112 protein-coding genes, 2 pseudogenes and 1 riboswitch (1 of these 115 only partly in view) are annotated in these 110,987 nt (G+C 70.4%); of the genes and pseudogenes, 67 read left to right on the top strand and 47 right to left on the bottom strand.

Translation table 11 applies throughout. From position 1 onward, the window contains the following. On the bottom strand, positions 1-493 hold the 5' portion of the coding sequence (glgX, locus tag IEZ13_RS11580) for a glycogen debranching protein GlgX (protein WP_183221112.1). It extends 1,607 nt beyond the left edge of the window; 493 of the gene's 2,100 nt are visible here — the first part of the coding sequence; it begins with the start codon at positions 491-493; its stop codon lies beyond the left edge, outside the window. Positions 494-553: 60 nt separating this feature from the next. Beyond that, positions 554-1,342: a bestrophin-like domain gene (locus tag IEZ13_RS11575; protein WP_183221110.1), complete on the bottom strand. Its 789-nt coding sequence runs from the start codon at positions 1,340-1,342 to the stop codon at positions 554-556. Between the two features lie 113 nt (positions 1,343-1,455). On the opposite strand from IEZ13_RS11575, the gene IEZ13_RS11570 reads away from it, so the two are divergent. The 3 genes from IEZ13_RS11570 to IEZ13_RS11560 all read left to right on the top strand — a co-directional run bounded on the left by IEZ13_RS11570 (position 1,456) and on the right by IEZ13_RS11560 (position 5,384). Further along, positions 1,456-2,622, top strand: a complete 1,167-nt coding sequence (locus IEZ13_RS11570; protein ID WP_183221109.1) for a serine hydrolase domain-containing protein — start codon at positions 1,456-1,458, stop codon at positions 2,620-2,622. 75 nt (positions 2,623-2,697) lie between these two features. Next, positions 2,698-3,780, top strand: coding sequence for a multiple monosaccharide ABC transporter substrate-binding protein (chvE, locus tag IEZ13_RS11565; RefSeq protein WP_275408362.1), 1,083 nt, complete (start codon positions 2,698-2,700; stop codon positions 3,778-3,780). Next, complete coding sequence (locus IEZ13_RS11560) at positions 3,780-5,384, top strand: methyl-accepting chemotaxis protein (RefSeq protein ID WP_183221107.1); 1,605 nt, start codon at positions 3,780-3,782, stop codon at positions 5,382-5,384. Before chvE ends, IEZ13_RS11560 begins: the two co-directional genes overlap by 1 nt. A 36-nt stretch (positions 5,385-5,420) precedes the next feature. Here the strand turns inward: IEZ13_RS11560 and IEZ13_RS11555 are convergent, their stop codons facing one another. Beyond that, complete coding sequence (locus IEZ13_RS11555) at positions 5,421-6,425, bottom strand: hypothetical protein (RefSeq protein ID WP_183221105.1); 1,005 nt, start codon at positions 6,423-6,425, stop codon at positions 5,421-5,423. A gap of 67 nt (positions 6,426-6,492) precedes the next feature. Between IEZ13_RS11555 and IEZ13_RS11550 the strand changes: the two genes are divergently transcribed. Further along, positions 6,493-7,140, top strand: coding sequence for a TetR/AcrR family transcriptional regulator (locus tag IEZ13_RS11550; RefSeq protein WP_183221103.1), 648 nt, complete (start codon positions 6,493-6,495; stop codon positions 7,138-7,140). Here the strand turns inward: IEZ13_RS11550 and IEZ13_RS11545 are convergent. Next, positions 7,072-7,860 carry a sulfite exporter TauE/SafE family protein gene (locus IEZ13_RS11545; RefSeq protein WP_229794628.1) on the bottom strand — a complete coding sequence of 263 codons (789 nt, stop codon included), beginning with the start codon at positions 7,858-7,860 and terminating at the stop codon, positions 7,072-7,074. The two genes, IEZ13_RS11550 and IEZ13_RS11545, sit on opposite strands and share 69 nt — an antisense overlap. Before the next feature lie 60 nt (positions 7,861-7,920). Between IEZ13_RS11545 and IEZ13_RS11540 the strand changes: the two genes are divergently transcribed. The 3 genes from IEZ13_RS11540 to IEZ13_RS11530 all read left to right on the top strand — a co-directional run bounded on the left by IEZ13_RS11540 (position 7,921) and on the right by IEZ13_RS11530 (position 9,780). Then, positions 7,921-8,292 (top strand): VOC family protein, encoded by a 372-nt coding sequence (locus IEZ13_RS11540; protein ID WP_183221101.1) that lies wholly within the window; start codon positions 7,921-7,923, stop codon positions 8,290-8,292. Continuing rightward, positions 8,289-9,131, top strand: a complete 843-nt coding sequence (locus IEZ13_RS11535) for a sigma-70 family RNA polymerase sigma factor (RefSeq protein WP_183221099.1) — start codon at positions 8,289-8,291, stop codon at positions 9,129-9,131. Before IEZ13_RS11540 ends, IEZ13_RS11535 begins: the two co-directional genes overlap by 4 nt. Positions 9,132-9,312: 181 nt before the next feature. Further along, positions 9,313-9,780, top strand: coding sequence for a GNAT family N-acetyltransferase (locus IEZ13_RS11530; RefSeq protein WP_203833791.1), 468 nt, complete (start codon positions 9,313-9,315; stop codon positions 9,778-9,780). On the opposite strand, the gene IEZ13_RS11525 is transcribed toward IEZ13_RS11530, so the two are convergent. After that, positions 9,758-10,231, bottom strand: a complete 474-nt coding sequence (locus tag IEZ13_RS11525) for a hemerythrin domain-containing protein (RefSeq protein ID WP_183221095.1) — start codon at positions 10,229-10,231, stop codon at positions 9,758-9,760. The genes IEZ13_RS11530 and IEZ13_RS11525 overlap by 23 nt on opposite strands. Before the next feature lie 143 nt (positions 10,232-10,374). On the opposite strand from IEZ13_RS11525, the gene IEZ13_RS11520 reads away from it, so the two are divergent. The 3 genes from IEZ13_RS11520 (at position 10,375) to IEZ13_RS11510 (ending at position 11,576) form a co-directional block, all read left to right on the top strand. Then, positions 10,375-10,782: a nuclear transport factor 2 family protein gene (locus IEZ13_RS11520; protein ID WP_183221093.1), complete on the top strand. Its 408-nt coding sequence runs from the start codon at positions 10,375-10,377 to the stop codon at positions 10,780-10,782. A gap of 195 nt (positions 10,783-10,977) precedes the next feature. Beyond that, positions 10,978-11,127 carry a hypothetical protein gene (locus IEZ13_RS46430; protein ID WP_183221091.1) on the top strand — a complete coding sequence of 50 codons (150 nt, stop codon included), beginning with the start codon at positions 10,978-10,980 and terminating at the stop codon, positions 11,125-11,127. A 17-nt stretch (positions 11,128-11,144) separates the two neighbouring features. Then, on the top strand, positions 11,145-11,576 hold the full coding sequence (locus tag IEZ13_RS11510; protein WP_183221089.1) for a hypothetical protein: 432 nt from the start codon (positions 11,145-11,147) through the stop codon (positions 11,574-11,576). A gap of 79 nt (positions 11,577-11,655) precedes the next feature. Here the strand turns inward: IEZ13_RS11510 and IEZ13_RS11505 are convergent, their stop codons facing one another. Next, entirely contained in the window at positions 11,656-12,318 is a 663-nt protein-coding gene (locus IEZ13_RS11505; RefSeq protein WP_183221087.1) for a Type 1 glutamine amidotransferase-like domain-containing protein, read from the bottom strand. After that, entirely contained in the window at positions 12,315-12,806 is a 492-nt protein-coding gene (locus tag IEZ13_RS11500) for a hypothetical protein (protein WP_183221085.1), read from the bottom strand. Before IEZ13_RS11500 ends, IEZ13_RS11505 begins: the two co-directional genes overlap by 4 nt. A 52-nt stretch (positions 12,807-12,858) precedes the next feature. On the opposite strand from IEZ13_RS11500, the gene IEZ13_RS11495 reads away from it, so the two are divergent. Continuing rightward, a complete protein-coding gene (locus tag IEZ13_RS11495) occupies positions 12,859-13,308 on the top strand; it encodes a hypothetical protein (RefSeq protein ID WP_183221082.1) in 450 nt (149 codons plus the stop codon). On the opposite strand, the gene IEZ13_RS11490 is transcribed toward IEZ13_RS11495, so the two are convergent. Genes IEZ13_RS11490 through IEZ13_RS11475 form a run of 4 tightly spaced genes read right to left on the bottom strand, consistent with a single transcriptional unit; the run spans position 13,305 to position 15,932 of the window. After that, the gene (locus IEZ13_RS11490; RefSeq protein ID WP_183221080.1) at positions 13,305-14,921 is read right to left on the bottom strand and encodes a sensor domain-containing diguanylate cyclase; all 1,617 of its coding nucleotides are present in this window, start codon (positions 14,919-14,921) and stop codon (positions 13,305-13,307) included. The genes IEZ13_RS11495 and IEZ13_RS11490 overlap by 4 nt on opposite strands. Before the next feature lie 24 nt (positions 14,922-14,945). Continuing rightward, positions 14,946-15,251 carry a DUF1048 domain-containing protein gene (locus tag IEZ13_RS11485; RefSeq protein WP_183221078.1) on the bottom strand — a complete coding sequence of 102 codons (306 nt, stop codon included), beginning with the start codon at positions 15,249-15,251 and terminating at the stop codon, positions 14,946-14,948. 1 nt (position 15,252) lies between these two features. Continuing rightward, the gene (locus tag IEZ13_RS11480; RefSeq protein WP_183221075.1) at positions 15,253-15,609 is read right to left on the bottom strand and encodes a DUF1048 domain-containing protein; all 357 of its coding nucleotides are present in this window, start codon (positions 15,607-15,609) and stop codon (positions 15,253-15,255) included. Next, on the bottom strand, positions 15,606-15,932 hold the full coding sequence (locus IEZ13_RS11475) for a PadR family transcriptional regulator (RefSeq protein ID WP_183221072.1): 327 nt from the start codon (positions 15,930-15,932) through the stop codon (positions 15,606-15,608). Before IEZ13_RS11475 ends, IEZ13_RS11480 begins: the two co-directional genes overlap by 4 nt. A 128-nt stretch (positions 15,933-16,060) precedes the next feature. On the opposite strand from IEZ13_RS11475, the gene IEZ13_RS11470 reads away from it, so the two are divergent. Beyond that, positions 16,061-18,220 (top strand): tetratricopeptide repeat protein, encoded by a 2,160-nt coding sequence (locus IEZ13_RS11470; protein ID WP_189285737.1) that lies wholly within the window; start codon positions 16,061-16,063, stop codon positions 18,218-18,220. Here the strand turns inward: IEZ13_RS11470 and IEZ13_RS11465 are convergent. The 5 genes from IEZ13_RS11465 to IEZ13_RS11445 all read right to left on the bottom strand — a co-directional run bounded on the left by IEZ13_RS11465 (position 18,196) and on the right by IEZ13_RS11445 (position 22,537). Beyond that, positions 18,196-18,846 carry a response regulator gene (locus tag IEZ13_RS11465; protein ID WP_183221067.1) on the bottom strand — a complete coding sequence of 217 codons (651 nt, stop codon included), beginning with the start codon at positions 18,844-18,846 and terminating at the stop codon, positions 18,196-18,198. The genes IEZ13_RS11470 and IEZ13_RS11465 overlap by 25 nt on opposite strands. Continuing rightward, positions 18,843-20,021, bottom strand: coding sequence for a sensor histidine kinase (locus IEZ13_RS11460; RefSeq protein WP_183221064.1), 1,179 nt, complete (start codon positions 20,019-20,021; stop codon positions 18,843-18,845). Before IEZ13_RS11460 ends, IEZ13_RS11465 begins: the two co-directional genes overlap by 4 nt. A 10-nt stretch (positions 20,022-20,031) precedes the next feature. Then, a complete protein-coding gene (locus IEZ13_RS11455; RefSeq protein WP_183221062.1) occupies positions 20,032-20,739 on the bottom strand; it encodes a hypothetical protein in 708 nt (235 codons plus the stop codon). Further along, positions 20,736-21,641 (bottom strand): ATP-binding cassette domain-containing protein, encoded by a 906-nt coding sequence (locus tag IEZ13_RS11450; RefSeq protein WP_183221059.1) that lies wholly within the window; start codon positions 21,639-21,641, stop codon positions 20,736-20,738. The genes IEZ13_RS11455 and IEZ13_RS11450 overlap by 4 nt, the downstream gene beginning before the upstream one ends. A gap of 83 nt (positions 21,642-21,724) precedes the next feature. Next, entirely contained in the window at positions 21,725-22,537 is an 813-nt protein-coding gene (locus IEZ13_RS11445; protein ID WP_183221056.1) for a hypothetical protein, read from the bottom strand. A gap of 109 nt (positions 22,538-22,646) precedes the next feature. On the opposite strand from IEZ13_RS11445, the gene IEZ13_RS11440 reads away from it, so the two are divergent. Then, on the top strand, positions 22,647-23,459 hold the full coding sequence (locus tag IEZ13_RS11440) for an alpha/beta hydrolase (RefSeq protein ID WP_183221054.1): 813 nt from the start codon (positions 22,647-22,649) through the stop codon (positions 23,457-23,459). 59 nt (positions 23,460-23,518) lie between these two features. Here the strand turns inward: IEZ13_RS11440 and IEZ13_RS11435 are convergent, their stop codons facing one another. After that, the gene (locus tag IEZ13_RS11435) at positions 23,519-23,938 is read right to left on the bottom strand and encodes a hypothetical protein (protein ID WP_183221052.1); all 420 of its coding nucleotides are present in this window, start codon (positions 23,936-23,938) and stop codon (positions 23,519-23,521) included. Positions 23,939-24,315: 377 nt separating this feature from the next. Here IEZ13_RS11435 and IEZ13_RS11430 point away from each other — a divergent pair, with 377 nt between their 5' ends. From IEZ13_RS11430 to IEZ13_RS11420, 3 genes are all read left to right on the top strand, one after another. Further along, the gene (locus IEZ13_RS11430; RefSeq protein ID WP_183221049.1) at positions 24,316-24,645 is read left to right on the top strand and encodes a TraR/DksA family transcriptional regulator; all 330 of its coding nucleotides are present in this window, start codon (positions 24,316-24,318) and stop codon (positions 24,643-24,645) included. A gap of 68 nt (positions 24,646-24,713) precedes the next feature. Beyond that, positions 24,714-25,424 (top strand): rod shape-determining protein, encoded by a 711-nt coding sequence (locus tag IEZ13_RS11425; protein WP_229794627.1) that lies wholly within the window; start codon positions 24,714-24,716, stop codon positions 25,422-25,424. Continuing rightward, positions 25,421-25,789, top strand: coding sequence for a hypothetical protein (locus tag IEZ13_RS11420; RefSeq protein WP_183221047.1), 369 nt, complete (start codon positions 25,421-25,423; stop codon positions 25,787-25,789). The genes IEZ13_RS11425 and IEZ13_RS11420 overlap by 4 nt, the downstream gene beginning before the upstream one ends. Positions 25,790-26,053: 264 nt before the next feature. Here IEZ13_RS11420 and IEZ13_RS11415 read toward each other — a convergent pair whose 3' ends face one another. Then, a complete protein-coding gene (locus IEZ13_RS11415; RefSeq protein ID WP_229794626.1) occupies positions 26,054-27,322 on the bottom strand; it encodes a PP2C family protein-serine/threonine phosphatase in 1,269 nt (422 codons plus the stop codon). Between the two features lie 333 nt (positions 27,323-27,655). On the opposite strand from IEZ13_RS11415, the gene IEZ13_RS11410 reads away from it, so the two are divergent. Then, positions 27,656-28,027 (top strand): hypothetical protein, encoded by a 372-nt coding sequence (locus tag IEZ13_RS11410; protein ID WP_183221045.1) that lies wholly within the window; start codon positions 27,656-27,658, stop codon positions 28,025-28,027. Between the two features lie 144 nt (positions 28,028-28,171). Here the strand turns inward: IEZ13_RS11410 and IEZ13_RS11405 are convergent, their stop codons facing one another. Beyond that, entirely contained in the window at positions 28,172-28,930 is a 759-nt protein-coding gene (locus IEZ13_RS11405) for a ZIP family metal transporter (RefSeq protein ID WP_221245507.1), read from the bottom strand. 222 nt (positions 28,931-29,152) lie between these two features. Here IEZ13_RS11405 and IEZ13_RS11400 point away from each other — a divergent pair, with 222 nt between their 5' ends. The 4 genes from IEZ13_RS11400 to IEZ13_RS11385 are packed head-to-tail and all read left to right on the top strand — an operon-like array spanning position 29,153 to position 34,022. Beyond that, positions 29,153-30,427 (top strand): cytochrome P450, encoded by a 1,275-nt coding sequence (locus tag IEZ13_RS11400; protein WP_229794625.1) that lies wholly within the window; start codon positions 29,153-29,155, stop codon positions 30,425-30,427. A 9-nt stretch (positions 30,428-30,436) separates the two neighbouring features. Beyond that, entirely contained in the window at positions 30,437-31,594 is a 1,158-nt protein-coding gene (locus IEZ13_RS11395) for an acyl-CoA dehydrogenase family protein (RefSeq protein WP_183221041.1), read from the top strand. Further along, complete coding sequence (locus IEZ13_RS11390; protein WP_183221039.1) at positions 31,591-32,571, top strand: acyl-CoA dehydrogenase family protein; 981 nt, start codon at positions 31,591-31,593, stop codon at positions 32,569-32,571. Before IEZ13_RS11395 ends, IEZ13_RS11390 begins: the two co-directional genes overlap by 4 nt. After that, positions 32,568-34,022, top strand: a complete 1,455-nt coding sequence (locus tag IEZ13_RS11385; RefSeq protein WP_183221037.1) for a class I adenylate-forming enzyme family protein — start codon at positions 32,568-32,570, stop codon at positions 34,020-34,022. Before IEZ13_RS11390 ends, IEZ13_RS11385 begins: the two co-directional genes overlap by 4 nt. Before the next feature lie 45 nt (positions 34,023-34,067). On the opposite strand, the gene IEZ13_RS11380 is transcribed toward IEZ13_RS11385, so the two are convergent. The 4 genes from IEZ13_RS11380 to IEZ13_RS11365 form a co-directional block, all read right to left on the bottom strand. Then, complete coding sequence (locus IEZ13_RS11380; protein WP_183221034.1) at positions 34,068-35,645, bottom strand: methyl-accepting chemotaxis protein; 1,578 nt, start codon at positions 35,643-35,645, stop codon at positions 34,068-34,070. 332 nt (positions 35,646-35,977) lie between these two features. Continuing rightward, positions 35,978-36,709 (bottom strand): DUF6069 family protein, encoded by a 732-nt coding sequence (locus IEZ13_RS11375; protein WP_183221032.1) that lies wholly within the window; start codon positions 36,707-36,709, stop codon positions 35,978-35,980. A gap of 5 nt (positions 36,710-36,714) precedes the next feature. Next, positions 36,715-37,698, bottom strand: a complete 984-nt coding sequence (locus IEZ13_RS11370) for an RNA polymerase subunit sigma-70 (RefSeq protein WP_183221030.1) — start codon at positions 37,696-37,698, stop codon at positions 36,715-36,717. Positions 37,699-37,860: 162 nt separating this feature from the next. Continuing rightward, positions 37,861-38,103 carry a hypothetical protein gene (locus IEZ13_RS11365; protein WP_229794624.1) on the bottom strand — a complete coding sequence of 81 codons (243 nt, stop codon included), beginning with the start codon at positions 38,101-38,103 and terminating at the stop codon, positions 37,861-37,863. Between the two features lie 259 nt (positions 38,104-38,362). On the opposite strand from IEZ13_RS11365, the gene IEZ13_RS11360 reads away from it, so the two are divergent. Together IEZ13_RS11360 and IEZ13_RS11355 are read left to right on the top strand one after the other, a co-directional pair. Beyond that, a complete protein-coding gene (locus tag IEZ13_RS11360; protein ID WP_183221029.1) occupies positions 38,363-38,842 on the top strand; it encodes an RICIN domain-containing protein in 480 nt (159 codons plus the stop codon). 203 nt (positions 38,843-39,045) lie between these two features. Then, positions 39,046-39,525 (top strand): RICIN domain-containing protein, encoded by a 480-nt coding sequence (locus IEZ13_RS11355; protein ID WP_183221027.1) that lies wholly within the window; start codon positions 39,046-39,048, stop codon positions 39,523-39,525. A 65-nt stretch (positions 39,526-39,590) separates the two neighbouring features. Here IEZ13_RS11355 and IEZ13_RS11350 read toward each other — a convergent pair whose 3' ends face one another. Together IEZ13_RS11350 and IEZ13_RS11345 are read right to left on the bottom strand one after the other, a co-directional pair. Further along, complete coding sequence (locus IEZ13_RS11350) at positions 39,591-40,397, bottom strand: class I SAM-dependent methyltransferase (RefSeq protein WP_203833792.1); 807 nt, start codon at positions 40,395-40,397, stop codon at positions 39,591-39,593. Between the two features lie 23 nt (positions 40,398-40,420). Continuing rightward, complete coding sequence (locus tag IEZ13_RS11345) at positions 40,421-41,326, bottom strand: GNAT family N-acetyltransferase (protein ID WP_183221025.1); 906 nt, start codon at positions 41,324-41,326, stop codon at positions 40,421-40,423. A 299-nt stretch (positions 41,327-41,625) separates the two neighbouring features. Between IEZ13_RS11345 and IEZ13_RS11340 the strand changes: the two genes are divergently transcribed. The 6 genes from IEZ13_RS11340 to IEZ13_RS11315 all read left to right on the top strand — a co-directional run bounded on the left by IEZ13_RS11340 (position 41,626) and on the right by IEZ13_RS11315 (position 46,375). After that, positions 41,626-42,342 (top strand): S41 family peptidase, encoded by a 717-nt coding sequence (locus tag IEZ13_RS11340; protein ID WP_229794623.1) that lies wholly within the window; start codon positions 41,626-41,628, stop codon positions 42,340-42,342. A 41-nt stretch (positions 42,343-42,383) separates the two neighbouring features. Further along, entirely contained in the window at positions 42,384-43,154 is a 771-nt protein-coding gene (locus IEZ13_RS11335; RefSeq protein ID WP_229794622.1) for an SDR family NAD(P)-dependent oxidoreductase, read from the top strand. Positions 43,155-43,839: 685 nt separating this feature from the next. Further along, a complete protein-coding gene (locus tag IEZ13_RS11330) occupies positions 43,840-44,649 on the top strand; it encodes a siderophore-interacting protein (RefSeq protein WP_183221023.1) in 810 nt (269 codons plus the stop codon). A 287-nt stretch (positions 44,650-44,936) separates the two neighbouring features. Beyond that, entirely contained in the window at positions 44,937-45,284 is a 348-nt protein-coding gene (locus IEZ13_RS11325) for a lipopolysaccharide assembly protein LapA domain-containing protein (protein ID WP_183221020.1), read from the top strand. Positions 45,285-45,408: 124 nt separating this feature from the next. Continuing rightward, positions 45,409-45,600, top strand: a complete 192-nt coding sequence (locus IEZ13_RS11320; protein WP_183221018.1) for a hypothetical protein — start codon at positions 45,409-45,411, stop codon at positions 45,598-45,600. 145 nt (positions 45,601-45,745) lie between these two features. Then, positions 45,746-46,375 (top strand): DUF5994 family protein, encoded by a 630-nt coding sequence (locus IEZ13_RS11315; RefSeq protein WP_183221016.1) that lies wholly within the window; start codon positions 45,746-45,748, stop codon positions 46,373-46,375. A 135-nt stretch (positions 46,376-46,510) separates the two neighbouring features. Here the strand turns inward: IEZ13_RS11315 and IEZ13_RS11310 are convergent, their stop codons facing one another. Then, entirely contained in the window at positions 46,511-47,221 is a 711-nt protein-coding gene (locus IEZ13_RS11310; protein ID WP_183221015.1) for a siderophore-interacting protein, read from the bottom strand. 240 nt (positions 47,222-47,461) lie between these two features. Here IEZ13_RS11310 and IEZ13_RS11305 point away from each other — a divergent pair, with 240 nt between their 5' ends. Then, positions 47,462-48,673 (top strand): metallophosphoesterase, encoded by a 1,212-nt coding sequence (locus IEZ13_RS11305; RefSeq protein WP_183221012.1) that lies wholly within the window; start codon positions 47,462-47,464, stop codon positions 48,671-48,673. Between the two features lie 87 nt (positions 48,674-48,760). Here IEZ13_RS11305 and IEZ13_RS11300 read toward each other — a convergent pair whose 3' ends face one another. The 3 genes from IEZ13_RS11300 to IEZ13_RS11290 all read right to left on the bottom strand — a co-directional run bounded on the left by IEZ13_RS11300 (position 48,761) and on the right by IEZ13_RS11290 (position 50,993). Beyond that, a complete protein-coding gene (locus IEZ13_RS11300; protein ID WP_183221010.1) occupies positions 48,761-49,453 on the bottom strand; it encodes a nucleotidyltransferase domain-containing protein in 693 nt (230 codons plus the stop codon). A 102-nt stretch (positions 49,454-49,555) separates the two neighbouring features. Further along, positions 49,556-50,317, bottom strand: coding sequence for a DUF899 family protein (locus IEZ13_RS11295; protein ID WP_203833794.1), 762 nt, complete (start codon positions 50,315-50,317; stop codon positions 49,556-49,558). 73 nt (positions 50,318-50,390) lie between these two features. Then, the gene (locus IEZ13_RS11290; RefSeq protein WP_183221008.1) at positions 50,391-50,993 is read right to left on the bottom strand and encodes a YdeI/OmpD-associated family protein; all 603 of its coding nucleotides are present in this window, start codon (positions 50,991-50,993) and stop codon (positions 50,391-50,393) included. 122 nt (positions 50,994-51,115) lie between these two features. Here IEZ13_RS11290 and IEZ13_RS11285 point away from each other — a divergent pair, with 122 nt between their 5' ends. Next, complete coding sequence (locus IEZ13_RS11285; RefSeq protein ID WP_183221006.1) at positions 51,116-54,064, top strand: Ig-like domain-containing protein; 2,949 nt, start codon at positions 51,116-51,118, stop codon at positions 54,062-54,064. Here IEZ13_RS11285 and IEZ13_RS11280 read toward each other — a convergent pair. The 3 genes from IEZ13_RS11280 to IEZ13_RS11270 all read right to left on the bottom strand — a co-directional run bounded on the left by IEZ13_RS11280 (position 54,010) and on the right by IEZ13_RS11270 (position 59,270). Next, positions 54,010-57,006: an HAD-IA family hydrolase gene (locus tag IEZ13_RS11280; RefSeq protein WP_183221004.1), complete on the bottom strand. Its 2,997-nt coding sequence runs from the start codon at positions 57,004-57,006 to the stop codon at positions 54,010-54,012. The genes IEZ13_RS11285 and IEZ13_RS11280 overlap by 55 nt on opposite strands. A gap of 96 nt (positions 57,007-57,102) precedes the next feature. Beyond that, positions 57,103-57,924 (bottom strand): hypothetical protein, encoded by an 822-nt coding sequence (locus IEZ13_RS11275; protein WP_229794621.1) that lies wholly within the window; start codon positions 57,922-57,924, stop codon positions 57,103-57,105. A gap of 38 nt (positions 57,925-57,962) precedes the next feature. Beyond that, positions 57,963-59,270, bottom strand: a complete 1,308-nt coding sequence (locus IEZ13_RS11270) for a choice-of-anchor B family protein (protein WP_183221003.1) — start codon at positions 59,268-59,270, stop codon at positions 57,963-57,965. A gap of 226 nt (positions 59,271-59,496) precedes the next feature. On the opposite strand from IEZ13_RS11270, the gene IEZ13_RS11265 reads away from it, so the two are divergent. Beyond that, positions 59,497-60,252 (top strand): CAP domain-containing protein, encoded by a 756-nt coding sequence (locus IEZ13_RS11265; RefSeq protein ID WP_183220999.1) that lies wholly within the window; start codon positions 59,497-59,499, stop codon positions 60,250-60,252. Between the two features lie 69 nt (positions 60,253-60,321). Here the strand turns inward: IEZ13_RS11265 and IEZ13_RS11260 are convergent, their stop codons facing one another. Next, positions 60,322-60,834 carry an aromatic ring-opening dioxygenase LigA gene (locus IEZ13_RS11260; protein WP_203833796.1) on the bottom strand — a complete coding sequence of 171 codons (513 nt, stop codon included), beginning with the start codon at positions 60,832-60,834 and terminating at the stop codon, positions 60,322-60,324. Between the two features lie 309 nt (positions 60,835-61,143). Between IEZ13_RS11260 and IEZ13_RS11255 the strand changes: the two genes are divergently transcribed. Then, positions 61,144-63,870: a TIM barrel protein gene (locus IEZ13_RS11255; RefSeq protein ID WP_183220997.1), complete on the top strand. Its 2,727-nt coding sequence runs from the start codon at positions 61,144-61,146 to the stop codon at positions 63,868-63,870. A 7-nt stretch (positions 63,871-63,877) separates the two neighbouring features. Here IEZ13_RS11255 and IEZ13_RS11250 read toward each other — a convergent pair whose 3' ends face one another. Genes IEZ13_RS11250 through IEZ13_RS46425 form a run of 3 tightly spaced genes read right to left on the bottom strand, consistent with a single transcriptional unit; the run spans position 63,878 to position 66,761 of the window. Next, a complete protein-coding gene (locus tag IEZ13_RS11250) occupies positions 63,878-64,819 on the bottom strand; it encodes a ThuA domain-containing protein (protein WP_183220994.1) in 942 nt (313 codons plus the stop codon). After that, positions 64,789-65,595 carry a citryl-CoA lyase gene (locus IEZ13_RS11245; RefSeq protein WP_372441865.1) on the bottom strand — a complete coding sequence of 269 codons (807 nt, stop codon included), beginning with the start codon at positions 65,593-65,595 and terminating at the stop codon, positions 64,789-64,791. Before IEZ13_RS11245 ends, IEZ13_RS11250 begins: the two co-directional genes overlap by 31 nt. Continuing rightward, on the bottom strand, positions 65,592-66,761 hold the full coding sequence (locus tag IEZ13_RS46425; RefSeq protein ID WP_203833797.1) for a CaiB/BaiF CoA transferase family protein: 1,170 nt from the start codon (positions 66,759-66,761) through the stop codon (positions 65,592-65,594). The genes IEZ13_RS11245 and IEZ13_RS46425 overlap by 4 nt, the downstream gene beginning before the upstream one ends. Before the next feature lie 142 nt (positions 66,762-66,903). Between IEZ13_RS46425 and IEZ13_RS11240 the strand changes: the two genes are divergently transcribed. The 3 genes from IEZ13_RS11240 to IEZ13_RS11230 are packed head-to-tail and all read left to right on the top strand — an operon-like array spanning position 66,904 to position 72,157. Beyond that, positions 66,904-68,370 carry an aldehyde dehydrogenase family protein gene (locus IEZ13_RS11240; protein WP_183220992.1) on the top strand — a complete coding sequence of 489 codons (1,467 nt, stop codon included), beginning with the start codon at positions 66,904-66,906 and terminating at the stop codon, positions 68,368-68,370. After that, a complete protein-coding gene (locus IEZ13_RS11235; RefSeq protein WP_183220989.1) occupies positions 68,367-70,097 on the top strand; it encodes a thiamine pyrophosphate-binding protein in 1,731 nt (576 codons plus the stop codon). The genes IEZ13_RS11240 and IEZ13_RS11235 overlap by 4 nt, the downstream gene beginning before the upstream one ends. Further along, entirely contained in the window at positions 70,094-72,157 is a 2,064-nt protein-coding gene (locus IEZ13_RS11230; protein WP_183220987.1) for an outer membrane protein assembly factor BamB family protein, read from the top strand. Before IEZ13_RS11235 ends, IEZ13_RS11230 begins: the two co-directional genes overlap by 4 nt. Positions 72,158-72,166: 9 nt before the next feature. On the opposite strand, the gene IEZ13_RS11225 is transcribed toward IEZ13_RS11230, so the two are convergent. Further along, on the bottom strand, positions 72,167-72,940 hold the full coding sequence (locus IEZ13_RS11225; RefSeq protein WP_203833798.1) for an IclR family transcriptional regulator: 774 nt from the start codon (positions 72,938-72,940) through the stop codon (positions 72,167-72,169). 200 nt (positions 72,941-73,140) lie between these two features. Between IEZ13_RS11225 and IEZ13_RS11220 the strand changes: the two genes are divergently transcribed. From IEZ13_RS11220 to IEZ13_RS11180, 9 genes and pseudogenes are all read left to right on the top strand, one after another. Continuing rightward, a complete protein-coding gene (locus IEZ13_RS11220; RefSeq protein ID WP_183220986.1) occupies positions 73,141-73,653 on the top strand; it encodes a TRAP transporter small permease in 513 nt (170 codons plus the stop codon). After that, the gene (locus IEZ13_RS11215) at positions 73,650-74,930 is read left to right on the top strand and encodes a TRAP transporter large permease (protein WP_183220984.1); all 1,281 of its coding nucleotides are present in this window, start codon (positions 73,650-73,652) and stop codon (positions 74,928-74,930) included. Before IEZ13_RS11220 ends, IEZ13_RS11215 begins: the two co-directional genes overlap by 4 nt. A 16-nt stretch (positions 74,931-74,946) precedes the next feature. Then, positions 74,947-75,954, top strand: a complete 1,008-nt coding sequence (gene dctP, locus IEZ13_RS11210) for a TRAP transporter substrate-binding protein DctP (protein ID WP_183220983.1) — start codon at positions 74,947-74,949, stop codon at positions 75,952-75,954. Next, positions 75,954-76,814 (top strand): shikimate dehydrogenase, encoded by an 861-nt coding sequence (locus tag IEZ13_RS11205; protein ID WP_183220982.1) that lies wholly within the window; start codon positions 75,954-75,956, stop codon positions 76,812-76,814. The genes dctP and IEZ13_RS11205 overlap by 1 nt, the downstream gene beginning before the upstream one ends. Next, entirely contained in the window at positions 76,807-78,099 is a 1,293-nt protein-coding gene (locus IEZ13_RS11200; RefSeq protein ID WP_183220980.1) for a sodium:proton antiporter, read from the top strand. The genes IEZ13_RS11205 and IEZ13_RS11200 overlap by 8 nt, the downstream gene beginning before the upstream one ends. Before the next feature lie 93 nt (positions 78,100-78,192). Then, a pseudogene (locus IEZ13_RS11195) lies at positions 78,193-79,110 on the top strand (Ppx/GppA family phosphatase); the annotation flags it as partial. Positions 79,111-79,219: 109 nt separating this feature from the next. Continuing rightward, positions 79,220-80,539 carry a hypothetical protein gene (locus tag IEZ13_RS11190; RefSeq protein WP_183220976.1) on the top strand — a complete coding sequence of 440 codons (1,320 nt, stop codon included), beginning with the start codon at positions 79,220-79,222 and terminating at the stop codon, positions 80,537-80,539. Positions 80,540-80,803: 264 nt separating this feature from the next. Further along, complete coding sequence (locus IEZ13_RS11185; protein WP_183220969.1) at positions 80,804-84,325, top strand: PAS domain S-box protein; 3,522 nt, start codon at positions 80,804-80,806, stop codon at positions 84,323-84,325. A 113-nt stretch (positions 84,326-84,438) separates the two neighbouring features. Beyond that, positions 84,439-84,960 (top strand): GNAT family N-acetyltransferase, encoded by a 522-nt coding sequence (locus tag IEZ13_RS11180; protein ID WP_183220967.1) that lies wholly within the window; start codon positions 84,439-84,441, stop codon positions 84,958-84,960. On the opposite strand, the gene IEZ13_RS11175 is transcribed toward IEZ13_RS11180, so the two are convergent. After that, positions 84,957-85,100 (bottom strand): hypothetical protein, encoded by a 144-nt coding sequence (locus IEZ13_RS11175; RefSeq protein ID WP_183220965.1) that lies wholly within the window; start codon positions 85,098-85,100, stop codon positions 84,957-84,959. The genes IEZ13_RS11180 and IEZ13_RS11175 overlap by 4 nt on opposite strands. Positions 85,101-85,165: 65 nt before the next feature. Continuing rightward, on the bottom strand, positions 85,166-85,879 hold the full coding sequence (locus IEZ13_RS11170; protein WP_183220962.1) for a TetR family transcriptional regulator: 714 nt from the start codon (positions 85,877-85,879) through the stop codon (positions 85,166-85,168). 46 nt (positions 85,880-85,925) lie between these two features. Between IEZ13_RS11170 and IEZ13_RS11165 the strand changes: the two genes are divergently transcribed. The 3 genes and pseudogenes from IEZ13_RS11165 to IEZ13_RS11160 all read left to right on the top strand — a co-directional run bounded on the left by IEZ13_RS11165 (position 85,926) and on the right by IEZ13_RS11160 (position 89,639). After that, positions 85,926-86,855, top strand: a complete 930-nt coding sequence (locus IEZ13_RS11165) for an alpha/beta hydrolase (protein WP_183220960.1) — start codon at positions 85,926-85,928, stop codon at positions 86,853-86,855. Positions 86,856-86,862: 7 nt separating this feature from the next. After that, positions 86,863-87,108, top strand: a pseudogene (locus IEZ13_RS47860) (AAA family ATPase); the annotation flags it as partial. Positions 87,109-87,125: 17 nt separating this feature from the next. After that, the gene (locus IEZ13_RS11160; RefSeq protein ID WP_183220958.1) at positions 87,126-89,639 is read left to right on the top strand and encodes a helix-turn-helix transcriptional regulator; all 2,514 of its coding nucleotides are present in this window, start codon (positions 87,126-87,128) and stop codon (positions 89,637-89,639) included. Here the strand turns inward: IEZ13_RS11160 and IEZ13_RS11155 are convergent. Next, positions 89,581-90,168, bottom strand: a complete 588-nt coding sequence (locus IEZ13_RS11155) for a TetR/AcrR family transcriptional regulator (protein WP_183220956.1) — start codon at positions 90,166-90,168, stop codon at positions 89,581-89,583. The two genes, IEZ13_RS11160 and IEZ13_RS11155, sit on opposite strands and share 59 nt — an antisense overlap. Positions 90,169-90,253: 85 nt before the next feature. Between IEZ13_RS11155 and IEZ13_RS11150 the strand changes: the two genes are divergently transcribed. From IEZ13_RS11150 to IEZ13_RS11130, 5 genes are all read left to right on the top strand, one after another. Next, positions 90,254-91,189, top strand: coding sequence for an alpha/beta fold hydrolase (locus IEZ13_RS11150; RefSeq protein WP_183220955.1), 936 nt, complete (start codon positions 90,254-90,256; stop codon positions 91,187-91,189). A gap of 67 nt (positions 91,190-91,256) precedes the next feature. Further along, positions 91,257-91,871: an HXXEE domain-containing protein gene (locus IEZ13_RS11145; RefSeq protein ID WP_183220954.1), complete on the top strand. Its 615-nt coding sequence runs from the start codon at positions 91,257-91,259 to the stop codon at positions 91,869-91,871. A 24-nt stretch (positions 91,872-91,895) separates the two neighbouring features. Next, a complete protein-coding gene (locus IEZ13_RS11140; protein WP_183220953.1) occupies positions 91,896-92,714 on the top strand; it encodes an SDR family oxidoreductase in 819 nt (272 codons plus the stop codon). A gap of 12 nt (positions 92,715-92,726) precedes the next feature. Then, on the top strand, positions 92,727-93,392 hold the full coding sequence (locus IEZ13_RS11135) for a carboxymuconolactone decarboxylase family protein (RefSeq protein WP_183220952.1): 666 nt from the start codon (positions 92,727-92,729) through the stop codon (positions 93,390-93,392). 584 nt (positions 93,393-93,976) lie between these two features. Beyond that, the gene (locus IEZ13_RS11130; protein ID WP_183220951.1) at positions 93,977-94,345 is read left to right on the top strand and encodes a hypothetical protein; all 369 of its coding nucleotides are present in this window, start codon (positions 93,977-93,979) and stop codon (positions 94,343-94,345) included. Between the two features lie 146 nt (positions 94,346-94,491). Here IEZ13_RS11130 and IEZ13_RS11125 read toward each other — a convergent pair whose 3' ends face one another. Then, complete coding sequence (locus IEZ13_RS11125; RefSeq protein WP_183220950.1) at positions 94,492-95,472, bottom strand: LLM class flavin-dependent oxidoreductase; 981 nt, start codon at positions 95,470-95,472, stop codon at positions 94,492-94,494. 110 nt (positions 95,473-95,582) lie between these two features. Here IEZ13_RS11125 and IEZ13_RS11120 point away from each other — a divergent pair, with 110 nt between their 5' ends. After that, on the top strand, positions 95,583-96,044 hold the full coding sequence (locus tag IEZ13_RS11120; protein WP_183220948.1) for a pyridoxamine 5'-phosphate oxidase family protein: 462 nt from the start codon (positions 95,583-95,585) through the stop codon (positions 96,042-96,044). An 18-nt stretch (positions 96,045-96,062) separates the two neighbouring features. Here IEZ13_RS11120 and IEZ13_RS11115 read toward each other — a convergent pair whose 3' ends face one another. After that, positions 96,063-96,515, bottom strand: a complete 453-nt coding sequence (locus IEZ13_RS11115; protein WP_203833799.1) for a MarR family winged helix-turn-helix transcriptional regulator — start codon at positions 96,513-96,515, stop codon at positions 96,063-96,065. A gap of 98 nt (positions 96,516-96,613) precedes the next feature. Here IEZ13_RS11115 and IEZ13_RS11110 point away from each other — a divergent pair, with 98 nt between their 5' ends. The 3 genes from IEZ13_RS11110 to IEZ13_RS11100 all read left to right on the top strand — a co-directional run bounded on the left by IEZ13_RS11110 (position 96,614) and on the right by IEZ13_RS11100 (position 98,619). Beyond that, complete coding sequence (locus tag IEZ13_RS11110; protein ID WP_183220947.1) at positions 96,614-96,832, top strand: hypothetical protein; 219 nt, start codon at positions 96,614-96,616, stop codon at positions 96,830-96,832. 265 nt (positions 96,833-97,097) lie between these two features. Beyond that, the gene (locus tag IEZ13_RS11105) at positions 97,098-98,291 is read left to right on the top strand and encodes a cytochrome P450 family protein (protein WP_183220946.1); all 1,194 of its coding nucleotides are present in this window, start codon (positions 97,098-97,100) and stop codon (positions 98,289-98,291) included. A gap of 121 nt (positions 98,292-98,412) precedes the next feature. Then, positions 98,413-98,619, top strand: coding sequence for a CehA/McbA family metallohydrolase domain-containing protein (locus tag IEZ13_RS11100; RefSeq protein ID WP_183220945.1), 207 nt, complete (start codon positions 98,413-98,415; stop codon positions 98,617-98,619). A gap of 42 nt (positions 98,620-98,661) precedes the next feature. Here IEZ13_RS11100 and IEZ13_RS11095 read toward each other — a convergent pair whose 3' ends face one another. Both IEZ13_RS11095 and IEZ13_RS11090 read right to left on the bottom strand, forming a co-directional pair. Then, a complete protein-coding gene (locus tag IEZ13_RS11095) occupies positions 98,662-99,141 on the bottom strand; it encodes a hypothetical protein (protein WP_229794618.1) in 480 nt (159 codons plus the stop codon). A 5-nt stretch (positions 99,142-99,146) separates the two neighbouring features. After that, positions 99,147-99,806, bottom strand: coding sequence for an MSMEG_1061 family FMN-dependent PPOX-type flavoprotein (locus tag IEZ13_RS11090; protein ID WP_183220943.1), 660 nt, complete (start codon positions 99,804-99,806; stop codon positions 99,147-99,149). Between the two features lie 64 nt (positions 99,807-99,870). Between IEZ13_RS11090 and IEZ13_RS11085 the strand changes: the two genes are divergently transcribed. Genes IEZ13_RS11085 through IEZ13_RS11070 form a run of 4 tightly spaced genes read left to right on the top strand, consistent with a single transcriptional unit; the run spans position 99,871 to position 101,986 of the window. Next, complete coding sequence (locus IEZ13_RS11085) at positions 99,871-100,449, top strand: DinB family protein (protein ID WP_183220942.1); 579 nt, start codon at positions 99,871-99,873, stop codon at positions 100,447-100,449. A gap of 53 nt (positions 100,450-100,502) precedes the next feature. After that, on the top strand, positions 100,503-100,844 hold the full coding sequence (locus IEZ13_RS11080) for an ArsR/SmtB family transcription factor (protein WP_183220941.1): 342 nt from the start codon (positions 100,503-100,505) through the stop codon (positions 100,842-100,844). A gap of 3 nt (positions 100,845-100,847) precedes the next feature. Next, positions 100,848-101,321: an SRPBCC family protein gene (locus tag IEZ13_RS11075; RefSeq protein WP_183220940.1), complete on the top strand. Its 474-nt coding sequence runs from the start codon at positions 100,848-100,850 to the stop codon at positions 101,319-101,321. After that, entirely contained in the window at positions 101,321-101,986 is a 666-nt protein-coding gene (locus tag IEZ13_RS11070; RefSeq protein ID WP_183220938.1) for a dihydrofolate reductase family protein, read from the top strand. The genes IEZ13_RS11075 and IEZ13_RS11070 overlap by 1 nt, the downstream gene beginning before the upstream one ends. Positions 101,987-102,211: 225 nt before the next feature. Here IEZ13_RS11070 and IEZ13_RS11065 read toward each other — a convergent pair whose 3' ends face one another. Further along, positions 102,212-103,291, bottom strand: coding sequence for an ROK family transcriptional regulator (locus tag IEZ13_RS11065; RefSeq protein WP_183220936.1), 1,080 nt, complete (start codon positions 103,289-103,291; stop codon positions 102,212-102,214). 46 nt (positions 103,292-103,337) lie between these two features. Between IEZ13_RS11065 and IEZ13_RS11060 the strand changes: the two genes are divergently transcribed. The 4 genes from IEZ13_RS11060 to IEZ13_RS11045 all read left to right on the top strand — a co-directional run bounded on the left by IEZ13_RS11060 (position 103,338) and on the right by IEZ13_RS11045 (position 106,586). Further along, positions 103,338-104,579: an MFS transporter gene (locus IEZ13_RS11060; protein ID WP_183220934.1), complete on the top strand. Its 1,242-nt coding sequence runs from the start codon at positions 103,338-103,340 to the stop codon at positions 104,577-104,579. 92 nt (positions 104,580-104,671) lie between these two features. Beyond that, the gene (locus tag IEZ13_RS11055) at positions 104,672-105,052 is read left to right on the top strand and encodes a YciI family protein (protein WP_183220932.1); all 381 of its coding nucleotides are present in this window, start codon (positions 104,672-104,674) and stop codon (positions 105,050-105,052) included. Beyond that, a complete protein-coding gene (locus IEZ13_RS11050; RefSeq protein WP_183220930.1) occupies positions 105,049-106,284 on the top strand; it encodes an RNA polymerase sigma factor in 1,236 nt (411 codons plus the stop codon). The genes IEZ13_RS11055 and IEZ13_RS11050 overlap by 4 nt, the downstream gene beginning before the upstream one ends. Before the next feature lie 95 nt (positions 106,285-106,379). After that, entirely contained in the window at positions 106,380-106,586 is a 207-nt protein-coding gene (locus tag IEZ13_RS11045) for a heavy-metal-associated domain-containing protein (RefSeq protein WP_183220928.1), read from the top strand. 61 nt (positions 106,587-106,647) lie between these two features. Here the strand turns inward: IEZ13_RS11045 and IEZ13_RS11040 are convergent, their stop codons facing one another. Beyond that, positions 106,648-107,226 (bottom strand): C40 family peptidase, encoded by a 579-nt coding sequence (locus IEZ13_RS11040; protein ID WP_183220926.1) that lies wholly within the window; start codon positions 107,224-107,226, stop codon positions 106,648-106,650. A gap of 6 nt (positions 107,227-107,232) precedes the next feature. Next, positions 107,233-107,407: riboswitch (cyclic di-AMP (ydaO/yuaA leader) on the bottom strand. A 583-nt stretch (positions 107,408-107,990) separates the two neighbouring features. On the opposite strand from IEZ13_RS11040, the gene IEZ13_RS11035 reads away from it, so the two are divergent. After that, positions 107,991-108,749, top strand: a complete 759-nt coding sequence (locus IEZ13_RS11035; protein WP_229794617.1) for a CAP domain-containing protein — start codon at positions 107,991-107,993, stop codon at positions 108,747-108,749. Positions 108,750-108,799: 50 nt separating this feature from the next. On the opposite strand, the gene IEZ13_RS11030 is transcribed toward IEZ13_RS11035, so the two are convergent. Next, on the bottom strand, positions 108,800-109,693 hold the full coding sequence (locus IEZ13_RS11030; RefSeq protein ID WP_203833800.1) for an aminoglycoside phosphotransferase family protein: 894 nt from the start codon (positions 109,691-109,693) through the stop codon (positions 108,800-108,802). A 164-nt stretch (positions 109,694-109,857) separates the two neighbouring features. Between IEZ13_RS11030 and IEZ13_RS11025 the strand changes: the two genes are divergently transcribed. Then, the gene (locus IEZ13_RS11025; protein WP_183220922.1) at positions 109,858-110,886 is read left to right on the top strand and encodes an aldo/keto reductase family protein; all 1,029 of its coding nucleotides are present in this window, start codon (positions 109,858-109,860) and stop codon (positions 110,884-110,886) included. Positions 110,887-110,987: the final 101 nt, after the last annotated feature.

Below are 110,987 nucleotides of genomic sequence, written 5' to 3'. Positions count from 1 at the left end.
GGTTCAGCGGCCGGTCGCCCTGCCAGTCGTAGTACCGCTCGTCGATCACCGCGCATCGCAGCGAGGTCGCCGTCGTGTCGTCCGGCCCGCAGGCCGCCTCCCGATCCCAACGGCCACGATCAAGACCGCGGGCGTACGGGTCGGCGAGCACTTTGCCGGCGTCGAACCGCATGCCGAGCTCCCGTGCGCCGTCACCTTCCGGGCCGAACACCCGGAGGGCGTAGAACGACGGCGCGCTCTGGCCGCGCAGGTACACGTGCCAGACGGCGAAGCTGCGGTTGCGGTCCGGATCGAGGGTGACCGTCTGCACGGGTTCGGCGTCGCCGGGCTGGTCGAAGACGAGCAGCTCGATGCCGGTGGCGTGTTCGGAGAAGAACGCGTAGTTCACGCCGTCGTCGTCCGGGGTGGCCCCGAGTGGATGGCTGCGGCCGGGCTCGGGATGAAAGAGGGCTTCGCCAGCGGCGTACGGCCGGCGGAGCTGGCTGACGCTCATGCCAGAAGCCTAGGGAGTAACGCGAGCAATTTTCGTGTTACCGGGCAACCGGAACGGCCTTCACTCGCGGGACTCCAGAAGCTCCACGACGTGGCGGTAGCTGTGCGGACGGATGCTGACCCTGCCTTCGAACGGGTAGTTCAGCTCCACGGCCAGGAACACGTTGACCCCGATCGTGGCGGCCACCCCGGCGATCAGGACGCGGCGCAGCCAGCCGTCCCGGACGCCGCAGGTCACGCACAACGACAGCACGACCACCGAGCCGGTGAGCACGGAGATCCACACGACATCCGGCAACTGCTGCTCATGGGCCAGGCGTACGGCGTCGGCCCGCAGCTCCGTCGCCGTCGCCAGCCGCCGCACCGCGTCCAGCACGAACGCACGCTCCGCATCGGTGTGCGGCGTGATCGTAGCGATTGTCGACGCCAGCGAATCGAGCGCCTCACCGACCACCGGCGCCGCCTCGCCGTGGGTCCGGTTCGACCAGTTCTCCAGAACACCCCGGTTGTATTCCAGCACGACCTCGTCGATCGCCGCCTGCACCGCCGGATCACACACCCGGCTCGCCTCGGCCATCGCGGCCAGATTCATCGCCTCCGCCTCGGTGGCCGCCCGGGCCTCGCTGCGTTTCTCCCACAACGTCACCACGCACAGGCCGATCGCCACCGAATACACCACCGCCGCCGCGGACAGCATGATCCCGGTCGCGTCATTGTGCTCGCCCCGCCGCCAATGCGGCAGCCACCGGTGCACCAGGGATTCCAGCAACAGCATGAACACCGGCAACCCGATAACCAGCAGGATCAGGAGGAGCCACTCCGGCACCTCGGCCGCGAGCCACTTCGCCATCGTGCCGCATCCCTCCGACCAGGTCCCCCTGGGCATTCTTGTCCGGCGGCCGCCGGCCGGACGCCTTTTCCCGATCTCCGGCGCCGCAAGATCCCGTCCCCGACAATGGGCGAATGCGACGTGCCGTCCTGTCCACGTTGGTAGCCGCGACCCTCGGCCTGGCCGTCCCGGCCAGCGCCGCGGAAGGCGGATGCGCGCCGTCCGCGCGCCCGCACGGCACCGCCGCGACGATCGTGGACATCGCCCGCGCCGCCGGACGCGAACTCGGCCTCAGCGCGACGATCGTCCGGGTCACCGTCGGCGGGAAGGAGGTCGTGACCGCCGCCATCGGGCAGTCCATGGCCGGCGTCCCGGCCACCACCGGCATGCGGTTCCGGACTGGAGCGGTCGGCATCACCTACCTCACCGTTCTGCTCCTGCAATTGGCCGAGCAGGGTGTCGTCGACCTCGACGAGCCGATCGCCCGCTGGTACCCGGACCTGCCGCGCGCCGACAAGGTCACCCTGCGCATGCTCGGCAGCAGCACCTCCGGCTACCCCGACTACGTCACCTACCAGCCGTTCATCGACAAGCTCTACGCCGACCCGTTCCAGCGGTGGACCGAACAGCAGCTCATCGACATCGCCCTGACCCGGCCGCTCTGGTATGAGCCCGGCACCAACTGGAGCTACTCACACGCCAACTTCGTCATCCTCGGCCGCATCCTGCAACGCGTCACCGGCACCCCACTGGACCGTCTGATCCACCGGAACATCGTCGAGCCGCTCGGCCTCACCACCACCGTCAGCACCGACGACGCCGTCATTCCCGGCCCGGTCCTGCACGCCTACACCACCGAACGCGGCCGGTTCGAGGACTCCACCTACTGGAACCCGTCCTGGACCACCGCCCACGGCGCCATCCTCACCTCCGACATCTGCGACCTCGCCACCTCGGCACGCGCCGTCGGCACCGGCCGGCTGCTGTCCGCCCGCGCCCAGCGCACCCTGCTCGACCCCGGCACCGTCGGCCTCGGCGGCCCCACCCGCACCTGCCCGGCGACGATCTGCGTCCACCACACCGAACAGCGCCACTACGGGCTCGGCATCGACGTCCAGGACGGCTGGATCAAGCAGGACCCGTCGTTCGCCGGCTACTCCGCCGTACAGGCCTATCTGCCCGGCCGGGACATCGCCATCGCGGTCGCCGCCACCCGCGGCCGTACCACCACGGAGGTGAACTCGGCCCGGACCATCGCCGACCGGATCGCCACGTTGCTCACGGGGCCGGATAACCCCTAAAGCCGGGGTACGCCGCGGCCGATTTACGGGTCGGAGCCGGAAGAGCCGGCTTCGACGCGAACAGGGGGAGTTCCGGTGGCACGATGGGTGGCATGGGCGGCGACGGCGGCGTTGCTGGCTACGACGGCAGCATGCGGCGGCGATGGCGAGACGACGACTGCCGCCCCGGGCGGCGTCATCGGGCTCGCCATGCCGACGAAGACGTCGGAGCGGTGGATCGCTGACGGTGAGAACATGGTGAAGCAGTTCGAGCTGCTCGGCTACCGCACCGACATGCAGTACGCCGACGACGACATTCAGCGGCAGGTCGACCAGATCGACGCGATGGTCGACGCGAAGGTCAGCGCCCTGGTGATCGGCGCGATCGACGGCACCGCCCTCAAGAGCGTGCTCTCCAAGGCGGCCAGCGCCGACATCCCGGTGATCGCCTATGACCGGCTGATCCGCGACAGCGGCGACATCGACTACTACGCGACGTTCGACAACTACAAGGTCGGTGTCGAGCAGGGCGGCGCGATCGTGGACGCGCTCAAGCTGAAGACCGCGAAGGGCCCGTTCAACATCGAACTGTTCGCCGGGTCGCCCGACGACAACAACGCCACCTTCTTCTTCAACGGGGCGATGAGCGTGCTCAAGCCGTACATCTCCTCCGGCAAGCTGGTGGTGCGCAGTGGCGAGACGAAGTTCGAGCGGGTCGGGATCCTGCGCTGGGACAACGCGGTGGGGCAGAAGCGGATGGCCGGGCTGCTGAAGTCCGCTTACGGCAGCGCCAAGGTCGACGCGGTCCTGGCACCCAACGACGGGATCGCCCGCGGCATCCTGGCCGCCCTCGAGGAGGCCGGCTACGGCACCAAGGGCCGTCCGCTGCCGGTGGTGACCGGGCAGGACGCCGAGCTGGACTCGGTGAAGCTGATCGCCGCCGGTAAGCAGACCCAGACGGTCTACAAGGACACCCGCGAGCTGGCGAAGGTCGCCGTCCAGATGACCGACGCCGTGCTCACCGATGAGAAGCCGATGGTCAACGACACCAAGCAGTACCACAACGGGGTCGAGATCGTGCCGACCTTCCTGTTGCAGCCGGTGAACGTGGACCAGTCGAACTACGAGCGCGTCCTCGTCGACGGCGGGTACTACACCGCCGAGCAGATCGCCGCGTGATGAACGCCACCGAAAGGAAGCCCGAGGTGCTGAAGAACAGCGCTCTCCGAGACGCCCCGGTCTGGGCGAAACTGACCGCCCTGGTCGGGGCCGGCGTGCTCGCCGTAGGCGCCTGCGTCGGCGTGACCCTCTACAACAACCACGTGGCGGACGACACCGCGGAACGTCTCACCCGCCTGAACGCCGCCAGCGCGATCGTGTTGCGCCTCGACCGGGTCGCCAGCGAACTCAAGGTCAACGGCCTCCAGGCGATCACCCGCGGCGATGCCGGCGAGCAGACCGCGCTGCTCAAGGCCCGCCTCGGCGAGGCCGACAAGCTGCTGGGCGACCTCGAGTCCGTCGAGCTCGACAGCGACCTGACCGCGGCCGTCGGCCGGATTCAGGCGGTCTACCAGGACTACACCCAGGTGATCGAGCGGTTCGTCAGCGGGGCGGTGGCCGACCAGGCCGAGGCCCGCCTGGCGTGGGAACAGATCGACGTCGACAACTACCTGACGAGCGCGGTGCTGGAGAACGAGCGTGCGCTGTTCGCCGCCCGGGTCGCCGAGGCGACCCAGGAGGCCGCCGACACCCGGGACCAGGCACAGCTTGTCCTGATCATCAGCGCCCTGGTCGGCACGTTCGTACTCATCGTGATCGCGCGGATCATCGTCACCTCCATCACCCGGCCGCTGGAGCGCGTGCGTGCCGCGCTCAAGGCGATGGCCGACGGCGACCTGACGGTCACCGCGGACGTCAAGTCCAACGACGAGGTCGGCCAGATGGCGCAGGCTCTCGACGAGGCACAGCTCAACATGCGTACGGTCGTCGCCCAGGCCGCCGCCTCGGCGCACACCCTGGCGGCCGCCGCCGAGGAGATGACCATGACGGCCGGGGCCATCGAGGAGACCGCCGCCGGTTCGTCCACGCAGGCCCGTGACATGTCCGGCGCCGCCGCCTCGGTGTCGTCGAACGTCGGCGCGGTCGCCGCCGGCGCGCAGGAGATGGCCGAGTCGATCCGGGAGATCGCGCAGAGCACCTCCCGGGCGGCCGACGTCGCCAACCAGGCCGTGGACGTGGCCCGGTCGACCAGCGTGCACATCGACAAGCTGGGCGCCTCGTCGGCGGAGATCGCCAGCGTGGTGCAGGCGATCACCGCGATCGCCGAGCAGACCAACCTGCTCGCCCTCAACGCCACCATCGAGGCGGCGCGTGCCGGCGAGGCCGGTAAGGGGTTCGCCGTGGTGGCCTCCGAGGTGAAGGACCTCGCGCAGGAGACCGCCCGGGCCACCGAGGACATCACCCGCCGGGTCGCGGCGATCCAGTCCGACACCGCCGGCGCGGTCGAGGCGATCAGCCAGATCACCTCGGTGATCGAGCAGATCAACAGCTTCCAGACCACCATCGCCTCGGCGGTGGAGGAGCAGACCGCCACCACCGCCGAGATGAACCGCGGCATCACCGCGGTCGCCGACGGCGCGGAGACCATCGCGGGCGGTGTGGCCGGGCTGGCGTCCGCCTCCGAGCGGACCACCGAGGGTGCCGCCCAGTCCCGGCAGGCGGTCACCGAGCTGAGCACGATGGCCAACGAGTTGCAGACCCTGGTGGCGCGCTTCCGTACCTGATCGCTCCGACCGTGAAGTTGACCGCGACCGGCGGGCCTATTCGAGGCCTCGCCGGCCGCGGCCGTATGCGGCCAGGGCGTGGAAGGCGGCCTTCGGGGTCCAGGAGCCGTCCGGCAGGACCCGGACGATGCCGCGGGCGGCCAGGTCGAAGTCGTGGGCCGGGTCGCCGGTGGTCGGCAGGTGACGGTTGGCGAAGGTGTAGACGAACGCCGCCTCCACGCCACCGGCCTCGTAGTCGTGCAGCAGGTCCATCACGTACCGGGCCTGCTCCTGCTCGTCGCGTTCCAGGCCGGCGGTGAGTTTCGCGGCACGGCCGTGCTCGTCGTACGTCACCGGCTCGGACGCCCCCGCGACGGCGGCCGCGCCGCGGAACGTGCAGCAGCCGAACTCGGTGGCCGCGTAGGGTTTGCCCTGGCCCACCGCGGCTGCCAGGCTCTGCGGGAAGGCGGCGGCGTTGGTGGCGTCCCGGTAACCGGCGTCGCTGGCGATGATGTCGAACAGCGACCAGTCGACGTCCTCGAGGGGGATCGAGGCGTAACCGATCGGGCCGCCGAACCGTTCGCGCACGGCGGGCACCGCCTCGGCCAGGAAGTCGCGGACCGCGGCGCGGGCGGCCGGGATCGCCTCCCGCATCCGCATCGGGTCGGCGAACAGGGCCATGCGTTCGGGCAGGTCGCGACCGGGCAGGAAGCCGTCGGTGAACATGGCGATCTCGGAGCCGGTGAGATAGACGACCGGGGCACCGGCCTGCCGCAGCCGCTCGGCCCGCTCGGCCCCGTCGAGCAGGAACGCCATCAACTGGTCACGGTCGAGGCCGTTGGTGAACGGGCAGTACCAGACCTCGAGGCCGGCTTCGGCCGCCAGACGGGCGGTCAGTTCCAGCCGGTCCTGGATTCCGCCGCTGACGCGGACGGCGTCGCAGTGCAGTTCATCGCGGATGACGTGCAGGTCACGCCGTACCGTCTCGGGGTCGAAAGGCTCGTGGGTGGTGGAGCCGGCGCTGACGAAGCCGGTGTCGTAGTTCATGCCGAAGACGCGCATCAGCGGGTTCCCTTCGCTCTAAGGTACGGCGCGTACCGTATAGGGTACGTGCAGTACCCTGCAAGGCGTGAGCACGAGGCGCCGGGGCGAGGAACTGGAGCAGGCGATCCTGCGCGCGGCAGCGGAGGAACTACGCGAGTCCGGGTATGCGGGGATGACCATGGACCGGGTCGCAGCCCGGGCCGGGACCAACAAGAACGCGATCTACCGCAGGTGGCCGCACCGGGCCGCGCTCGGCATCGCGGCCTACCGCCACCTCACCGACGCCGTGATGCCCGACCCGGACACCGGCAGCCTGCGCGGCGACGCCCTGGAGATGCTGCGACGGGCCAACCAGACGTGGTCCTCGCCGTACGGCGCCATCCTGCGCGGCCTGCTCGCCGCCGCGGCCGACGACCCGGAACTGCTCACCCACATGCGCGAGCGCTCCGGCGCCGACACCATGGACCGGGCCTGGCTCACCATGCTGCGCCGGGCGGCCGCGCGGGGCGAGGCGCCGACCGCGGCCGCGCACCCCCGGGTCGCCACGACGCCGATGATGCTGCTGCGCGCCGAGTACGCGATGCGCGGCCACCCCTCCGTGCCCGACGCGGTGCTGGTCGAGATCGTGGACGAGGTGTTCCTGCCGCTCGTCCACGGCCGCGGCTCAGACCAGGGTCAGGCCCTGGACCAGATAGAGGACCGCGAGGGCGGTGGCGAGCGCGCCCAGCAGTAGGCGCAGGACCCGCTCCGGCAGGTAGGGCTGGAGCCGGGCGCCCAGGTAGCCGCCGAGCAGACCGCCGGCCCCGCAGAGCAGGCCGAGCGCCCAGTACGGGGCGATGTCACCGGTGGTGACCAGGGCGAGGATGCCGTAGGTGGCCGCGCCGACGATCGAGGTGACGAACGTGGAGGCCAGGGCAGCCGGCGCGATCCGGGACATCGGCGTGCCGCGGCCGGCCAGGATCGGGCCGAGGACGGAGCCGCCGCCGATGCCGTAGATGCCGCCGACCGTACCGGTGACGATGCTCAAACCGAGGATGGTGCGCCGCGACAGCGCCGGCCGGTCGCGGACGCCGGGGCGCACCGCCCGGGCGCAGAGCCACAGCCCCAGCGGAAGCAGCACCGCGGCGGCGACCAGCCGGAAGACCCGGGGTCCGGGGATGGCGAAGACCCGGATCAGCGCGCCCAGGACCACGCCGGGGACCGTGCCGGCGATCAGCAGCCGGGCGAGCGGACCGGTGAGCTGCCCGTTGCGGCGGTACCGGGCCAGCGCACCCGGCCCGGAGACGACGTTGTACAACAGATTCGTGGGGGTGACCGCCGGACTGGGCACGTTCAGCACGCTGAGCTGGACCGACAGCAGGAACACCGCGCCCGACACACCGACCGGCGCGGTGACGATCGAGATCAGCAGCCCGGCGAGGAAACCACTGAGTCCGGTCTGCCAGCTCAGCATGATCGACATATTAGTGACCGGGCCCTGTTACCTTTCCCCGGCGGCGCTCGTCATGTGGGTATGCTGATCAACCTCATGTACGTGACGATCAACGTCACCGACCAGGACCGCGCGCTCGAGTTCTACACCGAGGGCCTCGGCCTGGAGAAGCGCATCGACCACCCGGGGCCCCAGGGCCGTTTCCTCACCGTCGGCGTCCCCGGCAGCCCCGTGCAACTGCTCCTCTGGCCGTACCCGCCGGCCGCCGGGAACCCGGGCACGCCCAGCCCGGTGTTCCTCGAATCCGACGACCTGCGCAAGGATTTCGACGCCATGCGGGGGCGCGGCGTCGCCTTCGAGGGCGAACCCGCGGATTATCCGTTCGGCGTCCGCGTCGAGGCCATCGACCCGGACGGCAACCGGATCGCGCTCCGGGAGCGGCACGCCCGATGACCGATGAGCCGTCCGGCCTGGCCGAGATGTTCGAAGCCCAGCGCGACCGGCTGCGCGCCGTCGCGTACCGGATGCTGGGCTCGCACGCCGACGCCGAGGACGTGGTCCAGGAGGCCTGGATCCGCCTCGTCCGCCAGGACGCGACGGCCATCGACAACCTGGCCGGGTGGCTGACCACGGTCGTCGGCCGCCTCAGCCTGGACCTGCTGCGATCCCGGCGGGCACACCCCGAGAGCGAGTACGGCCTCGTGGTGACGCCCGCCGACGAGCCCGCGCCGGACGAGCAGGCGCTGCTCGCCGACGCGGTCGGCGTCGCCCTGCTCGTGGTGCTCGACTCGCTCACCCCGAGCGAACGGCTGGCGTTCGTCCTGCACGACATGTTCGCGGTGCCGTTCCAGGAGATCGGGCAGATCCTCGGGAAGTCGCCCGACGCCACCAAGATGATCGCCAGCCGCGCCCGCCGGAAGGTCCGTGCCACGGACCGGCCGGCGGGCCCCGGCCGCGAGTACCGGCAGGTGGTCGCGGCGTTCCGGGCCGCCGCCCTCGCCGGCGACTTCGAGGCGCTCCTGCGGGTCCTGGACCCGAACGTGAAACTGACCGTGGACACGCCCGACGGCATGATCGTCACCATCGGCGCCACCGAGGTCGCGGCCGGCGCCCGCAGGTTCTCCGGTGAGGTGGCCAGCCATCGTCCGGTGCTGCTCGACGGCCGTCCCGGGCACATCTCCCTGCGTGCCGACGGAACACCGCTCTCGGCCGTCGCCTTCGAGGTCGCCGAAGGCCGGATCACCGCCATCCACATCATCACCGACCCGGCGAAACTCGCCGCTCTGCACTAGGCCGCGCCCGGGCGGCCGGTCCTGGTACGGTGCGCGCATGACATTGTTTGCCGCCAACCGCACTCGCCTCGTCTGACCGGTCGCTGATCAGACGAGTCGCGGCTCGCTGCGTCGCGGCCGGTTGATGCCCATTTTTGCTGGTATCAACTCCCCGAGAGGCAGACACATGTTCATCCGTTCCATGTCCGAGAGTGATGTGGCCACCGTCGTGGCGCTGGCCGTCGACGTGTTCGGGCCGTTCCACGAGGAGTCCTTCCGGCCCGCGGTCGGCGAGGAGATCTTCGCCAACCAGGACGCCGGCTGGCGGCAGGAGTACGCCGAGCAGATCCCGCGCCTGCACGCGCCAGAGGAGCACAAGCACGTCGCGGTCGCGGAGATCGACGGCCGGATCGGCGGGTTCGTCGCCTGGACGGTCGTGCCCGCCGCCCGCAACGGCGAGATCACCCACGTCGCGGTGTCGGCGGCCAGCCGCCGGACGGGCGTCGGCGCGGCGCTGTGCGAGCACGCGTTCGCGCTGCTCAAGCAGGCCGGCGCCGAGGTCGTGACGATCGGCACCGGAGGGGACGGCTTCCACGCGCCAGCGCGTGATCTCTACGCGAGCCTCGGGTGCACGCCGTTCCCGGTGGTCACCTACTACCGCCGCCTGTAACCGCGGTCACCCGGGCACGTACGGCGTCGACGCGATCCCAGTCCTCGCCGCTGAGAGTGGTCAGCGCCGCGGGGAAGACGCCGTCCTGCTCCTTGAGGATGTGGTCGCGCAGCAGGTCGAGAATCTCGATCAGCTGTCGCGGCCACGCCGCGTCATGGGGCGTTGCCGTGGCCGCCGCGCCGAGAACCTTCTCGATGCGGCGGTGCTCCTGTTCGAGAGCGGCGACGTGGTCCGGGAAGTCGTCGGCCAGTAGCGGGAACAGGCCGTGCTCCTCGACTTCGGTGTGCGGGCCGAGCACCGCGCTGATCCGGCGGGCGACGGCGGCCATCCGGTCCACGTCGCCGGCGATGTGTGCCGCCCGCACGTCGCCGATCATGTTCACGACCAGGTCGTGTTCGCGGGTGAGCTCGTCGATGGCGGCGACGGACTGGCAACCGCAGTATTCGCACATGCTCCCAGGCAACCACGAGATCGGGCGATTCCATACGTATCCGAAGCATGGCAAATGCCACGCGACGGTCGGGACCAATGGCCGTTGACTCCGTCAGCCGCCGGGGCCCCGTCCTTCTCCGGCGGCGCGGGATAGAGTGGAGAGTGGAGCTGACACACCAAGAGATCTTCGAACGGTATGTGTACGCCGGCGCGGTCACCCGGAACCCGGACGCGATCGCCGAGATGTTCACCGAGGACGGCGTGTTCGAGGCGCCGCTGGCCCCCGTCGGCCATCCGCTGCACCGGCCCCTGGTGGGCCGTGACGCGATCCGGGCGGGAATCGCCGAGTACCACCGGCTTCCGGCTCACCTGGGCACGATGAACGCGGAACGGTCCGCGTACGTGCTGCACGAGACCGGCGATCCCGACGTCTTCATGGCCGAGATCGACGTCGTCTTCGACAGGCCGGACGGGAACCGGACCATGTCCCTGGTGCAGATCTTCCGCGTCCGCGACGGCCGGATCGCCAGACTCCGCGACTACTTCGCCGAGCCGCCATCGCTGCGCTGAGCGGCACCCTGGTCACGTCGCTTCCGGCAGGAAGAGCCGCATGCGCGATCGCGTGCCGGTGCTGGGACCATTGCCGACGTGGGATCCAAACGGGGGATGTTCCTGTCCGCTCTCGCGCGGTCGATCGAGGGTGGAGCCGCGCCCTGCCCGATGTGCGGCAAGGGTAACCTCAGGCTCCGCTACGTCGCTGACCCGATGAGCAGGGTGGGATACCTGGACGCCTGGTGTGACAACTGCTTCAAAGGCGTCCATGTCTCCCGGGCGAGTGTTCCGGACGGGATGCGTTTCACGCCCTTCGGCGACTGCGGAGAAGGCGACGTGCCGAACTGCACGACCGTCAACTGAGGAATCAGGACAGAAACATGCTGATGGCGGGAATGTCCGGGAACCTGGGCTGGGGGCTCGTCTTCATCACCGACTCCGCGCTGGAGGAAACCGGGCTCCCGGGCGCCTTCGATACCGAGCCCGACGGCCGGCAGGTGGATTTCATGAGCAACGAGACCGCCACGGTGCTTCGGGTCCAGCACGGCAGCGACGGCGACGTCGCGGTGCGGCTCTGGGTCGGCGAGGAGGACTGGGGCAACCGGGGCGAGTACGAGATCGGTGCCACCACGATCTCCGTGCCGTCGGGCATGATCAAGGTCAGTGATGTCCTGGAGCAGGAGTTCATCCAGGTCGCGGTTGAATCTGGTAACTACCGGATGCAGATGAACGGCGACAGCCCCACCGAACCGGCTGTCGTCGACCTGGTGTTGTGGAAGGCGGACGATGGACTTCGACGCCTTCACGGCTGAGGTCGAGCAGGTTCGGGCCACGTGCGCCGGCAAGGGTCTGTTCCCTCCCTGTCCTGCCGGGTCGGCGGGCGCAGCGTGACTAGGCCCCGAGCTTCTTCCATCGGCCTTCCGAGATCACCTCGACGGCGCCGTCGACGACCTTGATGGCGGTCTGCTCGTCGATGACGTAGGACGGGACGCCCAGGTCGGCGGCCCACCGCTCGGCGTGCTCCATGGTGTTGGTTGGGAAGAGGTCCAGGTGCGGGAAGATCGAGAAGTCGACGACGCCCAGGGTGCGGTCGTCGGGGGCGGACGGCCACTCGACGAAGTACGTTCCGATCCGGGGCGTCATCACCATGCTCCCGGCGCTCACCCCCACCCAGACCGTGTCGGGTAGCGACGGCAGTAGATCGGCCAGCCCGGATTCGCGCATCCAGTGGTACAGGTAGGTCGCGTCGCCGCCGTCGGCCAGCAGCACGTCGGCCTCCCGGACCCAGGGGACCCAGCGCTGCTCGCCGATGGTGGGCAGCGCGGTGAGTTCGAGGACCCCGAGCGACGCCCAGCCCAGGCCGGACAGGTGCTCGAAACCCGTCTCGGCGGCGACGAAACCCCGCACCGACCTCGGGCCGCACGCCGGATGTCCCCACTGTGCGGTCGGGATGCAGAGGGCGTGGCACTCGGCGATCGGCTTGCCGAGAAGCTCCACGAGCGCCACGTTGATGCTCGGGTTGGTGATCCCGCCCGAGGTGAGCAGGAGCTTCACAGTGCCTCCGGTTTCGTGCGAGGTCGTAGTTCGGGGATCCGTTTCGGGCGGCGGACGCGGTCCCACAGCGACTTCTTGGGGCTGGGTGGCGACTGGATCAGGGCAGCGGCGGTCTCGCTGTCGATGATGATGCTGTTCTCCTCGATGGCGCTGTTGACGAGGATGCCCCGGCACTTCGGGTCGCCGGCGGCCATGCGCAGCAGGACCTCGCCCGACACGCCCGCGTTGAATCGGGGGCCGTAGTTGCGGAGGAACGCCTCCGGATCGGCGAAGGTGAGAATCCGTGCCTGTCCGTCGCCGTAGTCGGTCCTGCCCACCCCGAGGGTGCCGTCGGACATCAGCCGGCCCTGGTCGTCCGGCACCGGGGTGCCGGTGACGACGACGCCGATGGTGGAGGTTCGGAAGAGCGCGACGAATCGCTCGTACGCCGCCTGGTCCTGACTGTGAATGTGTTCGGCCATGACGTCGGACAGCGGGGTGTCGCTCATGGCGGGAACCATACCGGCGTTTCGGGTGGCGTCGATGCGTTAGAAACGTGTCGTGTTCGTGTTCGAGGGGCGTCAGCAGCGTCGTGTTTGGCCGTGGCTCGTGGGGCTGATTCTCGGGGTGGGCGGGCTTCTGCTGGCGGCCAACCTGGTGGTGTCGGCGCTGCTGGGCGGGTCGACGGGTGCGGAGAACGCGCGCGACGACATCCTGAAGGCGGAGGCGCCGCAGGCCGCCCGGGAGTTCGCGGTGGCGGATCCGGACCCGGGGCAGGCGTCGGTCGACTGGCTCGCCGACCATTTCCGCGGCCGGGGGGATACGGTGCTCGGCTCGGCCGCGGAGTCGGTGGACGTGCGGATGGTGCGGGCGGCGACCGGGGACGCGCTGGGGCAGCCGACCGAGTCGGAGACCGTCGTGGTCTGTCTGCGTTTCGAGGTGTCCGTCGACGCCACCTGGTCCCGGACGTCGGGGGTCCGGGCCAGGTTTCACGAGATCGACTGTCCCTAACCGGTGTGGCTGAGGGCGGGGGAGTCGCCGCGGGTGCGTTTCACCGCGTACATGGCGGCGTCGGCCTGGGCCAGCAGTTCGTCGGAGTCGCCGGTGCCGTACGGGGACCAGGCGACGCCCAGGCTGGCGTGCGGCACCAGGGTGTGGCCGCCGATCTGAACCCGGGCGGCGCTGAGCGCGGTGAGCAGGTCGGCGCCGATCCGGTCGGCGTGCTCGCGGCCGGCCACGTCGCGGCAGACGGCCACGAACTCGTCGCCGCCGATCCGGCCCACGATGGCGCCGGACGGTACGGCACTGCGCAGACTGGCGGCCACGTGACTCAGCAGCAGGTCGCCGGCGGCGTGGCCGTACCGGTCGTTGATGGGTTTGAAGGCATTGAGGTCGAGGAAGACCACCGCGGTGCCGGCGTGCTCGTCGGCCGTGTCGAGTGCGTCGTCCAGCGCGGCCACGGTGGCGGCCCGGTTGTGGCAGCCGGTCAGCGCGTCGAAGGTGGCCTGGCGCCACAGCCGTTCGCGCAGCAGCGCCTCCTCGGTCACGTCGGCGAGGCAGACGATCGCCCCGGTGACCGTGCCGGAATCGTCGGTCAGCGCCCGCAGGTTGGCCCTGATCCGGCGGATGCCCGCGCCCGGTTTGCGGTGCCCGTACTCGAGGTCGGTGTCCTCGCCGGTCAGGACGCCGGCGAGGGCGTCGCCGACGCGCCGGCGGTCCACCGGCTCGGCCAGCTCCAGGAGGGCATCCGTGAGGACGTCTCCGACCTGGGCTTTCACCTGTTGTGCGGCGCGTTCGTTGAGGAAGGTGATCCGGCCGTCGTGGGCGGTCTGGAGGATGGCCAGGGGGATCGTCTCGGTGAGCCGGCGCATCAGCTGCTCGGCGGCGCGGACCGCCTCCTGGGCCACCATCTCGTCGGAGATGTCGAGCATCTCGGCGACCACCCGGGGGTGGTCGGGGTCGGCGAGGTAGTTGTGGTTGGTCACCTCGAACCAGACGGTGCGGCCGTCGCGGTGCAGGTGGCGCAGCCGGACCCGGCGGGCCGAGCCGTGCGGGGTGCTCAGCATGTCCATCCAGCTGGCGATGGCCCGTTGCTGGTCGTCGGGGTGGACGAGTTCGAGGGTGCGCTGTCCGACGAGTTCGGCGGGGGCCCAGCCGAGCAGGTCGGTGATCTCCGGGCCGACCTCGGTGACCACGGAGACCGGGCTCTTGTGCATCGTGACCAGGCGTGGCCGGACGAGCTCGGGTTGCAGGGTGAGCTCGGCGGCGAGCCCCGATCCGCTGATGATCCCGATATAGACGCCGAACCGGTGGGTCATGTCGACGAAGTGCATCCGGGCCAGACGGTCGGGTGCGGCGATCAGGTGGACCAGGCAGTTGGCCACGCCCGCGGTGACGGCCTCGGACCAGGCGTCGATGACCAGCCGGTGGTCGTCGATGACGGCCAGGCCGAGCATGGAGGACGCGCTCTCGATCGGGCGCAGCCCGGTGTCGGTGGCCTCCCGGGGGAGCGGGAGGAACAGCCCGTTCGCCCCGATGGCCCCGATGAAGGCGTCCGGGTGCTGTGCCAGCAAGGCTTTGAAAACGGCGTCCCGGTCGTCGGGCTTCAGTTGGATGTCGGCCACGCGGCTCTACATCGACGGCCGGGCCTACTTCTTGAGGGATTGCTGGAAGAGGTCCGCGTAGGTGGGGGAGTCCTTGATCAGCTCGTCGCAGAAGGCGGCGACGTCCCGGCCGGTGACCTTCAGGACTGGCCGGCCGGCCGCGGCGCCCTCCTCGAAGAAGTCGACGATGCCGGAGAGCAGTGGTCCGTCGGTGAGGTCGACGGGCCCGACCTTGAACAGGTAGCGCTGCATCTCCTTGTAGACGATCTGGTAGTCCGGCGGGAGGGCCTTGACCCGGGCCATGTGTGCCCGCCACTGCCGCTTGCCCTCGATGAGGTCGTGAATGCCCATGTCAGCCTCCCAGCCTGGCCAGTTTGCGTGCGACGTTGCGGTTCAGTTGCTCGCGCCACCGGTCGCGGTGGGTGCGGGCACCCTCCCCGCCGGCCAGTGCCGCGCAGAAGCCCGGGATGTCGTCGCCGAGCACCTCGTGGACGCTCTGCCCCTCGGCGGCTGCCTCTTCGAGCAGGCCCAGAGCGGCATCGACGATCGGTAGCAGATTGCGGCCGGAGAAGTTCGCATAGAGCATCAGATTGTTCGTGATCTCCTCGCAGGCCGCCCGGTAGTCGGCCGGCAGCGCCTCTGTCCGGGCTGCGAACGCCTGCCACTCCCGGGTGAGGTCGCTGCCGGTGACGGTTTCCCAGAAGCTCATCGTCCGGCCTCCTTGAGCCTGTCGATGCGGGAGGAGACGTACTCCCATTTGGACCAGAATGTGGCGAGTTCTCGGCGGCCGGCCTCGTTGAGCGTGTAGAACTTCCGCGGCGGGCCCACCTCGGATCGCCGTTTCGCGACCTGGACCAGGCCGTTACGCTCCAGGCGCAGCAGGATGGTGTAGACGGTTCCGTCGATGACGTCGGTGAAGCCCAGGTCGTTGAGCCGGCGGGTGATGGCGTAGCCGTAGGTCTCCTCGCCGGCGATGATCTCGAGAACGCAGCCTTCGAGGGTGCCTTTCAGCATCTCGGTCAGGTCCTCCATGGCGGCTCCTCAATGTTGGTACCTCGTACTACCGGGTACCACTATACGGTAGCACCGAATACCGGATCGATGCGGGCCGGGCCTTGTCCGTCAGGAATCAGGCGGAACCTCGTCATCGGAGTGACCGCATGGATGTGCAGACCGCATTCGACTCTCTGCGCCAACGGATCGGACGATACGTCGAGGAGGGTGATGCCGGCGGCTTGCGGTCCGATGAGGCGAGGGCGGCGGCAGCGGTGCTGTCGGATGCGTTTCCCCGGATCGAGGCGGACGGCCTACCGCTCCCGGTGTGCACGATTCTGGCCACCTACCACTGGCTCTGCTTCCACGCCGATCACCGGCTGACCGATGCCCAGCAGGCCGTGCGGCTGTTCCACCACCTCGCCGAGATCGACATCGACCACGTTCCACCCGAATTGCACGTGCTCTTCCGCCGTAACGGTCCGGGAGACCGGGAGCCCGGGCAGATGCTCGCCGACGGCATTCGAATCCTCCAGATGATCGAACTCGTGCAGGCGCCGGATGCCCTCGACGAGGCGATCCGGCTGCTCCGTGCACTGGTCGCCGAGCACCTCGATCAGTTGCCGATGAAGACCCCGGCGCTGGCGAATCTCGGCATGGCGCTACTGAAGCGGAACGCCGGCATCGACGATCTGGATGAGGCGATCCGGCATCTGACCGCCGCCCTGGAACTCGACGAGGTCGAACCGGAGGCGCGCGCCGCCCTCCGCAACAACCTGGCCGTCGTTCTGAACAACAGGTACCGGGCCACGGGCGAGATGGCGGACCTCCAAGTGGCGCTCCAGCACTGCCGGGCGGCCGTGCTGGAGATCGATGTCGCCTCGAGTGTGTTCCCGCGGTTGCTGGGCACGATCGCCGACCTCCTGCTCCAGCGGCACGCCATGCTGGGCGGCACTGATGATCTCCGGGAAGCGGCCCTCTGGCAGCGTTGGGGCCTGGGTGCGCGAGACAGCGACGATCTGAGCCAGGCGGGCATGTATGAGGCGCTGAACCGGGTGTGCCGTGTGCTCTACCGGCACACCGGATCCATCGCCGACCTCGACGAGGGCATTCGCGCCGGGCTGGCGGCCCTGCGCTGTCAACCCGACGGTGGGGGTTCGGACAGCTGCCAGATCCTCACCGGCCTCGCCGAGGCGTTCCGGGAACGCCATCAGGCGACCGGTGACCCCACCGACCTGGCGAGCGCCGTCGGCCACTACCGGCACGCGCTGAAGCTGGCGGTGGGCGCCTACCTCACGGTCATGATCATGGTCGGGCTGGCGACGAGCCTCGCCGACCGCTTCGCGCGTTTCGGCGAGCCGGCGGATCTGGCGGATGCCCTGCGGCTGTCGGAATCGGCGATGGCCTTGAGCGCACGCGCCGACCACGAGCTCAGGAGTCAGGCGCTCGGGGCCCGTGCCCGGATCATGCGGGTCCATTTCGAGGTCACCGGCGACATTTCCGTCCTCGACGAGTCGATCGCGATCCTGACCGCCGCCATCGAGGCGATGAAGGTGATCTCACATCGCAGTGAACAGGAGCACGCGAGTCTCGGGATCGCCCTGCTGGCCCGCTACGGAGCGACGCGGGACATCCGGGATCTGGATCGCGCGGTCGAGGTCGCCAGCCAGGCGATGGACGCGTCCGATCCGCAACGGACAGACACGGTCATCACGAAATCGTACGTGGCGGAGGCGCTGCGTCTCCGTTTCCTGGCGACAGGATCAGCCGAGGACATCACCAGGGCGGTCGAGTTGCTGGAGGAGATCGTCGAGGAGCTGCCGCCATCGTTTCCGGGCCGGGCGGGCTACCTCGTCAATCTCGGTGTCACCCTGGAGCGGCGCGACCTAGACGCCTCTCTCGCGGCCTTCGCCGGCGCGTCCGGCACCCGCAGCGCACCCGCCTCCACGCGCCTCATCGCCGAGTCCCGGGCCGGGGAGATCCTCATGGGGGCCGACCGGCCGGCCGAGGCCGCCGAGGCGTACCGGCGGGCGGTGGAACTGCTGTCGGTGGCGGCGTGGCGGGGTCTGGGCCGCCGGGGCGGTGAGGCGATGCTCGCCCGCTGGAGCCATCTCGCCTCTCAGGCCGCCGCCGCCCACCTCGAAGCGGCGCCCCGGACGGCGATCCAGGTCCTGGAGCAGGGCCGGGGTGTCCTGTGGACGCAGTGGCTCGAGATGAGAGGAGACCACGATCTGGTACGGAGACGGGCACCCGAACTCGGACAGCGTCTCCTCGAGATCCGGTCCGCCCTGGACCGATTGGATCAGCCGGTGAGCCCGGCCCGGTAGGCGTAGACCGCCGCCTGCACCCGGTTGGCCAGCCCGAGTTTGCCGAGCAGCGCGCTGACGTGGATCTTCACGGTTCCCTCGGCCAGGTGCAGCCGCTGCCCGATCTCCGCGTTCGACAGGCCGGCGCCGAGCAGGGCGAGCACGTCGCGTTCGCGCGGGGTGAGGACCTGCACCGCGGTCCGGGCGGCCAGCCGGTCCTGGAGTTCCCGGCCGTGCAGCAGCCCGACGATCCGGTGGGCGACCGGGGGCGCCAGTACCGTTCCACCGTTCATCACGGCCTTCACCCCGCCGATCAGCTCGTACGGATCCCCGGATTTGAGCAGGAAGCCGTGCACCCCGGCCTGGACGGCACGGGCGATGTACCGGTCCTCGTCGAACGTCGTGATGATCATGACGCGGACGGCCGGGTGCCGGGCGCGGATCGACTCGGCCGCGGCCAGGCCGTCCATGCCGGGCATCCGGATGTCGAGCAGCGCCACGTCGGGCCGCCACCGCTCGACCGCCTCCAGCGCCGACCGGCCGTCCTGGGCCTCCGCCACGATCTCCAGCTCCGGATCGGTGGCGAGCACGGTGCGCAGCCCGGCCCGGACGAGCGGTTGATCGTCGGCGATCAAGATCCGGATCATGCGGTACGCCCGGTGCCGTCGTGCAACCGCACCACACGGTCCCCTTCGAAACAGACGACATAGTTCCCGTACGCCAGCGGATAGTTCCCATCGGTGTAGTAGTGGCAGCCGGGACCGTACCCCCGCTCGAAACGGACCGGCGCCTCGCGCGCCGGCAGAAGGGTGACCGCCGCAGCGCGTGGCATCCCGACCCGCAACGCGCCGAACGCCTCCTCCTCCATCGACGCGTCCCGGACCGCCCAGGCGTAGAAGCCGGTCGCGACCACGACCAGCACGGCGCCGGGGATCAGGACGGTGCCGGCCAGCATCCGCCGGATCCGCAGCCGGCCGGTGTCGTAGTCGCCGTGCCCGTGGTCCTCGTCGATGCCCGGCGGAATCTCGGCGACCAGCCGGAACCGGCCGTCCACCCGGTCGGCGGCCAGCGAGCCGCCGGCGTGCCGCACCCGTCCCGCGAGCGCGGACAGCCCGGTTCCGGCGCGTTCCGGCAGCTCCCGCGGGGACACCGGGTTGACGATCTCCACCCGCCGGCCGTTGAACGCGACGGTGACCGCGGTGCCCGGCGCGTGCCGCGCGGCGTTGGACAGCGCCTCCGACACCAGCCTGGCCAGGAACCGGTCGGCCGGCGGGACACCGGTCACCTCGACCGTCATCCCGGCGGCGCGGGCCCGGTCGAACACGGCCACGACGTCCGCCTCGGCTTCGACGTCGAGCAGGTCGACGATTCGGCGTACGGTGTCGATCGCCGCCGCCGAACCCGCCCGCAGCGCCGCGGCCTGTTCCCGGGTCGGCTCGTCCGGCGCCGTCACCTGGAGGCCCGCCGCCTGCAAGGACAGCAGGGTGAGGTCGTGTCCCAGCGTGTCGTGCAGGTCGGCGGCGATCCGGGCGCGTTCCCGCAGCCGCGCGGCACGGGCCCGGGCCCAGCCCTGCTCGACGAACTCCTGCCGCAGCCGCAGGTAGCTGCCGGTCAGCGCCGCGAAGACGGCGAGCACCACGACCGCCTGGTCGACCAGCCACGACACGGTGTCCTGACCGTGCGCGACGGCGATCGCGGCGGCCACCTCGACGCCGCACAGCAGCACGACCACCGGCCAGGTCCGCCCGCGCCGCCCGCCCAGGTGGCAGACGGCGACCACGGCCGCCGCGGCGAGCGCGTACCACTGCCCCCACCCGTGCATGCCCGCCAGCCTAGGCGTCGCGGCGGATCAGCAGCAGCCGCGCGGCGAACCAGGCGGCCACCGTCCAGCCCGTCAGGACCAGCAGATGACGTACGCCGTCCCCGCCGGCGAAACGCACCGCGGCCTGGGCGGGCAGGTAGACGCCGATCCGCTGGCTGATCATCTGGAGCCCGAGCAGCAGGACCACCATCGTGGTCAGCGTGCCCACCCCGCTGCGCAGCAGGAACCCGACCGCGGTGGTGAATCCGCAGGCGACCGCCACGACCACGGCGAGCCGCAGCGTGTCGGCGACCGGCTCACCGGGAACCGCGTGCGAGCCCAGCGCCAGCACGGCGGCCTGCCGGCCGGCGGCCGCACAGACCAGCCCGGCCCCGAACCCGACCACCACGGCGACCGCGGTCTTGGCCAGCAGCACGTCACCCCGGCGCGGCCGGGCCAGGAGGGTGGACCGGATCGCGCCGGTGCCGTACTCGGAGGTGACCATCAGCATCGCCGCGGCCACCACGGCGAGCTGCCCCACCTGTACGGCCTGGATCAGCGGCTCCAGCACGGGCCGGGTCGCGGACCCCGGCAGCCGGCCCATCCTGATGTCGTGCACGAAGTCGTTGGCCAGGGTAGACGCCAGGATCGCGGTGAGCAGCACCGCGGCGGCGAGACAGAACCACGGCGACCGCAGCGACCAGAGTTTGCCCCATTCGGCGGTGAAAGCGTTCCTCATCGGGTCACCGCCACGTACTCGGTCTCGTCCCCGACCAGGCGCACGTACGCCTCCTCCAGGCTGGGGGCGTCGGTGCGCAGCTCGCGCAACACCGCGCCGGCCTGCTGCGCGCGGCGGCCCACCGTCGTCGCGTCCATCCCGCGCACCCGCAGCCGGTCCGCGCCGGTGCGCTCCGCGTGCTCACCCAGTGCTTGCGTGAGCAGCGTGAACGACCGCTCGTCGGCGGCCGCCACGTCGACGGCCGCCTGCTGGCCCGCGGTGAACGCGGCCGGTGTCGCGTCGGCGAGCAGCCGGCCTCGGCCGATCACCACGACCCGGTCCGCGATCAGCTCCACCTCGCTGATCAGATGGCTGGACAGCAGCACGGTACGGCCCTCGGCGGCCCACCGGCGCAGCAGCGCCCGCACCCAGCGCACCCCGTCGGCGTCCAGGCCGTTGACCGGCTCGTCGAGCAGCACCGTGCCCGGATCGCCGAGCATCGCCCCCGCGATGCCGAGCCGCTGCGCCATGCCCAGCGAGTAGGTTCCGGCCGGCTTCCCGGCGACCGCGCCGATGCCCACCTCGTCGATCACCGCCCGCACCCGGGCCGGGGCGAAGCCGTTGTACCGGGCGAGCGCCATCAGCCCGGCCCGGCCGCTGCGCCGCGGGTGGAAGGCGCGGGCGTCCAGGTGCGCCCCGACCAGACGTAGCGGGTTCCGAAGTTCGGCGTAGCGCCGCCCGCCGACCAGCGCGGTGCCGGAGGTGGGCCGGTCCAGCCCGAGGACCAGCCGCATGATCGTGGACTTGCCCGCCCCGTTGGGCCCCAGCAGCGCCGTGACCCGGCCGGACGGGACCGTCACGGTGACATGGTCGACGGCCGTGCGGTCCCCGTACCGTTTGGTGAGATCTTGAAGTTCGATCATGGCATCCAGCCTGGCCGGGCGGCCGCCGCCACACATCTCCCGACGGTCGGCGCCCACCTATGTCGTTCGGCCTATCCGGGCCCTCATGCCGGAGCCGTGGCTTCCAGCAGGTCGTAGACAGCGTCCGGCGCCGGTTCCGCGTTCGTGGGCGCCTCACGAAGGACCGTTCTGTCGAAATCGTGGTACAGGGCCCGGTGGACCTCACCGTCCGGCAGCGTGACCGTCAGATGGAACAGGTCATTCAGACGAAGCTCGCGGTCTTCGCCAAAAGTGAGGCGGAGCGGCACCAGCGCCCGCTCACCCAGTCCATCCACGACGGATCGCGGCACCAGGATGCCCGCCGGGTCCACGGTACGCAGGTCGACCGTCCCGCTGAACAGCCTGGTCTCCTCCTCGCGCAGGTTTGAAGCGGCGGTCACGATCTCGCGGAGACCGGCGACGTCGCCCCCGTCCTCGTCGACGAGCTGCGGCAGGAGGTCCTGAGGGGGCAGACGGCTCTGGTCGATCCGCAGGAAGCCGGTGGGGATGCCGAGTTCCCGGTGCAGCGACGACGGGTCCAGTTCCACCTTGACCCAGAGCGGCTGCCCGATTCGGAGCGCGACCAGCGTCGCGAACCCGTTCCGTCCCGGAACCGGGCGCTCGTCGTAGATCTCGATCGATCTGTTGTTCGCCGATGAGAACGATCCGCGCAGCGCCGGCCGTGACGTGCCGTTGTCGATGTAGAACTGGTACGGGCCGTCCTCACGTTCGGTGAGACCCGCGAGCACCTTCTGTCGCGCCACCTCCGCCGGGGTCAACGGCTCTGCTGACGCGCCGTGTGGCGGGCTCGGCTCCGCCGGCGCGGTGCAGCCCGCCATGAGCAGCACGGACATCCCGGCCCAAGCCAACGACCGCATCCCGACCCCCGCCCTCATCCCATCGATATCGGCAAGATCGTAACTGGGTGGCCGCGGCCGCGCGCTCACATCATCGCCGGTGACGGATGACCGGGCGCACACTGGCAGGATGGGCCGGATGGTGATGCGCGGTGCGCTGGGCGTACTCCTCTGTCTGGGTTTGATCCTGATCATCGCGTGGGCCGCGCAGCGCAGGATGATCTACTTCCCGGACCGCGCGCAGCCGCCGATCGCGGCGGGCGCGCGCGAGGTCACCTTGCGCACCGCGGACGGGCTGCGGCTCACCGCATGGCTTTTCCAACCCCTTCCCGGTACGCCGGAGCGAGCCGTTTCCGTGCTGGTCACACCGGGGAACGGGGCCAACCGGGCGGGCCGGGTGCCGCTGGCCGCCGCCCTGACCGCCCGGGGCCTGACCGTGCTGCTGCTCGACTACCGCGGCTACGGCGGCAACCCGGGCAGCCCGTCGGAGTCCGGCCTGGCCATGGACGCCGACGCCGCGCACGCCTACCTGACCGAGATCGGTCACCCGATCATCTACTACGGAGAGAGCCTCGGTGCGGCGGTGGCCACCGCCCTGGCGATCCGTCATCCACCGGCCGGGCTGCTGCTGCGTTCCCCGTTCACCGACCTGGCCGCCGCCGGGAGCGCCCACTACCCGTTCCTGCCGGTCGGCCTGCTGCTGCGCGACCGTTTCCCGGTGGCGTCGCTGATCCCGCGGGTGACCGCCCCGACCGCGATCGTCTACGGCACCGCCGACCAGGTGGTGCCGCCGGAGCAGAGCCGGGCCGTGGCCGAGGCCGCCGCCAACCTGACCCACCTGGCCGTGGTCGACGGCGCCGACCACAACGACCGCGTCCTGCTGGACGGCCCCCAACTGCTCGACGCCGTCGCGGCCCTCACAGCAGCCGTTTCGCCTGGGTGAGAGCGTCCCGGACCACCCTGTACGTGTCCTCGCGCCGCCGGTCGGCCGGTGGCAGCACGTCACCGCCGTCCAGGGTGCGGCTCGCCGCGAGCAGCAGGCCCGCGGCCGTACCGGCGGCCTGCCGGGCCGACGCGCGCCGGGACTGGGTGCGTTTCGCCATGCGGGAGGTCGAACGCCCGGGACAGCCCGGCGAGCGCCCGCTCGCCTACGTCCGAGATGTCGAAACGCCCGGTGGAACTCTCCAGCACCACGGTCGGGACGGCGCGGAACCGGACGGCCTCGACCGGCAGATCGAGCCGGACCGGACTGGTCTGCCGCGCGGCGTGCCCCATGTCGGAGAAGAACCCGACCGCGACCACGATGACCCGGCCGTCGGCGACGGCGATGACCACCGCGTCCCGGCCGTGCCGGCCCCGGGCCAGCGCGTCGACCCGTCGCGCCTTACCGAGCGCCGCCAGCGCCGCCGGACTGTCCGTCACGTCCTTGCAGCCCGACTCGGGGTACACGGACGCGGTCCGGCGATCCAACGACAGTAGTCCTCCCAGTGCCACCGCGAAGCTCTATCGCGGCGGCCCGGGACACCGGCATCCGCCATACCGTTGGCTTCTCCGTCAAGATCCACCTATGGTGGTCGGATGCCGGCAGCGACAGTGCGTCCGCTCGCCGCCACCGTGGTGGCGGCCGTTCGTGCTGTCCACCGGCCGATGGCCACGACGGCTACCAACGGGCTGCCGCGCCCGGTGACCGCCGGCCGTGGCCCACCGGCGGATCCGCATCCTCGATCCGCCGCCAGGGCGAAGCTCATCAGCTTCGGCCCTTTTTCTTTTTCCGGCTCATTCACCGAACAGGAGCGACCATGAGTCTCCAGATCGAACGTCCCGGCCAGGACCGGCTCAGCACCGTACGATCGTGGCTGAGTGAGGAGTTCGCCGTCCAGACGGCACGGCTCAAGGACCTCACCGAGATCAACGCCGACACCGGCGACCCGGCGCAGGCCCACGACCGGGCGGCGATGCTGGCGGCCACCCGGCAGAGCCTCGACCAGATCACCAGCGCGCTGAGGCGCATCGCGGAGGGTACCTACGGCAGCTGCGACCGCTGTTCGACCCCGATCCCGGCCGAGCGCCTGGAAGTGCTGCCACACGCCCGGTTCTGCGTGCCCTGCCAGCAGAAACACCACGGCTGAGCCGACCGGCTGCCGCGCCACCCGGTGCGGCAGCCTCCGCCGTCGTCATTCCCCGGAAAGGATCCGCCTTGACCATCTCACCGGTAGCGCTCGCCGTCGACCTGGGCAGCAGCACCGCCTCGGTGTGGGCCACCGGCCGAGGCGTCGTCAGCGCCCCCACCGGCGTCGGCGCGCTGGTCCGGCGTGGCCGTGTCACCGACGTCGACGGCTGCGTCGCCCTGCTGACCCGGCTCGTCAACCGCTTCCCGCGGCCGGCGCCGGTCGCCGACGTCGTCGTGGCCTGCCGGCCGGTGCTGGCCACCGAAGCCGACCAGGAACTGATGCGCCGCGTGATCGACGGCGCTTTCGCACCCCGCCGGACACTGTTCATCGACACGGTCCGCGCCGCGGCCATCGGATCCGGCGCGACCGCCGGAAACCTGCTGGTCGTCGACATCGGCGCCCAGCTCACCGAGACCGCCCTGCTCGAACACGGCCGGGTCACCGCCGCCCAGCGGGCCGACTACGGTATCCGCGACGGCGCGACCGGGCTGCTCACCGACATCGTCGCCCAGCACGTCGCGAACCTGCGCGCCACCGACCACGCCGAAGCCCTGGACGAGGCCACCGCCCGCGGCATCCTGCTGACCGGCGACGGCGCCCTGCACCCCGGCCTGCCGGAGGCGCTGGCCACCGCCCTGGACGTGCGCGTGCACCGCACCGCCGACCCCCGCACCGCCGCGCTCGACGGCGCCGGCCGGGCCGCCATGTCCGCCCTGCGCCATCCCGGGTTCGCTTGACCACCCTCTGGCTGTCGTTCTGCGCCGGCACGGACCTGGCCGGCCTGCGGGCGTCGGCCCGGGCGCATCTCGACGGCCAGCTCGGCAGCGAACATATCGACGAGGCCCTCACGGTGATCGCCGCGCTCGTCGACCACGCCGGCGGCGAGGGCGAGCTGATCGTGAGCCGCCGCGACAACAGCCTGCTCATCGAACTCGTGACCCGGACGGTCGTCGACGGCTCACCGCCGAGCCCGCCCACACCCTGCTGGGCCTGCGGCGCCTACTCCACCGGCCCCGGCGGCGTCATCTGGGCGGAGCTGGAGATCTCTCGTGGTCCAGGTCCGCGTCTCGCTTCCAGCTCCTTCTTCCATTCTCACTGGTAGATCCTGGGTGATCGGATACATCCGGATGGCCGCGATCGCTCAAGATCGCGCCGTCAGCGACAATCGCTCAAGATTTACATCGATGCTGCGGATGGCTCGACGAGAACGGACGGCCGGGAGCCACGCCCCGAGTGCCTGGCAAGCACCATCGCAACCACCCACCCAGCGCCAGCGGCAGCACACGCGGGGGTATCCAACCGATCTACCCCCGCCGGGCGCGCGGAGTGCGGACGCAATCTCGACGGCCAACTCGGCTGGCGGCTGCTAATCGGCGCTTCCCGGTGAGTCCAGCGGATCGCTGGCCGGCGTAGTGAACGGCTCCGGCGGGGTGTGTGCCGGGCCCCGGTACTCGACCAGCAGCAAGGTGGCGTCGTCCTGCAGCACGCCGTGCTGATGCTCCAGGATCGCGTGCACCAACCGGCGGGCCGTCTCCGGCGCTGCCAGCCCGTCGGCCGTGGCCCGGACCGTGAAGTCGGTCAACCGGTCGAGCCCGAACTCCTCCCCGTCGCGGGAACGCGCCTCGATGATGCCGTCGGTGTAGAGCAGCAGCCGGTCGCCGGGCTCCAGGCATTCCGCCGCGACGACGGGCGCTCGCCGGTGGCCGAGCGGCACCGGCAGCGCGGTCGGCGTGGGCAGCATCCGAACGACACTGCCGCCCCGTACGATCAGGCCGCCCGGATGCCCCGCCGAGATCACCCGGAGCATGCCGTTACGCTGATCCAGCTCGGCCAGGACCGCGGTGATCAGACCCGGCCGTTCGAGGGCGGCGACCCCGGCGTCGATGTGGTGGTAGGTCGCCGTCAGGTCCAGCCCACCGCGGCGGGCGTTGCGGTAGGCGGCCAGCGCGGCCGACGCCAGTGTCACCGCACGCAAGCCGGAACTCGATCCGTGCCCTACGGCGTCGAACAGCGCCAGGTGAACGGTGTCGCCGTTGACGGCATAGTCGAACGCGTCCCCGCCGACGTCGTAGCACGGCTCCAGCATCCCGCTGATCACCACGTGCCCGGTGGAGAACGTGAGCGGCGGCAGCTGTGCCCGCAACATCTCCGCGCCCAGTCGCATCGGCTCCCGGCGGCGGACGACTTCGATACCGTCGCCGTACGCGCCGCGCGTCACCACCAGTTCACCCAGTAGCGACGCCACCGACACGTACTCGTCGGGCGCGTCGTCGCCCGGCGCGCCGCCGGTCACCACCTCGATCACCCCCAGCCGCTCGGTGCCGTCCAGCAGCGGCAGCCACCACCGCCCGCCCTCCGGACAGTCCCCGCCCGCGAACGGCGTGACCAGCGTGAACGCCCGGCCGGGCAGGGTCCCGTCCACGTCGATCGGGGTGCGGTGCGGCGCCGAGCCGTGCAGCAGCGGAGTCAGCACCCGCTGCTGATGGTCGACCAGGTAGATCACGATGGCGGTCGCCCCGAGCAGTGCGGCGGCCCGCATCGCCATCCCCGGAAGATCCTCGGGCCGGGCCTGATGCGCCTCACGCAGCATCCGCCGTAGCGCCTCCGCTCCGCCGGATCCTCGTGCACTCGACACACCCGGACCCTACCGGCATCATCCGCCCACCCGGGACGAATAGGTCGCGCTGACCTCGTGATGATCCACTGCCGGGTGGAGCCGATAGATGGCGCTCCCGCACCGGATCATGCCGACTACACCGGACCGTACTGCGCACCGTCACCGCGCCGGGGTTTGAATGACCTTCCGTGCTTGTCGACTTGCGCAGTTGCGAAAGTCTTCAAGTCGAACTCCACTGATTGAAGACTCCCATCTATCGGTCAGAGTGCGCCGGACAGCATGTGCGATCGACTTCCGCCTGCCGCGGCCATCCTCGGTGCATCACCACACCCGAGCTCCGAGGAGTTGGACATGGCAGAAATGGACGTGGCGCTCAAGGACGTCATGCAGATCGAAGGGTCCATTGGGGCGGCACTCGTCGATCACACCAGCGGCATGGCGCTGGGTACCGTCGGAGGCGGCAAGGATCTCGACCTGACGGTCGCTGCTGCCGGCAACACAGACGTGGTGCGCGCGAAGCTGCGCGCGATGGAGATGCTCAACCTCATGGAAAAGGTCGAGGACATTCTGATCACGCTGGATACCCAGTATCACCTGATCCGACCCTTGAGCAGCCGATCCGGCAAGGGCCTGTTCCTTTATCTGGTCCTGAACAAGGACCGGTCGAACCTGGCCATGGCCCGCCACCAACTGCGCGCGGTCGAGCGCCGGCTCGACCTTTGATCACGGTTGGCGGCGCCGTCGGCGAGAATGAGTGGCGCAGGAGTCGCGGGTGCCCGCCATAGGTAGGTGCCGTAGCCGAGCATGCGGCGTACGGCCGCCGCATGCTCGGCGGCCCGCCGCCGCACCTTGGAACTGGTTGCGGGGTCAGGGTTCCAGTTGGGAGACGCCGTAGGCCAGCAGGAAGCCGGCCACGGTGATCAGGCCGACCAGCAGGTGGGCGTTCTCGAAGGCCTCCGGGATCATAGTGTCGGCGACCATCGACAGGATCGCGCCGCCGGCCAGGGCGATGATGGACGCCATCAGGGCGTCGGAGGCGTCACCGAGGACGGTGTAGCCCGCGAGCGCGGCCAGGCCGCTGATCACGGCGATGCCGGTCCACAGGCCGAACACGTACAGGCGGCTTCGGCCCGCGGCGCGCATGCCGGCGGCGCTGGACAGGCCCTCGGGGACGTTGCTGATGAACACCGCGGCGACCGTCACCGCCCCCACCGTACCGCCGCTGAGCAGGCTCGTCCCGATGACGATGGACTCCGGGACGCCGTCGAGCAACGCGCCGAGCGCGATGGCCGTACCCGATCCGTCCTGTTCCTGCTCTGAAGGTTGTTGATCTCCGGAGCGTTTGCGGTGGCGGGCGCCGCGCCGGGCGAGCAGGATGTTGCAGCCGGTGTAGATCAGTGCGCCGGCCGCGGCGCCGATGGTGGTGGGCCGCATGCCGCCCTGCTTGTAGGCCTCGTCGATCAACTCGAAGGCTACGGTCGACAGCAGCACGCCGGCGCCGAACGCCATCACCGACGCCAGCAGCCGGCGGGGCACCTTGGCCAGGTAGCCGATCGCCGCGCCGAGCAGCAGCGCCGACCCCGCGAACAGCCCCCAGAATCCGGCCTGCAACCACATGGGCACCATGCAGCGAGCGTACGAGTTGAACCATGATCAACAGCGGCGGTGCGGCGATCGCTCACGCGGGCGGGCGCCGCGGACATTGACAGGGGCTCCCTCGGAGAATCACGCTGGCCGATACGAGGATGCGACTCTTCGAGGTGAGAGCCAATGGCGGCCGAGACTCGGGAACAGGTTGACCCGCGCCCCCTTCCGCGCCTTCGAGGCGAGGATCGAGGTCTGCCCTGGGTGGGCAATCTCTTCAAATACCAGCGGGATCCGGTCGCGCTCTACCAACGTCACTGGGAGCACTACGGGCCGGTCGCGCCGTCGTACATGTTCGGGAAGACGACGGCGATGCTGCTCGGGCCGGACGCCTGCGGCGAGGCGCTGCAGAACCGGGACAAGGCGTTCGCCAACGGGCCGGCCTGGTCGCAGCTGGTCGGGCCGTTCTTCCGCCGCGGCCTCATGCTCATCGACTTCGACGACCACCACGGTCACCGGCGGATCATGCAGGAGGCGTTCACCCCGCAGCGGCTGGACGGCTACACCCGCCGCCTGCATCCGGCCGTCGAACGCGCCCTGGCGGGCTGGGAGACCGGTACGGAGGTGCCGGCGTACTGGCGGCTCAAGCAGCTCACCCTGGACATCGCCGCCGACCTGTTCATGGGCGGGGTGGGCGGCGCCGGCCGGGACGAGATGGACCGGATCAACCGGGCGTTCATCGCCTGTGTGCAGGCCGCCGCCGGCATCGTCCGGGCGGACGTGCCGATGACCCGCTGGGGACGCGCCTACCGAGGGCGGCGGAAGCTGGAGCGGTTCCTGCGCGGCTACCTGCCGGCGAAACGGGCCACGGTCAGTGACGACATCTTCTCGGTGCTCTGCCACATCGAGACCGAGGACGGCGACCGGTTCAGCGACGACGACGTCATCAACCACATGATCTTCCTGATGATGGCGGCGCACGACACATCCACCATCACCACCACGGCGATCCTGCAATACCTCGGCCAGCACCCTGACTGGCAGGAACGCTGCCGGGCCGAGGCGCTGGCGCTCGGGCCGGCCCCGGACCGGGCCGGACTGGACTCGCTCGTCTCGGTCGACCTGGTCATGCGGGAGGCGCTGCGGCTGCGGGCGCCGGTTCCGGTGCTGGTCCGCTACACGGTCAAGGACACCGTCGTGCAGGGGGTGCGCATCCCGGCCGACACGTTCTGCTCGCTCGGCATCCAGTTCACCCATCTGATGCCGGAGTACTGGGCCGATCCCACCGTTTTCGACCCGGAACGATTCGGCCCGGATCGCCGGGAGGACCGGTCGCACCGGTTCGCCTGGATGCCGTTCGGCGGCGGCGTCCACAAATGCATCGGCATGCACTTCGGTGGCCTCGAGGTGAAGGCGATCCTGCACCGGCTGCTGGGCGGGTACCACTGGAACGTGGACCCCGATTATGTGGCGCCGCTGGACCACCATGCGCTGCCGTTCCCGAAGGACGGCCAGCCGATCACCCTGATCAGGAACTGAGGGACGAGGATGGATTTCGACGACACCCCCGACGAGGCGGCCTGGCGGGCGGAGGTGCGTGCCTTCCTGGAGCGGCACCCGCCCGTGCCGGAGCAGCCGCGGGCCTGGCAGGCCACCCTGTACGACGCCGGGTTCGTCGGTGTCACCTGGCCGGTCGAGGCCGGCGGTCGTGGCGGCACACCGATGCAGCAGGCGATCGTCGACCAGGAGACGGCCCGGCGCGGCCTGCCCCCGCTGATCAACCTGATCGGGATCGGCATGTGCGGCCCCACCGTGATCGTGCACGGCAGCGAGCGGCAACGGCAGCGCTACCTCAAACGGCTGCTACGGGCCGACGACCTGTGGTGTCAGCTGTTCAGCGAACCGTCGGCCGGCAGCGACCTGGCCGCCCTGCGCACGCGGGCGGTCCGGGACGGCGACGGCTGGCGGGTCAGCGGGCAGAAGGTGTGGACGACGCTCGCCCACCTGGCCGACTTCGGGATCCTGCTCACGCGTACCGACCCGGACGTGCCGAAACACCGCGGCCTCACGATGTTCGTGGTCGACATGAAGGCACCCGGTGTCACGGTCCGGCCGCTGCGGCAGATGAACGGCGACTCCCATTTCAACGAGGTGTTCTTCGACGACGTGCGGATCCCCGACGACGAGCGCCTCGGCGACGTCGGCGACGGCTGGCGGGTGGCGCTGACGACGCTGATGAGCGAGCGGCTGTCGCTCGGCGGCGGTGGCACGTCGATCGGCCCGAAACCGGAGGCGGTGGCCCGGCACGTCGCCGCGCACATCGGCGCGCTCCCCGAGGACCGGCAGGTGCTGGCCCGTCAGGAGCTGGGCCGGGGGTACGTGGCCGCGCTCGGCGCCCGCTACACCGGCTACCGGCAGTTGTCGAAGCTGAGCCGTGGTGAACTGCCCGGCCCGGAGGCGTCGGCGGGCAAGCTCAGCGGCACCCGATCGGCGCGGGACCTGACCGACCTCGCCGTACGCGTGCTCGGCCCGGACGCGGCGACCGGTGGCGCCGAGTGGCAGGACATGCAGGCGCTGCTGCCCGGCATGGCCATCGCCGGCGGCAGCGACCAGGTGCTGCGCAACATCATCGGCGAGCGGGTCCTCGGCCTGCCCGCGGAACCTCGTGCGGACAAGGGCGTCACGTTCAGGGAGAGCATCGGATGAACTTCGATCTGGATCAGGAGCACCTCGACCTCGCCGGCGGCGCCCGTGACTTCCTGTCCGGCTCGGCCTCCCCGGCGGCCGCCCGGGCCGCGCTCGACGAGGGCGCCGGTGTGCGGCCGGGCCGTGCCGAGCTGATCAAAAGCGGTTACGCGACGATCACCATCCCGGAGAGCCACGGTGGGGGAGGCGGCACCGTCCTCCAGCTCGCCGTGGTCGCCGAGCAGGCCGGACGGGTCCTCGCGGGTCCGTCCCTGGTGAACTTCGCGCGCGCCGCCGTACTCCTCGAAGGTTTTCCGGACCGGCTTGCCGGACTCGCCGACGGCAGCCTGGCCGTCGCGGTCATCGACGACGCAAGCCCGGTTCTGGACGCGATCGGCTCCGACACCTTCCTCACGCTGCGTGACGGCACGCTGGTCTGCGGGCCGGGCGAGGTGATGGCACGCCGGCCGATCGACGCGACTCGCGGTCTCGGTGACGTCACCCTGGGCGAGACCACCGATCTGGTACGCGACGCGCGCCCACTGTGGCGGAAAGCGGAGCGCGTCGGCCGTACCATCCTGGCGGCCGAAGGCCTGGGGGCCGCCGCCCGGCTGTTGGAGATGGGCGTCGAGTATGCGAAGGAGCGGCACACGTTCGGCCGCCCGATCGGCTCCTACCAGGCCGTCAAGCACATGCTCGTCGACGTCTACGTCGCGGTGGAGCAGCTGCGGTCGCTGGTCTGGTGGGCCGCCTGGGCCGCCGACCGGGCACCCGGCGAACTGCCGCTGGCCTCGGCCGCCGCGAAGGCCGCCGCGGCGACCACCCTGGAACTCGCGGCCGAGACGGTGATCCAGGTGCACGGCGGTATCGGGTACACCTGGGAACACGATGCCCACCTGTACTGGCGGCGCGCCAAGACCGACCGGTTCCTGCTCGGTGACGATGTGGCGGCCTTCGACGAGGTCGCGCGGCTCGCGATGGGGGAGGCGGCGCGATGAGTCACCACCTCGGCGTTCTCGCGGAGCAGGCGTACCAGCGTCTCGGCCACTACGAGTCGCTGTTCTTCGAAGGCCGGTGGCTGACCTCGACGGAGATCCACGAACGGTCCACCCGGGTGGCCGCCGGGCTGCGCGCGCACGGGGTGCGGCCGGGGGACCGGGTGGTCGTGATGACGATGAACACGCCGGAGGTGTTCATCTCCTACCGGGCGATCTGGCGGGCCGGTGCGGTGGTGACCCCGGTGATCTTCCTGCAGAGCGAGCCGGAGCTGCGGCACATCCTCACCGACTCGGGCGCCACCGCGGCGATCATCAGCCCGGAGCTGGCCGGACTGTTCGGCAAGGCCGCCGACGGGCTGGGCATCACGACGTTCGTCATCGGCGGCAACTACGCCGACCTCGAAACCGGGGAACCCGCCGGGATCGAACCGCGCGCCGACGACGACCTCGCGGCACTGCTCTACACCGGCGGCACCACCGGACGAGCCAAAGGCGTCATGCTCAGCCACCGCGGCCTGTGGGAGAACGGCCGCGGCATCGAGAAGGTGGCCCGGTCGGCGAACACCACCAGGTCGCTGCTGCCGTTGCCGCTGTCGCACGCGTACGGCCTGATCGTCGTCATCGGCGGCCTGCACTCCGAACGGCGGCTCGTGTCGGTGCTGCAACGCTGGTTCGACCCGGCCGGCTGGCTGGAACTGGTCGCCGAGCATCGCCTCGAGTCCAGCCCGGTCGTGCCCACGATGCTCCAGATGCTGCTCGCCCAGCCGTACGGCGACTACGACCTGTCGTCGCTGCGGTCCTTCGGCTCGGGCGGTGCCACCCTGCCGCCCGCCATCCGCGCCGCCGCCGAGAAGGCGTTCGGCGTGACCGTCCTGCAGGGCTACGGCCTGACCGAGACCAGCGCCGTCGTGTCGGCGGAGAGCCTCACCGAGCATCGTGCCGGCAGCGTCGGCAAACCGCTGCCGCACGCCGAGGTCGCGATCATCGACGGCGAGATCTGCGTCCGCGGCCCCGGCGTGATGCTCGGCTACTGGAACGACCCGGACCTGACCGCGCGGACCATCCGGGACGGCTGGCTGCACACCGGCGACATCGGCCGGCTCGACGACGACGGCTACCTCTACGTCGTCGACCGGATGAAGGACCTCATCATCCGCGGCGGCTTCAACGTCTACCCCCGCGATGTCGAGGACGTGCTGCTCGAACATCCGGCCGTGCAGGTCGCGGCCTGCGTCGGTAGACCGGACGAGGAGAGCGGCGAGGAGGTGGTCGCCGTCGTCCAGTTGGCGCCCGGCCAGCAGGCCACCGGCGCGGAACTCGTCGCTTTCACCCGCGACCGGATGGCCAGATACAAATACCCGCGCGAGGTCACCGTCCTCGACGCGGTCCCGCTCACCAGCGTCGGAAAAATCAACCGCAAGGCCGTACGCGATCTGTTCCGCCAGTCCTGACCACTAGCCGCTGGTCTGCGGAAGACGTTGCTCGCGAGGTGGACATCAGTATTTGAACGTGCGCAGCAGTTCATCCACGCGCCCGGCCATGCCGGAGAGCCCGGCGGCCGACTGACGGGTCGTTCCGGCGCCCTGGGAGGTGGACTGGGCGGCAGAGGCGACGCCGGTGATGTTCTGCGCGATCTCGTTGGAGCCGGCCGCGACCTGACCGACGTTGCGGCTGATCTCCGACGCGGTGGCGGACTGTTGCTCGACCGCGGCGGCGATCGTGGTCTGCAGTTCGTTGACATGGTCGACCACGCCGGCGATCCGGGCGATCGCCTCGGTGACCTCGCCGGTGCTGGCCTGGATCGCGGTGGTCTTCTGGGAGATGTCCTCGGTCGCGCGGGCGGTCTCCTGGGCCAGGTCCTTGACCTCGCTGGCGACCACCGCGAAGCCCTTACCCATCTCGCCGGCCCGGGCCGCCTCGATGGTGGCGTTGAGGGCGAGCAGGTTGGTCTGCTCGGCGATCGTCTTGATCACCATGAGGATGGAGCCGATCTCCCCGCTCGCCTGGTCCAGCCGCCGGACCGTCTCGGCCGCCTCCCGGGCGGTGTTCACCGCACCGGTGGCTACCTCGGCCGCCGTCGAGGCGCTGCGGGAGATCTCCAGGATCGAGGCGGTCATCTCCTCGGTGGCGGCGGACATGGTGTCCACGTTGGTCGACACCTGCTCAGCGGCGACCGACACCGCACCGGCCTGCACGGAGGTCTCATCGGCGTTGTCGCCCAGTTGGGCGGAGACGGCGCTGAGCTCATCGGCGGCGCCGGTGAGCGCGCGGGACGTCTCCCCGACAGTCGAGATGGCCTCACGCATCGCCTGGACGGCCCGGCCGAGTCCGGCGGCCATCTCACCGATCTCGTCGTGATTCTTGACCGCGACGGTCGTGGTCAGGTCCCGCCCCGCCACCCGGTCGAGGGCGTCCACCATCAGCCGCAGCGGTCCAGTGATCGACCTGGTGATGAGCACCGCGATCACGGCCAGCGCGACCAAACCCACTCCGAGGCTGATCAGGGCCTGTGTTTTCAGGTCGCGGTTCGCCTCGTCCGATCCGGCCCGCGCCTCGAGCACCTTCGCGTCGAGGAGGGTGCGCGTCTCGTCGATTTCCTTCTCGATCGCGGCGGCATCTTTCTCCCCCGCTAGGAGGGTGGTCCGGGCGAACGCCAACGACTTCCCGGCGGCCAACTGGTCGAGTCCGGCGTCGATGCCCTGGATGAAGTCGGTGTAGTCGGTCTTGAGAGCGTCCAGGCGCGTGCGCACATCGGCGGGCAGATCGAGTGCGGCTATCGTGTTCCAGTCGGTGTCGATGTCCTGCTGGGTGGTGGCCCATTTGCTGCTGACCACCTTTTTCATCGCAGGGGCGGTGACCAGGATGGCGTCCCGCTGGGCCTGAGTGGCCTCGGTCTGCAACTTGTCCAGGTCGATCACCGAAGCGTTGGCGACGTTGAGCTCCCGGCGTAGGTCATTGGCCGACTCGATGGTGGCGACGTTGACGAATGTCGTGACACTGATCGCCGTGGCCACCACCGCCCCGGTAGCCGCGAGAGCAGCCAACTTGCGCCCGACCGTCATCCGCAACGCCATCGAAACTCCCTCAAGCCCGACCGGTCGGCAGACACCGCCTCGACTGCCGCCGGCCGGGCGGGCCGATGATTCCCAAGGCCGGCTGGATACTTCACTCACCGCGACCGCGAGCAGAATGAGATGGCGCCTCGGTGCGAATACGCCGAGGATCCTGCCGCACCTAGCGCCGCGACACGGTGAGTCTGACCTTGTCAGCATGCGTGACAAGACCGCCGAGACTGGTGGGATCCGGAGATTTGGCTGCGGCTCGGCGGACTGTGGGCGTAAGGCAGCAGGACCCCTCCCAGCATGCACTCGACCATGGTGCGGCGGGGTCGAAACAGGCGCGGATGCTACCGACGGAACCGAACCCCCGGCCTGTTCGATCGGGCACGTTCGGCCGGTCGCGGTTGAGCGACCCCTGACCGGGGAGCGCAGGCCCGCGCCAGGCTGGGGATCATCACCGCCGCCGGGATCAGATGCAGCCCCATGAGCGTGACGACGGTGGCGGTGCCCGCTCCGGAGATCAGGGGCGGCACCAACGAGATCGCGGTCAGTGACACGGCCGTCCACACGAACCGTTCGACGGGACGGGTGCTCCAGCGCAGGAGGGCGGCCGCGATGACCACACCCACGATCGAGAAGAAGCCGGTCACCGTGGCGAACCCGGCCAGCGGGATCGCCTCGCCGCCGTCGGGGATTTCGAAATCGACACCGGCGGCCAGGGCGAGCGCGGCCGCGGCGGTGGTGACCACCACCGCCGCGACCGTGGCGAGCAGTCCGATGCCGACCAGCCTGATCGTGCTGTTCATCTCCAAACCTCCAAGAACAAGATTTCGGGGTACGGGGTGAGCTGATCGCCGTGTCACGACGCGCACGATCGCGGTGCGACGACCGGGGTTACGCAGGGCGCGGACGCCGGTGCCGCGCAGCCAGAACCCGGCGCCGCGTTCCAGGACCGGCCCGGGTTCGCCGTCGCGCAGCACCAACTGCACCCGTCCACGGGTGACGACGGCGAACGCGTCCGGCCAGTCCGCTGGCACCACGACCACACGCGCGCCGCCACGCAGCGCGAGTGTCCGCACCGGGGCTACTCGGTGCCGTCCGCCGGCAGGCGCTCCGGCAGCCCGAGCCGCGGGAACCGGTCGTTGTGGAAAATGAACACCTCGGTGACGACCCCGCCGGTGATGCGCAGGACGTCGATCGTCAGCGGCAGGTACGCACTTTCCTGCTCACTCCAGAGGTAGCAGGCGATGGCGGGCTGCCGGTTCACGGCGGTGGGGACGGCGCGCAGGCCCGTCATGCCCTCGAAGCCGCCCTCGATCCAGTTGTTCAGGACCGCATCGCGGCCGACGTACAGGCCCGGGGTAGGTGGCATCGAGAAGCGCACGTCGTCGCGCAGCATCGTGGTCAGCGCCGGGATGTCAGTGGCCACACTGGCGTCGGTGAAGCGGCGAACCAGCTCGCGGGTGGCGGCATCGTCCTCGCCGCCGGTCCAGTCCTGCCGTTCGGCCGGCAGGTGCTCGCGCATGCCGGCGCGGGCCCGCTGGAGCGCGCTGTTCACCGAGTTGACCGAGTCGCCGAGCAGCTCCGCGACATCCTTGGCCGGCCAGCCGAGCACGTCGCGCAAGATCAGCACGGCCCGCGGGCGCGGCGCCAGGTGCTGGACGGCGACCAGGTACGCCAGCTCGATAGTCTCCCGCGCCACGGCGAGGGTCTCCGGCTCGTCGGTGTCGCCGGCGGGCAGTTCGTCGAGCAGGCGGTCCGGGTAGGGCTGGAGCCACAGCACCTCACCGCCGGTCGCCGGCTCCGGCCGGCACTTGGCGAGCAGGTCCAGGCAGGCGTTGGTGGCGATCCGGTACAGCCAGGCCCGGAACGTCGACCGTCCCTGGAACGTCTCCCGCCGCCGCCAGGCCCGCAGGAACGTCTCCTGCACGGTGTCCTCGGCGTCCTCGAACGATCCGAGCATCCGGTAGCAGTGCACGTGCAGCTCCCGCCGGTGCCGCTCGGCCAGCCCCGAGAACGCCGGCTCGTCGATCTCACCCAGGTCCGCCGGTCGCGTGTCCGTACTCATGACGTCATCCTTCCGCTCATCGTGTGCCGTCGCAGATATGACGGGTACGGGCGGCAGAACTCATCACCGGCGCCGGGTTCACGCCTCCCGGGCGTACCGGGTCGCGTGCTCTTCCAGATCCGCGGCCGCCGATCGGTGAAGTCAGCCGCGGACGGGCCGTCGTCATAGCAGAGTCGTCAGCAAGGTATCGGGCCCGACGGTCTCCAAGCCGAATTCGAGCTCTTCCCGCACGCCCTCGACGGTGTCGTCGTGGCCCAGCACCTCCGGAACGTCATTGCTGAGTTCGAGTTGCTCAAGCATGTCGTAGGCCTCGCCGAGCGTCGTCGCGCCCATCTCGTACGCCCACCGCAAGGTGTTCTGGGCCCCGCTGGACGGGGCGAACTGCTCATCCCATGTGTCACTCACCGGCCGAATCTAATCCTCGCCCACACCGGCCGCGGTGATTCCCAAGCCCGGCCCCGTCGCGCAGTGGCCCCGCACCGCCATGAGGGACATGGGTCGGGTTGAAATCTTTTAATTGCCTGATCGCCGATTAGGCAACCTTTCCCGCGTACAATCGTCTGCCCTTTTCCTGTTCGGAAATCCTCCCGATCGCCGTTGACCTCTGCAGATTCTGCCTATGCTGTTGGGTGCAGTTTGCAAGGAAAATGACTGAGGAGGAATCATGGCGAAAACAGCACGTCTGGGACGATGCGTTTCGAAACTCGCGATTCTTGTGTCGGTCCTCGCCGTCGGCACTGCCGCGGCTCCGACTGCGGCTGTAGCGGACACCATAGAAATAAGGTCCACGCTGAACAACAGATGCCTGGACATTAAGGACTGGAACCCAGGCAACGGCGCGAAGGTGCAGATGTGGGACTGCCACGGCGGCGCCAACCAGAAGTGGAACATGGTCGGAAACCAGATACGGAGTCAGCTGAACAACAGATGCCTGGACATTGAGGGCTGGAACTCGGGCAACGGCGCGAAGGTGCAGATGTGGGACTGCCACGGCGGCGCCAACCAAAGGTGGCAGAGGTCGGGAAGGTTGATAAAGAGCGAACTGAACAACAGGTGCCTGGACATTGAGGGCTGGAACCCGGCCAACGGCGCGAAGGTGCAGATGTGGGACTGCCACGGCGGCGCCAACCAGCAGTGGCTCTAGAAAGTTTGGTTCCGGAACCCGTGCCGATGGGTGCTCGCGTATCCGAATAGTAAGGTGTCGTTGTCGGCGCGTTGCTGCTGGCATCAACACCGTGCCCGGTCCGATGAGAACCGATGTCCGTCCTCCCGGCGGCCGTTGACCTCTGCGAATTCTGCCCATGCTGTTGGGTGCAGTTTGCAAGGCGACTGGCTGAAGGAGTCATCATGGCGAAAACAGCAAGCTCGGGACGATGCGTTTCGAAACTCGCGATTCTTGTGTCGGCACTCGCCGTCGGCACTGCCGCAGCTCCGGCCGCGGCTAGGGCGGACGCCGTAGAAATAAGGTCTGCGCTGAACAACAAATGCCTGGATGTTTCGGCTTGGAACCCGGACAACGGCGCACAGGTAGTCATGTGGGACTGCCACGGCGGCGCCAACCAGCAGTGGAACATGGTCGGAAAACAGATACGGAGTCAGCTGAACAACAAATGCCTGGACATTGCGGCCTGGAGCCGGATCAACGGCGCGAAGGTGATCATGTGGGACTGCCACGGCGGCGCCAACCAACAGTGGCATAGGTCGGGCAGGTCGATAGTGTCTGGGCTGAACAAGAAATGCCTGGACATTGAGGACTGGAACCCGGCCAACGGCGCTAACGTGATCATGTGGTCCTGCCACATCGGCGCCAGCCAACAGTGGCTCTAGACGGTCGAGTCCGTTCGGCTGGACCGCCGGGGCGGACCCGCACATCGCCCGTGTCTTCCGATGGCTCAGAATCGGAACCGCAGGATGCGGCTGGACCGCCTGAAGCTCGGAATCAGATTTAGTAGGCGATACAGGCGACGCGTGGTGGCGGGCGCCCTGTCCATCAGGACCGGTGAGTCGTTCATGGGTGCCTCGTCGACATATCGGAGTCGCGGGTGCCAATCGGCCAGCGCGGCCGGGTCGTCGAAACCGCACTGGAACAGGGCGTTGTACATACGCCCGATCGGATCCCATCTCGAGGCGCGCCATGCCGAGACCGACACCGTGTCGAACAGCATCTGGCCGGTTGGGAAGGCGTCGACGACGCTGGTCAGGAGCCGCCGGACATCAGCCTCCGTCAGGTAGGGCACCAGGCCCTCGGCGATCACGAGTACCGGCCGACCACCCGGAACCCTCTCCAGCCAGGTGAGGTCGGTGACGTCCGAGCCGATCAAGGTGCGGTGCTCGCGCGGCGGCAGGTGTTGCCTCCGCAGCTCGATTACTGAGGGAAAGTCCAGGTCATACCACTCCACGGTGGCCGGCGAATCGATCCGGTACACCCGGGCGTCGAGGCCGCAGCCCAGGTTCAGCACCACCGCGTCACGATGATCGGCGAGGAAGTCTCGTGCCCAGTCGTCGAGGACCTTGGCGCGTACCACGGCGGCGAGGCCCAACTGACTGGCGCGGAATCTGCCCTTGTCGTAGCCGGGGTCGAGACGGCGCATCACCCGCTCGGCGTGCGCGTCGCCGAGGATGGGGACCGGCAGCCGGTTGTCCAGCGCCTTGGCTTTGAGGACGGGGCTGAGGGTTTTCTGAACCCCGACGAGTTCCACCTCGACGACGATACCTCCGGCGACTACGCGCCCGTCGATGTCACCGCGACTGTCAGCTCGGGGCGGCGGAAGTCGGTGACGTCCGGGAGTCTCTGGAAGCCGGCCGAGACGTACGTGGCCACGGCGCCGATGTTGCTGCTCGGGGTACACACCGTCGCGCTGGACGACCCCATCTCCCGCAATGCGGCGGCCGCGGCCATCGTGATGGCACGGCCGTACCCGTGGCCGCGGTGATCCCGATGAACGCCCAGTGGTTCGAGGAGACCCGGTCGACCTTCTCCTGCCGACCACACCGTCACCGTGGCGACCGCATCGCCGCCGCCGTCGTAACCGACCAGGCACCGGGCCCGGCGGTACGGCGGGGCCGCGGCCATCGTGCGCCAGCGCTCCAGGGTGAACCTCGAGTTGGTGAACATCGCCCGCTGCACCGCGACCCGATCCTGAACGATCCGATCCCGAATGCGGTACGCGTCGATGACCTCGACCCTGAGCCCGTAGTCCGCCACCGGTTCCGTCAGCTCACGGGACAACGGAGTCCACGGTTCGTCGGCCGTCCAGCCGTTGCGATGGAGGAGATCTCGAAAGGCGGCGCCGAAGCGAGCCTCGACGGCCCCGGGTGGCACGCCCTGCCCTGGATCCGACAGGTCGGCCAGGATCCGGGCAGCGAACGCGGCGTCGTCGCCGGCACTCGGTGCGATGCCCATGCGGATCAGGCCGGTGTCGTCGTCCACCATGCCGACGGCCAGGATCTGCTCGTCCCGGGTCCATACCCGGACGGCCTCGGCCAACTCCGGCCCGCCCAGACTCCAGTTCCACCCGAGGTCGCCCGGATGAAGCTGGACCGGCCCGCCGGTCTGCTGCCATCCCGCTACCGCCTCGACGACCTCACCCAACGAGTCCGGCGTGACCAACCGCATCGTGATCGACATGCGCCGACCCAACCACATCGCAGCGACTTCGCCATCGGGTTTTCACCGACCCCACGGAATCGGGAATCTTGGATATCGTCTGTCGAATGTCAGTGGATCTCGTTGGTCAAGCGGTTGAACTGCTCTGCGACAACTACATCTCCCGACAAGGCTCAGGAGGCGGCCGCGGGCATCCGCCGCCGGCTGGCGGCCGGCGAGTATGACGGGCTGGGCGAGGCCGCTCTCGGCGAGCGGTTGACCGCCGAGTTGTTCGAGGTGTGCAAGGAAAACATCTTCGGGTACGGGTACGCGAGGAGGAATTGCGCGAGGCCCTCACCGAGCCCGAGCTGGAGGCGGCGTGGCGTGAGCAGTTGCGGCTCACCAACTACGGCATCGCCCGGGTGGAGCGGCTGGACGGCAACGTCGGCCTGGTGGATCTACGGTCGGTGACCGACGCGGCCGTCGGAGGGCGTGCGATCGCCGCGGCGATGGAGTTGGTGTCGCAGGCCCACGCCTTGATCGTCGACCTGCGGAAGAACCGCGGTGGCGCTCCGGACGGGGCCACCTTCTGGACCAGTTACTTCGTCCCTGACGGGGAGACCCACATCCACAGTGTCTACAGCGGTGCGACCGGCCGGACACGCCAATACTGGAGTCATTCCTGGCTCCCCGGCGAGCGCTATCTCGACCGGCCGGTGTATCTGTTGACCAGCGGAACCACGTTCTCCGGCGGTGAGGAGATCTGCGACAACCTCAAGGCGCAGGGCCGTGCGGTTCTGATCGGTGAGACGACGCGGGGAGGCGCCCATCCCACGGAGGTGTTGCCGATCACGCCTACCTTCGAGATCACGGTGCCGGTGGCCCGTTCGATCAATCCGGTCACTGGCGGCAACTGGGAGGGCGTGGGCGTCGAGCCGGACGTGCCGGTGCCCGCCGCGGAGGCGTTCGACGTGGCCTACCGGCAGGCGCTCCAGCATGTTCTGGCGACCAGCACCTCGCCCACCGTCCTCGCCGAGGCCCGATCCGCGCTCAGCTGACCATCCTGAGCGGCGGCGTGTTCCCGGGCTAGGGTGCCATCGTGATCAATGCTTCTCGTTTGGTGGTCGTGTCGGGTGGTGCGACGGGGATCGGGCGGGCGATCGCCGGCGCGTTCGCGAGTGATGGGGACCGGGTGGTCATCATCGGGCGGCGGGAGGAACTGCTGCGTCAGGCGGCCGAGGAGATGAACCGGGCGGCCGGGTCGACTTCCGTGATTCCGATCGGGGCGGATCTGACCGAGCCGTCCGAGGTCCAGCATGCGGCGGACCGGATCGCCGAGCTGGGCACGGTCGACGTGCTCGTGAACAACGCGGGCGCGATCATCACGCCGCCGGCAGACAGGGGTCTCGGCGCGCTGGCCGCCTCCTGGCGCCACGACCTGGAGATCAACCTGATCACCGCGGTGCTGCTCACGAACGCGCTGCTGTACCGGTTGAGCCGGCCGGGTGGGCGGCTTATCATGATCAGTTCGGCGGCAGCCCAGCGGGGTGGTGCGGGTTCGCATTCGGCCGGCTCGTATGCGGCGGCGAAGGCCGCCCTGCACGGGTGGGCTCTCGGGCTGGCCCGGCAGCTCGGCCCAGATGGCATCACGGTGAACATCCTGGCCCCCGGCTACATCCAGGACACCGGCATCTTCCGCGGGCAGGACACCCCCGAGTTCGTGGCCGCGAAGATCGCCGACACGCTGGTCGGGCGGCCGGGGACACCATCCGATGTAGCGGCTGCGGTCCGCTACATCGCCTCCGTCGACGCCGGCTACCTCACCGGCCAGATCATCGGCCTCAACGGCGGAGCCGTTCTCGGCCGCTAGGAGACCTTTCGTGGTCGAGGTCCGCGTTTCGCTTCCGGCTTCTTCTTTCCGGTACGCGTGACGTCGTCCCGCCTCTTCTGTCCCGTCCCGTCTGGTCGGCGCGTGCTTGCTGCCCGCTCCGGCCTGTGCCGCGCGCCCGCCGGGCTGAGATCGGTTCGATACCTCCGCGTGTGCTGCCGGTCGCGCTGGGTGGGTGGTTGGGGTTGTGGTTGCCAGGCATGTGGGGTGCTGCTCGCGGCCGTCACGCCGGTCGCGTCAGGGGGTGGGGGCGCTTGACGGCGGTCGCGCCACGGTGGATCCGTCGGGAGTCACTTACCGTGACCATGGTGGTGAGTGCGTGGAGGTGGGTGGTAGATAGGTGCTGTTCCGGCTGCCTCGATTTACCACGAGGGCCGGTGAGCGGGGTTCCTCGCTTACACGGAGTTCTGGCCGGTCGGGTTTCGGAGTGAGCGCGCACGAAAGCCGTCGAGTGGGTGACCGGCGCAACGGCTGAGGGCGGGCAACCCGGATGCCTGGCAGGCAAAACCGTAACCAGCCGCCCGGCGTGGCCACGCACGCCCCGCCATCAGCTGCGCCGGTGTCTGGCAGGAGTCGTCGCCGGCCCACCTGATCGTTGACACATTAACTATCGCGACATATCGTGACCGCACACTGGAGGTGTGGGGCAGAGGCAGGGAGAACAACGATGGACGACAGCCCTCGCCGCGGTGGTGGCCGCCGCCGGCCGGCGCCGCAGCTCGTCGAGGTGGTCCGGGTCGACCGGATCACGCCGCGACTCGTGTCGGTGCACCTGGGCGGGGCGGATCTGAGCCGGTTCCAGGCTGCGGCGCCGACCTCGCACATCAAGGTGTTCCTGCCCGCTCCGGGTCAGGACGCGCCGGTGATGCCGACGGTGACGCCGGAGGGACGGGTGTGGCCGGAGGGCGTGGCGCGGCCGGCGATGCGGACCTACACCCCGCGGGCGTACGACGCGGTGGCCGGCACCCTCGAGGTGCAGTTCGTGCTGCACGGGAAGGGACCGGCGTCGGAGTGGGCGGGCCGGGCGAAGCCCGGGGACCGGATCGCGCTCGGTGGGCCGGGTGGCCGGTTCGTGGCCGACCTCGACGCCCCACGTTGGTGGATCGCCGGTGACGAGAGTGCCCTGCCGGCCATCGGCTGTCTGCTCGACACCCTGCCCGCCTCCGCGAGCGCCCACGTGCATGTCGAGGCGGCCGGTCCGGCCGACGAGATCCCGCTGCTCAGCAAGGCCGATCTGACGGTCGCATGGCGCCATCGGCCGGGCGCGGACGGGTTCGGCGACGGCCTGCATGCGGCGGCTGAACGGGCGCCGATCACCGGAGCCACCCAGTTCTGGGTCGCCTGTGAGGCGTCGGCCATGCGCCGGATCCGCCGGACCCTGCTGGCCCGTGGTGTCGCCCCGTCCGCCCTGATCACCCGCGGCTATTGGCGGCTCGGTGCCGCCGACCACCCCGACCACGACTACGGGGACGACTGATCCGCTCACCGACTGCCGGGTGCGGGCGGTCCTCGACCGCCTGCACGCCGAAGAAGGTCGCCGTCGCCGAACGTCACCTGGCCGAGGCCTGGCTCGCCGAATTCGCCGGCATGCGGGATGTCGGCGAGCCGGTCGAGGCTCGGGTGCCTGTTGATCAGAGGTTGGGGATCAGCAGCCGACACGGCGGGCCGTTCCGGCCGAACAGGCGTACGATGAAGGTATCCCGGAATCGACGACATCCGTCCTTGAGGTGCCCGCCAACACCGGCCCACCACTCAGGGGATGTCATGTTCGACGACCGGCTCCACACTCGAATCCCCTCTGCTCATTCCGCGGCCTCGCCGCCGCAGGCCGAGGGTGTCGCGCCCGCGGCGTCGCCGACGGGTCGGGTGCCCCGCACTCGCGCGGGTGCTACGTGGTCCGGCATCTGTGCCGCCGCGTTGCTGTCCGTGGTGCTGATCGTCTTCATCGGGCAGAACAGCCGTAGCGTGCAGGTCAATTTCCTGGGAATGGGCGGCAGTCTGCCGCTGGCCCTGGCGCTGTTGATCGCTGCAGTCGGCGCGGCGATCCTGACCATGGTGGTCGGCACGGTCCGGATCGCCCAGCTACGCCGCCTTTCCCACCAGCGCCGGTAGCAGGACCAGCGCCGCTGGACCGACACCCCGGGTTCGGCACCCCTTCGGGACCAGCACACACCCACCAGCCGGCCGCCGTTTTCGACCCGTGGGTGACATCGGCGGCAGGCGAAAGGAGTCGACCATGAAAATCACGACTACCGACGCACACATGACCATCGTCTCGGTGACGCCGCCATCCGTACTCATGGCCGAAGGTCGCTGGCGAAACCAACGCACCGCCGGCCGCTTCGTCAAACCCGGCTCCGCCGCCGTCGCCGCGGTGAACCGAGCTACCCGACGTCACCCCGCCAAGACGCTCATGATCCCGCATTAGATCAACTTGGCGGCTCATCGCACGTGCGTCAGCAACGCCCTGTTTCGGACCAGCACACCCAGCCCGCCGCCGGTATTGACCCGTGGGTGACATCGGCGGCAGGCGAAAGGAGTCGACCATGAAAATCACGACTACCGACGCACACATGACCATCGTCTCGGCGACGCCACCGTCCGTTCCTCGGCTGTGCCTGGAACCCACCGGCTCCCGACGCACCCTGCTCGACGGTGCCTGGTGGCCACGCAGCACCGATCCCATCGCGGAGCTACCCGGCCTGGTCCTGGCCATCGACAAGATTCGCGGCCCGGTCACCCGGCTCGTGCTGGCAGCCGGAGGCTGGGACCACCACCCCCGCCGCCTCAGCATGCACGGCAGGGTGCTCCGGCTGGGCTACTTCACCAGTCAACCGCTCAGCCTGCTGACCGCGATCTGCGAACGCAACGAACGCGTCGATCTGCTCGTCGTCGCACCCGACACCGCAAGCGGCACCGCCGACACGGCGATGATCCTGGCCGCCACCACCAGCAACTCCGTCCACGCCCAGAACATCATCCCCGCAGGCGGTACACCAGCCCCCCGAGCAGCCGTCGACAACGCACCCGAGGACGCATGGGAAACCGACGGCGGCCGGCATGCCCCGGCAGAGCACAAGGTGCCTGAGCCGGCCGGGCGTGACCGGTCGAAGCCGAGTCACGCCCCGCGTCGCCGGCCACGTGGGCTGGACGGTCGGCCGGGAACGGAGGAGATGGTCGATGCGTCACAGCGCAGTCGATAGGCCGCTGAGCCCCGGCCCCCGTGGATGGCATCGGAACGCGTGACCGGCGTCCATCCACCCCCATCGCAAGGGGCGGGGCCTCGCTGAGGTCGAGCCCGACGGTTCCGGAGCGGTGGCGGGCGCTGGGCGCCGAGCTCAGTCGAGGCCGGTGCGGCCGGCCGCCCAGTACGCCTTCCCGGTGACCTTCGCCGGTGGTGTGGACCAGGTGCGTACCTCGCGCCGGACGGTGTGCACGGTGGCCGCGTCGCCGGTCACGACCAGCCGGTACGGGCGGGGCATGGCCGCCGCGAGGGTGCGCAACCGGTCGAGCAGGCCGGCCGGGTCGTCGGTGCCGCACACGTCGGCGTCCAGTGCCGGTTCCAGTTCGGCCAGAGTGCCGGCGAGCGCGGCCGGGCGTGCTGCTTCGAACAGGTGCGTGACGGCCGCGCCCGTGGTGGCGAAGGCACAGGCCAGCGCCACACTGGACTCGTCGCCGACGAACAGGACCGGCTCGTCGGCGGCGGGTGCGTCGATGGATCGGCGTGGTCCCATGAACCGGATGCTGTCACCGGCTTCGACCTGTCCACACCAGGCGCTGGCCGGGCCGTGGCCGTGCCGGTAGGCGAGAAGTTCGGTCCGCCCGTCCGCGGCGTCCCAGCACAGGGGCGTGTAGGTGCGCATGGTCCAGCCGTCGCCCGGCAGGCGGACCTGGACCTTGGTCCCGGCGGTCCATCGCACCGACTGCAACGCCGGCGAGCGCAAGCTGATCCGTACGAAATCGTCGCCTGTGGGGTTGATGTTGGTTATCTCGGCCTCGGTCAGCAGGGCGGCTTCGGCCATGTCCTTCAAGCGGGTCGCAATCCCCATCGGGGCTCCTTCTGAGTGGGGTGGGGACGTCGATGCCGCGAGATCGGCACCGAGACCCAGCCCGTCCGGGCCTGACGGTACTTAAGGATCTCCATACGACTCTGAGGAGGAGTCACCGCAGACGTCCCGGCTTCTCCGCCTGTCCGTTGACGGCGCGGGAAATCTGAGAACCGGCTGTGGTGGCCTCGCCGGCGGGAGCGACTCTGCCTACCGTTCGAGGCTGCCGCTGGAAGGAACCACGTGTTCGTTTTCATCATCATCGCCTTTGCGCTGGCCGGCCTGCTCCACTTCTACCTGTGGCGCCGGCTTGTGCGGGACACCACCCTGTCCCGCCGGTGGCGGCGGGTGGGGGCGGCGGCGATCGGCGGAGCCCTGGTGGTCTTCCTCGCCACCATGGCTGTCGGCGACCGGCTTCCGTCCGGGCTTCGCTGGCTGACGCTGCCCGGCTTCGTGTGGCTGGCGTTGATGTTCTACCTGCTCGTCATGCTGTGGCTGCTCGAGTTGCCGGTGTTCGTCGCACGGCGGATCCGGGCGAAGCGGGCCACGCCGGTTCCGGCGGGCGCCGGCGCGGATGACCCGGCGGAGCGGGCTACGCCGGTGGCCGACTCCGATCACGATCCGGACCGGCGGTTGGTGCTGCGCAGGGGAGCGGCCATCACGGCCGGGGCCGTCGCCGTGGGTCTCACCGGATTCGGCATGACCCGCGCCTACCGGCCGCCGACCATCAAGCGGTACGACATTCCGATGGCCCGCCTGGCCCGCCGGTCCGACGGGCTGCGGCTCGCGGTGCTGGCCGACCTGCACGTCGGACCGCTGCTCGGCAGTGGGCAGGTGGAGCGGATGGTCGAGATCGTGAACGGTCTCGACGCCGACGTGGTCGCCGTGGTGGGTGACGTGGTCACCTCGGAACCCGGCCGGGTGCGCGACTCGCTGCTGCCGCTGACCAGGATGCGTGGCAGGCACGGGGTCTTCTACGTGACCGGCAACCACGAGTACTACGTGGGTGCGGAGAACTGGACCGAGGCGGCCGCCGAACTGGACCTGCGGGTGCTGCGCAACGAACGCGTCGAGATCGCCCACGGCGGCGGGGCCATCGATCTCGCCGGCGTCAACGACATCACCGGCGCCCAGTTCGCGGACCCGCCGGACTACGAAAGGACACTGGCCGGGCGGGACCAGAGCCGGCCGGTGGTGCTGATGGCGCACCAGCCGGTCGCCGTGCACGACGCCGCCCCGTACGGGGTCGATCTACAGCTCTCCGGTCACACCCACGGCGGTCAGATGTTCCCCTTCGACTACCTGGTCGGGTTGCAGCAGCCGGTGGTGTCCGGGTTCGGCGAGGTGGACGGCACACCGGTGTACGTCACCAACGGCGCCGGTTTCTGGGGGCCGCCGGTGCGGGTGGGCGCCGACCCCGACATCACCCTGCTGACCCTCCGGTCCATCGGCTAGTCATCCGGTGCCGGGTCGCAATTCCAGGTGTCGTCCCGGCGTGGATTCATCAGCAGCGTCATGGCACCGCCTTCGCGGTCAGCCTGCTCACCCTTCGAAGAAGTGGGCTCGCACGCGCCGTAGCCAGCTTTCCACGGCTGTCCGGTCCGGCTCGATCGGCAGAGGAGTGTGGGCGGAATCGAACTCGGCCTCGCCGTCAGCGAGCATCTTGCGAGCCAGATCAACGTCTCCCGCTGCCACGCGCTCGCCGAACTCGTGGATCCAGGTCGGATCGTCGACCCGAAGCTGGAGCTGACCTGTCGAATACAAGCCCGTTCCGGCCTGTACCAGGCGCGCCAGGTGACGAGCGTGCTTCGCGGTGCGCTTGCGGGTGTCGGCGGAGAACGAGCCGTCGCCGCGGGCTTCGAGTCGCTTGAACTGCTGGGTGGCGTACCCGAGGTAGGAGTCGCGGACCCGTTTCGCGGACAGGAAGGCGGCGCGGATCGCGATGAGGTCGTCGCCGAGCGGGTGCCGCGTCTCGTACAGGTGTTCGGGCAGCCACATCAGCTCGGACACCGTGGGGTTGCCGGCGAGGGCGAGGTTCGCGTACCTGCGGGCCTCGTGGAAGGTGGCGTCCGGCTTCTTTGACACCACCGAGTCGTCGGGGAAGGCGAGTCCGTGGAAGGCGGTGGTCGGGGCGGCGAACATACCGAGCCGGTCGATGTCGGATCCGGGGCCGGCCAGACCGTAGGCGGTGGAGCCGACGATGCCGGACAGAAGGATGTTCGCGGGCTCGATCATGACCGCATCCTTCCGTCGAAGCAGGCCATCCGGCAACGCGAATTCGCCGGTGGCCTGCCCCGTCGGCCAGAAGGGTTGAGCCTTTATCTCCCGGTTCCTGGGTCAGTGGCAGTGGCCGTTGCGGCCGAGAGTGGTCTCCGCGGTCACGCCGGGCCGGGTCCACTGCGGCACGGGCCGGCTGGCCGGACCCCAGGACGGGTTGCCGTCCTCCTCCGTGCGCCAGTACCAGCACGGATGGCGCCCCTCGGGACGGCCGTCGGGCTGGTCCTCCCACGCCTCGCCACGCCCGTACGCCGTCATGTCGAGCAGCGCGAACGTCGGATTCGTCGCCTCGTTGCCGCGTCCCGTGGTGGCGTAGGTGAGAAACGTCCGGTCGCCGTCGCGCAGGTAGGCGGTGAGGTAGCCCATCTCGCCGCCGACCGGGCCGTCCACACCGCGCACCGAATACCACGGCTGCGTGTACCCCATGAACGCGGTGAACGCCGCCACCTCCGGCCACCGCCCGGTGGTCAGCAGCGCGAACGAGACCCCGCGCGCGTTGAGGTAGGCCGCGTCCCGCAGATGCCAGGCGGCGTTCGTGCAGCCTTCGCACTGCCCCTGGTGCGGCGCGCCGTCGTACCACATGTGCTTGTACGCGACGAGCTCGTCGCGGCCCTGGAAGAGATCGATGAACGGCACCGGTCCATCGGGCCCGGTGACCTCGACCGTACCGTCGAATTCCACCATCGGAAGCCGGCGGCGGGCCGCCGCGATCGCGTCGCCCTCCCGGGTGTGTGCTTTCTCCCGGACCAGGAGCTCGTCGCGCGCGGCCTGCCAGGTGGCCAGGTCGACGACGGGCGGATAGCCGGGCTTGGTGTCGGTCACGGTTACCTCCAGAGTCAGTGGGTCACCCTGGTAGACCGGCGATCAACCCCGAACTCATCGGTACGCGCGGTGTTCATTCCGTGGCGGGTTTCGCCTTCTGCGGGTAGACGGTCTCGTGGCGGGCCAGCATCGCGACGAACTCGCCGATCTTGCGTTCGCGGGTCTCGGCCCGTTTGACGGCGTTGAGCCGGTAAATCAGGGCGAACCGGTTGGCTTTCGTGAGGACCTCGAACATGGCCTGCGCGGCCGGGACGGCGGCGATCGCGGCCAACAGGTCGGCCGGCGTCTCGGCCTCCGACGGCGGGGCGTAGGCCGCCGCCCACCGGCCGTCCGCCCGGGCGGCCTCCACCGCGGCTCGGCCGGCGGGCAGCATCCGGCCCTCCGCCTCCAGCCGGGCGACATGGCCGACATTGCGCTGCGACCAGGAGCTACGGGCCGTACGCGGGGTGAACCGGATCCACGACGAGTGCTCGTCCCGCTTGCGGGCCTGCCCGTCGATCCAGCCAGCGCACAGGGCCTCGTCGACGGCCTGCTGCCAGGTGAGCGTGGTGACCGTCCCGCCCTTCCTGGTCAGGGCGAGCCACACCCCGGGTGACGTGGTGTGGTGCTCGGCCAGCCAGGCCCGCAGCTCCGCGGCGTCGACGACGATCAACTCTTCCAGCTCCGCTTTCCCCATGGCGGCAGGGTAGTTGAGCGGATGAGCTGGGAACGGTCTTTTTCGGCATCGGAGAGCCGACCATCCACATGCGAGTGTGGGGCGCGCCGGAGTCCACGGGGGCCCGGCGCGAAAGGACGACGATGCGCCTGCGAGTGCTCGCCCTGGTCACGCCTCTGCTGCTCACGCTCCTTCCGCCGGTCCCCGCCCGCGCGGCGGCGACCATCGTGGACCGGATCGACTTCCAGCCGGCCGCCTCCACCACGCCGGCCGGCTACCGGTCCGACACCGGCGCCGCGTTCACCGACGCCCGCGGATACGGGTGGGTGCGCCAGGACAGTCTCGGCGGTGCCCGGGTGCCGCTCGACCTGACCGCCAACACCCGCGACCGGGCCCGCGCCGGCGTCGACGCCCGGCTCAACACGCTGATCCATCTCCAGTACGGCGATGTCGGCGGCACCGCCGGCACCCTCACCGCGGGCGCCTGGGAGTACGCCGTCGCGAACGGCACCTACCAGGTCACCGTCGCGGCGGGGGACCGGCCCGCCTACGACAGCAGTCACACCCTGCGCGTCGAGGGCGTCCCGGCGATCAGTGGGTTCGTCTCCACCGCCGCCGCCGAATACCGCACCGACACCGTCACCGTGCCGGTGTCCGACGGCCGGATCACCATCGACGCGATCGGCGGCACCAACACCAAACTCGGCTACGCCGACATCGCCCGGGTCGACCCACCGACCGCGCTGGCCGCCACACCCGGCGACAGCCAGGTGTCCCTGACCTGGACCGGAACGGCCGCCTCCTACGACGTCTACCGCGACGGCGCCCGGATCGGCGCGACCACCAAGCCCGCCTATCTCGACACCGACGTGGTCAACGGCACCATTTATGCGTACGAGGTACGCGCGGCCGACGGCGGCCGGAGCACCACGGTCAGCGCCACCCCGCAGGCGTTTTCGCTGAAGGTGAACTTCTCCGACACGGCCACCGCACCGCCGGCCGGCTACGTCCGCGACTTCGGTGAGGCGTTCACCGCCGCCCGTGGACACGGCTGGATCGACCTGGGCGAGCTGACCCCGGCGAGCCTGGTCGGCAACGGCCGCAACCGCAACCCGGCCGCCGGGCAGGCCGACCTCCGGCTGGCCACCCTCATCCACGCGCAGCTGCCCGCCGGTTCCGCCGGATCGCACACCCCTGGCGCCTGGGAGGCCACCGTCCCGCCCGGCGCCTACCAGGTCACGGTGGCCGTGGGCGACTCCGGGACCGCCACCGACAGCGTCCACTGGGCCAACGTCGAGGACCAGAACGCCATCGCCGAATTCCGGCCGACCGCCGCCGTCCGGCACGCCACCGCCACCCGTACCGTGACCGTCACGGACGGCAGGCTGACCCTGAGCCCGGCGGGCGGCACCAACACCAAGTTCGACTACATCGACATCGTCAGCGTGCCGAAGGCCGGCGCCCAGCCGTCGGTGCGCACCAGCACCCCCGCCAACCTCGCCACCGCGGTCAGCCTCACGACCAGCGTCGTCGAGGATCTGATCCTGCCGAACGGCGCCGTCGACGCCACCTCCCTCACCTCGGCCGCGGTGACCCTGACTCGCGCCGACACCGGTGCGCCCGTGCCGGGCCAGGCGTTCACCAGCGGCGGCGGCGACATCGTCAACTTCTCACCCGCGTCGCCGCTGGCAGCCGCGACCACGTACCGGTTCACCGTCACTGCCGCCGCCCGCGACGTCACCGGGAAGGCGTTCCTGCCGTTCTCGACGGTCTTCACCACCGCCACCGGCGGCGGCGAACCGGCCGACGGCATCGCCTTCGACAAGACCGAGGGCGTGGCCACCGGAGCGGCGTTCACCTCGGTCGTCAAAGGGCCCGACGGCCGCCTCTACGCCGGAACGCTCACCGGCCAGATCCATCGCTTCCCGATCAACGCCGACGGCACCTTCGGCACCGCGACGATCATCGATACGGTACGGGTGAACGCCGCGGCCGCGAACCTGCCCGGCCAACCCAACCGGACCGTCATCGGGATGGCTTTCGACCCGGCGTCCACCGCGGCCGCCCCGATCCTGTGGGTCACCGACAACTACCAGTACACCGGCACCTCGAACGTGCCGGACTGGACCGGGCGGATCGGCCGGCTCAGCGGCCCCGACCTCGGCACCTACACGTCCGTGGTGGTCAACCTGCCGCGCTCGGTGAAGGACCACGAGACCAACTCGCTGGCGTTCGGCCCGGACGGGGCCCTCTACGTCAGTCAGGGTTCCAACAACGCGATGGGCGCCGCCGACTCGACGTGGGGAAACCGGCCCGACCAGTTGTTGAGCGCGGCCATCCTGCGTCTCGACCCGGCGCGCCTTCCGGCCGGCCTGCCGCTCGACGTCAAGACCGCCTCCGGCGGCGCCTATGACCCGTACGCCCCGGGTGTGCCGTTGACCCTGCACGCCACCGGCGTGCGCAACGCGTTCGATCTGCTGTGGCACAGCAACGGTCACCTGTACGCGCCGACGAACGGCTCGGCCGCGGGCGGTAACACGCCGGGCACCCCGGCAACGCTGCCGTCCTCATGCGCGCGGCGCGGCTACACCGGGCCGTCCGTGCCCGCGCTGACCGGCGTTTCGACCGCGGAGACCGACTACGTCTTCGACGTCGAGCCCGGCCGCTATTACGGGCATCCGAACCCGCTGCGCTGCGAATGGGTGCTGGCGGGCGGCGATCCCACCGGCGGCGCCAACCCCTACGAGGTGCCCGACTACCCGGACGGCACCGCCCCCGACCCGAACTTCGACCTCGCCGGAACCTACGACGCCGGCCTGCACGCCAGCGCCAACGGCGTCATCGAATATCGGGGCGGCGCGTTCGGCGGCGCGCTGCGCGGCAAATTGGTCAACGTGCGCTATTCGGTGAGCCAGGATCTGCAGACCTTCGACGTGGCGGCCGGCGGCGCACTGTCCCACCGCCGGACCGGCATCCCCGGCTTCACCGGTTTCCGGCAGCCCCTCGACCTCGTCGAGGACACCGCCACCGGCTTCCTCTACGTCACCGAACTCGGCGCCAACCGGATCACCCTGCTCAAACCCCGCCTGTGACGGCCCGGTTCGTCACCGGGGTGACGAACCGGGCCCGGCGTCGTGGGTGTGGTACCGGCCGGGAAGGAGACCGGCGATCCAGCGGCGACGGTGAACTGCTGCCCGTGGTGCCGGGCGGTCAGCGGCTCGCCGTCGCGTATCGAGTAGGTGACCCGTTGCTCCGCGATGTCGACCTCGAGCACCGACCCCCGAATCCGCAGCGGGAACCGCACCCGGCGGGCCCGGGTCGGCAGCATCGGGGAGAACTCGGGTACCGGTGGACGCCAGCGGTATCCGGCGAACGCGTAGACGAGCGCCATCCAGGTGCCGCCGGCCGACGCGATGTGCACGCCGTCGCGCAGGTTGCCGGCGGTGTCCGCCATGTCGACGGCCGCGGCATCGATCAGGTACTCCTCCGCCGTCCGGTACATGCCCATGTCGGCCGCCGCGATCGCCTGTATGCATTCGGACAGCGAGGAGTCGCCGGTGGTCAGCGGGTCGTAGTGCTCGAAGATCCGGCGGCGCTGATCCGCGGTGAACCGCTCCGGGAGCAGGACCGTGGCGAGGACGACGTCGGCCTGTTTGATCACCCGGTGCCGGTAGATGACGAGCGGGTGATAGTGCAGCAGCAGCGGGTACCGGTCGCGCGGTGTGCCGGCGAAGTCCCACGGGGCCTGGTCCAGGAAACCGTCGTCCTGAAGGTGGACACCGGCCTTCTCGTCGTACGGGATGTAGATCTCGTCCGCGGCCCGCCGCCAGACCCGCACCTCCTCGTCACCCAGCCCGGTGCGGTCGACGAGCCTGCGATGATCCGGTGGCGACTCCACCCGCAGACGGTCCACCACGTCCGCGGCGAGACGCAGGTTCTCGGCGGCCATCACATTGGTGAACAGGTTGTTGTCGACGACCGTGGTGTACTCGTCCGGCCCGGTCACCTTGTGGATCACGAACCGGCCGTCCCGGCGTTCCGAGAAGAAGCCGAGGTGCGCCCACATCCGGGCGGTCTCCACCAGCAGTTCGGCGCCGTGCCGGACCAGCAGATCGGTGTCGCCGGTCACCCTGACGTACTGGTCGAGCGCGTACGCGATGTCCGCGTCGATGTGGTACTGTGCCGTCCCCGCCGCGTAATAGGCCGACGCCTCGTCGCCGCCGATGGTGCGCCACGGGAACAGCGCGCCGGCGCAACCCACCTCGCGGGCCCGGCGCCGGGCGTCCGGGAGCATCCGCACCCGGTGCATGAGCAGGCTGCGCGCCACCTCGGGGCAGGTGTGCACCAGGAACGGCAGGACGTACACCTCGGTGTCCCAGAAGTAGTGTCCCTCGTACCCGGTCCCGGTCAGGCCCTTGGCCGGCATCCCGTGCCCCTCGGAGCGCAGCGTGGCCTGCATGACGCTGAACAGGCTGAAACGCACTGCCTGCTGGGCCACCGGCGCGCCCTCCCAGATCACGTCGCTGCGATCCCAGAACGCGCGGACCTGGTCCTGGTGGTCGGCCAGCGTGGCCGGATAGCCGGTGCTTCGCGCCCGGTGCAGAGTCACCGCGGCGCGTACGTCCAGGTCCGTGTCGGTCGCCGGGCCGTAGTGATAGGCGAGCCATTTGGTCAGCGTGACCGGCCGGCCGGCCGGCACCTCCCCTTCGAACACCACGAGGACACGGTCGTCCTCGAGCCTCGTGCGGACGTGGGTGAGGACCTCGGTGTCGAACTCGTGATCCATCCCGGCGGCCACCCGCAGCGCGCTGCGCGCCGTCCGGTAGGTGCGGATCACCCGGACGCCGTCCGTGTGATCGCCGTCGGGCAGCAGCGCCTGGTCGTCCAGCGCCCGGGTCTGCCGCGGGTCGAAGGCCGCGGTCTCCGTCGGCGGACGGTGCAGGACCATCTCCGAGGAGATGACGACACGGGCGGGGGCGTCGAGCGCGGTCAGCTCGAAGCGGATGCCGGCCAGGTGGCGCTGGACGAGGGATACGAACCGGGTGGTCACCAGCCGGAACCGCCGCCCGTCCGCCAGCTGGTAGACGACCGTGCGGGTGAGGACTCCGTGGCGCATGTCCAGGGCCCGCTCGAACTCCCGGACCTCGGTCGTCTCACAGGTCACCGGGGCGTCATCGACGTACAGCCGGAGGGCGGTGCCGTCCGGGACCGGTGCGATGGTCTGCCCGGTGGTGGCGAAGCCGTGCGCGTTCTCCGGATAGGTGATCGGCCAGGTCTCATGGAAGCCGTTGAGCAGCGTCGCGGGCCGGAAGGACGGCTTGCCCTCCTCGAACGCGCCACGGATCCCCAGGAAGCCGTTGGCCACGGCGAACAGCGTCTCGGTCTGCTCGATGTAGCCGGGGTTGTACACGTGCTCGACGATCCGCCAGGGATCGGTCGGATAGTCCTCCGCCGCGGCCACCAGCCGACGGCTCGCTGCCAGAAGCCGGTGTTCCCTCGGCCCGGCGCGGTGCACGTTGTCGGTCGCCGCCACCAGAAACACACCGAGATCGGCGACCACGAGATCGGCGACCCCGAGGTCGGCTCCGTCTCCGGCGAGCGCGGCCCCGTCCCGGTCGACCCCGACGACCAGGCCGAACCCTCCCGCCCGGCCGGCCGCCACGCCCGCGGCCGTGTCCTCGACCACCACTGTGCGTCTCGGTGCGACACCGAGCCGGCGGGCGGCCTCCAGGAGCATGCCGGGGCCCGGCTCACCCGAGAGCCCCGTTTCCCGCGCGGTCCGGCCGTCGACGCCGGTGTCGAACAGGTTGGTCAGGCCCGCGCCGGCCAGAACATCGGCGCAGTCGGTGTGGTCGGTGACCACAGCGGTCCGGAGACCGGCCTCCCGCAGCTCACGGACCCAGGCGATGGATCCGGGAAACGCCTCGACCTCGGCGCCCGGCCGGTCTGCCGTGCCCTGCATACGCGAGATCAGGACTCCGTCCAGGCCGAAGAGCACCGCGTCGAAGTCCCGCTTGGTCACCGACGCCGGCATCGCGGCCCCCGGATAATACGAAAACCTCCCATAAAAGACAGGATGGTCCCTCGTGATCCCGGCGCCATCACCCCCAGCGGATGGCATCGCCGCCGGTCAGGTGGTGAAAACGGTGAACGCCACCTGATGGATGGTGCCGCCGGCCTGGAACTGCAGGAACAGGCGCTTGTCGCCGCGTTCGGCGAAGGCGGCGTGGAACGCGAGGACGGCGTCGGGCGGGGCGGCGCCGGTCGGGCCGACCGGAATCGGGTGCAGGTGCTTGAGGCCCTGGGTGCGCACCTCGAAGTTCGACAGGTGGGCGTAGGCGCCGAGATACGGTTCGAGCACCGCCGGGCGGCCGTCGCGCAACACCTGGAACCGCAACGCCGTCTGGGTGCCGGAGATCAGGTCGGCGGTGCCGTCGAGACGGCGTACGAGGTAGGGCCCGGAGCGGGCCTGGGCCTGCGGGGCCGGGACGGGCACCATGCTGGTGTCGCCGGCGATGACGAACGGGACCCCGAGGACGGTGGGGTCGGCGCCCGCCGGACGGCCGTGCGGGACGAACTCGATGTACACCCGGTAGGCGCCGCCGTCGGAGATGGTCACCGGGGCGGTCCAGGCGCCGTCGGCCACCTCCGGGTGCAGGTGCTGATATTCGGAGAGGTCGTCGCGGAGCACGTACATGTGCATGGGTTTGGTGTGCACGTGCTGGAAGTCGGTGGCGGCGCCGCCGGGACCGGTGACCCGCAGCGACACCCGGCCCGGGCCGCGGCCGGTGGGCAGGGCCAGCGGCTCCACCCGGAAGCCGTCGTAGCTGTCGGAGAGCCCGTCGCTGTGATAGGCGACCGCCGAGGCGGCCGGTGCCGGAACCGTGGCCGGAGACGGGCCGCGGCTGTCGGCGAAGAGGTAGGCGGCCGCCACGAAACCCGCCAGCGTCACCGCCGCCGAGAGGCGGCGGTGACGCGATCCGGTGCCGGTCAGCTGACCGCCGCCGTTCCGGTCGGCCGGACCAGGAACAACCCGACGCCGATGCTCTGCACGGCGACGACACCGTTCTTCAGGTACGGCAGCGCCATCCAGCTGCCGCTGTACCCGCTGGCGTTGGAGCTGGGGTCGACGTCGAAGTAGCCGACCTCGGGCAGCGAGGCCGAGGCGGCGTTCGTGGTGTCGAGGATGCGCAGGCCACCGCGGTACGAGGCCTGGAAGTGCCGCTTGCCGACGGTGTAGCCGTTGTGGTTGACGAACGTGCCACGAGTGCCGACGTCCTTGCCCACGTACCGGGCGGCGTCGAGCTTCTCGATGTTGTAGACGAAGTCCGGGCTGCCGGCGGCGGTGCTGATCGTCTCGTCGTTGACGATCATGTGCTTGTAGTCGCTGGTGGCGAAGCCCTGGTGGATGAAGCTGGCGCCCGGGTGGGTCACGCTGGACAGGACGACGATGTTCGACTTGTTGGTCACGTCGAGGATCTGGAACCGCCTACCTTGGCCGGTGTAGTTGAACGCGATCTCCCGGCCGGTGTAGCGGGTGTCCGGGCCGGCGTAGGTCACCACGATCGACTCGTGCGAGTACACCTCACGGCTGTAGCAGCCCGCCAGTGTGAGGGTGAGCGGCGTCTTGATGTCGTAGATCGTCAGGCCCTTGCTGCACGTGTTCGCGCCGGAGACGTACAGGAAACCGGTGTTCTGATTGATCTGCAGCGTGTGGCTGTTGGTCAGGCCGGTGAACCGCGCGTCGGCGGTGAAGGTCTGCGGGGTGGTCACGCCCTGGAGTTTGTTGAGGTTGAAGATCTGGATGCCGTGCGACACCGAGTCCTTGCCGATGTAGGCGTAGTTCTTGTAGGTGCGGACGTCGCACCAGGACGAGCTGACCCCGTTCGAGGACGGCAGGTTGCCCAGGTAGCGCGGGTTCGACGGGTCGGTGACGTTGACGAACGAGACGCCGTTGGACCGGCAGTACAGGATGTACTCGTTGCTGTCGCGGGTGTCGGTCCAGTACCACATGCTCGACGAGCCGCCGCCGCCCAGCGCCGACTGCGGCAGGAAGCTGAGCAGGTCGACGTTCTTGCACGGGTATTTGTCGGCCATTCCGTTGACGCAGGTGATCGGTGCGCCGGCGAGGAGTTCGCCGCTGCGCCAGGTGGGCTGGTAGATGCGCAGCATCTCCGCCTGCTCGGCTCGGCCCTCCGGGGTGTCCGGGTCGTGCGCGGTGGCCGGTGGGCCGGCGACGGCGAGCAGCAGCAGGAATCCGGTGACGGCAAGGATGGTGCGACGTACGCCTCGGAGCATGTCGACGCCCTTTCGCGCGGGGGAACCGGCGCGCGCGGGGGTGTGGCACGCACCGGATGCGTGCCTGAACGCTAAGCGTCACTTCGACAATCGTCAATATTCTCGCGGGCCGACCGTTAGATTTCGATGAGGCGATCCTTAAGCGTTCCTTAGTATCGATCTTCACGCGCGCTGGGCATGAATAGTGAGTCGGCTGCTACCAGGCGAGTCGACGAGGAGTACGTTCGTGCCCACCCCATCCCAACGGCGGACCCGCTACGTCCTGACGGCCATCGGGGCCCTGGGACTGATCGGAGCCGGCTCGGCCACGATCGTCGCGGGCGCCGGCACCGGGGACCGGGAGATCCGCCTCGCCGCGACCAACCCGGCCACCACCACGGACGCCACCGTCACGCCGGACGAGACCGCCTCGCCGTCCACGCAGCCCACGACCACGACGCCCGCCACGCCGTCGGCATCGGCCACACCGTCGGCGAGCAGGTCGGCGACCGTACGCCCGAAGAGCTCGCAGACGACGGCCACGACCAGCCGGCGGACCGCGACCGCGAAGCCCACCACGACGACCAAGGCGCCGACCAGCGGCTCCACCGGCTCCACCACGGTCAACGCCGAAGTGCTCCGCCTGGTCAACGTCGAACGGGAGAAGGCCGGCTGCTCCGGGCTCAGCAGGGAGTCACACCTGGAGGCGGCGGCGCAGAAACACTCGGACTTGCAGGCCGCGCAGAACACCATGTCGCATCAGCTGCCCGGCGAGGCGAGCATGGGCGATCGGGTCACCGCCGAGGGCTACCAGTGGCGCGGCGTCGCCGAGAACGTTGCCGCCGGCTACACCACCGCGGCCGGCGTCATGGACGGCTGGATGAACAGCGCCGGGCACAAGGCCAACATTCTCAACTGCGACTACACCGAGATCGGTGTCGGCCGGACGAAGTCCTCCTCCGGCACCCTGTACTGGACCCAGAACTTCGCCACACCGGCCTGAGGCCGCCGGCACATACGGAAGCGGCGCCCGGTGGTTCACCGGGCGCCGCTTCTTTCGGGTCGTTGTATGTCAGGCAGTGGGAGCCGGGTCGGTGGCGGGGCGCCGGCCGATCAGGAACAGCGCGTAGCCGGCCAGCGAGATCACGAAGCCCAGGCCCACGACCATCGCGGCGATGCCGAACGAGACGACCGAGGTGAACAGCGAGGCGCGCAGGAAGGAGCCGTTCATGACGGTGGCCCGAACCGGGTCCTCCTTGTCGAGCTCGGCGTAGGTCTTGCCGCCGCTCGCCTTGAGCGCGTGCTTCTCGATGATGTCGGCCTCGGCGTACGCGGTCAGCGGGCCGTCGATCTTCTCGCCCGCGAACCACTTGGCGTCGGCGGAGACGGTGATCCGCTCGTCCGCGAGTTGCGACTGCACGGTGAACCAGGTGGTGGCTCCGGCGGCAATCATGACCAGGCCGGCGAGTGCCAGCAGGATGCCGATCCAGCGAACAGCACCGCCCGAACCGCGAGCGGCCTTCCGCGAACTGCGAACAGCACTACCCGCAGCGGTCCGGCCGACCTCGTGAGCTACAGCGGTCATGACTTACTCCCGTTAGGTGATTGTTCTTATCCCTCGTCGGTCCCTCCGGCCTGGTGTCCGGCCGGGGTTCGATCGTCGGCTTACGCAATTAAGAATCCGGTCCCGGGGCACTCCGCAGTAGGGCCGACAGGTACGGGCCGAAGGTCCTGACCCGGGAAGGCCCTGGTCCGCCGACGGTGTCCGTCGGCGAACTCTTTTCAGGTTCGCGGCCGTCCGCTATAACTAACTAACTAGTACGTTATTTCGGATCGGATGGACCGCCTGGCGGACCCCACCGAACCTGTCGCCGCGCGGGAAGGCAGAGCGGTCATGCTCATCGCCGAACATGACGGGGTCCGCGACCGGACAGTCGCGCCCGCCGGCGCCCGTCGACTGTCGATCGCCACCGCCTGCCTGTCGGGCACCATCGAGGACAAGCTGGCGGCCGCCGCCGCGGCCGGGTTCGACGGCGTGGAGATCTTCGAGAGTGACCTCATCGCGTCGGCCTGGTCGCCGTCGCGGATCCGGCAGGAGTGCGCCCGCCGTGACCTGTCGATCGACGTCTACCAGCCGTTTCGTGACTTCGAAGCGGTCGCGCCGGACATTCTGCGGTCCAATCTGCGGCGTGCCGAGCGCAAGTTCGACGTGCTGGAGCAACTGGGCGCCGGCACGCTGCTGGTGTGCTCGTCGGCGTCCGCGGACACCGTCGATGACGACGATCTCGCCGCCGAGCAGTTGTCCGCGCTCGCCGAGAGGGCGGCGCGGCGTGGCCTGCGGATCGCCTACGAACCGCAAGCCTGGGGCCGGTACGTCGACAGCTACGCGCACGCGTGGCGGATCGTGCGCCGCGCCGATCATCCGGCTCTCGGGCTCTGCCTGGACAGCTTCCACGTCCTGTCCCGGGACGACGACATGGCCGGGATCGCGGCGATACCCGGCGCCAAGATCTTCCACCTGCAACTGGCCGACGCGCCCCGGCTGAGGATGGATGTGGTCGAGTGGAGCCGGCATCACCGGCTGTTCCCCGGGCTCGGCTCGTTCGACCTGGCCACGTTCGCCGCCCAGGTGCAGCGCACCGGCTATGCCGGGCCGTTCTCGCTCGAGGTGTTCAACGACATCTACCGCCAGGCCGACCCACGACAGGCCGCCATCGACGGGATGCGGTCGCTGCTCGCGCTTCAGGAGGCCACCGCCGGTGCGGGCCCGGCTTCCGGGTTGCCGGCCGCGCCCCGGCTGGGCGGGCACGTCTTCACCGAACTCGCCGTCGACGAGGTCTCCGGGCCGGTGGTGGCGCGTACCCTGACCGCGCTCGGGTTCGCCCGGACCGGCCAGCACCGGTCCAAGCCGGTGCAGTTGTGGGAACAGGGCCGGGCCCGGCTGCTGCTCAACTTCGCGCCACAGCGGACGGTGGCGCCCGGCACGGCACTGATCTGTGCCCTGGCGGTGGAGAGTGACGACCCGCCGCGGTCGGCTCAGCGTGCCGACCGGCTGCTCGCGCCGGTGCTGCCGCGGGTCCGGCAGCCGGGGGAGGCCGACCTCAGCTCGGTGGCCGCACCGGACGGTACGGCCGTGTTCTTCTGCCGTACCGGCGGCGACGGCCTCGGCTGGCCGGCCGACTTCGCGCCGACCGGGGACCAGCCGCGCGCCGACGGGCTGGTCACCGCCACCGATCACATCGCTCTCACCGAGTCGGTCGACGACTTCGACCAGTCGGCCCTGTTCTACCGTTCGGTGCTGGGGCTGTGTTCCGGGCCCACCACCGAGATCGCGGCGCCGTTCGGGCTGCTGCGCAGCAGGTCGGCCACCGATGCGGCGCACACCGTCCGGATCACTCTGAACACGGCGCCGTTGCGCCGCGGGAGCTGGGCTCCCGGGATTCCGAGTCCGCAGCATGTCGCGTTCGTCAGCGACGACGTGATCGCCAGTGCCCGGGCCATGCGGCAGCTCGGCGCCCCGGTGCTGCGGATCCCGGACAACTACTACGACGATCTGGACGCCAGGCTCGCTCCGCCGCCGGATCTGCTGGCGGCGCTGCGGGATCTCTCGATCCTGTACGACAGTGACGACGACGGTGAGTACCTGCACTTCTACACCGAGATGCTGGGATCCCGGCTGTTCTTCGAGGTGGTGCAGCGCATCGGCGGTTACGCGGGCTACGGCGCTGTCGCGTCCGTGCCGGTGCGCATGGCAGCGCACCGGCACCGGCGGCTGCTCGGTCTGCGGGCCGAATCCGGGCGGCCCCGCGACTACTCGCTCGCGCACCTGACCGCGCTGAGCCTGTCACCTCCGGAACTGGTCGAGGCCGCCGCCGACGCGGGCTACCGCTATGTGGGGATCCGGCTGACGAAGGTGACCCCGCAGGAGCCGCACTACCCGCTGGCCACCGACCCGGCGCTGATGCGTACGACGAAGGTGCGGCTGGCGGCCACCGGTGTGGAGGTGCTCGACATCGAACTGGCCCGGATCGGGCCGGACGAGGATCCGCGCGACTTCCAGCGTTTCCTGGAGGCCGGGGCGGAACTCGGCGCCCGGCACGTCATCACTCAGCTGCCCGATCCGGACCGTGGCCGCAAGGTGGACAGGTTCGCGCGGTTGTGCGAGATGGCGCGGCCGCTCGGGCTGACCGTCGACCTGGAGTTCCCGTCCTGGACCGAGACGCCGGACCTGGCCGAGGCGGCACGGGTGCTGCGGGCCGCAGGCCAGCCCAACGCCGGCATCCTCGTCGACCTGCTGCACTTCGCCCGCTCCGGGTCCAGCGTCGCGGATCTGCGGGAGCTGCCGGCGCAGTGGTTCCACTTCGCGCACGTCTGCGACGCGCCGGCCGGGGTGCCGCCGACCAATGCGGAGCTCATCCACACGGCCCGCTTCGAGCGGCTGTACCCGGGCGACGGCGGCATCGACCTCGACGGGATCCTCTCGGCGCTGCCCGCGGGTATCCCGTACGCCCTGGAGATCCCCCGTGCTCAGATGTCGGCGCAGGTCGGCGGCCGGGAGCACGCGCGGCTGGCGATCGCCGCCGCCCGGCGGCGCCTGGACGCGGCCGTGGCGGCGGGCTGATCGCCGGTCAGCGGCAGAACGGCCGGCGGCCCATCGCCGACTCGATGCCGCCGAGAACGTGCTGGACGAAAGAGGTGTCCCCGGCCATCGGCGCGTCGGTCCACGCCTCGACGGCGTGCCCGAGCGTGGTCACCCAGGACCGGCCGCCGTCGTAGTACTGGCACCAGGAGACCGGATGGTTGCGGCCGTGGCCGGGGTGGCCGCTGCCGCCGGTCGCCCCGTCCGGCAGGGTGCTCTCGTCCACCGTGGCGAGGATCCGTACCCGGCTGGGGAAGGGCACCAGGTTGTACCACTCGTCGGTGAAGTCCCAGCGGGCCGGCAGCCCGGCGGTCGACGCGTCGCGGCGGCTCGTGGTGACGACCGTGCCGGGCTGGTTGCGGCCGTGGTCGTAGTAGTTGGCGTCGCCGAGCAGGCCCTCGTACCAGGGCCAGTTGTACTCGGTGCCGAAGGCGTTGTGGATGCCGGCGAATCCGCCGCCGCCGCGGATGTACTGCCGCAGGGCGGTCTGTGCCGGGTCGTCGAGGGCGTCGCGGGTGGTGCTCATGAAGATGACCGCGTTGTACCGGAACAGGCGGGCGGGGGAGCTGAGCTGGGTGACGTCCTCGGTCCAGTCGACCGCGAAGCCGTTCTCCGTCCCGAGCCTGACCAGGGCGCTCTGCGCGGCGTGCGCAGGGGTGAGCGGGGGATTGAGCCCGGCGGGCAGGGCCGGGCCGAGATGGGCGTGGCGGGGCCCGGCGGTACGGCTGTAGACGAGCACCCGGTAGCCGTCGGTGGCCGGGTCGAAATTGCCCCAGTCGTGGTAGCAGCGGGGGTCGGTGCCGCGGCAGACGCCGTGGTCGGCGCTGTCGGCGGGCGGGGCGGCGGCGGGGCGGAGCCGGTCGTGTGCGGTGAGCAGGAGGGCGAGGGTGAGGGCGGCGGTCAGGTAGGCGTGGAGTCTTCTCCGGTGCATGGGTCGTCTCCCAGATGGGTGGGCAGAATCGACGGTGGTATCGGCCCCTTGTTGCGGCGGCCCTGACCGGTCTCCTCCCAGGCGTGGGCGAGGATCCCGACGCTGCGGCTGAGGACGAACAGGCCGCGGGCCAGCGGAGGTGCGAATCCGAGTTCGCCGTAGACGACCGCGGTGCAGCCGTCGATGTTGATCGGTACGGGCCGACGGCGCCCGACGGCGAGAATCCGCTCGACCGCCTGGGCGGCGCGCAGGTAGTCACCCTGCACGACCCCGTCCGTGACAGCCTGTTCGACCAGGGTGAGCAGCGGATCCCGGCGCGGGTCGACGGTGTGGAAGCGGTGGCCGAAACCGGGCAGGTAGCGGGAGGTGGCCCGCCACCGGTCCACCACCTCGGCGGCGTCGGCGCCCGCGGCGATCTCGGCGAGCATCCGCATGCACTGCTCCCCGGCGCCGCCGTGCACGTCGCCGAGCAGGTTGACCCCGGTGGCAACCGCGTTGTTCAGGCCGATGCCGCAGGTCGCGGCCATCCGGGCGACGGCGATCGACGGCGCGTGCGGCCCGTGGTCCACCGACGACACCAGGGCCGCCTCCAGCAGCCGCCGCCGGCCGGGCGTGGGCGTGTCGCCGCGCAGCATCAGCCAGATGGCGTCAGTGAAGCTGATCGTGCCGATCAGGTCCTGGACGGGCCGGCCGCGCAGCTCGATGCGGTCGGGTTCGACGCGGGACACGGCGGTGGCCCACCAGTCGGCCACGTCCCGCAGGGACGGATCGTTCACGGGGCGGTCACCTCCGAGGCGAACTCGGCGTTGTGCTCGCCCAGCAACGGCGGGGGTCCCGGCGGGCGCAACGGTTCGCCGTTGACGAGGACGCCGTTGCCGGCGACCCGCAGGGTGCGCCGCGGCTGCCCGGGAAACGGCAGATCGGTGACGAAGCCGCGTTCGCTGACCTGGTCGAGTTCCAGGGCCTGCGCCACGGTCAGGATCCGGGCGGCCGGCACCCCGGCGCCGGCCAGCAGCCGCTCCCAGTCGAGCGCGGTCCGCCGCCGCAACGCCGTGTTGATCTCCTCGTTGAGGGTGGCCCGGTTCCGTTTACGGGCCTCCCGGTCGGCGAAGCGCTCGTCGGCGGGCAGATCCGGGCGGTCGAGGAGGCGGCACAGGGTCTCGAACTGTTCCTGCCGGTTCGCCGCGATGTTCAGCGGCCCGTCGGCGGCCTGGAAGGTGCCGGACGGCGCCGCGGTCGCGTTCTGATCGCCCATCGGCTCCGGCTCGACCCCGCTGACCAGGTAGTTCGACGTGGCCCAACCCATCGCCGACAGTGATGTCTCCAGCATGGAGACATCCAGGAAAACCCCTTTTCCGGTACGGGTACGCCCGGCCAGCGCGGCGGCGATCGACAGGGCGGCGACCAGACCGCCGACCGTGTCGCAGACGGGGAAGCCGACCCGCAGCGGGGCGGTGTCCGGGGTGCCGGTGACGCTCATCATGCCGGACAGACCCTGGATGATCTGGTCGTAGGCGGGGGCGGAGCGCATCGGCCCGGTCTGCCCGAACCCGGAGATGGCGCAGTAGATCAGGCGCGGGTTGAGCCGGTGCAGCGTCTCCCAGCCGTAGCCGATGCGGTCGAGGACGCCGGCGCGGAAGTTCTCCAGCAGCACGTCGGCGTCCCTGGCGAGGTTCTCGAAGACGGCCCGGTCGCCCGCGTCCTTGAGGTCGAGTTCGACCGACTTCTTGCCCGCGTTCTGGGCCAGGAACGAGGCGCCGAGCGCCGTCCGGTTGAGGTCCGCCTCGGGTCCCAGCGAGCGGGCCAGGTCGCCGTCGCCGGGCCGTTCGATCTTGACGATCTCGGCGCCGAGGAGCATCAGCTGGTAGCCGCAGTAGGGGCCGGCGAGAACGTTCGTCAGGTCCAGGACCCGGACGCCGTGCAGCGGTCGGTCGTCATCCATGTGGGGTGCCTTTCGGTCGGTAAGGCCGCAGGCGATCGATCGGTGTGAGTCATTGCCAGGAAACCTCGCGGCCCGTACGTTACACGTAGTCCACAGAGCGGTCTAGAAGGACCACCAAGCGGTCCGCGCGAGGAGAGTGGCGATGACCGAACACGAGATCACCGAGGTCGGATGCCTCATCGCCGGCAGTTGGGTGACCAGCGGGCCGCGGGTGGATCGCGTCGGCCCCTGGCTGCGCCGCGTCGTCAGCACCGCCCGGCAGGCCGGCGAGCACGACGTCGAGACCGCCCTGGGGTACGCGGGCACCGGCGCCAGGATGGTGGCCCGCATGTCACCGGCCGCACGGGCGGACGTCCTGGACCGCGCGGCCGCCGAGGCGTCCCGCCGCCGCGACGACCTCGCCCGGCTGCTGGCCCTCGAACTCGGCAAGCCGGTCCAGGACGGCCACGGTGAGATCGACCGGGTCGCCGACACCTTCGCCGTGTCGGCGGCCGAGGCCCGGCGCCTCGGGGGAGAGGTGCTGCCGGTCGCCGGCTGGGCACGCGGTGTCGGCACCACCGCGCTCACCTACCGCGCGCCGGCCGGTGTGGCCCTGGCGATCACCCCGTTCAACGCGCCGGCCAACCTGCTGGCCCACAAGCTCGGCGCCTCCTTCGCGGCCGGCAACTCCACCATCGTCAAACCGCCACCTCAGGCGCCGGCGTCGTCGGCGGCCGTCGTCCGGCTGCTGCTCGACTGCGGGATGCCGGCCGAGGCGGTCCAGATGCTGCACGGCGGCGCCGCGATCGGGTCGGCGCTCAGCGCGGCCCCGCAGGTGGCCGTCATCAGCTTCACCGGCAGCCCGGCCACCGGCGCGGCCGTGGCCCGGGCCGCCGGCGCCAAACGCCTGGTCATGGAACTCGGCGGGAACGCCGCCACGATCGTCTGCGAGGACGCCGACCTGGCCGCGGCCGCCGCGATCTGCGCGGCCACCGGCTACAGCAACTCCGGGCAGAGCTGCATCTCGGTGCAGCGCGTCTACGTGGACCGGCGCCGCTACGCCGAGTTCCTGGACCTGTTCACCGAGCGGGTGCGCAAGCTGCGGGTCGGCGACCCGCTCGACCCGGCCACCGCGGTCGGCTCGATGGTCGGCGACGACGCGGCCGAACGCGTGGTCGGCTGGGCGCGGGAGGCGGCCGCCGCCGGCGCGACCATCACCACGGGCGGCGAGCGGGACGGGGCCACGGTCACCCCGACGGTGGTGGCGGACCCACCGGCGGACGCCCGGCTGATCCGCGACGAGGTGTTCGGCGCGGTGGTCAGCGTCTCGCCGTTCGACGACTTCGACGACGTCCTGGCCACCTGCAACGACAGCCGGTACGGGCTACAGGCCGGACTGTTCACCCACGACCTGCGCCGGGTCGTCACCGCCTGGCGGGAACTGGAGGTCGGCGGCCTGATCGTCAACGGGTCGTCCAACTTCCGCCTCGACCACGTCCCGTTCGGCGGGGTCAAGGACTCCGGGTTCGGCCGGGAGTCCCCACGCTGGATGATCGACGACTACACGGTGCTGAAGACGCTGATGCTGCGCGGCCTGTCCCTGTTCGGCGACCAGGAGGGCACGCGATGACCACCGCCGCCGAGGCCATGGTGACCCAGCTGGCGTCGTACGGCGTCGAATACGTCTTCGGCACCTGCGGACACACCAACATCGCGTTGCTCGACGCGATCGGCCGCAGCTCGATCCGGTTCGTCATCGCACGCCACGAGCAGGCCGCCGCGCACGCCGCCGACGGGTACGCCCGCGCCACCGGCCGTACCGGGGTGGTGCTGCTGCACGTCGGCCCCGGCATGACGAACGCGGTAACCGGCGTGCTCACCGCCGCGCTCGACTCGGTGCCGCTGGTCGCGATCGCCGGCGACATCCCCTCCTACTACCGCGGCCGGCACCCGCACCAGGAGGTGAACCTGCACGCCGACGCCGACCAGAGCGCCATCTACCGGCCTTTCGTCAAACGCGCGTGGCAGGTGCACCGGGCCGCCGATCTGGCCCGCTTCACCGAGCGCGCGTTCTGGACGGCGGCGTCCGGGCGGCCCGGCGCGGTGCTGCTCAGTGTGCCGATGGACCACTTCTCCAGGCCGGTCACGGCGAGCGCTCACGCGTACCCCCTCGGGGTCTTGGAAAAGCCGGACCTGCCCGCCGAGGCCGCCGACCGCATCGCCGATCTGCTGCTGGCGGCCGAGCGCCCGCTGATCTATGTGGGCGGAGGGCTGCGGCGCGGGCCGGGCCTGGACGCGCTGCGCTTGCTGGCCGAGCATCTCGACATCCCGGTGGTGCACTCGCTGATGGCCAAGGGCGCGCTGCCCGACGACCATCCGCTGCTGCTCGGCATGCCGGGTTTCTGGGGCCTGGAGCTGACCAACCGGCACACCCGGGAGGCCGACGTGGTGCTGGCCTGCGCGACCCGCTTCGCCGAGACCGACGCCAGCTCGTGGGACCGCCGCTACACCTGGCAGTTCCCGCCCGGGAAGCTGATCCAGATCGACATCGACGCGGCCGAGATCGGCCGCAACTTCCCGGTGGAGATCGGGGCGGTCGCCGACATCTCCCGCGCCACCCGGGCCATCGATCTCGCGGTACGGGCGAAGCGGCCACAACCGCACCGGCGTACCGGCCTGCGCGAGACCATCACAGCGGCCCGCCGCAGTCTGTTCGCCGACAGCCGCGGCCGTGGAGCGAGCGACAACTTCCCGCTGCGTCCCGAACGGATACTCACCGACCTGCGCGCGATCCTGCCCACTGACGCGGTGCTGGTCACCGACGTGGGATGGAACAAGAACGGTGTCGCCCAGTGCTACGAACTGCCCGCCGACGGCCGATTCATCACCCCGGGCGGCGCCTCCACCATGGGATTCGGGCCGGCCGCCGCGGTCGGGGTGCAGATCGCCGAGCCGGACCGCACCGTGGTCGCGCTGGTCGGCGACGGCGGTATGGGCGCCCAGCTGCCGGCCCTGCCGATGGCCGTCGAACAGGGCGCCCCGGTGATCTTCGTGGTGATGAACAACCGCTCCCACGGCACCATCAGCGACCTGCAGGCCGCCAACTTCGGGCGCAGCTTCGGATGCGACTTCACCGGGCCGGACGGGGCCGCGTACAGCCCGGACTTCGCGGCGCTGGGCCGGGCGTGCGGGGCGGACGGCTACCCGGTCGAGAGCGCCGCCGGCTTCGGTGACGCTCTGCGCGCGGCGGTGGCGGCCCGGCGGCCGGCGGTCATCGACGTACCCATGGTCAACGAGCCGGTGCCCACCCCGGGCCACTGGAACATCAAGGACATCTACCAGGGGGTTTTCGAGTGAACCGACGAACCCTGCTCAAAGGGGTCGCTGCCGCGGCGGCGGTCCCGGCGCCCGCGCTCACCCGGGGCGGGCCGTCCGCGGCCGACCTGAACCGCTTCGACACCCCCGGCGACGCCGACTTCCCCAAGGTCGGCGGCAACCTCGGCAATCAGAACTACAGCGGGCTACGCCGCATCAACCCCGGCAACGTACGCGGATTGCGCGGCGCCTGGACGAACTCGGTCGAGGGCGGGCTGCGCACCGGCAACAGCCAGAGCACCGCGGTCGCCGTCGACGGTGTCCTCTACATCGAGTCGGCGCTCGGTAACGTCATCGCCGTCGACGGTGTCACCGGGCAGACCCGCTGGCGGTACGAGCAGACCCGTGGCGCTCTCACCCGCCGCGGCGTCGCGGTCGGTGGCGGGCACGTGTTCACCAAGTCCAACGACAACTACGTCATCGCCCTCGATCAGCACACCGGGCAGGTCGTCTGGGAGCGGCAGATCAACGGGTACGGCAACATCGAGAAGGTCGCCGTGGTCTACCACGACGGTCTGCTGTTCTGCGGCACCAACGACGGTCCGCGCGGCGCCGCCCTCGCCGTCGACGCCCGTACCGGTGAGGTGGTGTGGCATTTCTGGGGCACGCCCGGGCCGGGCGAGTTCGGCAACGACACATGGGAGGGCGACTCGTGGGCCGCGGGCGGGGCGACACCGTGGATCCACCCGGCCGTCGACCCGGCGCTGGGCCTGACCTACTGGACGTTCGGCAACGCCCGCGGTGGCAACTCCTCGCAGGACGGCTCGGCGCGGGGTGGGCAGAACCTGTTCGCCAACTCGCTGGTCGCCCTCGACCTGCGCACCGGCGCCTACCGCTGGCACTTCCAGTCGATCCACCACGACATCTGGGACATGGACAACGTCATGTCGCCGGTGCTGGCCGACGTCCGCATCCACGGACGCATGCGCAAGGTGGTCGTCTACGGCAGCAAGTCCGGCATGTACTTCATCCTCGACCGCACCGACGGCACCGCCCCGCTCGGCATCGTGGAACGGCCGGTCCCGCAGGAGCCCCGGCAGAAGACGTGGCCGACCCAGCCGTTCCCGGTGCAGGGCGGCTGGACCGAACAGCGCGTCGTCGACCAGCCGCTGGGCACGTCGGTGCCCGGCGACCCGAACCGGGCGGTGCCCAACTACGTGCGTGGCGCCCTCTACGACCCGCACTGGGACACCCCGGTGCTGTCCATTCCCGGTCACGGTGGCGGCGCCGACTGGTCGCACCTGTCGTTCAGCCACCGCACCGGGCTGGTCTACACCGGATTCGGGTACGTGGCGGCGGCGCACTCGTTGACCGAGGCCGCCAACGGGCTGCGGCCGCCGGGGGAGTACCAGACCGGCGGCATCGTGGCGGTCGGCGTCAGCACCAACCGGGTGCGGTGGAAGCGGCGGATGCCGTACTCGCTGGCGCACGGCAACGGCATCCTCACCACCGCCACCGACCTGATGTTCATCGGCCAGCCGGACGGCAACCTGCTCGCCATGGACGCGTGCACCGGCCGTGAGCTGTGGCGGTTCCAGACCGGGGCGGCGATCAGCTCCAGCCCGATCATGTACCGGGCCGGCGGCCGCGAGTACCTGGCCGTCTACGCGGGTGGGACCAGCATTCCGTACGGGAACTCGGCGCCGCGCGGCGACTTCCTGTGGGCGTTCGAGATCGGCGGCGCCCTCGGCCCGGTGCCGGCCCCGCCGCCCCCGGTGATCCGGCGCCCGGTCTCCGGCGGCCCGGTCGAGGGCACGACCGTGGTGATCGGCCGTACCGCCACCGGCGCCACCGAGTCCTTCGGGGTGGCGAGCATGGCGCCCACCCATCTGCGGGTGCCGGTGGGCGCGACCGTCACGTTCACCAACCATCCGGGCAACGCCGGCCCGCGCGGTGTCACCCAGTTCTTCGAGGGCCTGTTCGACGTGATGCTGGCGCCGGGGGAGTCCTTCACCTACACGTTCACCCGGGCCGGCGAGTACTTCTTCAACGATCCGGCCAGCCCCCGGTCCACCGGCAAGGTCGAGGTCTACGGGCCGTGACCGGGATGTTCAGGCGGGGCTGCCGAACGGGCGGTCGAAGCCGCGTTCGGACATCTGCCGGGCCATCGCCGTCAGGTCGGTGGCGAACTCGGCGACCCGGTCCGGGGTGAACCGCAGCGACGGGCCGCTCAGGGCGAGGGCGGCGACCACCCCGCCGGAGCGGCCCAGCACCGGCGCGGCGACCGCGGACAGCCCGGCCTCGCGTTCGCCGTGGCTCTCCCCGTAGCCGGCCGCGGTGGCCTCGTCGATCCACTCGCGCATGACCGCGGCGTGGCCGGGGCCGTGCGGGGAGCCCTTGGCGATGCGGTCCAGCAGGGCCGGGGAGGCGTCGCGGAGCAGCACCTTCGACGAGGCGCCGGCCCACATCGGCAGTTCGTCGCCGACCCGGACGACGTGCCGCAGCGGCTGCGGGCTCTCCTGCTGGGCGACGCAGACGCGGTAGATGTCGCGGGTCACGTACAGGTTGACGGTCTCGCGCTGGCGCGCCGCGAGTTCGCGCATGCCGGTCCGGGTCTCCGGGGGCAGCTCCCAGCTCTTGCGGGCCAGGTGCGCCCACCGCCACAGGCCGGGCCCGGCCATGTACCCGTTCGTGGTGGCCCACAGCAGACCGTTGTGCTCCAGCGTCGCCACCAGCCGCAGCACCGTGGTCTTGGCCAGGCCGGTCGCCTCCACGATGTCGCGGACCGACACGATCGGCCGGTCGTCGGTCAGCAGGCCGAGAATCCCCAGCGCACGCTGGACACTGCGCACCCCTTGCTGGTCAACGGCCTCCGGCGACTCCACAGGTTCCACTCTCCTCGCGTCCAGGTGCACGACCGCGGACCATCCTGCCGTGTCACCCGGATTCTCCTGCCCCCGGCCCGGATTCACACATCCGTAACGGCCTCTTGCCAGAACCTGCGGTCGCCCGTACGTTACACGCAGTCCACAGAGCGGTCCATATGGTCCGACTAGTGGTCCGTAGAGCGGACGGAGGTCCTTCGTTGACACGAGAAGGCTGGCGCGAACCGGCGGTCCTGCGCGCTTGGGGATCGGTCGAGCTGTGGATCGCCGTCGTGGCGCTCACGGTCATCTTCGTCAGCGTGCTGTGGCAGGTGGTCAGCCGATTCGTGCCGGCGCTCAACTGGCCCGGCGTCGGCGAGCTGGCGAGCTACTCGCTGATCGTTCTGACCTTCATCATGGTCGGCTACCTGATCGGCAACAACGGCCACATCACCATCCAGATCATCGACTACCTGGTGAAGGGGCGGGCCTTCACGGTCGTCAAGGCGGTGTCCGCGGCCTGCACGGCGCTGATCTGCGCACTGCTGGTCTGGGAGGCCTACCACCTGATCCTGGCCTACTCCGGCCGCCGTACCGCCGCGCTGGGCATCCCGATCGAGGTGCTCTACGCCGTACCCCTGACCGGTTTCGCCTCCGGCGCGGTCCGCGCCGTGGTCCGCATCTTCGCCGCCGGGCATGCGGACGTGCCCTTCGACGCGGCGGAGGCGAGATGATCCTCGAACTGTGGATGGTCGGCCTCGCCATCGCCGTGCTGCTGTTCATCCGGGTGCCGGTCGGCCTCGCCTTCATCGGGCCGAGTCTCTGGTACGCGCTGGCCGACGGCCGGTCCGCCGGATTCTCGCTGAAGACCACCTTCGACGGCCTCAACAGTTTCCCGCTGCTGGCGGTGCCGCTGTTCATCCTCGTCGGCGTGCTCGCCAACCGCCTCGGCATCGCCGACCGGCTCTACGAGTTCTGCCTTGCCGCGCTCGGCCGGCTGCGCGGCAACCTCGCCTACGTCAACGTCGGCTCGGCCGTCGGCTTCTCCTGGATGAGCGGCTCCGCCCTGGCCGACGTCGCCGGTCTCGGCAAGATGCAGATCCCGCAGATGGTCAAGGCCGGCTACCCGCACGGCTTCGCCTCCGGACTCACCGCGTCGTCGTCGCTGATCAGCCCGGTGATGCCGCCCAGCATCCCGGCCGTCATCTACGCGGCCACCGCCACCGTCTCCACCGGCGCCCTGTTCGCCGCCTCGGTGCTGCCGGCCTTCGCGATGGCCGCCGGCCTGTGCGTCTACATCTTCATCTGGACCGCCCGCCGGCCCCAGTTCACCTCGGTGCCGTTCGACCGGGGCCGGTTCACCAGCGCCTCGATCGGCGCGGTCGGCCCGCTGCTCACCCCGGTCATCCTGCTCGGCGGCATCCTCTCCGGGCTGTTCACCCCGACCGAGGCGGCCTCGGTGGCGGTGCTCTACATGCTGATCCTCGGCCTGGTCTACCGCACCGCGAGGATCCGCGTGCTGGTGCAGGCCGCCCGGGAGACCGCGGTCATCACCGGCGGCATCATGCTCATCCTCGGCGCCGCCGCCCTGCTCGGCCTGATCCTGACCCGGGCGCACGTCTCCCGCGACGTCGCCGAGTTCCTCACCGGGGTCTCCGGTAACCCGTGGATCTTCATGCTCCTGGTCAACATCATCCTGCTGATCCTCGGCTGCCTGATCGACGCCACCGCGATCATCCTGGTCACGGTGCCGGTCCTGCTGCCGATCGCCGTCGGCTTCGGCATCGACCCGATCTACTTCGGCGTCGTCATGATCATCAACCTGATGATCGGGCTGCTCACCCCACCGGTCGGCAGCGTCCTCTACATCACCAGCTCGGTCACCGGAAAACCGGTCGACGTCATCTTCCGCGGCGTCGCGCCGTTCCTCATCCCGCTCCTGCTGGTCCTGATCGTCGTCACAGCGCTGCCCGGTGTCGTGCTGTGGCTACCCGGCCTACTCGGATTCTGATGTTCGGGAGAAAGACATGAGAAAGCTCGCAGTCGCACTGACGTTCGCCCTCCTCGCCACCGGATGCACCACCGCCGACAACTCCACCGCCGCCGAGGGGGAGAACCCTCAGCTAACCCTCAAGATCGGCAGCTCCCAGCCGGAGACCCAGCCCAACTTCTACTGCGGCATGAAACTGCTCAAGGAACGCATCGAGGCGCAGCCCGACCTCAACCTCACCATCGACATGTTCCCCAACAGCCAGCTCGGCCCGGACGCCGAACGCTTCGCCGCCGTGCAGAGCGGCGACATCGACATCGACCTCCAGGGCGGCTCGGCCATGTCGACCGCCTTCCCGAAGATCGGCGTGCTCGACGCCGCCTACGCCTTCAACGACATCGACCACTTCTTCACCTGGGTCGACCGGAACGGCACCGCGTTCTTCACCGAGTTCAACACCGCCACGAACACCACCGTCCTGGACGCCTGGTACTTCGGCATGCGCACCTTCACCGCCACCCAGCCGATCCGCAAGCCCGACGACCTGGCCAACCTGAAGATCCGGTTCCCGAACACCCCGCAGTTCCTGGCCAACGCCAAAGCCCTCGGCGCCAACGCGGTCGCCATCGCCGTCGAGGAGCTCTACCTCGCCCTGCAACAGGGTGTCGCCCAGGGGCAGGAGAACCCTGTGGTGGCCACCCACGCGCAGAAGTTCGACGAGATCCTCAAATCCGCCAGCCTCACCAACCATCAGGTCGGCGTCCACTTCGTCGTGATCTCCGACAAGACCCTCGACAAGATGAGCCAGCCGCAGAAGGACGCGCTCACCAAGGCCGTGCACGACATCCGCGCCGAGAACCGCAAGTGCGTCGACGACGAGACCGAAAAGGTGCTCGACGGATGGCGGGCCGACCCCACCCGTACCGTCGTGGAAGTCGACCAGGTCGACCGGAACGCCTTCATCACCAAGGCCGAGGCCTTCTTCAACACCCACTACACCGGCGAGAACCTGGAGCTCTACAAGAGCATCCGGGCCTCCGCCTGATGGCGGACGTGCTGATCGGACTGGTCGGTGCCGGCATCGGCCAGTCCCACTCCCCGCTGCTGCACCAGCGCGAGGCCGACCGGCACGGGATCCGCCTGCTCTACACCACCATCGACTCGCACACCCGCGGCCTGCACGCGAGCGACCTGCCCGACCTGCTGCGCTGGGCCCGCACCCTCGGCTACCGCGGCCTCAACGTCACCCACCCGTTCAAACAGCAGATCATCGGCTGCCTCGACGACCTCTCCGCCGAAGCGCGCCTGCTCGGGGCGGTCAACACCATCGTCTTCGACGACCAGACCACCAAAGGCCACAACACCGACGGGTACGGGTTCCGCACCAGCTTCGCCGAACACTTCCCGTCCGTGGCGCGCGACCACGTCGTACAGCTCGGCGCGGGCGGCGCCGGAGCGGCCGTCGCCCACGCCATGCTGGTCCTCGGCGCCCGGCACCTGACCGTCGTCGACCTGGACCCCGACCGGGCCGCCGCCCTGGCCCGCACCCTGACCGGCCGGTTCGGCGCCGGCCGGGTCACCACCGGCGCCCCCGCCGACCAGAGCGACCTGCTCGCCACCGCCGACGGCGTCATCAACGCCACCCCGACCGGCATGGCCCACCACCCCGGATCACCCGTCGCCGCCACCGACCTGCGCCCCGAACTGTGGGTCGCCGACCTCGTCTACCGGCCCGCCGACACCGCCCTGCTCCAGGCTGCCCGCGCCGTCGGGGCACCCACCCTGCCCGGCGCCCCGATGAGCGTCCACCAGGCCGTCGCCGCCTTCGCACTGTTCACCGGCCGTCCCGCTGACCCCGCCGCGATGCTCGCCCACTCCGCCGAACTCCTGCGCCTCGGTGCCTGAACCGATGTGGACCGCGGCGCCGTTCGTGCTGCTGCTCGCCGCGGTCGCACTGCTCGAAGTGCTCGCCGCCGGATGGTGGAGCAGACTCACCAACAAGGCCCTGGTCGTCACGGCCCTAGCCGTCCCCGCCACGATCCATCTGCTGGTCAGCGGGCAGGCCGCGGCGCTCACCCACTCGATCGCCGAATACGTGTCCTTCCTGTCGCTGCTCGCCGCCCTGTTCGTCATCGCCGGCGGCATCGAGATCCGCGGCTCGCTCGCCGGCACACCCCTCGCCAACGCCGGCATGCTCACCATCGGCGCGGTACTCGCCAACGTCATCGGGACCACCGGCGCCGCCATGCTGCTCATCCGGCCGTTCCTGCGCGCGAACGGCCACCGGCGTACCCGGGCCCATCTGGTCGTCTTCTTCATCCTCATCGTCGCCAACGCCGGCGGCCTGCTCACCCCGATCGGCGACCCACCGCTGTACCTCGGCTTCCTCAAAGGCGTCCCGTTCGCCTGGACCTTCCAGCTGTGGGCGCCGTGGCTGTTCGTCAACGGCACCCTCATCCTGCTGTTCAACCTGATCGACCAGTTCCTCGTCAACCGTGAGGAACGGCGCGACCGCGCCACCGGCCTGATGGACCAGCTGCTCATCCACGAACCCCCGCACATCGCCGGCAAACGCAACCTGCTCCTGCTCGCGGCCGTCGTCGCCGTCCTGCTGGCCCGGGGCGCCCTCGGATGGCCGTTCGGTGTGCCCGAGGCGGCGCTCGCCGCGATCGGCTACCTGTCCTACCGGTGCACACCCCGGGCCGTCCACGACGGCAACCACTTCACCGTCGGCCCGATCCTCTCGGTCGCGGTCATCTTCGCGGGTGTGTTCGTCACCATGACCCAGCCGCTGCTGCTGCTCAACACCCACGCCGCCGAGATCGGCCCGCAGCACCCGTGGCAGTACTTCTGGGCCGCCGGCGCCCTGTCGTCGACCCTGGACAACGCGCCCACCTATCTGGCCTTCACCTCCGTCGCCGCCGGGCAGCTCGGCATCGCCGTCACCGACCCGCAATACCTCGCCGCCCTGATCGCCGATCCGGCCGGCGACGACCTGCTGGCCGCCATCGCCTGTGGCGCCGTGACGATGGGATCGCTGACCTACATCGGCAACGGACCCAACCTCATGGTCAAGGAGGTCGCCGAACACCGGGGCGTACGGATGCCGCACTTCTTCGCCTACGCCGGCACCGCAACCCTGATCATGCTGCCGATCCTGACGGCCACCTCCCACCTCTTCTTCCGCTGAGAATGCGCATCCCGGAAGAAGACTCGCCGAACTCTCGATGAATCTCACCGCCTGTCCGTCCCGGCGCCCCCGTCCCGGAGTTAGCTTCCAGACATGCGGCTCGGCGTACTGGATGTCGGATCGAACACCGTGCATCTCCTCGTCGTGGACGCCCACCGGGGCGGCCATCCCGACCCCATGCGGTCCGAGAAGACGCAACTCCGGCTCGCGGAACAGGTCGAGGCGGGACGACTGACCGACACGGGCGCCGGCCGGCTCGTGCGCGCCGTGGCACGGGCCCGGGCGACCGCGACGATCGCGGGATGCGAGGAACTGCTCGCCTTCGCGACCTCCGCGCTGCGCGAGGCGGACAACTCGGCGGCCGTTCTGGCCCGGGTGCGGGCCGAGACCGGCGTCGACCTCCAGGTGCTGTCCGGCGAGGACGAGGCACGCTACACCTTCCTCGCCGTCCGCCGGTGGTACGGCTGGTCCGCCGGACGGCTGCTGGTGCTCGACATCGGCGGCGGATCCCTGGAACTGGCGGTCGGGCGCGACGAAGACCCCGACGTGGCGTTGTCCCTGCCCCTCGGCGCCGGGCGCCTCACCCGGCAGCGGCTGCCCGGCGACCCGCCCGCCCGCGCTGACGTCGAGGCCCTCACCGCGGACCTCGACGCGGCCCTCGCCCCGGTCGCCCGCCGGATCCGGGAGGCCGGACCGTACGACCTTGCCGTCGGCACCTCGAAGACGTTCCGCTCGCTGGCCCGGCTCGCCGGAGCCGCCCCGTCCAGCAGCGGGCCGCGGACCCGTCGCTCCCTCACCGATGTGGGGCTGCGGCAGGTGTTCGGCTTCATCAGCCGGATGGCCTCACCCGGCCTGGCCGACCTGGACGGCGTGAGTCCCGGCCGCGCCCACCAGCTCGTGGCCGGCGCACTGGTGGCCGGGGCCGCGATGCGGGCACTGGAGATCAATGACCTGCAGATCTGCCCCTGGGCGCTGCGCGAAGGGGTGATCCTGCACCGGCTGGACACCCTCGGTGTGCCGACCCCGTCGCACCGGCGGTGGCCCCTCACCGACCAGCAGCCACGACCCGTACTGAAGATCATGGATGGCCTACGTTGACGGGGCCGCCGATACTCTAAGCATGGATGTGAATACGGGGGGCGATTTCGCCGGCGGTCCCGCGCACGTCGTCGTCGAGCTGACCGCGGCCGAGGCCGCGAGTGGCGCGACGAAGGCGGTCGCGGCGCCCCCGGACGGTCAGCCCGCAATGATCTATTTTCCGCCGGGCGCCACGGACGGCGTGATGCTGAACGTCGACCTGCCCTGGGTCGACCCGGCCACCGGCACAGCCTCCACCCGAACCGTGCCCGTGCTCATCCGGGTGCTTCCCGCCGGCGCCTTCCCCGGGTACGGTCCGCCGCCCGGCCCCGGCTTCCCGCCGGGTGGTCCGCCGCCCGGCTTCGCCGCTCCCGCCCGGTCGCGGTTCAGCGCGCGGACCCGGATCCTCGCCGTCGCCGTGGGAATGGTCCTGCTCAGCGGCATCCTGCTGGCGCCCAGAGTCTTCGGAGCGAGCGACACCGAGACCACCAGCGGCCCCACCACGACCTCCACCACCACCGCGGCCCTGCCGACCGAGCAAGCCGCCGCCGCGGCGCCGCCGCTCGATCCGGTCGCCTTCCAGGCCTCACTGGACGCCGCCGACAAGGAACTGGCCGCGGGCGTCAACGCCCTGCGGGCAGCCACCACGCCCCGCGCGGTGGCCGGCGCCGCCGACGCCCTGGCCGAGAAGGTCCGTACCCAGGAATCCACGCTGTCCGCGTTGACGGCGCCGGCCGCGGCCAGTGCCGCGCACGGCGACCTGGTCGCCGCGCTCTCCACCCTGGCGGACGAGCTGTCCTCGGTGTCCGGGGCCGCGGACGACCGCAGCGTCTGCACCGGCGGCTCCGCCACCGCCGCGCTCGGCCGCACCGATGCCGCGACCGGCCTGAGGACCGCGATCGCCGCGCTCGCCGCCTCCGACCCGGCCGCGAAGTACCGATTCGGCTCGTTCGTGCCCGCCGTGACGAAGGATCAGATCCGCCGCAAGCCCAACGCGACCTACCTGACCCGCGTCACCGGTGGCAGCGGCCAACTCAAAATCGACAACGGCGACGCGGTGGACACCGTGGTCAAGCTGGTGAAGGTGGGCTCGAAGAAGCCGACCGTCGCGGTCTACATCCGGGGCAACAAGAAGGTCACGACCGGCCGCATCAAGGACGGCACCTACCAGGTCTTCCTGGCCAGCGGCGTGGACTGGGACGGCAAACGCTTCACCCGCGAATGCGCGTTCAGCAAATTCGACGACAGCCTCAAGTTCACCACCACCTCCCGCCAGTACACGATCTGGGAGCTCAGCCTGAAAGAGGTTCTCGGCGGCAACGCCTCCTCATCCGACGTCGACCCCGACGAGTTCCCGGGCTGACCGCCGCGGTCCCATCAGGGTCCATCTCGGTGATCCACCAGACGGGCCCTGATGCGGACCGTGCCGATCGTGCGCTCACGCGCTGGTCGATCAGCCGTGAGCGTCGCCCTAACGAATCGCGACGGCTGGCCGAAGAGGGAACTTGTGGGTGTCGGGTTCCTCGATCGTCTAGGCGGCGAGCCGGACGGACCGCTGGCGGAGGCGTTCGCCCGGAGCCTGGTCCCTCGAGTCGTGATCGACTCACGGCCCGGTCAGCGTGCTGTGGTGGCCGAGGCCAATGACGCGTTCTGTGCCCTGGTGGGGCGTGGCCGCGAAGAACTGTCCGGCCTCCACTGGCGGGATTTGGTGATGCCGCAGGATCACGCCGTCGTGGGCGCTGCCCTGCGGGCGGTGGTTGACGCCGAGACCCGGACGGCGCGGCTCACCTGCCGGGTGACCCGCGCCGGCGGCTCCACGGTTCGGGTCTCGGCCGGTCTGCTGGCGGTGCCGGACGGCCGCGGTGGGCGGTGTGTGATCGCCGAACTGGTCGAGCAACCGCTGCCGGACGTCGACGGCGTGGTGGAGGCGATGCTGGACGCCACCCCCGACCTGCTGGCGGTGACCACGCCGGAAGGCCGGGTGGTGCGGGTCAACGCGGTGTGGGAACGGGTCCTCGGCTGGACTCAAACCGACATGCGGGACCTTGACCTGATCACACTGCTGCATCCCGACGACGCCTCCTCCGCGGTCGCCATGGCGCAGCGCGAAGGTGTCCGCAACCGGTGCCGAACCCGCGACGGCGGCTACCGGTGGCTGGAATGGCGTGGGGCCCCGCTACCGGGAACCGGATTGGTGTGCGAGACGGCCCGGGACGTGACCGATGCGGTCGCCGCCGAGCAGTCGTTGCGCCGCAGTGAGGTGCAGTTCCGGGCCGCGTTCGAGGCCAGCCCACTGGCCATGGCGATCACCGGCGAGGCGGGCCGGTTCCTGAACGTCAACCCGGCCCTGTCGCGGCTGCTCGACCGACCGGCCGAGCAGTTGACCGGCCGTGACTGTGGCGAGTTCACCCACCCCGGCGATCAAACCGCCTCCCGTGGGCGCCGGCGCCGGATCGCCGCCGATCCGGACACGGCGCTGGTGTACGAGCAGCGTTTCCTGCGCCCGGACGGGCAGGTGGTGTGGGCCCGCGTCAGCGACACCCGGATGGACGCGCCCAGCGGCCGGCAGCAGCGACTGGTGCAGATCGAGGACGTCACCGCCGCCCGGCAGGCCACCGTGCTCGCCGAACGGGAGACCGCCCGGCTGCGGAACACGATCACGGTGCAGCAGGAGATCACCGCCGCTGCCTCCGACCGGGACGCGGTGCTGGCGCTGATAGCCGACCGCACCCTGTCGGCTCTGCCCAACGGCGACGCCTGCCTGGTGCAGGTGCTCGACGAACCCGCCCAGATGCTGCGGACGGTCGCGGAAGCCGGGCGGCTCACCGGGCAGTCGATTCCGGCGGCCCCGCTCGCCCGATCGCTGACCGGTCTGGCGGTCACCGCCGGCGTTCCGGTGCGATGCGACGACACCGCCACCGACCCGCGGGCGAGCCGGGTGCTGAACACCGAGACCGGCACCCGGTCGCTGGTCGCCGCACCGCTACGTGATGGGCAAGGACGGGTGACAGGTGTGCTGCTGGTCGGCAGCGGCCGCCCGCACGCCTTCGACGACGCCGACGAACAGCAACTCACGCTGCTCGCACACGCGCTCAGCGGCGCGTTGCAGCACGCCCACGATGCCGCCGGCCGCCAGGACCTGTTGCGGCGGGCGAACGCCGCGGTCGCCGCGCTGCGACAGGAGCGGGCCTCGACGATGGCCGCCCTCGCCGACCGGACCCGGGCGCTGAACCAGTTGGAGGTCAGCGAGCAGCGGTTCCGGTCGACGTTCGACAACTCGCCGCTCGGCCTGACCCTGATCAGTCTCGAACCTGGCAATTTCGGCCGCTATCTGCAGGCCAACTCGGCCATGACCCGGATCACCGGGTTCGAGCGCGCCGAACTGGCCGGCATGACCTACCGGGACCTGGTACAGCCCGATGACGCCCCCGGCGCCACCGACCATCTCACCCGGGTCACCGCCAATCCGATCGCACCGGCCCGGGCCGAATTCCGCTACCGGCACAAGGACGGGCACACCGTGTGGGTAGCGGTCACCAGCGCCGCCGTCCGCGACGACACCGGCCACCCGCTCTACCTGGTCAACCAGGTGGAAGACGTCACCCACCGCCGAGCCGCCGACATCGAGCTGCGCCGGCAGGCCCGGTTGCTGGAACTGATACCGGCCGCGGTCATCGTCCGGGAACTCGACGGCACGATCCGCTGGTGGAACCGGGCCGCCAGCAGCCTCTACGGCTGGCCCGCCACCACCGCCCACCACAAGATCAGCCACCGGCTGCTCGGCACCGTCTTCCCCGGCATGAGCACCGCCGACGATCAAGCGGGCACGCTGCTGCGCCACGGCCACTGGGACGGCGAACTCCAGCACCGGACCGCCCACGGCGACACCGTCACCGTGCTCAGCCAGCAGATCCTGCACTACCCCACCGGCCACGGCGAAGACCCTCAGGTCCTGGTGATCAACACCGACATCACCGCCCTCCGGGCCGCCGAACAGGCCCTCGCCGAGAACGAGCAACGGCTGCGGGCACAGTTCACCAACTCCGCCGCCGGTCAGGTCGTCCGCGCCCTCGACGGCCAGTTGATCGCCGTCAACCCCGCCTGCGCCCGCATGCTGGGCCACACCGTCGACGAACTCCTGCGACTGACCGACGCCGACCTGCTCGACCCGGGCGGCCTCGCCGACTCCCGCCGCCTGATCGCCGACCTGTGCACCGGCTACGCCGACCACTACACCTATGAAGGCAGACTCCGGCACGCCGACGGCCACTGGGTCGACGTCGAAGCCACCGTCTCGCTCATCCACGATCCCGACGGCCGGCCCAAGCACATCGTCAGCGTGATCACCGACATCACCCGTCGCCGGGCGGCCGAGCGCGGCCGCGACGCCGCCGCGACCGCGCTCGCCGAACGCAACACCGAACTCGAGTCCGCCAACCAACTGAAACTTGACATCATCGGCATGCTCGGTCACGAGATCGGCAACCCGCTCACCAGCATCCGCGGCAACGCCGAACTGTTGTCCGACGACTGGCCGCGCCTCACCGACGCCCGGCGCGCCCGCGCGATCGACGCCATCACCCGCCAGTCCGGCCAGCTCGACGGCATCGTCCGCGAGGTCTTGGCGATGGTCACCATCGAAGCCGGGAAACTCACCGCGGCCCGCCAGAACCTCGACCTGCGCCAGCAGATCGCGCAGGCGCTGACCGCCGCCGACAGCGAAGATTTACCCGTGTACGGCGACAACGCCCACGTCCTGTTCCACCCCGGCCAACTCCAGCAGATTCTGGTCAACCTGCTGTCCAACGCCGCCAAGTACGGTGGCGGCGCCACCGCCGTCCGCATCACCCACGACGCCGGCGACCCCGGACACGTGCACGTCAGCGTCGAGGACAACGGCCCCGGCGTACCCGAGGAATTCCGCAACCGGCTCTTCGAACGCCTCAGCCGCGCCGACCGCGACGCCGGCACCGTCCGCGGCACCGGGCTCGGCCTCTACATCGTTCGCGGCCTCGCCCACGCCAACCACGGCGACGTCCACCACGAACCCAACCCGGCCGGCGGTTCGATCTTCACCCTGGACCTGGAGACCACGACCAACGGCATCCCCCCACTGTGCTCGGGGCCTGACCCGGAGGGTGCCGGATGAGCAGGCGGTGTGCACGGCCTGAGATCCGCGCGTGACGACAGCGCGGTGACATCGGCGGGGCCTGGTTCGTCGGCGGGCGGCCTCGGCCGGTAGTTTGCAGCCACGTGAGGGATTTGACGCGTTTGGAAACACCCCGGCTCGTGTTGCGCCACTGGACCGACGACGACCTGGATCCGATGGCCGCCATCAACGCGGACCCGGAGGTGATGCGCTGGATCCGCAACGGGCAGCCCCTCGACCGCGACGGCACCGCGGAACGTCTCGCCACCTGGCGCCGGCACTGGGACGAGCACGGGTTCGGCCTGTTCGCGCTCACCCTGCGCGACACCGGCGAGTTGGCCGGCTTCACCGGGCCGGCGGTGCCCACCTTCCTGCCGGAGATCCTGCCGAATGTGGAGATCGGCTGGCGCCTGGCCCGCAAGCACTGGGGCCGTGGCCTCGCCACCGAGGCCGCCCGGGCGGTGCTCGCGCACGCCCGCGACGACCTCGGCATGAAACACCTGGTCAGCATCCATCAGGTCGGCAACGAGGCCTCCGCCCGCGTCATGCTCAAGATCGGCATGCGCCTGGACCGGGAGACCACCGACCCGACCCTCGGCACACCTCTGCGCGTCTACGCCATCGACCTGACCTAGTAGCCGGAGTGCCATCCGTCGAGGCCGCGGCAGCCGCGGACCAGGTCGGCGGCGAGGTTCGGCGCCCGGCCGGCCGGATCCTCCAGGAGGACCGGGTGTCCAGCAGGCTGCTCCAGTTGTCCCGCTCGCCGGACCCGCACTCGTCCGGCGGGATTGTCGCTGTCCGCAGCCGGCGGTCGCTTTATCAAAACTCAGTCGCAAAACATCAGGTGGTTTTGATACTGCGATAGACGGTTGCCCGGGAGACACCGAACCGCTGGGCGAGTTCATCCACACCCAGACCGCCGGTCTCCCGCAATCGGCGGATCTCGGCTGCCTCCTGCGCGGTCAGCGCCGCGGGGCGCCCGCCCGATCGGCGGCGTGCCGGCGGCGTGGCAGGGCCGGAGGCCGGGGTGCCGGCTGCCAGGAGCGTGCGAGCGCCATCGAGGATCAGCCGCCGTAGCCGTTCCGGCGGCACATCGTGGAACATCACCACCGGATCGGCGAGCCCGGCGACGACCTGGGCCGCGCGTACCCGCTCGGCGAGACCCGGACGGGGGCCGCTCACCAGCGTGTTGGCCAGCGCGATCGCGGCTTTGACCCGGTCGGCGACCGGTGCCTGCACGAGCAGGGTCATGTCCCGGACCAGCATGAGCAGCGTGTCCCGGTGCCGCAGGTGCACATCGAGGAAGGCCTCGATCGCCCGCCAGCGGACGGTCTCCGGGTCGCCGGCGGCCTCCGCCTCGTTGAGTTCCCGCTCCAGATCGTCGAGCACCGGGGCGGTCAGCTCGTGCAGCAGGTCCTCCTTGGCGGCGAAATGGTAGTAGAGCGCGGCCTTGGTGATGCCGACCCGCTCGGCGATCTCCTGCATGGACGTCGCCCGGTAGCCACGCTCGGCGAAGAGCGCCGCCGCGACGGCCATGATGCGCTGTCGTGTCACTCCAGCTACCTACCCTCGGTAAGTAAATGTTGCTACGATCCTGACCATGGGTAAGTTTACGGAGGTCGACGTGTCCTTCGCGAGCGACCGTGACCGGCTGTCCGGTCGTCTCTACCGGCCGGTTGTGCCGCAACCGGCGCCCTGCGTGGTGCTGTGCAACGGTTTCGGCAGCACGATGGATCGGCTCTTCCCCTGGGCCGAGGTCTTCGCGGCTGCCGGGCTGGCAGCGCTGGTGTTCGACTACGGCAGCTTCGGCCGCAGCGGAGGCGAGCCACGGCAGATCGTCGACGTCGGCCGGCAGCTGGCCGAGATCCGGGCGGCGGTGGCGTGGGCGCGCGCCGACGACGGCGTCGACGCCGATCGCGTCATGCTGTGGGGAAACTCCCTCGGCGGCGCCCACGCGATCACGACCGCCGCCGACGACCCGCGGATCACAGCGGTGGTGGCACAGATTCCGTTCAACGGGTTTCCGCGCCGCGTCGAGGGACGGTCGACCGGGCAGGCTCTGCGGCTGATGACGGTCGTCATGTGGGACACGCTGCGCGGCAGGCTCGGCCTGTCTCCCCGTTACGTCCCGCTGATCGGCGCGCCGGGCGAGGTGGCGATCACCAACGCGGCCGAGGCGGAGGAACACGTGAACACGCTGCCGCCCGGCACGCTCTGGCGCAACCGGGTCGCGCCCCGCGGCATCCTGTCGATGATGCGGTACCACCCGGACGAGGCGGCCGCCCGGCTGGCCGTTCCGCTGCTGGTGTGCACTGCCGTCGCCGACGCCCAGACGCCCGTGGAGCTGTGCCGTCGGCTCGCCGATCGCGCGCCGCGGGGCACGCTGAAACTGTATGCGGGCACACACTTCTCCTTCTACAGTGACGCCCGGACCCGTGAGGCCGTCGCCGCGGACCAGATCGCGTTCCTGCACGACCTGCCGGCGTCGTCAGGTGGGCGGCGCGGCCACCGGCGTACCGGAGGGGATTAGTCGCCTGATGCTGACGGTCTCACGAGCTTCCCGATCAACCCCTGACGTGCTCCATGGCCGCGCGGCGGAGCAGGATCTCGTCGACCGGCTGGTGTCCGGCGACGCGGGCGGCCACCCTCGGGCCCTGGTCGTTCGCGGTGAGGCCGGTATCGGAAAGTCGGCGCTGCTGGAGTACGCGGCGGCCCGCACGCCGGCGCGGGTCCTGCGCGTGACCGGGGTGGAGTCCGAGGCCGGCCTGTCGTTCGCCGCCTGCAGGTCCTGTTGCGTCCCGTGCTCGACCGGGTCCCGGCGTTGCCGCCGCAGCAGTCCGGCGCCCTGCTGGGCGCGCTGGGGCTGGGAGCGACCAACCGGGGTGACCGGTTCCTGGTCGGACTGGCGACCCTCAACCTGCTCGTCGAGGTGTCCGCGTCGACGCCGCTGGTGTGCCTGATCGACGACGCGCACTGGCTGGACGGCGAGTCGGCCGACGCCTTGCTGTTCGCCGCCCGGCGGCTGGACGCCGAACCCGTCGCCGTGCTGTTCGCCACCCGGGAGTCCGAGGGCGACTTCTCCGGGCGCGGTCTGCCGGAGGTGCGGCTGGGCCGGCTGGAGCCGGAGGCGGCCACCCGGCTCGTCGCCGAACACGCGGCGGACCTGCCACCGGCCGTCCGCGATCAGCTCGTGGCGGAGGCGCAGGGCAATCCACTGGCGCTGGTCGAGCTGCCGTCGATGCTCACGCCCGAACAGCGCCTCGGCGGCCCCATGCCACTGTCGTTCTCCTTCGGCACGGCGACACCGGTGCTGGACCGGGTTCTCACCGGGTTCCGGCAGCGGGTCGAGGCGCTTGCCGAGCCCACCCGTGTCTGCCTGCTCGTGGCCGCCCTCGACGACCGTGGTTGCCCGGGTCTGCTGTCCGTGGCGATGGAGTCGCTCGGCGCCGGACTCGGTGATCTCGCCGCGGCCGAACGGGCCGGACTGGTCCGCGTCGGAGTGTCGAGTGTGGTGTTTCGGCATCCTCTGGTGCGTACCGCGGTGGTCCTCGCCGGTGACGTGGCGGCGCGGATGGCCGCGCACCGGGCGCTGGCCGCCGCGGTCGACGACGACCGGCGCGCGTGGCATCTCGCCGCGGTCACCACGCGGCCCGACGACACGGTCGGCGGCGAGCTGGAGAAGCTGGCGTTGCGCGCCCGGCAGCGGGGTGGGCAGGCCGCGGTGGCGGCCGCCTACGCCCGCGCGGCTGAATTGTCCGCTGATCCCGCGCAGGCCACGCGCCGCCGGATCGCCGCGGCCGCGGCGGCGGTCGAGGCGGGGCTGTGGCGGCGGGCCGGGCAACTGGCCGGCGAGGCCCTGAGTCGCGCCGTCGAGCCACCGGCGCCCCCGGTTCTGGCGGAGCTCGCGATGGTCCGGGCCAAGCTGGAGGCCGAAACGGGCCGGCCACTCGCGGGGGTGCGACTGTTGCACGAGGCAGCGGCGAAGGTCGGCGACGTGCCGACCCTGCTGTCCCTGCTGAGTGTGGCCGGCTACCTCACCTGGTCGAGTGCCCGGCACCCCGACCAGGTGGGTCTCGCACGCCGCACCGAAGAGCTGAATCCGCCGGGCGACGGCCCCGCTGCCGTGCTGCGCAGCATCAACAGCGGAGTCCGGCGGATGCTGGAGGGTGACACGGTGGTCGCTCACAGCTTCCCGCCGCTGGACGACATCACCTCGATGCCGGCCGAGCTGCGTATGGTCGTCACCCAGCATGCCGTCGTCCGCGCCGACCTCGACGGCATGTCCGACCATGCCGAGGCGATGGTCGAGGAGTGTCGCGCCCAGGGGCGGATCGGTCGCCTGCCCCAGGCGTTGACCATCCGGGCCGTCGCCGAGGTCCTCGGCGGCCGGCACCGGTCCGCACGGGCCACCGTGGCGCAGGCGGCCTCGCTCGCCGCTGACGTCGGGCAACCCCACTGGTCCGGCTATCTCGCCGGTCTGCAGGCGTGGCTGTCCGCTGCCGCGGGTGCGGAACAGCAGTGCCTGGCGTCGGGGGCGGCCGGGCTACGCGACGCCGAACGCCGGGCGTGGATGCCCGGCGGCTGTTGGGCGGAGTACGCACGCGTGCTGCTCGACCTCGGCGCGGGTCGCTACGAGGCGGTCCTCGACCGGGTCGACCGGGCACAGTCGGGTCCGTCCCGGCATGCGTTCGTCTGGCGGTACGCGTGGCCGGACCAGGTCGAGGCGGCCGTACGGGCAGGGCAGCCGGACCGTGCGGAACCGTCGCTGAACCGGTACGCGCAGTGGGCGGAGACGACGGGCCGTGATCGGCCGCGTGCGGTGCTCTGCCGCGCCCGGGCGCTGCTCGCCGCCGACGCCGAGGCCGACCGCCTGTACCGGCGGGCGTTGGAGCTGCACGCCCGCGCCGGGCAGCCGTTCGACGAGGCTCGCACCCGCCTGGTGTACGGGGAATGGCTGCGCCGTCAGCAGCGCCGTACCGCGGCCCGAGCCCAGCTTGAAGCGGCACGCGAAGCCTTCGACGCCCTGGACGCGGCGCCGTGGTCGGCGCGAGCCGCCGCGGAGTTGCGCGCCACCGGTGTCTCGGTGCCCGACCGCCGCGCTGCCGAGGATCCGCTCGCCGGGCTGACGCCACAGGAGCTTCAGGTGGTACGCCTGGCGGCGACCGGGGCGTCCAATCGCGAGATCGGGGCGCAGCTGTTTCTCAGCCCGCGGACGGTCGCCTCCCACCTGTACAAGGCGTTCCCGAAGCTGGGCGTCACGTCGCGCGCCGAACTGTCCCACCTGATGACAACGCTCGGCGTACGCCTTCGCTGAGGTGGTCGCCGGAGAGCGGCCCCCGGGTGACGAAATGGAACATGAGCCCGTCGACCAGGCAGGTGACGACCTCGGCGTCGAATGCCGGGTCCGGTGACCCGGCCTGGACGGCCACGAGCTCGGCGAGGTCACGGAACTCGGCGCCGCAGCGTCGCATGGCGTCGCGGATGGACGGGTCACGTGCGCCGGCCAGGTCGAGTTCGTATCGGGCGAGCAGCAGTTGCCGGCTCTCGGTCCACCAGCTGTGCAGCAGGGCGGCGATCTGCCGATGGTCCGTGTCCGCCGGCGCGCCGGCCAGTGCACGGACGGCTGCGCGGACCGCCGGACGGGCGCGCTCGCGATCGATCTCGATGATGCGCTCCACGACGGCGAGGACGAGCTGGTCGCGGGTCTTGAAGTAGTACGTCACCGAGCCGTGGGGCAGGCCGGCCGCGTCCTGGACGGCCCGATGCGTCAGGCCACGCAGGCCACGCTCGGCGATGAGCGTGAGGGCGGTGTCGAGCATCTGCGTACGCCGGTCTGTGGTCACGCTCTCAAGCCTGCCACATGTCTCTACAAGCGAAGAAAATTTCTCTACGATCGGAGGAAAATCGTCTCCAGACGTAGAGGTTCTCATGATCAGAAGATGGTTCGCCCGGACGCTCGCGGCACTCGCCACGACGACGGCCGTCCTCCTCGGCGCCGCGCTGTTCATCGCATATGCCTGGCAGCCCACCCCGGTCACCTACGACTCCCCGTACCTCGCCGAGATCCAGTCGCGATACGTGGACACCCCGGTGGCCCGGTTCCACTACACCCGAACCGGTCAGGGTTCCCCGGTGGTCCTCGTCGCCGGCGGCGGCCAATGGCTCTACTCCTACCGCCATCTCGTACCGGTCCTCGCCGAACGGCACACCGTGTACGCCGTCGACCTGCCCGGCCAGGGATACACCACGCTCACCGAACCCGGCTTCGGATACGACCTGGACGCCATGTCCGGGGCGCTCGGCGACTTCATGACCGCCGTCGGGCTGCGCCGGGCGAGTCTCGTCGGGCACTCCTGGGGTGGCAGCTGGTCGATGCGCTTCGCCCAGCTCGATCCCGACCGGGTCGACCGTCTCGTGCTGATCGGCTCGACCGGGCTCGACGTGCCGTCCAGCCCGGACTGGCGCCCGCTGGAGGTCCCCGTGCTCGGAGAGCTGATCGGCAAACTCATGCGCGAATCCGACGCGGTCACGATGCAGCGCAAGGCATTCGCCAACCCGATACCGGACGAGGTGGTCGCCGAGAACTGGGCCCCGATGAGCCGCCCGGAGAACCGCGAGGCCATGTGGACACTGCAGCGCAATCTCGACTTCTCGATCACCCAGGAGCGGATGCCCCGGATGACCACACCCACGTTCATCCTCTGGGGCGCCGCCGACCGGTTCGACCACCCGTCGCAAGCCCCCGACATGGCCGGCCGCATTCCCGGTGCCACCTACCAGGTGCTGCCCGGCTGCGGGCACAACACCCACGAGGACTGCCCGGCCGAGGCCAACCCGCTCATCGCCGGCTTCCTGGCCCAATGAGAACCGATCACACACCAGTCAATTGACTGAGGCGAACGGAATCACCATCTCCGTAGGGTCCGAAACCATGAGTCCCATCAACCGGCCGGAGCCGTACTCCGGCATCATCATGGCGGTGCTGGCCATCGCGTTCAGCACCTGGGCACTGCTCACCGTGCCGCTCCAGGGCGCCTTCGTCCTCGTCGCCGCCAGCGCCCTGGCCTGGAGCGGCTGGGTCACCTTCAGTTATGCCCGCCCGGTCCGGTCCCGCCGGGTGATCGCCGTGTACCTCTGTGCCGTCGGGTTCCAGCTCATCCACATGGCCGAGGAGTACACCGGCGGCTTCCCGCACGAGATCGTGGAATTGTTCCAATCGCCGCGCGACTGGCCGGAGAACGAGTTCCTGCTCGTCTTCGTCTTCGGATTCGGCGCGCTCTACTTCTTCGCCGGAGCCGGGGCGCTCTACCAGATCCGCGTCGCCAACTTCTTCCTCTGGTGGTACGCCCTCGGTGCCGGCCTGCTCAACGGAATCGCACACTTCGTCTTTCCGATCATCAAGGGCGGCTACTTCCCCGGGCTCTACACAGCCGGGGGCCATCTCGCCATGAGCGGCCTGCTCATCTACTGCCTCATCCGCGAGAACCACGAGCTCAAGGCCGCGCGGCAACCGGCACGACCCGAGACGGTCACGTCGCTCACCTGACCTGTGCGAACGGAGGAACACCGCATGTCCAAGACCGTCCTGATCACCGGCGCGTCCACCGGAATCGGCCGGGCCACCGCACTGCTGCTGGCGCGGGAAGGCTTCACCGTCTTCGCCGGTGTCCGCAAGGACGCCGACGCGGAGGCGCTCGGCGGGACCGTCACCCCGATCAAGCTCGACGTCACCGATCCCGGACAGATCACGGCCGCGGCCCAGCGCATCGGAAGGCTCGACGCCCTGGTCAACAATGCCGGCATCGGCGTCACCGGGCCCCTCGAGCACATTCCGCTGGACGCCCTGCGCCGGCAGTACGAGGTCAACGTCTTCGGCCAGGTGGCCGTGACGCAGGCGATGTTGCCGATGCTGCGCGTCTCGCGGGGGCGAATCGTCACCGTCGGCTCCGTGGGCAGCTGGATCACCCTGCCGTTCGGCGGGCCGCTGTGTTCCTCCAAACACGCCATCCGCTCGCTCAACGACGCGCTGCGCATGGAGGTTCAACCCTGGGGGATCCGCGCGGTGCTCATTGAACCCGGGTCGATCCACAGCGACGCCGTCGACAAGCTGGAGGGCGAAGTCGAACCCCGCCTGGAATCGATCGGCCCCGAAGGCCGCCGCCTCTACGAGGCCGCCTACCGCACCATGACCAGCGCGGGCCTCAAGGAGGAACGCTCGGGATCCAGCCCCGACGTGGTCGCCCGGGCCGTGCTGCAGGCGCTCACCGCCCGCAAGCCCCGCGCCCGCTACCCCGTCGGCAAGAAGTCACGGCTGATGAGCACCCTCGGCCGGATCGTCCCTCAGCACACCCTCGATGCCCTTCGCCTGCGGGCGCTCGGCCTGTCCTGAACGGAGCACACCGTGACCCAGCTCGCGGGAGCCGACGCGATCGTTGCCCTCGACCCCCTGTTCGCCCGGCTCGCCGTCGGCGCGGGCCACCATCTGTGGGGTCTGACCCACCTGACGGTACGGGAGAAGGCGTTCGTCTGCTTGACCGCGGACCTCTGCCACCCGCACCTGGACACCCCGCTCGCCATGCACGTCGAGATGGCTCTCACCCACGGCGTCGAGCCCGAGGCGATCCGGGAACTGTATCGGCATCTCGCACCCTACGTCGGCTACCCGATCCTCGTGTCCGCGTTTCAGTGCCTCAGCGAACTCGGCCTGCCCCCGGCACGGGACACCGGGCCGCTCGCTCCGGCGCCCCCGGACGGGGCGCTGGCCCGCACCGTGGCCGACCTGGAGCGACTCGACCGCGGGCTGGCGGCTTTCACCGAGGACCAGATGGCTCAGCGGTGGGCCCGACCGCACATGAGCGTCCGGGAGCGGGCCATCGCCTGCCTGGTCGTGGATGTCTTCTACCAGACGCTGGGTGAGTCGTTACGGCTGCACGCGGAACTCGCCAGGGGCGCCGGCGCCACCGACGAAACCCTGCGTGACCTGCTGCGGGGAGTAGCGGAGTTCGGTCTGCCCCGAGCCTGGGCCGCCGCCCGCGCGCTCGGGCTGGGTAGCGACGTTCCGCGGTGACAGCGGGTTCGGCACGCTGCTCGCGATCGGTTTCATGCTCATGGCCGTGGCGACCAGATCCGCAACGGCGGCCGCTCTTCCTGATGATGCTGCCGGGCCTCACGATCTCCGCGACGGCGGTCTACCGCCTCAACCCAGCCCGGTCCAGCCCGCCACGACTTCGCACCGGTGAAGCCTCTGGCATCCCCTCTATTCCCGAGCTCGGCAGCTGCCGCAAGGCTCCTTTTCATTCGCTTCGGGCCCCGATGTCCCCATGGGCGGCTAGAAGCTGGCCAGGGCCGGCTCCTACGACAGCAAGTCCGTCGGGCACGCCGTCGGCCGGCGCCTCGAAGTCGGCGTCATCCAGAATCAGACCAGTAGTCACTCTGCGCAATCCTCCTCACCCGACACGGTCAGCAAGGTGAGCCCACCGAATCGTCCCGTATACCTGGCGAACAGGCGGAATCGGGTTGTTCGGTGCCGAGTGAGGTGCGGCCGTTGGGGTGAGGATGTCGCTCGGATCGAACCGCTCGCCAGCGGCGTGCGTAGACAGCTTCTGTTCGAGTCCATGTGACGAAAGGGTTGCTGTGAACACGGTCGTTCTGGTGTTCGATCGCACCGATGTCGGATTGCGTCACATCGCGGACACGTTCGGCAAAGCAGCCTTCGTTGCTGGAAAGGTGGCCACCGTGGAGCCGCCCAGCGGGCGGATGTACGTTTGTGCGATGTCCCCGATTGAAGAGGGGATCTTCGATGAGTGGCCGCCGGAGAAGATTCCTGCCAGCCCGAATGCGTTCGTGGTCGACTATCGAGAAACGGAAGCCGTCGTGGACCTGGTCAAGGGACTCGCGCCGCATTACGAATTCTGGATCGACAGCAATTTCGGCCGAATCTATTCGCGGGACGAGTTCCTGTACGTGGCCGCCGATCCGACCCGGCAATGGTGGAGGTACGACGACGAATCGCCGACATGACCCTCGGCCGCAACGGGCAGGCATGCCAGGCACACTGCCGCTGTGCTCGCTTCGTCGAACAGGGTCTCCGCTTCGATTCGCACTCCGTCCGTCCGGGGCGCTGGCGTAGGCCGCGGTGCGTAGTGCACCGCGGCCGTGGCCCCGGCTCATGCGGCCGCGCCCAGCATCGCTTCGGCGGTCAGGGCGACCGATTCGAGACGGTCGGCGATCCGCGTCGACTGGTGAGCGACGATCAGCTCGTCGGCCCGCGCCTGCTCGGCGAACGAGGTGAGGTACTCGCGGACCTCGTCCGGGGTGCCCACCGCCGTGTAGGTCAGCATCGAGGCGAGTTGCCGGCCGTTCGGCGTCGTCAGGAAGGCGTCGATCTCCTCGTCGGAGTAGTCCCCTTTGATCAGGCCCCGGACCAGGATGCGGCGGGTGACCTCGAACCGCTGCCGGGCGTCCTCGGACGAGGGGGCGGCCACCACGTTCACCCCGGCGATGACGTACGGCTCCGCCAGCTGTGCCGACGGGGTGAACTCGCTGCGGTAGAGCGCGACCGCCTCGTGCAGCAGGCCGGGCGAGAAGTGCGAGGCGAACGCGTACGGCAGGCCGTACGCGGCGGCGAGCCGGGAGCCGAACAGCGACGAGCCGAGGATGTACAGCGGCACGTTCGTCCCGGCGCCCGGCGTGGCCCGTACGCCCTCGATCTGTGACTCGTCGCCGAGATAGCCCTGTAGCTCGCGGACGTCCTGCGGGAAGCTGTCCGCCGACATCGGGGTACGGCGCATCGCCCGCATGGTGACCTGGTCACTTCCGGGGGCACGGCCGAGGCCCAGGTCGATCCGGTCCGGGTAGAGCGAGGCCAGGGTGCCGAACTGCTCGGCGATCACCAGCGGCGAGTGGTTGGGCAGCATGATGCCGCCCGCGCCGAGACGGATCGTGGAGGTGTGGCCGGCGACGTGCCCGATCAGCAGACTGGTGGCACTCGACGCGATCCGGGCCATGTTGTGATGCTCGGCGTACCAGACCCGCTCGTAACCGGACCGCTCGGCCGCCTGCGCGAGGGCGACGGAATTCGCGATGGCCTGCGCCACCGTTTCGCCGGGAGCGATCGGTGCGAGATCCAGAATCGAAAGGCGCGTCATACGCGCGGCAACGCACGGCCGTTGGTGATCGTTCCCGCCGGTGCGCCAGAACACAGCCGCGGGGTCCCGCGAGTCAGCGGTTTTCGCCGGAACACGGCATCGTGGGCCGTATGACCGATGAGTTGACCGCTCAGGCCCGCGCCATCCTCGCCGCCAACCGATACGCGGTACTCGGCACCGCCACCCCCGCCGGAGAACCCTGGGTGAGCCCCGTCTACTTCGTCAACCTGGACTTCAGCAGGGTGCTGTGGCTCTCCCGCCCGTCCGCGCGGCACTCCGAACTCATCGCCGACAACCCCCGGATAGCGGTCACCGTCTTCGACTCGACGGTTCCGATGGGCGGCGCCACGGCCTTCTACGCCCGCGCCACCGCCGCACCCTGCCCGGACAGCGACCTCGCCGTCCAGTTGGGGATCTTCTCCACCCGGTCGGTCGCCGAAGGATTCCCCGCCTGGCGCCTGAACCAGGTCACCGGCGAGGCCCCGCTGCGCCTCTACCGCGCCGACATCACCGAGGCCTGGCTGCTCCCCGCCGACGACGGCCCCGAACGCCGCGTCCCGCTTCCGCTGTGATCACACCCGGTAACCCGGCTAGGCGGCCTGGTCACGCAGCGCGCGGACGAGGCTGGTGAACTCGGGCAGCTGTTCGGCGTCGTGCATCGCCTGGCGCAGTGCCTGATCATGGGTCGGGCGGGCCTCCGCCAGCAGTTTGAGGCCGGCCTCGGTCACCTCGGTGAAGATCCCCCGCCGGTCGTTCTCGCACAGGTAGCGGCTCAGCAGGCCCTGCTCCTCCATCCGGGCGACCAGCCGGGTGGTGGCGCTCTGGCTGAGCACGACCGCGCCGGCCAGCTGCTGCATGCGCATGTGCCAGCGCTCCTGGCGCGACAGGAGTTCGAGCACCGAGTACTCCACGACGCTCAGTCGGTGCGCCGCCTGCAAGGCACGTTCGAGCCGTTGCTCGATCCGGGCGTGCAGCCCGGCCAACGCGCGCCAGCTCTGCGCGCACCCGACGGCGTCGTCCATGCCCTGTTCCGGTGCAGCCATGCCGCCACGCTACACGGCTCAAGCTGGTAGACGGCGTTTGCAATAACACGCGTATGCAAGTAACGTCGGCATGACTCACCGAAAAGAGAGGATCTTCGATGCTGGAACTCCCGATGATTCCGCTGGTCAAAGGCGCGAGCACGCGGCTCATGCGGTCGGCGTTGCCGTGCAGTCCGGTGGTGCCGGTCCGCCCGCCCGGCCGTCTCCGGTTGCTCGCCGCCGGAGTGCTGCACCGGCTCGCGACACATCTGGCTCAGGGACTGCCGATGCCGCCCGACGCTCGTGTCACCTGCGCGGCGGGCGGCGGCACGAACTGAGTCACCGCGCCTCCGCCGGGGACGGGAACACGGCACGCGGCTGCCCGCCCGTGAACCGCAGCCCGATCGCGAATGCCGCCGTGGCCTCCAGTTATCCGGCGCGGGCGGCCACCCGCTACGCCGACGCGGTCATCGACGCCCAGGAACGGTTCGCGGCGCGTTCAACCCGACCGGCCGGATAGCGTGCCGAGGGCCTTCTGCTCCTGGGTTCGTGAGTGGACCATTACGATGGTCGATGCATGTCCGCCTGGGGGAGGCACGACGCATGGCGCTGTTCGACGACGGGTACACGGCAAACCCGCATCCGGCACTGGCCGAGCTGCGGCAGACCGGCCCGGCGCACCGGGTGACGTCGCCCGCGGGGATCCCGTTCTGGCTGGTCACCCGCTGGGACGAGGCCCGCCTCGTACTGACCGATCCGTCGCTGTCCAAACAGCAGCCCATGGACGGGCTGCCCCCGCAACTGCGTTCGGCGCTGACGACGCAGATGCTGCTGCGTGACCCGCCGGACCACACCCGGCTGCGGCGGCTCGTCTCGGCCGGCTTCACTCCACGCCGTACCGAAGCGCTGCGACCGAGGATCGAGCAGCTCACCGACCGGCTGCTCGGCGCGTTCGCCGCGGATGCCGAGGTGGACGTGATCGACCGGCTCGCCGTCCCGCTGCCGTTCGAGGTGATCTGCGAACTGCTCGGCATCCCGGCGGCCGAACGCGGACCGTTCCGGGCCTGGTCCGACACGATCATCGTGGGCGGCGCCGACATGTCCGCGGCCCTGGCACAGACCGTCGCCTACTTCCGTGACCTGCTCACCCGCAAACGCGTCCGGCCGGCGGACGATCTTCTCAGCACGCTCGCCGTGATCGTCGACGACGGTGACCGGCTCAGCGACGACGAACTGGTCGGCATGGCTCTCCTGCTGGTGGTGGCCGGCCACGAGACCACCGCGAACCTGATCGGCAACACCGTCCACCTGCTGAGCCGCCACCCATCGCAGCGCTCACGGCTGCGCGACGACCCGGGCCTGGTGACCGCCGTGGTCGAGGAGGTGCTCCGGATGGCCAGTCCGTCGGCGACCAGCACCTACCGGGTCACCACCCGCCCGATCACCCTGGGGGACACCACCATCCCGGCCGGCGAGCAGGTGCTCGTCTCACTGCTCGCGGCCAACCGCGACCCGGGACGATTCACCGACCCGAACACGTTCGACCCCGGCCGGCCCGACGGCGGGCATCTCGCCTTCGGCCACGGCATCCACTTCTGCCTGGGCGCGCCGCTGGCCCGAATGGAAGCGCAGATCGCCGTTCGCCGATTGTTCGCCCGCCACCCCGATCTCGAGGTCACCGTGGCGCCGTCGGAGCTGCGCTGGCGTACCGGGCTGTTGATGCACGGCCTACGATCCCTGCCGATCCGCCTCGAAGGCCAACGTAGTTCGAGCTGTACGCCGTCCTCACCGAGGTAGCGGACCAGATCATCGAAGGTAACGGCGGGTTCCCAGCTCTTGCGGTCGTAGCCGGGGACCAGGTGGGTTCGTGCGACTTCGGAATCGTGCCAGATCATGCGGAAGCCGGGGGTCGGCCGTGATGGCGGTGGAGGTCGGCGGCGTACCGTCCGGCACGGTCACCTTCCACACCGATCGGGGCGTGCCGCGCCGCGTCGATCTGCCCCGTACCGGGTCGGGCTCGATCACCTGGTCCACCAGCGCGGAGGAGTCGGCGTACGTCCGTATCGAGGTGCGCCATCCGGGCGGCCGCATGGCGGCGCTGACGAACCCGATCATCCTGGCCTGAGGTCACTCCACCCCGGCGCCTGCGATGGGGTGAGGCAGTCGGTCAACGTTTCCAGCGCCGGTTCCAGGACGCGATGATCTGGTGAACGGTGGAGGCGTCGCTCGGCACGATCCGGGCCCAGATGTTGCTGCCGCGTTCGATGTCCAGGCGTACGTTGCTGCTCGTCCACTCGCCCTCGCGGGTGTACGTCTCCGCGTACAGGCCGCTGCCACCCGACGGCTCCCACTCGCGCAGGACGCCTGCCGGTGTGTCGGTCGGGTCGTCGTCCCGTACCAGAAGGAAGAAGTTGAAGTTGATCTTTCGCTCTCGCCGTGCCCGGATGCGGGCGGCGGCCCGGGGCGAGATGGACCGGAGCCGGTAGGGCGTCTCACCGGCTTCGATGCGGTCCAGAAGCGTCGAGCGCACCCAGGCGGCATCCTCGTTGAGCTGCAGAGCGACGGACGACCCGTCGAACACCTGCAGCACGGTGACCGGATCCTTGACGTCGTGTCCGTCGTCGACGACGGCGAGATAGCGATGCACCGGACTCATTCGTACCGGTATTTCAGCGCGTCCGCCTCGGTCTGCTCGATCTCGGCGATCGTCAGGTCCGGCATCCGTAGCTGGGCCAGCGTCACCTCGGCCGAGGTCGGCTGGGCGTCCGCCGCCGGCCACTCCTCGGGCTTCCAGACCGAGCCGCGCAGGAACGACTTGGGGCAGTGCGGGTAGACCTCGTCGATGCCCACCACCAGCGCACTGGCCGGCGGCTTACCCACCGCGGTCAGCTGAGACAGCAGGTCCGGGCGGGTGGAGACGCAGGCCCGGCCGTTCACGCGCAGCGTCGTGGCGCGCCCCGGGATGACGAACAGCAGCCCGGCCCGTCCGGTGGCGATGACGTTCTGCAGGGTGTCCAGCCGCTTGTTACCGGTCGCGTCCGGAATCGCCACGGTCCGCGAGTCCAGCACGCTGACGAACCCGGCGGGGCCGCCGCGCGGCGAGACGTCGTGGTTGCCGTCGGCGTCCGTGCTGGCGATGAAGACCAGCGAGGAGCAGGCGATCAACTGCCGGGTCTGGTCGGTGAGCTCGGTCATCTGCTTGCGCACGGCCGCGTCGCCGGGCATCGCATAGGTTCGGCGCAGCGTCTCCCGGTCGGGCACGGCGTCGAGGCGCAACGAGTCGAAGGCGCTGGTGGCGAGATCCGGTCGCATCCATCGACATTAATAGACCCTTTCGGCGTACGGGGAACGCGCGGCCGATGGCACGCTGAGCGGCATGACTGATCTCGATGCCAAGGCGAATCTGCTCCGCTACCTGTGGGAGGCCCGTGAGGCGCTGCTCGGGAAGCTCGACGGCCTGTCGGAGTACGACGTCCGGCGGCCGCTCGTGCCGACCGGAACGAACCTGCTCGGCCTGGTCAAGCACGTGGCCGTGGTGACCGCCGGCTACTTCGGCGAGGTGTTCGACCGGCCGTTCCCCGGGCCCCTGCTCAGCCTGGCCGAGGGCGCCGAACCCAACGTGGACATGTGGGCCGGCGCCGACGAGTCCCGCGACGACATCATCGCCCTGTGGCGGGAGGCCTGGGCCCACGCCGACGCGACGATCGAGGCGCTGCCGATCGACGCGCCCGGATCGGTCCGCTGGTGGGGCGACGTTCCGGTGACACTGCACCACATCCTCGTACACATGCTCGCCGAATTGAACCGTCATGCCGGCCACGCCGATCTCGTCCGCGAGCTGATCGACGGCCAGGTCGGCTGGCGGAGCCCCGGCGACAACGTCCACGAGGCCGACGAGGCGTGGTGGGCCGCCTACCGCGATCGGCTGGAAGCCACCGCGCGGTCCTTCGCCTGACCCGTCACCGGGTGCGGCTTGACGCATTCCGTTATGGGAATATGATGGCTGCCATGGCACGAGCAGCGACGACGTCGGACGCGTTCAACGCGATCGCCGAGCCGCAGCGCCGGGACATCCTGGCGCTGTTGCGGGCGGGGGAGTGGCCGGTGACCGACCTGGCCCAGGAGCTGGGGATGAGCCAGCCGCGGGCGTCGAAACACCTGCGAGTGCTCCGGGAGGTGGGGCTGGTGCGCGTCCGAGAGGTGGGCAAGCAGCGCCTCTACGGCCTGGACGCCCGCGGGTTGCAGCCGATCCACGAGTGGGTGGGCGGATTCGAACGGTTCTGGACCGGCAGTTTCGACCGGCTGGAAACGTACGTGCAGGAGCTCAAGCAGACACGGCAGGAGGACTGACTGATGGCGGCAGAAGAGCGGGAGATCGTGATCACCCGGATCGTCGACGCCCCACGGGAGTTGGTGTTCGAGGCGTTCACCGAGGTCCACCACCTGTCCCGGTGGTGGGGGCCGGAGGGCTTCAGCACCACCACGCGGTCCTTCGAGTTCCGCGAGGGCGAGGTGTGGGATTTCGTGATGCACGGTCCGGACGGGACCGACTACTCCGAATGGATCACCTGGACCGAGATCGTCCCGCCGGAGCGGATCGCGCTGCTGCACGGGGAGTTCCACGACGACCCGAACGCGTTCGAGTCGGTCCTGACGTTCACACCGGACGGCGTGGCGACCCGGATCGAGATGCGCACGGTGTTCCCCACGAAGCGGCTGCGCGACGAGGCGGTCGAGAAATACCACGCGGTCGAGGGCGGCCGGCAGACTCTGGGCAACCTGTCGGCGTACGTCATCGAGGTTTTGCTGAAGGAAGGGGAGAGCTGATGGCCGGAAAGGTGTTCTTCAGTGTGTCGATGTCGCTGGACGGCTTCGTCGCGCCCGAGCCGCCGTCCGTCGACGACTTCCTCACGCCCGGTAAGCAGGATGAACCGGACGTGCGGCGCTGGATGAAGCAGTGGGGGGAGTTGCAGCAGTGGATGTTCCCGCTGCGGTTCTTCCGGGAGAACCTCAAGCTGGGCGAGGGCGGCGAGGAGGGGCGCGACAACGAGATCGCGCGGGAGACGTACGAGCGCATCGGCGCGAACGTCATGGGTAGGCGCATGTTCGACCTCGGCGAGCAGTCATGGCCGGAGGAGGCGCCCTTCCACACGCCGGTCTTCGTCGTGACGCACACCGAGCGTGACCCTTGGGAGCGGCCCGGCGGGACCACCTTCCACTTCGTCAACGACGGCATCAAGTCCGCGCTCGACCGGGCCCGCGAAGCCGCCGGTGACCGGGACGTCCGCATCTCGGGCGGCGGGGAGACGATCCTGCAGTACGTGAACGCCGGCCTGGTCGACGAGTTCACGATCGCGCTGGCGCCCGTGCTGCTCGGCTCCGGCACCCGCCTGTTCGACGGCGTGGACGCCTCCCGGATCAGACTGGAGCCGGTCCGCTCCGAGCCGTCACCGCGGGTGACGCACCTGACCTACGCCGTCCACCCCCGCTGAGGATCACCCAGGCCGTTGATCCCCCACTAGGCCGGTGAGGACCCGGGACACCGTGTCCTCGAAAGAAAGACCCATCCGGGTACGAGCGCCGCGCACCGAGTCGGTAACGCCTGATCAATCGTCGGTGGCTTCGCAGTCCTGGTAGGCGACGAGGCGATTTTGGTCGCCACCCTGGGCTGAACCTTCCGGTACCGGCTCGGCCCCGGCCGGGCCGGTACCGCAAGCTCAGCGGCCGGCGGGGTCGGGGACGCCGTACCGTGCGTTCAGGACCTGCATCGCGGCGCCCGCCGCGATCGTGTCGGTCCCGAGCCCGGCCAGGGTGACCTCGACGGACAGCCAGTCGGCGCGGGGGACCTGGGTGCGGACCGCGTGCTCGACGGTCCGGCGGTAGACGTCGCCGTGTTCGAGCAGGTCGGCTCCGGCGAGAACGATGTGCTCCAGATCGAGGGTCTGCAACAGGTTGACCACGCCGACGCCGAGGACGGCCGCGGCCGCCGCCGGGTCGCCGGCCCGGTCGTGAACCGCCTCCAGGCAGCCGCGGCGGCCGCAAACGCACGGCGGGCCGTCGAGTTGGACGACGGTGTGCCCGAACTCCCCGGCGTTGGTGTGCGCGCCACGGTGGGCGGTGCCGCCGAGCCATAGCCCGGCGCCGACGCCGCTCTCGACCATGATCAGGGCGGCGTCGCGGAACCCGGCGCCGCGGCGCCACGCCTCGGCGGTCACCGCGGCGGTGACGTCCTTGTCGACGTGGACCGGCAGGCCGAGCCGTTCGGTGGCGAGGTCGGCCAGGGGGATGTCGTGCCAGTGGCGGAGCCGGTGCGCGTCGCGGACGGTGCCGGTGGCCTGGTCGAGCGGTCCGATCATGCCGATACCGACCCCGGCCAGGTGCCGGGGCGAGCCTCCGGAATCCGGGGGAGCGAGCAGCGCGGTGACCCCGGCGGACAGTTCGCTCAGCAGCTGATCCGGGGTGAAGTCGGGTGGTAGGGCGGTCGTGGCGCTCGCCCGGACGGTGCCGGCAAGGTCGGTCAGGGCCAGGCGCAGGGCACGGCGGGTGACGTGTGCGCCGATCGCCCACCGGCTGCCGGGCACGAGCTGGTAGACGGCGGCCGGTTTGCCCATCGCGGCCCGTCGCACCCCGGCCGGTGCGATCAGGCCCTCCTCCAGCAGCCGGGCGATGACCTTCGAGACGGCCTGCGGGGTCAGGCCGGTGACCTCGGCGACCGTGCCGCGCTCGATGGTCGGCCGGGTGCGGGCCAGCGTGAGGACCAGGGCCTCGTGGTAGTCGCGGAGGAAGGCGAGGTGCACGGGCTCACACTACAACTAACGCAACAGCGTTGCTAAAGTCCGGGCCATGACCGACAAACGCAACAGCGTTGCAGAACTCGACGCTGTGGCTCCCCACCCCGGCGCCGACCGCCGCTGGCCGGCCCTGCTCGCCCTCGCCTTCGGCGCCGTCGCCATCGGCCTCACCGAGTTCGTCCCCGCCGGCCTGCTGCCCCAGATCGCCCAGGACCTGCTCGGCGCCGAATACACCCGATCACCGTCCGACGCCGTCGCGCACGCCGGCTGGATGGTCACCGCGTACGCCCTCGGGGTCGTCGTCGGCGCGCCCCTGATCGCCGCCGCGACCGCCCGCGTGCCGCGCCGGCGGCTGGTCCTCGCCCTGCTCGTGCTCTTCGTGGCCGGCACCGTCGCGTCCGCGCTCGCCCCCGGATTCACCCTCGTCCTGGTCGCCCGGTTCGTGGCCGGGCTGCCGCACGGCGCCTACTTCGGCGCCGCCGGCCTGCTAGCGGCCAAACTGATGGGCCCCGGCAACGAGGGCCGCGGCTTCGCCGCCGTGCTCAGCGGCCTGACCATCGCCAACGTCGTCGGCGTGCCGGCCGTCACCTGGCTCGGCCAGCAGGCCGGCTGGCGGACCGCCTACCTGGTCATCGCCGGCGTCTTCGGCCTCGCGCTGCTGGCCGTGGCCGCCACCGTGCCGGACGCGCCCGCCGCCGACGGTTCCCCGGCTGCCGAACTGCGCTCGTTGCGTCATCCGCTGGTCTGGCTGACCGCCGCCACCGCCGCCATCGGCTTTGCCGGCTTCTTCGCCGTCAACAGCTACATCGCCCCGGTCACCACCGAGGTCACCGGCCTGTCCGCCGGCACCGTGCCGTGGGTGCTGGTCGCCATGGGCCTGGGCATGACCGTCGGCAACGCGCTCGGCGGCTGGTACGCCGACCGCGACCTGCACCGCGCCACCCTGCTCGGCTTCACCGCGATGATCGCCACCGCGGTGCTCTTCGCCCTGACCGTCGGCACCACGGCCGGCCTGTTCACCGGAGCCTTCCTGATCGGCGCGACCAGCCTCTTCCTCGGCCCCGCCCTGCAGTCCCGGCTGATCACGGTCGCACCCGGGGCACAGTTGATGGGCGCGGCGGTCAACCAGTCCGCCATGAACATCGCCAACAGCCTCGGCGCGGCCCTCGGCGGAGCGGTCATCGCCGCCGGTCTCGGCTACCGTGCCCCCGCCTGGGCCGGCGTCGCCCTCGGTCTGGCCGGTCTCGCCCTGGCCGCTATCGGGTTCACGCTCGACCGCCGGCGGGCCGTCTGAAAGATTCTGCTCCGATGGTGTCGTATCAAGGGGCCGCCGTTCGTGGAATCGGTGTACGGCGTCCGCCGGACCGGTATCAGAGGGAGACGACCATGCCGGAATACCTGATCACCTTCAACGACGAGTGGGTGCCGCACCACACCGAGGAGCAGATCCGCGCGAAGTCCGAGGCGGTCCGCCCCGTGATCGACGAGATGCTGGCCGAGGGCGTGCTGATCTTCAGTAACGGCGGGCTCGACCGGGACACCACGCTGTGCAGCGTCGAGACCGTCGACGGGAAGGCCGTCTTCACCGACGGCCCGTTCGTCGAGACCAAGGAGCACCTCGGCGGGTTCGCCGCGGTGGAGGTGCCCGACGACGCGACGGCCCGCTACTGGGCCGGCCGGCTCGCGACCGCGCTCGACTGGCCCCAGGAGGTGCACCGGTTCCGCGGTCCCGGAGCCGACCGTGCCGGCTACCTCGGGAAGCAATGAGCGCTGGCGCCACCGAGCAGGCGATCACCCGCGCCCACCGTCAGGAGTGGGCGCGGCTGGTCGCCGGCCTCGCCCGTCGTTTCGGTGATCTCGACATCGCCGAGGAGGCGACGGCCGAGGCGTTCGCGGCCGCCGCACAGCGGTGGCCGCGTGAAGGCGTACCGCCGAATCCCGGCGGGTGGCTCGCCACCACGGCATCCCGCAAGGCGATCGACTGGCTGCGGCGCGAGGCCCAGCGCGACGCCAAACACCAGGCGGCCCTCATCGTGTACGACGACAGCGCACCCGAACCCACCGGCCCCGTCGAGGACGACCGGCTCCGGCTCGTCTTCACCTGCTGTCACCCGGCGCTCGCCATGGAGGCCCGGGTGGCGCTCACCCTGCGCCTGCTCGGCGGCCTCACCGTCGCCGGGATCGCCCGCGCCTTCCTGGTCCGGGAGACCACGATGGCGCAGCGCATCACCCGTGCCAAGACGAAGATCAGGTCGGCCGGCATTCCCTACCGGGTGCCGTCGGCCGGCGACATCCGCGAGCGGCTCGCGGGCGTGCTCGCGGTCGTCTACCTCATCTTCAACGAGGGCTATCTCGCCGGCGAGGGCGACGACCCGGTCCGCGCCGACCTCACCGACGAGGCGATCCGCCTCGGCCGTCTGCTGCGCGACCTGCTGCCCGGCGACGGCGAGGTGGCCGGACTGCTCGCCCTGATGCTGTTCACCGACGCCCGGCGGCGGGCCCGGGTGTCCGGCGCCGGGGAACTGGTGACCCTCGCCGAACAGGACCGTGGGCTTTGGGATCGCCGCCTCCTCGCCGAGGGCGCCGCGCTGGTCCGGGAGCGGATCGCGGCGGTGGCGGCCGGCGGCCCACCGGCCGGGCGCTACCAGCTCCTGGCCGCGATCAACGCCGTACACACCGAGGCCCGGTCGGCCCGGGAGACCCGCTGGCCGACGATCGTCGCCCTGTACGACCGGATGGTGCGGCTCGACCCGTCACCGATCGTGCGGCTGAACCGGGCGGTCGCGGTCGCCGAGGTCGACGGCCCGGCCGCCGGGCTAGCCGAGATCGACCGGCTCGCCGGCGTCCTCGACGGCTATCACGCCTTCCACGCCGCCCGTGCCGACCTGCTGCGACGTCTCGGCGACGGTGCCGCGGCGGCCGCCTACGACCGGGCCGTCGCCCGCACCGACAATGCCGCCGAGCGGGCGTACCTCATCCGCCGCCGCGACCAGCTCTGAGCCACGACGCGCCGGGCCGTCTCCCCAGGCCGGGATACCCTAGGGGGGTAGGGGTAGTGTGGTTGTCGGCGTCCGCAAACGACAAGGAGACCGTGATGGCTGTCAGGACCTACACCGTGACCGGTATGACCTGCTCACACTGCGTCAACTCGGTGACCGAGGAGGTCGGCAGGATTCCCGGCGTCACCGGAGTCGAGGTCGACCTGACCTCCGGCGCGGTCACCGTCACCAGCGACCGGCCCGTCGAGGACACCGCGGTGGCCGCGGCCGTCGACGAGGCCGGTTACGAACTGGCGAGGTAGTCGAACACCCGGGCCCGGAAACGCGAGCTGCCCGCACCCTGTGGGGGTGCGGGCAGTTCCGTCATCCGGCCAGGCGCCGGACGACGTAGTTCGAGCTCCAGATCTTCTGCTTGCTGACCGGCTTGCCGGTCCGCGGGGCCGACCACATCTTGCCGTTGCCCGCGTAGATGCCGGCGTGGATGCCGTACGAGCCCCTGCGGATGATGATGAGGTCACCGGGGCGGGCCTTGGCCTTGCTGATCGCCTTGCCGTACTTCTGCTGCAGGTTCGCCTTGTGCGGCAGCTTCTTGCCCGCCGTCTTCTTGTAGACGTAGAGGGTGAAGCCCGAGCAGTCGAATCGGTTCGGCCCGACGGCGCCGAACAGGTAGAGCTTGCCCTTGTGCCGGGCCGCCTCGGTCACGACCCGGGCGCCGATCGGCTGCGCCGCGGTCACGACCCGGGTGCTGGTCGCGGCCTCGACGGTGACGGTACGGGTCACCGTCACGTTGGTCCGGACGGCGGCGACGCTCGGCGCCTGTGGGGCGGCGGAGACGGCCTGCGGTTTGCTGAGCCCTCCGGCGAGAAGGCCGAGACCCACGGACAGGGCGATGGTGCCGGTTCCCAGGGTGCGGAAGTGCCGGCTCGAAGTGCGTACGTGCACGGTGAAGGAATCCCTCCGGCACGCCTGCGAGGTTAGCTGTCGGGTTCGGGCGCGAAGGAATGCCCGGCCGCACGCTGGCGGCTTCACCCCAAGATCCGTTACCTGCCGTTGGCGGTCGCGGATCGATATGTGGTTCCCCCGTCCCTGCCCCCGATTGCCTCATGCTCGCCAAGTGGCTCGTGTCGCCGGACCGGGGCAGGGCTCGGCGTGGTCCGTGCTGACACGACCGGCGGGCAGGTGCCCGCCGCCCCTCCTTGATATCCCAGGTCCCGGGGCCACCAGCCCGCCGCGACATCCATGTCTGCCGATCGACCCGGCGAACGGCGTCCCGGTTGCAGGACGGGTGCGAAGTTTTCCGACACGCTGCGTTCATGGCCGGTGACGCCTCGGTGATGATCTTGTGTGAAACTGATCACGATAAATCCGAATCGCCGTCCCCGTCGCCCCGCCGGCGATCATCCGTTCCGTCGAGGGCGAGCCGACTCACCGGCTCACCGAGCCCGGCCGGGCGGTCGGGTGCCGTCACCGGCGGGCCGGGGCTTCACCGGCCGGGCGCTCACCGCACACGACTCCTCGGTCCTCGCGTCAAGATCCCTCCGGCCGGTTGCGGCCGCGTCCTCTCACGGTCCGGCTGAGCGCATGTCGACCGCGCAACCATTCGGAAACCGGCAAACACCGATTCTGTGATCGTCGCGGCCGGCGCCCCGTCGAAGTGACTGGTGAGCCCGCAAACAGCGGGTATCACCTTCCGAAAGGGTCTGCTCTTGCGCCAGCTTCTTCGCCGTTTCGCCGTGACCGCCCTCCTCGCCCCGGTCGCCGCCGTCGGAGCAACCACGATGATCGCGAGCCCGGCCGAGGCCGCTCCGGCGAAGCCTGGCCCGACGCAGCCCGACTACGGGCAGTACGGCTCCTGGTACGGCTCCGGCAACTACGAGTCCGGCCGGTACGGTTCCGGCAACTACGACTCGGGCAGGTACGGTTCCGGCAACTACGACTCCGGCCGGTACGGCTCCTGGAACCCCGGTCCGGGCCAGCGCCCGTCGCGGCCGGCTCCCACCACGCCCGCGCCGACGACGCCCGCCCCGAGCAAGCCCGCGCCGACGACGCCCGCCCCGGGCAACACCACGCCGGCCAAGTCGACCGAGCAGGCCCTGCAGGACGAGGTCAACCGCCTGATCAACGTCGAGCGTGGCAAGAACGGCTGCTCCGCCCTGACGGTCAACGACCAGCTCACCAAGGCCGCCCGCGACCACAGCGCCTGGATGGCCCAGACCGGCACGTTCTCGCACACCGGCAGCGGCGGGTCCAGCTTCGTCGACCGTGCCAAGGCGGCCGGCTACGCCCAGCCGTCGGCCGAGAACATCGCCTACGGCTACCGCACCGCCTCCGAGGTGGTCAACGGCTGGATGAACAGCCCCGGCCACCGCACCAACATCGTCAACTGCAAGTCCAAGACGGTCGGTGTCGGTGTGGTCTTCAAGGCCGACGGCACCCCGTACTACACCCAGGACTTCGGTTACTGACGCCTGACGCCTGATGCCCCAGCCGCCCCGCGCGGCTGGGGCATCTCGCTTCAGCCACCTCCTTCACCCGGCCCGTCGATGGCGTGGACGAGGCGCCGACAGCGCCGGGGATCATCGGTCAACCCGGCTGCCAGCCCCCAGAGCCAGTAGTCCACGGCCCGGTTGAGAACCCCGTCGCGACAGCGATCGAGATCGAGGCCGGCAGCGCCCACGGCGATGCGGAAGTGCTGAAGAATGCTGTCGGGACCGGGCATGTCGTCGAGCCGGGTCCACAACACACGGGCCAGGTCGTAGGCGATGTCATCGCGCAGCAGCACGGGGTCGACGATCAGCCACGGTTCTCGTTCACCGCGCAACACCTGCCCGCTGTGCAGATCACCGTCGACAGCCAGATCGGAGTCGGCACGCGCCATCCGGGCGCCGGCCGCCATCGCGCGATCGAGCAGGACCTCGTCAAAGGGACGGCCCAAGCGCCGCCACTCAGCCGGCATCGCCGTCAGGCGCCGAGCCACCATTCCCGCAGTACTCGGTGCGTGCGACGGCGCCGGAACCGCCAGCCGGCGCATCATCCGCCCCAGCACCTCGACCGCCTCCAGCGACGGCGCCCGGGCCAGCGAACCTTCGAAGTCCAGCCGTTCCAGCAGCATCACCCCGGCATCGACGTCGGCCTGGACGAGCCGGACGGTTCCGCGGCCGTCCCAGAATTGCAGCGCGGCCACCTGGCCGGCGACGCCGGGCCCGGGAGGCGTCAGTCGAAGAACAAAAAGATCTTCACCCCGGGCAACGGGTACGACCAGCGCGTTCGACCCGTGCACCGGCGCACCGGTGACGGTCAGCCGCCACCGGGCACACCAGTCCGCAACGAGCGCGGGCAGCCGGTCCAACCAGCCGGCACCGCCGTGCCACCATCGCGGCATGTCCCGAAACGACTGCGGCACTTCCACGACCGATCTCGCCCCGCGGTCCGACGAATCGCTTCCGCTCTTCAAGCGCCGGCCCCTCATCCGTCGACGATCACCGGGCGACAACACCTCAGCGTAGGCTCCCCGACAGGCCCGCGACCATCGGAGCGCCACGGCGGCGGATCGTTTCGGTAGTGTGATCCACTATGGAGCACCGCCGCCTCGGTCGTAGTGGCCTCTACGTCAGCGAGATCACGTACGGCAACTGGCTGACCCACGGTGAGCTGGTCGCGCGGGACACCGCGCTCGCCTGCATCCAGGCCGCGCTGGACGCCGGCGTCACCACCTTCGACACCGCCGACGTGTACGCCCAGGGCGCGGCCGAACAGGTTCTCGGCGACGCGCTGCGCACGGTCCGCCGGTCCTCGGTCGAGATCGCCACGAAGGTCTGCCTGCCCACCGGTGACGGCCCCAACGACCGGGGCCTGTCCCGCAAACACATCATGGAGTCGTGCCACGCCTCGCTGCGGCGGCTCGGCACCGACTACGTCGACCTCTACCAGGCACACCGCTTCGACGAGCGCACCCCGCTCGAGGAGTCCCTGATCGCCTTCGACGATCTGGTGCGCCAGGGCAAGGTGCTCTACCTGGGCGTCTCGGAATGGACCGCCCCGCAGATCGAGGCCGCCCTGCGGATCGCCGCCGACCTCGGGCTGCGCAGCCGGATCGTCGCCAACCAGCCGCAGTACAACATGCTGTGGCGCGTGATCGAACCGCAGGTGCTGCCGCTGTGCGAGCGCGAAGGCATCGGCCAGGTGGTCTTCCAGCCACTGGCCCAGGGCGTGCTCACCGGCAAGTACCAGCCCGGCCGGCCACTGCCGGCGAACTCCCGGGCCACCAGCGGCGGGCGCGCGCCCCGGTTCATCAGCCGGGTGCTCGGCCCGGTGCTGCTCGACCGCGTACAGCGGCTGCGCCCGCTCGCAGACGAGGCCGGCCTCTCGATGGCGCAGCTCGCCGTCGCCTGGACCCTGCAACCCGACAGCGTCAGCTCGGCGATCATCGGCGCCTCCCGGCCCGATCAGGTCACTGAGAACGCCCTCGCCGCCGGCGTGCGGCTGCCCGCCAACCTACTGGCGAAGATCGACGAGGTGCTGGGCGACCTGATCGACCGTGACTCCACCAAGACCGCCCAGATGATGTCCGTCAAGCCCGAGTGGAACCGCCCGGCGCCCTGAAACCCCGCCCTCACCAGGTGACCGGACAGAGCCTGAGGTGCTCGGCAGCCCATGGCGGCTGTGACCCACATCCGCCCACGTCATGAAGGGCCGCGCATCCG

The organism is Actinoplanes campanulatus (assembly GCF_014647795.1).
Classification (GTDB): domain Bacteria; phylum Actinomycetota; class Actinomycetes; order Mycobacteriales; family Micromonosporaceae; genus Actinoplanes; species Actinoplanes campanulatus.
The sequence above is the reverse complement of the archived record's forward strand: the minus strand, read 5'-3'. Positions and strand labels throughout refer to the sequence as shown.

What these genes read in the sequence shown, in the direction of transcription:
- IEZ13_RS11060 (WP_183220934.1), top strand. Translation starts at nt 103,338, where the DNA reads ATGACCGACAAACGCAACAGCGTTGCAGAACTCGACGCTGTGGCTCCC.
- IEZ13_RS11255 (WP_183220997.1), top strand. Translation starts at nt 61,144, where the DNA reads ATGCTCATCGCCGAACATGACGGGGTCCGCGACCGGACAGTCGCGCCC.
- IEZ13_RS46430 (WP_183221091.1), top strand. Translation starts at nt 10,978, where the DNA reads ATGAGCAGGGTGGGATACCTGGACGCCTGGTGTGACAACTGCTTCAAA.
- IEZ13_RS11380 (WP_183221034.1), bottom strand. Translation starts at nt 35,645, where the DNA reads ATGGCGTTGCGGATGACGGTCGGGCGCAAGTTGGCTGCTCTCGCGGCT.
- IEZ13_RS11465 (WP_183221067.1), bottom strand. Translation starts at nt 18,846, where the DNA reads ATGATCCGGATCTTGATCGCCGACGATCAACCGCTCGTCCGGGCCGGG.
- IEZ13_RS11115 (WP_203833799.1), bottom strand. Translation starts at nt 96,515, where the DNA reads ATGGCTGCACCGGAACAGGGCATGGACGACGCCGTCGGGTGCGCGCAG.
- IEZ13_RS11290 (WP_183221008.1), bottom strand. Translation starts at nt 50,993, where the DNA reads ATGGGGAAAGCGGAGCTGGAAGAGTTGATCGTCGTCGACGCCGCGGAG.
- IEZ13_RS11485 (WP_183221078.1), bottom strand. Translation starts at nt 15,251, where the DNA reads ATGGGCATTCACGACCTCATCGAGGGCAAGCGGCAGTGGCGGGCACAC.
- IEZ13_RS11125 (WP_183220950.1), bottom strand. Translation starts at nt 95,472, where the DNA reads ATGACGCGCCTTTCGATTCTGGATCTCGCACCGATCGCTCCCGGCGAA.
- IEZ13_RS11140 (WP_183220953.1), top strand. Translation starts at nt 91,896, where the DNA reads ATGTCCAAGACCGTCCTGATCACCGGCGCGTCCACCGGAATCGGCCGG.
- IEZ13_RS11455 (WP_183221062.1), bottom strand. Translation starts at nt 20,739, where the DNA reads ATGAGGAACGCTTTCACCGCCGAATGGGGCAAACTCTGGTCGCTGCGG.
- IEZ13_RS11105 (WP_183220946.1), top strand. Translation starts at nt 97,098, where the DNA reads ATGGCGCTGTTCGACGACGGGTACACGGCAAACCCGCATCCGGCACTG.
- IEZ13_RS11545 (WP_229794628.1), bottom strand. Translation starts at nt 7,860, where the DNA reads ATGCTGAGCTGGCAGACCGGACTCAGTGGTTTCCTCGCCGGGCTGCTG.
- IEZ13_RS11240 (WP_183220992.1), top strand. Translation starts at nt 66,904, where the DNA reads ATGACCGAACACGAGATCACCGAGGTCGGATGCCTCATCGCCGGCAGT.
- IEZ13_RS11215 (WP_183220984.1), top strand. Translation starts at nt 73,650, where the DNA reads ATGATCCTCGAACTGTGGATGGTCGGCCTCGCCATCGCCGTGCTGCTG.
- IEZ13_RS11360 (WP_183221029.1), top strand. Translation starts at nt 38,363, where the DNA reads ATGGCGAAAACAGCACGTCTGGGACGATGCGTTTCGAAACTCGCGATT.
- IEZ13_RS11390 (WP_183221039.1), top strand. Translation starts at nt 31,591, where the DNA reads ATGAACTTCGATCTGGATCAGGAGCACCTCGACCTCGCCGGCGGCGCC.
- IEZ13_RS11385 (WP_183221037.1), top strand. Translation starts at nt 32,568, where the DNA reads ATGAGTCACCACCTCGGCGTTCTCGCGGAGCAGGCGTACCAGCGTCTC.
- IEZ13_RS11530 (WP_203833791.1), top strand. Translation starts at nt 9,313, where the DNA reads ATGTCCGAGAGTGATGTGGCCACCGTCGTGGCGCTGGCCGTCGACGTG.
- IEZ13_RS11395 (WP_183221041.1), top strand. Translation starts at nt 30,437, where the DNA reads ATGGATTTCGACGACACCCCCGACGAGGCGGCCTGGCGGGCGGAGGTG.
- IEZ13_RS11090 (WP_183220943.1), bottom strand. Translation starts at nt 99,806, where the DNA reads ATGCGACCGGATCTCGCCACCAGCGCCTTCGACTCGTTGCGCCTCGAC.
- IEZ13_RS11325 (WP_183221020.1), top strand. Translation starts at nt 44,937, where the DNA reads ATGTTCGACGACCGGCTCCACACTCGAATCCCCTCTGCTCATTCCGCG.
- IEZ13_RS11575 (WP_183221110.1), bottom strand. Translation starts at nt 1,342, where the DNA reads ATGGCGAAGTGGCTCGCGGCCGAGGTGCCGGAGTGGCTCCTCCTGATC.
- IEZ13_RS11315 (WP_183221016.1), top strand. Translation starts at nt 45,746, where the DNA reads ATGACCATCGTCTCGGCGACGCCACCGTCCGTTCCTCGGCTGTGCCTG.
- IEZ13_RS11440 (WP_183221054.1), top strand. Translation starts at nt 22,647, where the DNA reads ATGGGCCGGATGGTGATGCGCGGTGCGCTGGGCGTACTCCTCTGTCTG.
- IEZ13_RS11540 (WP_183221101.1), top strand. Translation starts at nt 7,921, where the DNA reads ATGCTGATCAACCTCATGTACGTGACGATCAACGTCACCGACCAGGAC.
- IEZ13_RS11235 (WP_183220989.1), top strand. Translation starts at nt 68,367, where the DNA reads ATGACCACCGCCGCCGAGGCCATGGTGACCCAGCTGGCGTCGTACGGC.
- IEZ13_RS11480 (WP_183221075.1), bottom strand. Translation starts at nt 15,609, where the DNA reads ATGAGCTTCTGGGAAACCGTCACCGGCAGCGACCTCACCCGGGAGTGG.
- dctP (WP_183220983.1), top strand. Translation starts at nt 74,947, where the DNA reads ATGAGAAAGCTCGCAGTCGCACTGACGTTCGCCCTCCTCGCCACCGGA.
- IEZ13_RS11120 (WP_183220948.1), top strand. Translation starts at nt 95,583, where the DNA reads ATGACCGATGAGTTGACCGCTCAGGCCCGCGCCATCCTCGCCGCCAAC.
- IEZ13_RS11445 (WP_183221056.1), bottom strand. Translation starts at nt 22,537, where the DNA reads ATGCGGTCGTTGGCTTGGGCCGGGATGTCCGTGCTGCTCATGGCGGGC.
- IEZ13_RS11050 (WP_183220930.1), top strand. Translation starts at nt 105,049, where the DNA reads ATGAGCGCTGGCGCCACCGAGCAGGCGATCACCCGCGCCCACCGTCAG.
- IEZ13_RS46425 (WP_203833797.1), bottom strand. Translation starts at nt 66,761, where the DNA reads ATGGATGACGACCGACCGCTGCACGGCGTCCGGGTCCTGGACCTGACG.
- IEZ13_RS11075 (WP_183220940.1), top strand. Translation starts at nt 100,848, where the DNA reads ATGGCGGCAGAAGAGCGGGAGATCGTGATCACCCGGATCGTCGACGCC.
- IEZ13_RS11110 (WP_183220947.1), top strand. Translation starts at nt 96,614, where the DNA reads ATGCTGGAACTCCCGATGATTCCGCTGGTCAAAGGCGCGAGCACGCGG.
- IEZ13_RS11345 (WP_183221025.1), bottom strand. Translation starts at nt 41,326, where the DNA reads ATGTCGATCACGATGCGGTTGGTCACGCCGGACTCGTTGGGTGAGGTC.
- IEZ13_RS11560 (WP_183221107.1), top strand. Translation starts at nt 3,780, where the DNA reads ATGAACGCCACCGAAAGGAAGCCCGAGGTGCTGAAGAACAGCGCTCTC.
- IEZ13_RS11310 (WP_183221015.1), bottom strand. Translation starts at nt 47,221, where the DNA reads ATGGGGATTGCGACCCGCTTGAAGGACATGGCCGAAGCCGCCCTGCTG.
- IEZ13_RS11165 (WP_183220960.1), top strand. Translation starts at nt 85,926, where the DNA reads ATGGGTAAGTTTACGGAGGTCGACGTGTCCTTCGCGAGCGACCGTGAC.
- IEZ13_RS11025 (WP_183220922.1), top strand. Translation starts at nt 109,858, where the DNA reads ATGGAGCACCGCCGCCTCGGTCGTAGTGGCCTCTACGTCAGCGAGATC.
- IEZ13_RS11055 (WP_183220932.1), top strand. Translation starts at nt 104,672, where the DNA reads ATGCCGGAATACCTGATCACCTTCAACGACGAGTGGGTGCCGCACCAC.
- IEZ13_RS11150 (WP_183220955.1), top strand. Translation starts at nt 90,254, where the DNA reads ATGATCAGAAGATGGTTCGCCCGGACGCTCGCGGCACTCGCCACGACG.
- IEZ13_RS11100 (WP_183220945.1), top strand. Translation starts at nt 98,413, where the DNA reads ATGGCGGTGGAGGTCGGCGGCGTACCGTCCGGCACGGTCACCTTCCAC.
- IEZ13_RS11460 (WP_183221064.1), bottom strand. Translation starts at nt 20,021, where the DNA reads ATGCACGGGTGGGGGCAGTGGTACGCGCTCGCCGCGGCGGCCGTGGTC.
- IEZ13_RS11470 (WP_189285737.1), top strand. Translation starts at nt 16,061, where the DNA reads ATGGATGTGCAGACCGCATTCGACTCTCTGCGCCAACGGATCGGACGA.
- IEZ13_RS11085 (WP_183220942.1), top strand. Translation starts at nt 99,871, where the DNA reads ATGACTGATCTCGATGCCAAGGCGAATCTGCTCCGCTACCTGTGGGAG.
- IEZ13_RS11270 (WP_183221003.1), bottom strand. Translation starts at nt 59,270, where the DNA reads ATGCTCCGAGGCGTACGTCGCACCATCCTTGCCGTCACCGGATTCCTG.
- IEZ13_RS11190 (WP_183220976.1), top strand. Translation starts at nt 79,220, where the DNA reads ATGGATGTGAATACGGGGGGCGATTTCGCCGGCGGTCCCGCGCACGTC.
- IEZ13_RS11045 (WP_183220928.1), top strand. Translation starts at nt 106,380, where the DNA reads ATGGCTGTCAGGACCTACACCGTGACCGGTATGACCTGCTCACACTGC.
- IEZ13_RS11410 (WP_183221045.1), top strand. Translation starts at nt 27,656, where the DNA reads ATGGCAGAAATGGACGTGGCGCTCAAGGACGTCATGCAGATCGAAGGG.
- IEZ13_RS11475 (WP_183221072.1), bottom strand. Translation starts at nt 15,932, where the DNA reads ATGGAGGACCTGACCGAGATGCTGAAAGGCACCCTCGAAGGCTGCGTT.
- IEZ13_RS11205 (WP_183220982.1), top strand. Translation starts at nt 75,954, where the DNA reads ATGGCGGACGTGCTGATCGGACTGGTCGGTGCCGGCATCGGCCAGTCC.
- IEZ13_RS11450 (WP_183221059.1), bottom strand. Translation starts at nt 21,641, where the DNA reads ATGATCGAACTTCAAGATCTCACCAAACGGTACGGGGACCGCACGGCC.
- IEZ13_RS11535 (WP_183221099.1), top strand. Translation starts at nt 8,289, where the DNA reads ATGACCGATGAGCCGTCCGGCCTGGCCGAGATGTTCGAAGCCCAGCGC.
- IEZ13_RS11570 (WP_183221109.1), top strand. Translation starts at nt 1,456, where the DNA reads ATGCGACGTGCCGTCCTGTCCACGTTGGTAGCCGCGACCCTCGGCCTG.
- IEZ13_RS11370 (WP_183221030.1), bottom strand. Translation starts at nt 37,698, where the DNA reads ATGAGTACGGACACGCGACCGGCGGACCTGGGTGAGATCGACGAGCCG.
- IEZ13_RS11250 (WP_183220994.1), bottom strand. Translation starts at nt 64,819, where the DNA reads ATGCACCGGAGAAGACTCCACGCCTACCTGACCGCCGCCCTCACCCTC.
- IEZ13_RS11510 (WP_183221089.1), top strand. Translation starts at nt 11,145, where the DNA reads ATGCTGATGGCGGGAATGTCCGGGAACCTGGGCTGGGGGCTCGTCTTC.
- IEZ13_RS11320 (WP_183221018.1), top strand. Translation starts at nt 45,409, where the DNA reads ATGAAAATCACGACTACCGACGCACACATGACCATCGTCTCGGTGACG.
- IEZ13_RS11405 (WP_221245507.1), bottom strand. Translation starts at nt 28,930, where the DNA reads ATGGTGCCCATGTGGTTGCAGGCCGGATTCTGGGGGCTGTTCGCGGGG.
- IEZ13_RS11070 (WP_183220938.1), top strand. Translation starts at nt 101,321, where the DNA reads ATGGCCGGAAAGGTGTTCTTCAGTGTGTCGATGTCGCTGGACGGCTTC.
- IEZ13_RS11430 (WP_183221049.1), top strand. Translation starts at nt 24,316, where the DNA reads ATGAGTCTCCAGATCGAACGTCCCGGCCAGGACCGGCTCAGCACCGTA.
- IEZ13_RS11355 (WP_183221027.1), top strand. Translation starts at nt 39,046, where the DNA reads ATGGCGAAAACAGCAAGCTCGGGACGATGCGTTTCGAAACTCGCGATT.
- IEZ13_RS11500 (WP_183221085.1), bottom strand. Translation starts at nt 12,806, where the DNA reads ATGAGCGACACCCCGCTGTCCGACGTCATGGCCGAACACATTCACAGT.
- IEZ13_RS11330 (WP_183221023.1), top strand. Translation starts at nt 43,840, where the DNA reads ATGGACGACAGCCCTCGCCGCGGTGGTGGCCGCCGCCGGCCGGCGCCG.
- IEZ13_RS11555 (WP_183221105.1), bottom strand. Translation starts at nt 6,425, where the DNA reads ATGCGCGTCTTCGGCATGAACTACGACACCGGCTTCGTCAGCGCCGGC.
- IEZ13_RS11285 (WP_183221006.1), top strand. Translation starts at nt 51,116, where the DNA reads ATGCGCCTGCGAGTGCTCGCCCTGGTCACGCCTCTGCTGCTCACGCTC.
- IEZ13_RS11300 (WP_183221010.1), bottom strand. Translation starts at nt 49,453, where the DNA reads ATGATCGAGCCCGCGAACATCCTTCTGTCCGGCATCGTCGGCTCCACC.
- IEZ13_RS11260 (WP_203833796.1), bottom strand. Translation starts at nt 60,834, where the DNA reads ATGACCGCTGTAGCTCACGAGGTCGGCCGGACCGCTGCGGGTAGTGCT.
- IEZ13_RS11525 (WP_183221095.1), bottom strand. Translation starts at nt 10,231, where the DNA reads ATGTGCGAATACTGCGGTTGCCAGTCCGTCGCCGCCATCGACGAGCTC.
- IEZ13_RS11145 (WP_183220954.1), top strand. Translation starts at nt 91,257, where the DNA reads ATGAGTCCCATCAACCGGCCGGAGCCGTACTCCGGCATCATCATGGCG.
- IEZ13_RS11080 (WP_183220941.1), top strand. Translation starts at nt 100,503, where the DNA reads ATGGCACGAGCAGCGACGACGTCGGACGCGTTCAACGCGATCGCCGAG.
- IEZ13_RS11280 (WP_183221004.1), bottom strand. Translation starts at nt 57,006, where the DNA reads ATGCCGGCGTCGGTGACCAAGCGGGACTTCGACGCGGTGCTCTTCGGC.